Consider the following 81,360-nt stretch of genomic DNA (forward strand, 5'->3'; position numbering starts at 1 on the left):
GCGAAAACACCACCTGAACGAGAAGCCCAAAAACGCAAAAACCCACCGACAAAAATCGGCGGGTTTGTCAGCAGTCTGGAAAGCCCCGGAGTGATCCGGGGCTTTCGTCGTTCTGAAACGGTGAAACTATTCGTTGGCCGAAACCGTGACGCCCAACACCTGCGGGATGGTGTTCGGGGCACCCATGGCCGCACCCATGATCATGGGGAAGGGCACGGGCTTTGCCGGTGCAGCCGAGATCGTGAAGTTCTTCGGATCGTCGATATAGGTGTTGACGGCGGCGGAAACAGCGTTCTGCAGCTCTGGCACGTTGAGCTGCGCCATCATGATCGGGACCATGCCCTTGATGGTCTGGGCCAGCTGCTCGCTGGACATGCCTTGCTCACCAGCCGCGTAATCGATGGCGCGCTTGGTGATGCTGGCATCGTCGAAGCTGATTTCGGCGCTGTTGAAGCTCAACTGCTGCATGAGGCCGAGCATCGCGAGACCAGCCGCCTGATCGGCCTGTTCCTTGTTGGGGTTGGCCGCCTGCGCCTTGACGGCATCCTGCATCGACTTGATGAAGTTCAGCGTGTAGCCGGAGAAGCTGAAGGCCATGTTGAGGCGACCGACATCTTTCAGATCGAGGGCATATTCATCGATCGTCAGCGTACCCGGCGCGATTTCCCAGGAACCGCTCATGTTCATTTCGCCACTCAGCGACTGAACCTTAAGCTTGTCGATCGCTTCCTTGGACTTTGGGTCTTGAACGTTGCTGAGATCGGCCTTGAAGCCGGTTGCGTTCAGATCGAAGCTGATGGTGCTGTCGTCTTCGCTCTTGGTCATCGTCGTCGTTGTTTCTTCGAGAGCGAAGGTTTCCTTGCCATCGATCTTGACCGACACCGGACCGCTGTGGGCCTCATCGTACAGCAGCATCGAATCCACCGTGCCAGTGGTCGCGTCTGCAGGCACGACGATGCCGGACACGTAGATGTCGCTGACGTCGATCGCGACATTTTCCTTGGCGTAGTTGACGTTATCAAAGCTCATCTTTTCGATGGTGTAACCACCATTGGCTTCCTCCACACCCTCAAGCCTGACGTTGCCGAGGGGAATGACCTGCTCCTTGGCTGTCGTTGCGTTGAAGGTCACGCCGCTCATCGTAACGGTCGACCCATCGACGGCAATCGACTTCGCGCCGATTTCAGCGCCCTGGACGCGATAGGAATCGTTGATCTTCTTGAGCACGTCTGCGCCATCGAGTGCAAATGCGGGTGATGCGAACGCGACGGCCGCAACGCCTGCGAGCAGAAAATGCCGTGTAGATTGAAGTCTCATTATGTCTCTTCCCTGATGAATCTTGGACGTTGGCTTATCGAAAACCGGAATCATGCATTTATATCCGAGGCATAGCGACGGTCTACTGCATTCGTACTTTGCAACGAATGGCCGAATTGCGGCATAAAAACAAGATTAACAAAAAATATACGCTTGGCCCCGGTCATCCACAGCGCAAAAGCCCTGATTCCTTGCCGGGATTGGCCCTTTCCGCTAGTCAAGCGCTATGGGAAAAAATCTTCTTCCTCCGTCCGGCGGAGACGACAACAATATTGTGCCGATCGATTTGAAGGCGGCGCTCGAAGAGCGCTATCTGGCCTACGCGCTATCGACCATCATGCACCGTGCGCTACCGGATGTTCGTGATGGTTTGAAGCCGGTGCACCGCCGCATCATTCATGCCATGAGCGAGATGGGCATTCGCCCGAACTCCGCGTTCAAGAAATGCGCCCGTATCGTCGGTGACGTCATCGGTAAGTTTCACCCGCATGGCGACCAGTCGGTCTATGATGCGCTTGTGCGCCTGGCGCAGGATTTCTCCCAGCGCTATCCCATTGTGGACGGGCAGGGCAACTTCGGCAATATCGATGGCGATGGCGCCGCCGCCTATCGTTACACCGAAGCACGCATGACGGATGTCGCAGCACTTCTGCTGGAGGGCATCGAGCAGGATGCCGTCGATTTTCGCCCGACCTATAACGAGGAAGACGAAGAGCCGGTCGTTATGCCCGGCGCGTTTCCCAACCTTCTCGCCAACGGCTCTTCCGGCATTGCCGTGGGGATGGCGACCTCCATTCCGCCGCACAACGCCCATGAGCTGTGCGATGCCGCGCTGCGGCTGATCAAGAACCCGGAAGCGAGCGTCGAGGATCTGATGTTCGATCCCGCTCATCCGGGAAAGGGCGGCATCGAAGGCCCGGACCTGCCGACAGGTGGCGTCATCATCGAAAGCCGCGACAGCATCATCGATGCCTACAAGACCGGCCGTGGCGGTTTTCGCGTACGGGCGAAGTGGGAAATCGAGGATCTGGGCCGCGGCGGCTATCAGATCGTCATCACCGAAATTCCCTATCAGGTTCAGAAATCGCGGCTGATCGAGAAGATTGCCGAGCTTTTGCTGGCGCGGCGCCTGCCGCTGCTGGAAGATGTGCGTGACGAATCCGCCGAGGACGTGCGCGTCGTGCTGGTGCCCAAGAACCGCACCGTCGATGCCACGCTGCTGATGGAGTCGCTGTTCCGCCTGTCCGATCTGGAAAACCGCATCCCGCTCAACATGAACGTTCTGTCCATGGGCCGGGTGCCCAAGGTCATGGCGCTGAACGAGGTGCTGAAGGAATGGCTGGACCACCGCCGCGACGTGCTGCTGCGCCGCTCGCGCTTCCGTCTGGCCGCCATCGACCGCCGCCTGGAAATTCTCGGCGGCTTCCTCATCGCCTATCTCAACATCGATGAGATCATTGCCATCATCCGCGAGGAAGACGAGCCGAAGCCGGTCATGGTCGCCCGCTTTAACCTCACTGATATTCAGGCCGAAGCCATTCTCAACATGCGCCTGCGCTCCCTGCGCAAGCTGGAAGAGTTCGAAATCCGCACGGAATTCGAAGGCCTGAGCAGCGAGAAGGCCGAGATCGAGTCATTGCTCGCTTCGCCGGACAAGCAGTGGAAGACGGTGGCCTGGGAAATCGAAGAGGTCAAAAAGAAATACGCCAAGGTGACCAAGCTCGGTGCACGCCGCACCCTGTTCGCCATGGCTCCGACCGCCGATATGGATGCCATCCAGCAGTCGATGATCGAGAAAGAACCCGTCACCATCGTCATCTCGCAAAAGGGCTGGATCAGGGCGCTGAAGGGCCACATGACCGACACGTCTGCCCTGACCTTCAAGGAAGGCGACGGCCCGAAGCTGGCCTTCCCGGCGCAGACCACCGACAAGCTGTTGCTGGTGACGACCGGCGGCAAGGCCTACACGCTGGGCGCGGACAAGCTGCCGGGCGGGCGTGGCCATGGAGAGCCGGTCCGCATCATGGTGGATATGGAAAACGATCAGGATATTCTGAGCGCCTTCGTCCACGACCCCTCCCGCAAACTGCTGCTGGCCTCCACCGCTGGCAACGGCTTCGTGATTGCGGAGACGGACATGGTGGCCAATACCCGCAAGGGCAAGCAGATCATGAATGTGGCCATGCCGGATGAAATGAAGCTGCTGGTGCCAGTGACCGGCGATCACGTCGCCATCGTCGGCGAAAACCGCAAGATGCTGACCTTCCCGCTGTCGCAAGTGCCGGAAATGTCACGCGGCAAGGGCGTGCGCCTGCAACGCTACAAGGACGGCGGCATTTCGGACATCAAATGCTTTGCGCTGGCCAGCGGACTGACATGGGAAGACAGCGCCGGGCGCGCCTTCTCCAAGAACGCCAATGAACTGCTGGAATGGATGGCCGACCGCGCCACCGCCGGCCGCACCGTGCCCAAGGGTTTTCCGCGCAGCGGCAAATTCGGCGGGTAAGGGCAGGGCGGTCCCAAACTCTCGCGACGGCATCCGCCTCTCGACGTCATCCTCGGCCTTGTGCCGGGGATCTGACCACATCACCACAAGCACAACGCAACGGATATCCTTGACCGGTGCGGCCCCACCGACATCCACAAAAAAGCCCACCGATTGATGGAGAAATCCAACAATCGGTGGGCTTGAAGACCGGCAGGACAACCCCGCCTATCTCGCAGGATCAATCGTCCATTTTGTCGTAGTCGAGCTTGGGAGCCGCTTCGAGCGCTTCCTTGGTCGTGTCGACATAGGCCTTCCATGTGCCATTGTCGTTGTTGATGGCGACAGAGGCCGGGTCAAGAACCACATAGCTCTTGTCGATCCCCAGGAAGCCGCCGACGCTGGCCACCAGACCGATGACGGATTTGCCATCACCAATCACGACGTCTTCGATCTCACCAATGTTTTCGTTCTGCGCATTGTAGATATCAAGACCATCCAGCTGCGACGCTGTGAGGTCGGTCTTCTGCACGTTGACGAACTTCAAAGGGCCGTTGGCCTTGGTGCCCATAGTAATCCCAGGACCAGCCATCGTCGCATCAGCGCCAGCAGCCGGTGCTGCCGAAGGAGCGGTTGTTGCTGTCTGTGCGAAGGCAACAGAAGATGTCAGAGCTGCAACGGCAGCGAGTGCGAAGATCTTGTTTTTCATGATGTTTCTTCCCTTTATATGCTGAACGTGGTGTTCGGGGAAAGAACGGGTGGGGGCGGATTTGGTTCCGTATCTTAAATCAAGGTCGGCTAAGGGTCGTCCCAACCTGAAAAGGTAATCTCCTCGTCATCAGCCTCTCCGACATGTTCTAAGATGAGTTGGAAATTTTCCGGAGATGATAGTCTTTCGTAGACTTCCACTTCAGCTGCATGAGTTTCAGGATCATAAAGACTCCACCTCACACCTGTACCCATAATTTTTTCAACGTCGCGAATAACCATCCAGTCCCTGACTAAGCCATATATATTTGTTTCTATGCCGAGTTCTTTTGTGACTTTTACGTAATCTTCCGGAATAATATCTTTTAACTGTCGCACAGTTGTAATGCCAAACGCACTCAATTCTTTAATAAGGTCATTCATGATATCGAGGTGTTGATGCGGCTCAAGGGGAAACTGATTTTTTCTGGCCCAGTTTTCTATGAATTCCGTTAAGCTAATAGAGTTTATAGGAACATCAAGGTTTCCGTCTTGATAACTTTTGTTGACTTCCTCGGCGTAACTGTCGATATTTTTGGCAATCTCACTAAAGCCTTTGTCTGCAATCTCAAGTAGTCCCGCGTGTAGATAGAGGCTACGTTGTAAATCATCGGGCAGCGCGCCACGAAACTTGTATGAGCGGTCATGAGCAAGTTCCGCCCACGCGTGTTGCAATACCGTCCTGATTTGGAACTCAAACTTGAGCCCACCTAATCCTCTATATTCTGGTAATTTTGCACGCTCAGAGCCTAGGTCGCAGACATAGTGGACTGAACGATAGCCTACCTGATTTGATAGTAAAGTTTTGTCTTTATTGCTGCTGTTTTGCCAGTCGACGTTAAAAGAAAATGATAATAAATCTGATGCCTTCTTTATATCAGATTCGATAAATAATATTATCCTAATTCCAGACATATCAGTCATGTCCTTGGGAGGGTTTTTGTAGTTCTTCCTTTTTATCTTGTCATGAATGCTTTCCGTTTGCTTCGTTCGCCCGGTGACAGAGAGGAATTCTATTCCATTATCTTCTAAAAGATTTTTCGTTATCGAAACAACGGATTCTGTTAATCTCTCGTGCTTCGGTATTATTTCATCAAGCCAATGTTCTAAATCCATAATTGTATCCGTAAAGCGCACCTAAATCAGTCTGGGATAAAATTGCTTTCAATTCAATCTGTCGTTTAAGTTTTTCTGTTAATATAAGAGGCGCTCTCGCTCTCTTTTTTTAACCCGTTCCTAGTAATGAGTACCGCTTACTCATAACCACTCTCCATCCACAAACTTCAACGCATCAATAATCGACATTTTCCACACATCCCAAACATGATCCCTATCCGTGATCCGTAGTTCGGATTTGCGGTTGTCGGCTTGCAGGGTTTCGTGGAGGGCGATGGCGCCGCGCCATAGCGAGAAGTCGTCGTCATCGCCGACGGTGAGGTAGGTGGGGGAGGTCCTGTTTTTTGACGAGGTGCTGGGCGACTGTCGTGAAGAGCTTTTGCTCGTTGAAGCGTCGGGCGTCGAAGGGTGTGCCGAAGGAGCCGGAGAAATGATCGCCGGTGGAGGGAAGCACGACGCTGCTGGTGATGTTGGCGCGATCTACACGGTGGAAGAAGGCGCTATCCTGAGTGAGCTTCAGTTCGGCGGGTGACTTATCGAGACCGGTGGCGGGTCGTTTTGCCAGATAGCGGCCGAGAGGCCAGCGACTAGAGTCTCAACGCCCCGGCCGCCCAGTCTTTCCCTTCGTCCGTCCCTTGCGCTTCTGCTCGCCCGGGTCTTCATAGCTCCCTACACCAACCTTGCCGCGCGCGATCGGGCGTGGGTCGTCCTTGCCGCCGGTGGCGCGGTCGGGTTGACCTTCTAGCAGGGGTGAGAAGCGTTTGCCGTCTTCGGTTTTGGGCTTGGGCGGAGCTGCGCCCTTGACGGGTTTTTCGGTGCGGCCGACGGTCATTTCGTCGAGGCTGTTTTTGCGGAACAGGGGTTTGGCGGTGTCTGTGCCGGGGCCCATATCATCGAGCGATGGTTTGGCGAAGAGAGATTTCGAGGCTGGTGGGTTTGGTTCACCTCCCTCTGTCCTACCGGACATCTCCCCCTCAAGGGGGGAAATCGACTCGCGGTTGGCGCTCGCGCTGCCTTTTTTGCCGGGCTTGCCTCTGCTGCTGCCCTCAAGTGATTTGGCTTCTTCCTTGGCAATCGGGTCGTCCATGGCGGCGAGTTCGGCGGCTTTGAGGCGTTTGATTTCGTCGCGCAGGCGGGCGGCCTTTTCGAAGTCGAGATCGGCGGCGGCGTCGCGCATGGATTTTTCCAGCGCATTGAGATGGGCCTGTAGATTGTTGCCGACCATATGACCGCCATCCGCAAAACCCTTGCCGGATGTGCCGGAGATATCGGCGCGCACGTGATCGCGCTCGTAGACGCTGTCGAGGATATCCGAAATGCGGGCCTTGACCGACTCAGGTGTAATGCCGTGTTCGGTGTTGTAGGCCACCTGCTTTTCGCGGCGGCGCGAGGTTTCGTCCATCGCCCGCTGCATCGAGCCGGTGATCTTGTCCGCGTAAAGGATGACCTTGCCATCGACGTTACGGGCGGCGCGACCGATGGTCTGGATGAGCGACGTTTCCGAGCGCAAAAAGCCTTCCTTGTCGGCATCCAGAATGGCGACGAAGCCGCATTCGGGAATATCCAGACCTTCGCGCAGCAGGTTGATGCCGACCAGCACGTCGAAGGCGCCAAGGCGGAGGTCACGAATGATCTCGATGCGTTCCAGTGTGTCGATATCCGAGTGCATGTAGCGCACGCGCACGCCCTGTTCATGCAGATATTCGGTGAGGTCCTCTGCCATGCGCTTGGTCAGCACGGTCACGAGGGTGCGGTATCCGGCCTGCGCCGTTTCGCGGATTTCGCCCAGCACGTCATCCACCTGGCTGCGGGCGGAGCGGATTTCGACCGGCGGATCGATGAGGCCGGTGGGACGAATGACCTGTTCGGCAAAGACGCCGCCCGACTGTTCCATCTCCCAATTGCCGGGCGTGGCCGACACGGCGACGGTTGGCGGGCGCATGGCATCCCATTCCTCGAAGCGCAGCGGGCGGTTGTCCATGCACGACGGCAGGCGGAAACCATATTCGGCCAGCGTCGCCTTGCGCCTGAAGTCGCCCCGGTACATGCCGCCAATCTGGCTGACGGAAACGTGGCTCTCATCGATGAACAGCAGGGCGTTATCGGGGATATATTCGAACAGGGTCGGCGGCGGTTCACCGGGGCTGCGGCCGGTGAGGTACCGCGAATAGTTCTCGATACCCGCGCAGGAGCCGGTGGCTTCCAGCATCTCGATATCGTAGCGGGTGCGCTGTTCCAGCCGCTGCGCTTCCAGCAGACGACCGGCCTTTTCCAGCTCTGCAAGGCGGCCTTTCAGCTCTTCCTTGATGGAGCGGATGGCGCCGTTCAGCGTGGGGCGCGGGGTGACATAATGCGAATTGGCGTAGATCTTCACCGATTGCAGATCGCCGGTCTTCTGGCCGGTCAGGGGGTCGAATTCGGTGATGCTGTCAATCTCGTCGCCGAACATGGAAATGCGCCATGCGGCATCTTCCAGGTGGGCCGGGAAAATTTCAATGGTATCGCCACGCACCCGGAACGAGCCGCGCTGGAAATCCATGTCGCGGCGCTTGTATTGCTGGGCCACGAGGTCGGCCAGAAGCTGACGTTGATCCAGCCTGTCGCCAATCGCCATCTGGAACGTCATGGCGGTGTAGGTTTCCACCGAGCCGATACCGTAAATGCAGGACACGGAGGCGACGATGATGCAGTCGTCGCGCTCCAGCAACGAGCGGGTGGCGGAGTGGCGCATGCGGTCGATCTGTTCGTTGATCGAGGATTCCTTCTCGATGAAGGTATCGGAGCGCGGCACATAGGCTTCCGGCTGGTAGTAATCGTAATAGGAGACGAAATATTCCACCGCATTTTCGGGGAAGAAGTTCTTGAACTCCGAATAGAGCTGCGCCGCTAGTGTCTTGTTGGGCGCCAGAATGACGGCGGGACGCTGGGTGGCCTCGATGACCTTGGCCATGGTGAAGGTCTTGCCGGAGCCGGTGACGCCGAGCAGAACCTGTGACCGTTCCCCGGAATTGATGCCTTCGACCAGATCGGCAATGGCCGTGGGCTGATCGCCCGCCGGTTCGAAATCCGAGGCCATGCGGATGGTGATGCCGCCTTCGGATTTCGGCGGACGGGCAGGGCGATGCGGCGTCCACATCTTGCCGTCCTTGAACAGCGGATTGCCGCTTTCGATCAGCGCCGACAGCGCCTCCACAGTGGCGGTGACGGCGCCGGTTGCGAGGTTTTCGGCATCCTCGAGGCTGACATCCATGCCCGCGACCGGATTGAGACCGGCGGCGGCGCGGGTTTTCGGATCGTTGGAGGCGCCGATGGATGAACCGCGTGACGTCTTCTGCGCCGTGGTCTTCTTGTTGACGCTGGCATTGGCCTTGGCGGCCTCGTCGATGGCCTGCTTGCGTGCCTCGATCTCGATCTTCTTGCGGTGCTTGCCCGCCTTGGAGGCCACTTCGCGCTGGGTCTCGACGGAGGATGCCTCGGCATCCGCTTCCAGCTGCTTGACCCAGTCCGAAACGCTGCCGGACAGCGGCGCGCCTTCGAATTCGGCTTGTGGCATCTCGGCGAAGCCATCGGAGCGGGAGGTTTTAGCGGAGGGTGTTTTAGGTGATCTGGCCATGGGCGGAATATGGAGAGAGTCCGGTTGAAAGGGAAGGGGCGGGGTCGAAAAAAGGAGTACAAACAGGAAACGTCGTGGCACGTTGGAACCTGTTATTGGCTTCTGCGTTCTTCACGCGCTCTGACTGTTCCGTGAAGAGCGCCTTAAAATCCTGTTCCTGTTTGCTGCATCCTGCGCTAAGCAAGACGTCGCAAGCCGGGACTTGTTCCCCCTTCTGGTCAATTTTCCCTCTCCCAATTCCAAGGTGCATCATGCCTTTTTCCATAACCCCTGCGCATATCTGGCCGGTCATCATGCTGATCGCCTCGAACGTCTTCATGACATTCGCATGGTACGGACACCTCAAGCACAAGGGCAGCCTGCTGTTCTTCGCGATCATGACGAGTTGGGGGATCGCCTTCTTCGAATATTGCCTCGCCGTTCCAGCCAACCGCATGGGCTCCGAGGTCTATTCCACGGCACAGTTGAAGACGATGCAGGAAGTCATCACGCTGACGGTCTTCGCGCTGTTTTCGGTCTTCTGGCTGAAGGAAAGCCTGACGATCAACCACGTGATCGGCTTTGCCCTGATCGCATTTGGTGCGTCGTTCCTGTTCCGGTCTTGAATAGGGTCTTTGCTATGAATTCCAATTGGACCGCAGCAATTTCCGCTGCCTTCCTTGTGGCATCTTTCGTGGGCCAATCGCAGGCCAAGGAACCAGATCCGCGCGTTTCTGCCGCGCTTGCTCCGCAGATCGCGCGATGCTGGACCGTGGCGGCTGAACCGCCGGTGGTCCTACCGATTTTGAATGCTCAGCTTGAACGGGACGGATCGGTAAAATCCGTCGTCGTAGCCAACCATTCAGAGGACCCTGCGTTCGCGGTCTATGCGGAAGCGGCGCGCCGTGCCGTTCTGCGCTGTGCGCCGTTTGACCTGGCGAAATTCGCGGATAGCTACGAAGACTGGCGCGAATTAACACTGAACTTCTCGTCGGATGATGCTTCGGGGCAATCCAAGCGACAGAACAAGGAAACCGGTGTGACATCGCTGATGCCGCAGTTCAGCAGCGGTGGCAGGGTCGCCAACGGCATAGCGCAGCAGGCCACATCATGGGATGGTCGTGAGACCATGGTCATGTTCATGTGCGTTCCAGAAGAAAAGCCGAACGGGTTCGCCATCGGTGTCGATTTCGGCGTAGGCCGCGATCAGACGCAGCCGCAAAATGTAATGATGATGTACGGCCAGACGACGGAAAAGAGAAAGTACACGCGTGTCGCAGAGTATCTCGGCTTCGAGGGCGCGGTTGCAGCGAAACATCTGAAAGCGATGGGCGATGCAAAAGGCTACCTTGAGTTCGCCAGCGAAAATGGGCATTCCGCATTTTTCAAGTTCGACGACATGCAGAATGAATTGGGTCAGTTCCTCAAGCTGTGTGACTTGAAAAGCTGAGCGTTCCTGTGATTGGAGAGACGATGATCGTGCGTCCCGCAGAGTTAGACGATGCCGAGGGCATGGCCGCCGTGCAAAACGAAATCTTTGCGGCGGGGCTGCGCAAGACGCCGACGGATGTCGCGACCGTACTGGCCCACTACATCACGGCCGAGGATCGTATCCAGTGCACAGTGGCTGTCGATGATGATGGCCGTATTCTCGGATTTCAGTCGCTGAGATTGGCGACTGCAGCTGGCAATCCCTATGGCGTTGAGCAGGGCTGGGGCATCATTGGAACCCATGTCAGTCCAAATGCTGCGCGCCAGGGCGTGGGTGCAGCTCTTTTTCGCACAACGCTAACGGCTGCCAAAGCTGCCGGGCTTGAGCATATCGACGCGAGCATCGGTGCGGATAATCAGCTGGGGCAGGCCTATTATGAGGCAATGGGGTTTCGGACCTATCGCATGCCAGAGGGACGGGTGTGCAAGTCTTATCGAGTGGAATGATTCTTCGAGTTTCCGGCTTGAGTGACGTTGGACAGAGCCGGGATTTTCCCGGCTTCCCAATATCCCCTATTTACGTCACACCTCTCTGGCGTGCAGTCTGAATATGCGCGCGAAGAATGTCTTGTCTGATACGCTGTAAAGCACAGCGGCAATCGCTGCCGTCGCCATCACCGCGAAGATGACGCGCCCGATGAGGATGCTGTAGATGTCGGCACCGAGCGAAACCATCAGAAGTGTGTCCTCGATTACGCTGTGCGCGAAGCCCATGAAGACGCAGGAGAGAAAGATTTGGCGTGGGGATATAGTGCCGGACCTGGCTTCGCGGATAAGCAGGCCTGCGCCATAGGATATGCCCAGAAACAAGCCGATGGCGGTGAGGTTGGCGGCTTCGCCCTTGATGCCAGCGAGACGCAATACGGGTGCCAGAGCGGTCATCATCACCTTCATCAGTCCTATTGCTTTGAGGATTTCGAGGCTCCACGACAGTGCAAAGAGAATGACCAGCATGGAGATCATCGTTTCCAAGAGACCAAGAAAATACACGGCCCAGTCAGGCGTAGCGCTCATTGGTATCCATGCGGGACTGACGGGATCGGATAGCCAACCGGTGCCTTGCAAGACATGATGCAGGAGAAAGGCATAGAGCAAACCACCCGCGATACGCAGTGTGGTGGTGGTCGCCATGCCGGGACCGGCCTGCTGAATAATCTTTTGCTCGATTGGTAGACCATGCGCAAACAGGATGAGCGCAGAGAACACCGTGACATCTGCAACGCTGAGAGACGACGCTGGAACAAGCGTGAAAATGAGCGGAATGGCGCCCCATATCCCCACCAGCATGGCGGTGAGCCACGCCAAGCCCAACTCGGAGGGTAAGCCGATCAGGTTCATGACCGGCGCAAACGCTGGTGATGCGGCTTCGATTGCACCCATGCGAGACAGAACCTCGGTGAGGATCGCAAGGGGAATCGTGATCCGAACAAGCACCCAATAAATCGCAAATGTGTCACGCGTCGTTTTCAAAAAAGGTGTCAAAAATTTCATGGAGAAATCCTCTCAGTGGGTCTCCATCTGCTAGCGCGAGCCATTTCGAATTTGTGGTCAAAGATTGTGTTCTTGTGCAATTTTATTGCAAATCGTATCCACTGAGATAATTTGTCTGAATGGACGGGATCGACAAAAAACTTCTGAATTTGATGCAGCGTGATGCTTCGCGCACGAATATTGAGATGGCTGACGAGGTGGGGCTGTCGCCCTCTAGCTGTCTGCGCCGGATGCAACGCCTACGAAAATCAGGCGTTATCGACCGTATCGTTGCGATCCTCAATTCCGCCAAATCGGGGCGGGGTATCAAGGCGCTCGTCACGGTGGAGCTGAAGTTGCATGGCGAGCAGCATATGCGCCGCTTTCTGGATATCGCGGCTAAAGAAGAGGCCGTTTCACAAGCCTATGCGGTAACCGGTGAAACGGACGTCGTCTTGATGTTACGCTTGCGAGACATGGAGGAGTTCGACGTGCTCTGCGACAGGCTTTTCCGTGATCAGACCAACGTCGCGCGCTTCTTCACTATGATCGTGATCAGGACGGCGAAGGAAGAGACAGCAATCAGGCTTTGAAGAGGTCGCCGTCTTGATCCGTGAAAGCAGAGTGCCGGGATTGCTCCCGGCCTCCATTTCATGCTGCTCGGCGCTTCGTCAGCCTCTGAACGACGAGATCGAGGACGAGCATCACCAGAAGGCTCACTCCCACCAGCGGGAAGAGAATGCCGCCGATGGCGAGGATGGCGGCGAGGCCATAGAGCGTGCGCCGGCTTTGCGGCATGGGCGGTACGCCGAGCGAGCCCTTCGGACGGCGTTTCCACCACATGATGCCACCGGAGACGGCCAGAAGCATAATGCCGAGGCAGGCAATCGCCAGCACGATCTGGTTTGCCAGCCCGTATTGCTGGCCCATATGGACGTTGATGCCCCATTCCAGACTTTTGCCGAGCGGACCGTAATCCGCATAGGTCATGTCGATCAGCGGTTCGCCGCTATATTGATCCAGATGGATAACACGCTGTTTCGACAGATCGTCGGGATAGACGGAGCCGCTGTAGACGCCCTCTGGTTTCGTGGGCAGCGCGACGGTGTAACCGGGCGACAGGCCGAGGTCATTGAAGCGGGAAATGGCCTTGTCGATGCCGATCGACGTAGGGCTCATATCCATGTCACCCATATCGGCCATGTTCATGGTGTCGTCGTGCTGGCCGTGATCGTGGCCGCCGGAGGTGGGGATTTTTGCCTGCTCCAGCGACCACGAGGTCTTTGAGACATCATCGAGTTTTGCGCCGGACATCGGAATATCCGTGCGCACGCCAGCCGGATATCCGTAATTGCTGCCATTGGCCCATTCGTTGACCTTGGCACCCCAAACGCCGGACCAGGGCATTCCGGTGACGGCGAGGAAGACGATGAAAGCGCCGACGAAAAGGCCGGTGACGGCGTGCAGATCCCGCCAGAAAACACGCTTTTTTGGCGTTCCGCGCACGGTGACGACGCCGCCGCTCTGCTGGCGGGGCCACCAGAGGTAGATGCCGGTCGCAACCAGAAGGATGGACCAGCCAGCGGCGATCTCGATGAGATAGCGCGCATAGGTGCCGAAATATTTGAGGCTGTGGAGATAGCGGATCGTCCACATGACGGTGCCGCGATCTGGCAGGGGGCCGAGGGCTTGGCCCGTATAGCCGTTCACATAGACCGCTTGCTTGCCCTGCGGCGTAGCGACCGTGATTTCCGTCGATGCGCCGGGATCGGCAGGCGTGGTGTATTTGACCGCTGTGCCCGGCACAGACGCAAGCGCGCTTGCGACGATATCCGACGGACGGGCGGCGGGTGTGTTCTGGACCATTTCGACGCGTTTGAGATCGGAATGGATGACGTTATCCAGTTCGTCCCTGAACAGATAGAGCGCGCCGGTGATGGCCAGCGTTATCATGAAAGGCAGGACGAAAAGGCCAGCGTAGAAATGCCAGCGCCAGACGGCGCGGTAGAGATTGACGGACGCAGATTGCGCGGGCGTGCGCTCCGCCTGATAGGAGGTTGTCACGGACATGAGATGTCTCCGCAAGACGATGAGATGTTTGGCCAGAGCTGGCGCGCGGCGTTGCAGCGCGTGTCTCAAGCCGGTTTCGTGCTCTCAGGACTGCGGGTTGAACGGCGGGGCGCGCGGTTGCGATTCGCGATTGGGCGGGGCAGGCAAAAGGCCAGCATCGTGATGAAGCGACGCGACGTCCGTTTTTGGAACGGTGCCGACAGTGAGTTCGGTCGACGTGACCAGCAGGGCGACGGCCGACGCGGAAGCGAGGCGGCAGAGCGCACCGCAGCAATTATCCGCAGCCTTGGTGCCGGTATCCTTTTTGTCGATCGCGCTTGCAGGAGTGTGGCTGGAACAGATGACGTCATCTGCGGACAGTGCCGTGGCGGCCATGCTGCCATTCGCAACGCCGGTGGCAAGCCCCTGCAGCAAAAACAGCAAAAGCGCCAGCATGGCGACAGCGCCAGCCGAACTGCGATCCTGCATGATTTTGCGAACGAACTTCATGGCGAGACTCAGTGCCACAGTTCGATTGCGTTGTCACCGCGACATTCTGCTCATCCCGTGCGTTACAAATTGTCCATGTCTGAAAAAGACCATGCTTTCGCGGCTTTTTTGCCGGAATTGGAGGAGATTTTCGCACCATCTTATTGTTGGCAGGAGTGCCGGAAATGGCTTCATTTTCTCCAACGATGGCGGCGATCCGCTATGGCTATGGGCTTTCACCCGGCCAGGTACTGAACCGGAATCCGGACGACCTGCTGGTACAGCTTGCTGATGCACCATTGAAAGAACCGTTTTTCCCCGTCGGAGGAGCGTTCGAAGCGCGACAGCGATCCGACGACCTCGCAGACAGGCTTGTTGCGACCAGTGCCGGTAAAAATGGCGGCGAACTGGATCGCGATGGCCGCAAGCTGATCCAACAGAAGGCCGAGCAGAGTTTCCAGCGCGACAGCATGGCAAGGGTCATGCAGGCGGTCTTCTCACCTTACGGCTTCCACGAGCGGCTCGCCTCGTTTTGGGTGGACCACTTCTCCGTCAATGCCCGCAAGGCCGTGCCGATGCGCCTCGTTACCCCGCTTTACGAGGTGGAGGCAATCCGGCCACATCTGGCTGGCCCTTTCCGCAATCTCTTACAGGCAGCGGTGCTGCATCCCGCCATGTTGATCTATCTGGATCAGAACCGCTCGACGGGCCCGGGATCGGCGGCGGCCGCAAAGGGCAAGCGCGGCCTCAATGAAAATCTCGGTCGGGAATTGCTTGAACTCCATACGATGGGGGCAGGCAGTGGCTACACCCAGGCCGATGTGCGCTCTGCCGCACTCGTTCTGACGGGCATGACGGTGGATGACCGAAACGAGATGCTGTTTCGTCCCGGCATGGCAGAACCGGGTCAGATCAAGGTGCTGGGCGTTTCCTATGGTGGTGACCAGCGCACGGCAGATGATTGTCTCGATATGCTGGATGACCTGGCGACGCGACCGGAGACGGCGGTTCATGTGTGTCGCAAGCTGGCGGCGCACTTCATCGCCGATGACGTGCCGCCGGATGTGCTGGCTGCCATGGTCGATGAGTGGAAGGCAAGCAAGGGCAACCTTGTGAAAGTCTATGCCGCCATGCTCAATCATCCCCGTGCATGGGCCGAGCCGGGCCGGAAAATGAAATTGCCGTTCGACTATGTCGTTTCCGGGCTGCGGGCCTTCGGGATCACCCACAAGAACTGGCAGGAACGATTGTCTCCAACCGGTGATAACGAAGTCGCGCCGACTGCTGCGCCAATGCCACTAGAGACAAAGGACGACAGTAGCACGGGCATGCCGGACAGTCCCCACATGACGATGGACAGGCCTGCATCCGATATGAAGACGGACGCTCAGCCGCCGCTCCAGAAGCCGAAACCCAAGCAGAGCCTCGCGCGGGTTCTGACGCTCGCTTCCCTCAGGCGCATGGGACAGCCGGTGTGGCAGCCGCCGAGCCCGGCAGGCTTCGAAGAGGGTGTCGCATCCTGGTTGTCCCCCAGTCAGATGAGCGAGCGTATCCTTTGGGCTCGCAAAGCATCAAGCTCACTGGGTGGTGACATGGAGCCGAAGCGGCTTCTGGAAGTGGCGATGGCAGAGATGGCGCGCGACGATACCATTCGCGTCGTCACCCAAGCGCCCAGCCGTGTCAGCGGCATGACGCTCGCACTGTCTTCGCCCGAATTCAACAGGAGGTAGGATGATGGCTTTGTCTCAGGATATGCTGATCAGCCGACGCAGTTTTCTGGCGATGGCGTGCTGCGCAGCGGCATTGCCAGCGTTCTCTCCTGTCAGTTTTGCTGCCATGCCCGGCGATAACAGGTTCGTCACGATCATTCTGCGCGGCGCTATGGACGGGCTCGATCTCGTTCAGCCCTATGGTGAAACGGCCTTTGCCGGTTTTCGCCCGACTTTGGCGCTGACGCCGGACACGGGTCTTATCGATCTCGACGGCCACTTCGGTCTGAACCCGGCTGCCCAGCCGTTGATGCCGCTGTGGCAAAGCAGGGAACTTGCCTTCGTTCACGCGGTCTCCACCCCTTACCGGGATGAACGCAGCCACTTCGACGGACAGGACATTCTCGAAAGCGGCGCCAACCACGTTCACGGTGAACGTACGGGATGGCTGAACCGGGCGCTATCCAGCATCCCACGGTCCAACGATCGCAAGGCCATCGACATCAAGACATCCATGGAGCTTCTCCTGTCAGGTCCGAACGAAGCCGATGTCTGGGCATCCACGTCCGATATGACCATGGGCGCTGACGACGTTGCCTTCTTCAAACGGCTCTACGCCAACGACCCGGATTTCAACCGCGTGCTGGCGGAAGCCTTGCGCACGGACATGTCTGCTGAGCAGTTGTTTCAGGATCAGAAGCGCGGTGAGGGCATTCGCGACGTCGCCAGGCTTGCCGGCGGGCTGTTGCGCGAGGATTATCGCATCGCTGCCTTTTCCGTCGATGGCTGGGATACGCATGCGGGCCAGAAAGGCCAGTTTGCGCGCACGGTCAAGGATTTGACCATCGCATTAATGGCACTGAAAGAATCGCTCGGGCCGGACGTTTGGAAAAAGACGGTGGTGTTGGCCATGACGGAATTCGGGCGCACGGTTCGCGAAAACGGTACCGGTGGAACAGACCACGGCACCGGCGGTCTGGCGATCCTCGCCGGTGGCGGTATCGACGGAGGTCGCGTGCTGGGCAACTGGCCAGGGCTCTCGGATGGAAAACTTCTCGACAACAGGGATCTGATGCCGACCGGTGACGTGCGTGAACTTGCTGCAGCCATGCTCTACAGGCAATTCGATGTGGGTGCGGACGCCCTTACAAACAGCGTGTTTCCGGGGCTCAGCTTCGACAGATCGTCAGCCTATCTCAAGGTCTGAAGAGGTTGACATCTGTCCTCAGATCACGCCTTCGAAATGGGCGTAGGCTTTCCGTGCTCATCCATCGCGACCATGATGAAGGTGCCGGCGGTCACTTTTTCAAGCGCGTCGTAGCGGGACCGCTGCGCCCAGGCTTCAACGGTCAGCGTGATCGAGGTGCGTCCGACACGGGTGATCTCCGTGTAAATGGACATGGTATCGCCGATCTTGACGGGAAGCTCGAACGCCATCTCCTTGACCGCTGCCGTCACCACGCGACAGCGCGCCCGTTCAGCGGCGCGAATGCCGCTTGCCAAGTCCATCTGCGACATGACCCAACCGCCGAAGATATCGCCTGCCGGATTTGCATCCGCTGGCATGGCGAGTGTGCGAAGCGTGAGTTCGCCGGTCGGTTTGATCGTGTCTGGCATGGGTTCTCCAATGAACGGTTGGTCGAGAAGGGGTTATGTCTTGGCCAGAAACTGACCGGTCGCATAAAGCGCGATGGCCGCCGCATTCGATACATTGAGCGACTTGATCTCGCCCGGCATATCCAGCCGTGCCAATGCAGAAACGGTCTCGCGTGTTTTCTGACGCAAGCCCTTGCCTTCAGCACCGAGAACCAGAGCGATCTTGTTGCCGCTGAATGTCTGCTCGATGGGGGCAGGGCCTTCCGAGTCCAAACCAATCGAGGTAAAGCCGAGCTTGTGCAACTCGCCCAGCGCATCGGCCAGATTGGTGACCTGAATATAGGGAATCATTTCGAGCGCACCGGACGCGGATTTCGCCAGGACACCCGACTCGGTCGGGCTGTGACGCATCGTGGTGATCAGCGCGCCCGCATTGAAGGCGACAGCCGAACGCATGATGGCGCCGACATTGTGGGGGTCGGTCACCTGATCCAGCACCAGAATGAGAGGGCTGTCCTTCAGCGCCGAAAGCTTGCGCATGGGGAGGGGTTTGGTTTCCAGCATCACACCTTGGTGGATGGCATCGGGACCGAGAACCTTGTCGATATCCTGCGGTGACACCATCTCAACCGGAAAGGATTGTTCTTCCGCCGTGCCGATCTCCAGACGAGCGAGCGCGTTCATGGTCACCGACAACTTGACGATCTGGCGTTCCTTGTTGGCCAGGGCCGCGCGAACGGTGTGCAGACCATAAAGATGGACCTGATCAGGCGCCAGTTGGGGCGCTTTCCAGTCTTCGCCGCCACGAGGCTTGCGCTTCTGAAAAGCCGGAGTGGGAATTTCGCCACGTTCTCTCTTGGCATCGCGGACCTGACGGCGCAGCGTTGCATAGTGTGTGTCGCGAGTGGATTTTTCGTTGGGATCGTCTTTGCTCATGCCGTCTTATATCGTCAGCAACGCGCCAGCACCAGTCCCTCAGACCGCTGGCACTCAAGATGAAGATACAGTTTTTACCGTTTTGGCAAAGGCTCGATATAAATCTGCCGTCGTCTCCATAGGCCGGTCCGGTGTAATCCACAGGCCTATGACTCTGTTCGCGTTTTTCGCAAATTTTCGTCACACATCGTGTTGACAGACGCGGCGAGGGCAGTCATATACGCGGCCACAGACGACGAAACGGCAACGTGCCGCCCTCGGAAATCTGGTTAAGCTTGGTCGCTTGATCCTCGCAGAATACTGGAGGAATGCCCGAGTGGTTAAAGGGGACGGACTGTAAATCCGTTGGCTCAGCCTACGTTGGTTCAAATCCAACTTCCTCCACCATTCTGCACGGATCGAACTCACCACCGCGGGTATAGCTCAATGGTAGAGCAGCAGCCTTCCAAGCTGAATACGCGGGTTCGATTCCCGCTACCCGCTCCAACAATCTCCGTCACTGGCAGCGAATCGGATCACTCCGATGTGGTGCGTTCATTGTTCCAACTCGGCGGCATCACCTGCTTTCAAACCCGCCCAAGCGCCGGTGATGTGCTCGGTCTCGGTCGCCGCGTGGGGTGCCAAATCTTAAGCGAGACTCGGGACTTCGGCCAACCCCGACACGATACCAGTGCGCTTATCCATCGAGCGTAAATCTCATTGCTCACGAGGTTAAAAAGCTAGCCAGCGGATTAGATCCAATCATCCCTGCCAACGATTCACTGAAAAAACACAGTTTCGCCCTATTTTGCGGTTTCCAGATACCTCAAAATATGCATATTGTCTAAAAAAATACCCAGGATTGAAAATGACTGAAAGCGCACCTTTGCAACGTTATGTTTCGATGAGCCTTGGTGGATTTTACGTCTGGGATCTTCAGCAGAACCTGTTTTGGGCAGATGAAGCCTTCGCGATGATCATGGGCTTCGCTCCGGATGAGCTTGATGCCGGGTTGCCGGTGGAACGCATGATGCCACTCATCCATGAAGACGACCAGCCGCATGTGGTTCAGGGCATTAAAAATTCCGTTCTTTCCGGCGAACCGTTCGAAATGGTCTATCGCATTCGCCGTGGCGAATCCTTTGCTAAAATTACAGAAATCGGAAAATGCTACCGTTATGTTGACGGCGTTGCGACGCTTTTTAGCGGCGTCGTCTTTGATAGCCCTTGCCCGACAAATGCCGATGCATCGAATGGAAACGTCCCAGCAACGGCACTTTAGTGCACATCAAAGTGTGAGGACGTCGCAGGTGCGATCTTGCTGATGACTCAGCTGCTCCAGAATTGTCCAACAAGCAGCACCACCAGGAAAACAGTGCCGACCACCATTGCGAGTTTCAGCCTGCGAAACTGACGGACACGCCCGCCAGACCAATCATAAGCCATTGTTCAGACAACCTTTATCATTATTATTGTGTCCAAAGTCATGACTGCTTAAGCTTGCCTTAAACTGACGGCAACCATGAAAAGCTATGGGCGATTTATAAGGCCTCTGGTGGGCGTGACGAGTGACTGCGCGACGGGTGGCGATTTAAGCTGCTCACTCGAAATGCAAAATCCCGAAAATACAGGATTTCCGGGATTTTGATAGGGGAGGTTGATCGTGGTCAGCTGAGATAAGGTTGGACGTAAGGCCACACTTCGACGGCGCCATGATAGAGCATATTGAGTGCGACGTAGACGATGACAAGCAAGCCGACATACGAAATCCATTGATAACGGTGTAGAAGCTTGGCTACCAAATTGGCTGCGAGACCCATGAGCGCGATGGAGACAACAAGTCCGATGATCAACACCGTGACGTGGTCTTGCGCAGCACCAGCGACGGCAAGCACGTTGTCAAGTGACATGGAGACATCGGCGATGACGATCTGCAGGGCGGCCTGAGCGAAGGTCTTGTTGCCTTTGGTCAGGTCAACCTCTTCATTCTCGACTTCACCTGCGGTGTTGCTCTGCGCACGCAATTCGGTCCACATTTTCCAGCAAACCCAAGCCAGAAGCAGACCACCAAAAAGCTGGAGGCCGACGACGGCGAGCAACTGAACGGTTACAGCTGCAAATGTGATGCGCAGAACGGTGGCCGCGATAATGCCGACGAGGATCGCCTTTCTGCGCATATGCGCTGGCAGGCCCGCTGCGGCGAGGCCAATCACAATGGCATTGTCGCCTGCCAGAACGAGGTCAATGGCAATGACTTGAAGAAACGCCGTAAAACCGGCAGCCGTAAAAATTTCCATAGTAGGTCCCGAAGCGGATGAGAATGGGTGCCGCGGGAGAAGACGGCGAGAAGCGGATATGCGATTGCGGCGCGAGCGCGATCTGCCACCTTGTCCCCCAAAGTGTGGCCTTGCTGTCAATATGACAGGAATCACATCGACGTAAAGACTCCGTGTTCGATCATACAAGCATCCTCTACATGAAGGAGTGACGTTGACGGTGAGAGGTCCGCGCACCATATGAGGCGCATCATGTCGCTTTTGGTAGCGCAACAGGTGCGCTCGCAATTAAGTCTTGCGCATTCGCTTGCAAAGCCTTAAACGGCGACACCAAACCGGTTCGCCGGGACAACGACTTCACGTTCACAGGAAGCAATTCACATGGCAAAGAGCAAGTTTGAGCGCAACAAGCCGCACGTCAACATTGGCACGATTGGTCACGTTGACCACGGCAAGACGTCGTTGACTGCTGCGATCACGAAGTATTTCGGCGAGTTCAAGGCATACGACCAGATCGACGCTGCACCGGAAGAAAAGGCCCGCGGTATCACGATTTCGACGGCCCACGTTGAATATGAGACGCCGAACCGTCACTACGCGCACGTCGATTGCCCCGGCCACGCCGACTATGTGAAGAACATGATCACCGGTGCTGCCCAGATGGACGGCGCGATCCTGGTTTGCTCGGCTGCCGACGGCCCGATGCCACAGACCCGCGAGCACATTCTGCTGGCCCGTCAGGTTGGCGTTCCTGCGATCGTTGTGTTCCTCAACAAGGTTGACCAGGTTGACGACGAAGAGCTTCTGGAACTGGTAGAACTGGAAGTTCGCGAACTTCTGTCGTCCTACGATTTCCCAGGCGACGATATTCCAATCGTCAAGGGTTCGGCTCTTGCCGCTCTCGAAGATTCGGACAAGAAGATCGGCGAAGACGCGATCCGCGAGCTGATGGCTCAGGTCGACGCCTACATTCCAACGCCAGAGCGTCCGATCAACCTGCCATTCCTGCTGCCGATCGAAGACGTGTTCTCGATCTCCGGCCGTGGTACGGTTGTCACGGGTCGCGTTGAGCGCGGTATCGTCAAGGTTGGTGAAGAAGTTGAAATCGTCGGCATTCGCGCCACGACCAAGACGACTGTGACCGGCGTTGAAATGTTCCGCAAGCTGCTCGATCAGGGTCAGGCTGGCGACAATGTTGGCGCGCTGATCCGTGGCGTGCAGCGCGATGGCGTTGAGCGTGGTCAGATCCTGTGCAAGCCAGGTTCTGTCAAGCCGCACAAGAAGTTCATTGCGGAAGCCTACATTCTGACGAAGGAAGAGGGCGGTCGTCATACACCGTTCTTCACGAACTACCGTCCACAGTTCTACTTCCGCACGACGGATGTGACCGGTATCGTTTCGCTTCCAGAAGGCACGGAAATGGTTATGCCAGGCGACAACGTCACTGTTGAAGTCGAACTGATCGTTCCAATCGCGATGGAAGAAAAGCTGCGCTTCGCGATCCGCGAAGGCGGCCGTACCGTCGGCGCCGGCATCGTCGCTTCGATCGTCGAGTAATAAACGCTGGCGGTGCTCTGGCACCGTCGCGGAAAGAGCGGGCGTCTTGCCTGCTGTGTGATTATGTTCGATGGCGGTGTGGAAAACACCGCCATCGAACGTTTTGTGAAAAGCATCGTTGCGTTGCATTTTTAAGGCTTGAAAAATTCGGTGAAAGGGCGTAAACGCGCACTCACACTCACCAGTCTGGATTCGTGATCAGTCGCGAGGCCCGGTGATTTTAACCTTACAGACTACCGAAATGATTGGGATGCTGCTTCGCATTCCTCTTGATTTTTGAAAATCTGCGGCGCCACGATCAATAGGTTCATGTATTTCCGCGTGCGGAAATGCAAAGACAAAGAACAAGGACAAGACGAATGAACGGCCAGAATATCCGTATCCGCCTCAAGGCGTTTGATCACCGGATCCTCGATGCCTCCACCCGTGAAATCGTGTCGACCGCCAAGCGCACCGGCGCCAGCGTTCGCGGCCCGGTTCCACTGCCAACCCGCATCGAAAAATTTACAGTCAACCGTTCTCCTCACGTTGACAAGAAGAGCCGTGAGCAGTTCGAAATGCGGACGCACAAGCGCCTTCTCGATATCGTAGACCCGACACCACAGACCGTTGATGCTTTGATGAAGCTCGACCTGGCTGCTGGCGTTGACGTCGAAATCAAGCTCTAAGACCTCGGCCCGACCTTGTGAAAGCAAGGGCCGATATAACAAGGAAGGTACGTGGAGCGATCCAACGACTTCCAATCCGGAGACCGGAAACGTCGTGAGACGTCGAAGGGAACTCCTTAACAAAGGCCACAGAGGGTTCTCCCTTCAAGGCTCGCAAGAGGATTGAACCAATGCGTTCAGGTGTGATTGCACAGAAAGTGGGTATGACTCGGGTCTATAATGACGCCGGTGAGCATATCCCAGTAACGGTACTGCGTTTGGACAACGTACAAGTTGTTTCCCAGCGCACAGAAGACAAGAATGGCTACACTGCAGTTCAGCTCGGTGCGGGCCAGTCCAAGGTCAAGAATACGACAAAGGCACTCCGCGGTCATTTTGCCGCTGCCAGCGTCGAGCCGAAAGCAAAGCTCGTTGAGTTCCGGGTTTCCCCCGAAAACCTCATCGACGTCGGTGCAACACTGACCGCAGATCATTTTCAGACAGGCCAGCTGGTAGACGTTACCGGCACGACGATCGGTAAGGGTTTTGCCGGTTCGATGAAGCGTCACAACTTCGGTGGTGGCCGCGCATCGCACGGTAACTCCGTATCGCACCGTGCTCACGGTTCGACGGGTTCTAACCAGGATCCCGGCAAGGTCTGGAAGGGCAAGCGCATGGCTGGTCACATGGGCAGCACACGCGTCACCACCCAGAATCTGGAAGTGGTTTCGACTGATGAGGGTCGCGGTTTGATCCTCGTGAAGGGCGCCGTTCCCGGTTCCAAGGGTTCCTGGATCATCGTCCGCGACGCCGTTAAGTCGGCAGCGAAGTAAGGGAGCCTCATCATGGAATTGAACGTCAAAACCCTCGAGGGAAAAGACGCCGGCACGGTATCCCTGTCGGACGAAATTTTCGGCCTCGACCCACGCCAGGACATCCTGGCCCGCATGGTTCGTTACCAGCTCGCCAAGAAGCAGCAGGGAACGCACAAGAGCAAGAACCGTTCGGAAGTTTCCCGCACGGGTGCAAAGATGTACAAGCAGAAGGGTACGGGCCGCGCTCGTCACCATTCGGCTCGCGCACCGCAGTTTCGCGGCGGCGGCAAAGCCCACGGCCCAGTCGTTCGCAGCCACGCTCACGATCTTCCCAAGAAGGTCCGCGCGCTTGCATTGCGTCATGCTTTGTCTGCAAAGCTGAAGTCCGAAGAACTGATCATTGTTGATCAGCTCGTTGCGACCGATGCAAAGACAAAGGGTCTGCTTGGCCACTTCGCAACGCTTGGCCTGACCAACGCTCTCGTTATCGGTGGCGCTGAACTTGATGGAAACTTCAAGCTCGCAGCCCAGAACATTCCGAATGTGGACGTTCTGCCGATCCAGGGCATCAATGTTTACGACATCCTGCGCCGCGGCAAGCTCGTGCTGTCCAAGGCTGCGGTTGAAGCCCTTGAGGAGCGGTTCAAATGACGGATCTTCGCCACTACGATGTGATCGTATCTCCTTCGATCACGGAAAAGTCGACGCTGGTCTCTGAACAGAACCAGGTCGTATTCAACGTCGCCAAAGACGCTTCGAAGCCTGAAATCAAGGCTGCAGTCGAAGCACTCTTCGGCGTCAAGGTCACGGCAGTGAACACGCTTATCCGCAAGGGTAAGACTCGTCGTTTCCGTGGATTCGCTGGTAAGCGTAAGGATGTCAAAAAAGCCATCATTACGCTGGCCGAAGGTCAATCCATAGACGTGTCCACCGGACTCTAAAAGGTTAGGCCCAAGCGGGCAAAGACCCAAAAGGGAACAAATACAATGGCATTGAAAAGTTTCAATCCGACCACGCCAAGCCAGCGTCAGCTGGTTATCGTGGACCGGTCTTCGCTCTACAAGGGCAAGCCGGTAAAGGCTCTCACAGAGGGCCTCAGCTCGAAGGGTGGCCGTAACAACCAGGGCCGGATCACCGTTCGTTTTCAGGGCGGCGGTCACAAGCGGACCTACCGTCTCGTAGACTTCAAGCGTCGTAAATTCGACGTTGAAGGTACGGTCGAGCGTCTGGAATATGACCCTAACCGCACCGCATTCATCGCGCTCGTGACATACACGGACGGCCAACAGGCTTACATTCTCGCGCCACAGCGTATCGCTGCCGGTGACAAGGTGATCGCATCCGAAAAGGCAGTGGACGTGAAGCCAGGCAACACAATGCCTCTTCAGTACATTCCAGTCGGTTCGATCATCCACAACGTCGAGATGAAGCCAGGCAAGGGTGGTCAGATTGCCCGCTCCGCCGGCACGTATGTTCAGCTCGTTGGTCGCGATGCAGGGATGGCGATCCTTCGCTTGAACTCCGGTGAGCAGCGTCTGGTGCATGGCTCTTGCCTTGCATCGATCGGTGCTGTCTCGAATGCCGATCATGGCAACACAAACGACGGCAAAGCCGGTCGTTCACGCTGGCGCGGCAAGAAGCCTCACGTTCGCGGTGTCGTGATGAACCCTGTCGATCACCCTCATGGTGGTGGTGAAGGTCGTACGTCTGGTGGTCGCCATCCGGTGACTCCGTGGGGTAAACCCACAAAGGGCAAGCGGACTCGCTCCAACAAGTCGACCGACAAGTTCATCATGCGTTCGCGCCATCAGCGCAAGAAGTAAGAGAGGAACTCTCAAATGGCTCGTTCAGTATGGAAAGGTCCGTTTGTTGACGGTTATCTTCTCACTAAGGCTGAGAAGGTACGCGAAGGCGGACGCAGTGAAGTGATCAAGATCTGGAGCCGTCGCTCCACGATCCTGCCTCAGTTCGTTGGTCTGACATTCGGCGTCTACAACGGCAGCAAGCATGTACCCGTCTCTGTCAACGAAGACATGGTCGGTCACAAGTTCGGTGAATTCTCTCCGACCCGGACCTATTACGGTCATGGTGCGGACAAGAAGGCAAAGAGGAAGTAAACATGGCGAAGGCTAAGACCGAACGCCGGCTGAAGGACAATGAGGCTCAGGCCATTGCCCGTACGCTTCGCGTCAGCCCCCAGAAACTTAACCTAGTTGCCGCTCTTATCCGTGGTAAAAAGGTCGATCGCGCTCTCGCCGAGCTCGAGTTTTCTCGCAAGCGCATCGCCGCCACCGTCAAGAAGACGCTGGAATCGGCAATCGCCAACGCGGAAAACAACCATGACCTCGACGTCGACGCTCTTGTCGTAGCCGAGGCCTATGTTGGCAAGTCCATCACCATGAAGCGTTTCCACGCTCGTGGCCGTGGTCGTGCGTCGCGCATCGAAAAGCCGTTCTCTCACCTGACGATCGTTGTTCGTGAAGTGGAAGAAAAAGGGGAGGCCGCATAATGGGTCAGAAAATCAATCCAATCGGCTTCCGCCTCGGTATCAACCGCACTTGGGATAGCCGCTGGTATGCAGACACTGCCGAATACGGCAAGCTGCTGCACGAAGACCTCAAGATCCGTGCTTACCTGACCAAGGAATTGAAGCAGGCTGGCATCGCCAAGGTCGTCATCGAACGTCCGCACAAGAAGTGCCGCGTGACCATTCACTCGGCTCGCCCGGGTCTGATCATCGGCAAGAAGGGTGCAGACATCGAGAAGCTTCGCAAGAAGATTTCCGAGATGACCGCGTCTGAAACGCACCTCAACATTGTTGAAGTGCGCAAGCCGGAAATCGACGCAACACTCGTTGCACAGTCGATCGCTCAGCAGCTCGAACGTCGTGTGGCTTTCCGCCGTGCCATGAAGCGTGCTGTTCAGTCCGCACTGCGTCTTGGCGCCGAAGGCATCAAGATCACTTGCGGTGGTCGTCTTGGCGGCGCTGAAATCGCTCGTACCGAATGGTACCGCGAAGGTCGCGTTCCATTGCACACTCTGCGTGCAGACATCGACTACGGTGTGGCTGAAGCTACAACGGCGTTCGGTATTTGCGGCATCAAGGTCTGGATCTTCAAGGGCGAAATCCTTGAGCACGATCCGATGGCTTCTGAACGTCGTGGTCTAGAAGGCGATGCACAGGGCCCTGCAAGCCGTGAGCAGCGCGGTGATCGTGGCGACCGTCGCCGCGAAAACGCTTGATTGACGCTGGCGAAAGATAAGCTCGGAGAAGTTAGAAAATGTTGCAGCCAAAGCGTACTAAGTACCGTAAGCAGTTTAAGGGTCGCATCAAAGGTGTGGCCAAGGGCGGCTTTGACCTGGCATTCGGTGAATTCGGCTTGAAGTCGCAGGAACCGAACCGCGTTAACGCGCGCGAGATCGAGGCGGCCCGCCGCGCGATCACGCGTTACATGAAGCGCGCTGGTCGTGTGTGGATCCGCGTATTCCCAGACACTCCGGTCACGGCAAAGCCGACCGAAGTTCGTATGGGTAAGGGCAAGGGTTCTGTTGAATACTGGGCATGCAAGGTCAAGCCCGGTCGTATGATGTTCGAGATCGACGGTGTTTCCGAGGAGATCGCCCGCGAGGCGCTTCGTCTCGGCGCTGCCAAGCTCTCGGTTAAGACGCGCTTCGTTCAGCGCATCGCAGAGTAAGGAGCAGGCACCATGAAAGCCGAAGACGTTCGCGGCCTCAGCGCCGATCAGCTCAAGGACAAGCTTGTCGACCTGAAGAAAGAGCAGTTCAATCTGCGCTTTCAGAAGGCAACCGGCCAGCTGGAAAAGTCCTCGCGCATCGACGAAGTCCGCAAGGACATCGCCCGCGTGAAAACCATTGCCCGCCAGAAGGCGGCAGAAGCCAAGGCCTAAAGGAAGAATAATATGCCTAAACGCATTCTGCAGGGCGTCGTTGTGTCCGACAAGAACGAGAAGACCGTTGTAGTTCGTGTTGAGCGTCGATTCGCTCACCCGCTGCTTCAGAAGACCGTTCGTCGTTCGAAAAAATACAAGGCGCACGACGAGAACAACCAATTCAAGATCGGCGATGTCGTTTCCATCGAGGAATGCGCACCGATCTCCAAGGATAAGCGCTGGACGGTCGTTTCCGCCCAGGCATAATTTCAACTGATTTTCGCGCAGGTCTTGCTATATGCGCGGAAGTCTGTATGAAGCAGCGCAAGGACGCTCGTTCACGGGCGTTCTTTTGCTTTGATGCGCACGGAAGGTCCTTTAGGAAACCACCCTGTCACGATTATTCCGCGCGAAAACAGAGACATTCATAAGCTGGAACAGGGGGCTGTTTGTTAAACGTGCCCAACCGGTCCGGTAACAACAAGAAGGCGACCTGACATGATTCAGATGCAAACAAACCTCGACGTGGCGGATAATTCCGGCGCACGTCGTGTCATGTGCATCAAGGTGCTGGGCGGCTCGAAGCGCAAGTATGCTTCCGTTGGCGACATCATTGTCGTTTCGATCAAGGAAGCCATTCCGCGCGGCCGCGTTAAAAAGGGCGACGTGATGAAGGCGGTTGTTGTGCGTACCGCTAAAGACATCCGCCGCGCTGATGGCAGCGTCATCCGTTTCGATAACAACGCAGCCGTTCTTATCGATAACAAGAAAGAGCCGATCGGCACCCGTATCTTCGGACCGGTTCCACGCGAACTTCGCGCAAAGAACCACATGAAGATCATCTCGCTGGCTCCAGAAGTACTGTAAGGAGCGATAGCGATGCAGAAAATTCGTAAAGGCGACAAGGTTGTCGTATTGACCGGTAAGGACAAGGGCCGTACCGGCGAAGTAACACAGGTCTTGCCGAAAGAAGATCGGGCTTTTGTGAGTGGCGTCAACATGGTGAAACGTCACCAGCGCCAGACCCAGGGCCAGGAAGCCGGCATCATCAACAAGGAAGCTTCCTTGCACATTTCCAACCTCGCCATCGCCGATAAGGATGGCAAGCCAACCCGCGTTGGTTTCTCGGTTGTTGATGGCAAGAAGGTCCGTGTGGCCAAGCGTTCGGGAGAAGTGATCGATGGCTGAGTCCAAGTACGAGCCGCGTCTCAAGGCTGAATACGTTTCCCGTATTCGTGGCGCAATGCAGGAGAAGTTCTCCTACGCAAACGTGATGATGATCCCCAAGCTGGACAAGATCGTCATCAACATGGGCGTTGGCGAAGCAACTGCTGACTCCAAGAAGCCGACGGTTGCTGCTGGCGATCTGGCAGCGATTGCTGGTCAGAAGCCTGTCATCACGAAGGCTCGCAATTCCATCGCGGGCTTCAAGGTTCGCGAACACATGCCAATCGGCGCGAAGGTTACACTTCGTGGCGTCCGCATGTACGAATTCCTTGATCGTCTGGTTAACATCGCGCTTCCGCGCGTTCGCGACTTCCGGGGTCTGAACCCCAAGAGCTTTGACGGCCGTGGCAACTTCGCCATGGGCATCAAGGAGCACATTGTGTTCCCAGAGATCAACTACGATAAGGTTGATCAGATGTGGGGCATGGACATCATCGTTTGCACGACGGCAAACTCGGACGACGAAGCACGGGCTCTTTTGACAGAGTTCAACTTCCCGTTCCGTCAGTAACCGTAACGACGAGCGTAGAAAAGGAACTCCGATATGGCGAAAACAAGCGCAGTTGAAAAGAACAAGCGCCGCCGCAAGACGGTTGCCTCACAGGCTGGCAAGCGTGCCGCCCTTAAGGCAATTGTCATGAACCAGTCCCTTCCGATTGAAGAGCGGTTCCAGGCAACCCTGAAGCTCGCTTCGCTGCCGCGTGACGGCTCGAAGACGCGTATCCGCAACCGCTGCGAAGTAACGGGCCGTCCGCGCGCGTTCTACCGCAAACTTGGGATGTCGCGTATTGCGCTTCGCGAGTTGGGCAATTCCGGCAAGGTGCCGGGTATTGTCAAGTCCAGCTGGTAAGGAGACGGGCACATGACAATGACTGATCCGTTGGGTGATATGCTCACCCGAATCCGCAATGGTGCAGCCCGTCGCAAGTCTTCGGTCAACACACCGGCATCCAGCCTGCGCGCACGCGTTCTCGACGTGCTTCAGGCTGAAGGCTACATTCGCGGTTATTCGAAGGTTGATTTTGAGAACGGCAAGTCCGAACTCACGATTGAACTGAAATACTACGAAGGCGCATCCGTGATCCGTGAGATCGGCCGCGTTTCCAAGCCGGGCCGCCGAGTTTATGTCTCGGTCAAGTCCATCCCGCAGGTTGCGAACGGCCTCGGTATCACCATCCTTTCGACTCCGAAGGGTGTGATGGCCGATCACCAGGCTCGCGAACAGAACGTTGGTGGCGAGGTTCTTTGCTCCGTCTTCTAAGACTGAGCAAGGATCTCCTTAACGGACAGACAGGATAGAAATATGTCTCGTATCGGTAAAAAGCCCGTTCAGGTTCCCGCAGGTGTGACGGCCACTGTCGACGGCCAGAAGATTACTGCCAAGGGTCCTAAGGGTGAACTGTTCTTCGTCGCCAATGACGAAGTTCAGGTTAAACTGGAAGATAACGCGGTGTCCGTAACGCCGTCCAGCGACAGCAAGGAAGCTCGTTCCAAGTGGGGCATGTCCCGCACGATGGTCGAGAACATCTTCAAGGGTGTCAAGGACGGCTACGAACGCAAGCTCGAAATCAACGGCGTTGGTTATCGTGCTGCCATGCAGGGCAAGAACCTGCAGCTGGCACTCGGTTTCAGCCACGACGTGGTTTACCAGACTCCGGAAGGCATCACGATTGCCGTTCCGAAGCCTACGGAAATCATCGTTTCGGGTATCAACAAGCAGCAGGTCGGTCAGGTTGCCGCGGAAATCCGCGAATACCGTGGTCCCGAGCCCTACAAGGGCAAAGGCGTCAAGTACGCCGAAGAACGGATCATCCGCAAAGAAGGCAAGAAGAAGTAAGGATCACGCGAAATGGCTAGCAGGAAAGAAGCACTTGCACGTCGCGCGAGCCGCGTGCGCCGCCAGATTAAGGCGGTTGCCAACGGTCGCCCGCGCCTGTCGGTTCATCGCTCGTCGAAGAACATCTACGTTCAGGTTATCGATGATGTCGCCGGCAAGACGCTTGCGTCTGCCTCGACACTCGATACGGATCTGCGCTCGTCCTTGAAGACGGGTGCGGACGTTGCAGCAGCGGCCGCAGTTGGCAAGCTGGTTGCCGAACGCGCCGGCAAGGCTGGCGTTAAGGATGTCGTATTCGATCGCGGCGCCTTCATTTACCACGGCCGCATCAAGGCCTTGGCTGAAGCTGCCCGCGAAGGCGGTCTGAACTTCTAATCTTTTACCTGCCCGGTCACATCCGGGCAGGTTTTCACCGGACCATGCGGGTTTCAGAGATGAAGCCGATGGTCTTTTCGTTTGCCGTTCCACCCGTAAAAGAAAAAGGACAAGGACAATGGCACAGGAAAAAAGAGGTTCTCGCGACGACCGCCAGAACCGCGAAGAGCGCGACAGCGAATTCGTTGACAAGCTGGTAGCGATCAACCGCGTTGCGAAAGTTGTGAAGGGCGGCCGTCGTTTCGGTTTTGCTGCTCTCGTCGTTGTTGGCGACCAGAAGGGCCGCGTTGGCTTTGGTCACGGCAAGGCTCGTGAAGTGCCTGAAGCGATCCGCAAGGCAACGGAAAGCGCTAAGCGCGATCTGATCTTTGTACCGCTGCGCGATGGCCGTACGCTGCACCATGACGTCAATGGTCGTCACGGCGCTGGCAAGGTTCTTCTTCGCTCCGCGAAGGCTGGTACCGGTATCATCGCCGGTGGTCCGATGCGCGCTGTTTTCGAAACGCTCGGCGTTCATGACGTCGTCGCCAAGTCGACCGGTTCCTCGAACCCATACAACATGGTTCGCGCAACGTTCGACGCTCTGAAGCACCAGGTTCATCCTAAGGACGTCGCTGCACAGCGTGGTCTGAAGTATGCGACCCTTCAGTCTCGCCGCGCCGCTTCCGGCAACGCTGCTGAAGAATAAGGAGCAGTATCATGGCCAAGAAGACTACTGAAGCCAAGACGACTGTTACGGTCGAACAGATCGGCAGCCCCATTCGCCGCCCTGCTGTCCAGCGCCAGACGCTGATCGGCCTGGGTCTCAACAAGATGCACCGTCAGCGCACTCTGGAAGATACTCCAGCTGTTCGCGGCATGATCCGTGCTGTCCAGCATCTCGTTCGCGTCGTAGACGAGAAGTGAGACGGAGGAAGTCATCATGAAACTCAACGAAATTAAAGATAACGAAGGCTCCACCAAGGATCGTATCCGCGTAGGTCGCGGTATCGGTTCCGGTAAGGGCAAGACCGGTGGTCGCGGCGTCAAGGGTCAGAAGGCTCGTTCCGGCGTTGCCGTCAACGGCTTCGAAGGCGGCCAGATGCCGATCTACCGCCGTCTGCCAAAGCGTGGCTTCAACAACATCTTCGCGTCCGAGTATGCAGAAGTTTCGATCGGCCGCGTTCAGGCCGCCATCGATGCAGGCAAGCTGGACGCAAAGTCGACTGTTGATGCCGCTGCCCTCAAGGCTGCCGGTGTTATCCGTCGCCTCAAGGATGGCGTTCGCATCCTGGCTGATGGCGAGCTGACAACGAAGGTTTCCTTCGAAGTTGCCGGCGCTTCCAAGACAGCTGTTGAAAAAATCGAGAAGTCTGGTGGTTCCATCAAGCTTCTGGCTGTTGCAGCGCAGGCCGCAGAGTAATATAAGACAACGAACGCCCGGTGTGTTTCACTCCGGGCGTTTGCTCTAGAAGTCGCATAAGCCTTTGAATCCTAATCGATTAAACGAGGATTACGCGAATACTCTCAAGCGATGCGGTCGTGTCGCGGGGAGAGCCTCACAGTTCGCAAGTGTTCATCGGAATGCGAAACGGACGAACGAAAACAAGGGTGAGGCATGTTGATCGGCAATAAAGCCGTGATCCGTCCAAAGCCCGGTTTTTGAACCAGTATCTTTTAGACCTTTTCCGGAATTGCCGGTTTCCGTGCCGCTGGACAAGGGTCATGCGGAGAAATTTATGGCTTCAGCAGCGGAACAACTGGCCTCAAACCTGAATTTTTCGACCTTCGCGAAAGCTGAAGATCTGAAAAAGCGTCTTTGGTTTACCCTTGCCGCACTTCTCGTTTATCGCCTTGGCACGCATATTCCGCTTCCAGGTTTGAACCCGGAAGCTTTCGCACGCGCCTTCCAGGGGCAGGCCAACGGAATTCTCGGTCTTTTCAACATGTTTGCGGGCGGCGCGGTAGAGCGCATGGCGATTTTCGCGCTCGGCATCATGCCCTATATTTCCGCATCGATCATCGTGCAGCTCATGACGTCCGTCGTGCCGTCGCTCGAAGCCTTGAAAAAGGAAGGCGAAGCGGGCCGCAAGATCATCAATCAGTACACGCGTTACGGTACCGTGCTTCTCGGAACGTTGCAGGCCTACGGCATCGCAGCAGGACTTGAGAGCGGGGCAGGGCTCGTGATCGATCCCGGCTGGTTCTTCCGCGTTTCCACGGTCATCACGCTGCTCGGCGGCACGATGTTCCTGATGTGGCTCGGTGAGCAGATCACGTCGCGTGGTATCGGCAACGGTATTTCGCTGATCATCTTTGCGGGTATCGCAGCGGGTCTTCCAAAGGCACTGGCCGGCACGCTCGAGCTCGGTCGTCAGGGTGCCATCTCGACACCTGTGATTCTGACCGTACTCGTGGTCGCCATCGGCGTCATTGCCCTGATCGTCTTTGTAGAGCGCGCCCAGCGACGTCTTTTGATCCAGTATCCAAAGCGACAGGTTGGCAACCGGATGTTCCAGGGCGATACGTCTCACCTGCCGTTGAAGCTGAATACGGCTGGTGTCATTCCCGCGATCTTCGCATCGTCGCTGCTGCTTCTGCCAGCGACCGCAGCGGGCTTCACCAACAGCACTAATCTGCCGCCTTGGGCAACGACCATTATCGCGTCGCTTCAGCACGGCCAGCCTCTATTCATGTTCCTCTACGGTCTCCTGATTGCGTTCTTTGCCTTCTTCTATACCGCGATCGTTTTCAATCCGAAGGATACGGCTGACAATCTGAAGAAGCACGGTGGCTTTATTCCCGGCATTCGTCCAGGCGAACGGACGGCTGAATACATCGACTACGTCTTGACCAGAATCACCGTCGTCGGTGCCATCTATCTCGTGTTCGTCTGTATTCTTCCCGAAACGCTGATCGCGCGGACGGGCATACCATTAGCCCTTGGTGGTACTTCGCTTTTGATCGTAGTCAGTGTAACTCTTGATACCGTTGCACAGATTCAGGGTCACCTGATTGCCCAGCAGTATGAGGGGCTGATCAAGAAATCGAAACTGCGTGGAGGAAAGAGGGGACGATGAGACTGATATTTTTGGGACCACCGGGTGCAGGCAAGGGCACCCAGGCAAAACGCCTGACGGATAAGTATGGCATTCCACAACTGTCGACCGGCGACATGCTTCGTGCTGCGGTCAGCGACGGATCTGAGATTGGCAAACGCGCCAAGGAAGTCATGGACGCGGGTGGTCTCGTATCTGACGATATCGTCAATCAGATCGTTTCCGAACGCATAGAGCAGGCGGACTGTGCCAAGGGGTTCATCCTGGATGGATACCCACGAACCGTTCCGCAGGCAAAGGCGCTGGGCGAAAACCTACGCGACAAGGGTATCGATCTCGATGCTGTCATCGAACTGAAGGTGGACGAGGAAGCGCTGGTGCGCCGAATCGAAAACCGCGTGGCTGAGACGGTTGCGGCTGGCGGTACGGTGCGCTCGGACGACAATCCGGAATCTTTCCGCAAGCGTTTGTCGGAATACCGCGAAAAGACTGCTCCATTGTCCGAATATTACCAGGGGCAGGGCGATCTCGTTGTACTCGATGGCATGGCCCATGTGGATGTCGTCACCGCAGCGATCGAGCGCGTTCTTGAAAAAGAACGCGACTCTGCATCCTCAGTTGCGCATAACTAAAGAATCTTAACGGCCCCGGTTGCTTTTTTGAACCGATTCCGTTACACCGCGCCAACTCGCGACAACCCAAGCGACTGGCGCGGATTTTCCTTTAGGGAAGGAAAGTCCGGGTTCGGTCGTTTTAGCTTGTGACGAACACGAATTTTGAACTGGCGGCAGTCGTGCCGCTCAAATGAAAGCACCACTTGCCGGATGGCAACTGGAACGCAAGGAGAATAGACGTGGCACGTATCGCTGGCGTCAACATCCCAACGGCTAAGCGCGTTGTTATCGCCTTGACCTATATCCATGGGATTGGCACGAAATTCGCGCAGGAAATCGTTGCAAAGGTCGGTATTCCGGCTGAGAAGCGCGTTCATCAGCTGACGGACGCTGAAGTCCTTCAGATCCGCGAAGCAATCGATCGCGACTATCGCGTCGAGGGTGATCTTCGTCGTGAGACTTCGATGAACATCAAGCGTCTTATGGACCTCGGTTGCTACCGTGGTCTGCGTCACCGTCGCGGCTTGCCCGTACGCGGTCAGCGCACGCACACCAACGCTCGTACTCGCAAGGGTCCAGCGAAGGCGATTGCAGGTAAGAAGAAGTAATCTTCCGGTTTTCCGGAGAGGGAGGGCTGGTGCAAGCCGCACCAGCCTTTCTGAGTTTGGCGAAAGGCTTCTAAGAGGCTGATCGCCGGTGTAGCCGCTGGTGTTACGGCGGTGCAGAGATCAATGAAAGGTATACCATGGCTAAGGAAGCCGCTCGCGTTAAACGTCGCGAACGTAAGAATATCACGACGGGCGTTGCGCACGTTAATTCGACCTTCAACAATACGATGATCACCATCACTGACGCGCAGGGCAACGCAATTGCCTGGTCGTCTGCTGGTGCCAAGGGCTTCAAGGGTTCGCGCAAGTCGACACCGTTTGCCGCCCAGATCGCTGCTGAAGATGCTGCCAAGAAGGCGCAGGAACACGGCATGAAGACGCTGGAAGTTGAAGTTTGCGGTCCGGGTTCCGGTCGCGAATCTGCTCTTCGCGCGCTACAGGCCGCCGGTTTCATGATCACGTCCATCCGCGATGTGACGCCGATCCCGCACAACGGTTGCCGCCCGCGCAAGAAGCGTCGCGTCTAACGCGTTTCTGTCTGGGAGTTCCGCCTTACCTTCGGTTTGGCGGAATTTTCGCGTAATCGGCGTGGGGGTTGCCGGCTTGACCGGTCTTCCGACGCTTCAAACCCTCCGATGAACGTTTTAAGTTCCTCTCGGTGATCATGCTCGGTCCGCCACGATTGGATGGTGGCGGCGAACGGAAGGTTTAAAGATGATTCAAAAGAATTGGCAGGAACTGATCAAGCCCAACAAGGTCGAGTTCACCTCTTCGAGCCGCACGAAGGCGACACTCGTTGCCGAGCCGCTTGAGCGGGGTTTCGGCCTGACACTCGGTAACGCGCTTCGCCGCGTTCTCTTGTCGTCTCTGCGTGGCGCTGCTGTAACTGCGGTACAGATTGATGGCGTTCTGCACGAGTTCTCCTCCATTCCCGGCGTTCGGGAAGATGTGACGGACATCGTTCTGAACATCAAGGAAATTGCCATCAAGATGGATGGTGACGATTCCAAGCGTATGGTCGTGCGCAAGCAGGGTCCAGGTTCGGTAACTGCTGGCGATATCCAGACGGTTGGCGATATCGAAATCCTCAACCCCGACCACGTCATCTGCACGCTGGACGAAGGCGCTGAAATCCGCATGGAATTCACCGTCAACAATGGCAAGGGCTATGTGCCCGCAGATCGTAACCGCGCAGAAGATGCCCCTATCGGCCTTATTCCGGTGGACAGCCTTTATTCTCCGGTCAAGAAAGTGTCCTACAAGGTGGAAAACACCCGTGAAGGTCAGGTTCTTGATTACGACAAGTTGATCATGACGATCGAGACCAACGGTTCGGTTTCCGGCGAAGATGCCGTTGCCTTTGCCGCTCGTATTCTTCAGGACCAGCTCGGCGTCTTCGTCAACTTCGACGAGCCGCAGAAGGAAGCAGAAGAAGAATCTGTGACCGAACTGGCATTCAACCCGGCGCTTCTCAAGAAGGTCGACGAGTTGGAACTGTCTGTTCGTTCGGCCAACTGCCTGAAGAACGACAACATCGTCTATATCGGCGACCTCATTCAGAAGACCGAAGCCGAAATGCTTCGCACACCGAATTTCGGTCGCAAGTCGCTTAACGAAATCAAGGAAGTTCTCGCTTCCATGGGTCTGCATCTCGGCATGGAAGTGCCCGCATGGCCACCAGAGAACATTGAAGATCTCGCAAAGCGCTACGAAGACCAGTATTAACCAATAAGAAGGCAGGCCCGCTAAAGACTGCCTTTCCCCGTCAAACAACAGGCGCCGTCTTAAAAGACAGGTTGCCTGCATGTGCCAGGAAACGGCAGGTCCGGATAGGAACCTGCATAAAGGAGAATAGCAATGCGCCACGGAAATTCAGGCCGCAAGCTCAATAGAACCGCCAGCCACCGCAAGGCAATGTTTGCCAACATGGCTGCTTCGCTCATCACGCATGAGCAGATCGTAACAACTTTGCCAAAGGCAAAGGAAATCCGTCCGATCGTCGAGCGCCTTGTGACGCTCGGCAAGCGCGGCGACCTGCACGCTCGTCGTCAGGCACTGTCGCAGATCAAGGATCAGGACGCCGTTCGCAAGCTGTTCGATGCGATCGCTGAACGTTACGCAACCCGCAACGGCGGCTACCTTCGCATCATGAAGGCCGGCTACCGCCAGGGCGACAATGCGGCTCTCGCTGTCATCGAGTTCGTCGAGCGCGATGTCGATGCCAAGGGCAAGGCCGACAAGGCTCGCGTCGCTGCAGAGGCTGCCGAAGCCGAAGCTGCATAATATCAGGCGCTGAAAAGTGCCAGTTGTCTTGAAAGCCGGGTGAGCAATCACCCGGCTTTTTTTGCGTTTGCGGTGGCTTTTTTCCGATCTTCGTCGGGGCCGTCGTTGGATGGGTGACTATTTTTCCAAGCATCAACATAATTATGCCCGTTTTGGTTGGATATTTTCTGCCATCAGTTGAATTATTTGTGGCTGGGACTGTTCGATCGAATTCATCAGAAGCGGGCGAGCAGGTGATACGCGGAAGCGGTCATCCGCTCATTGATCAAAGGTGAGGGTGGTAGCAATGACACGTCCAGTGAGCGATCAGGAGATAGCGAAGGCAAATTCGCTCTATGACGCAATAACCCAGCCGTCCAATGTGACCGGTAAGTTGGATGGTGATGCCTACCCTGTGCTAATGTGGGGCGCTTGGAATTGGACCCACGCTTTATCGACGCACAATCAGACCTACAATGATCAGCAATTTTTAGCAAAAGCGTGGTCACAGTTGAAAGAAAACAACCGTGACACGCTGGCGAGCAGCAATCTCGCGCATTTTCTGGGGGGCACCGGCACACCAGTAAATCTATCTCTCAGAAAACTTTTCGTCGAAGATCAAAAATTCGCGAGCGCATTCAACAAATCTGTGGCCAATCAGATCTACAAAGCGGAGATGACGTATAAGGCCACGAAGCGTGGGGCGGGAGAGACCCTGAATGACTTCCTCAACGCTAATCTTCGTTCGTTCGAGGATGTGCTCGCATCAAAAAGCGTGGTGGATTTCAAGAAGGATTATGGCGACAAGACGAATATCCCTTATCACGGTCATGTCGCCGTCGATCAGGGACAATTCGGCAATGAAGGCTGGATGCTCGGTACTGGCGGTCTCACGATTTTGTGGCGTTACCTTGACGTCATCAACACGATGGGGAGCAGGCAGTTTAAGGTCCTAGCCATGTGTCTTAAGCAATATAAGTGGCATCCATATGAGCGCCGATGGTCTCGTCTCAGTCACATTGCAGCTGAAAATGCAAAGGCGCCTCAGCCGGATCGATCGCTTGTTCAAAGCGCTCATGGCATATACCCAAGCACATTGCAGCCGAAAAGCGGTAATATTGCGCTTGGCTCCGAAACGATAGGTCAGTGGAAGCAACAGTGGACATCTCAGGGATTGGTGCAGGATACGATTTATAACCCGGCCAAAGAATTCAAGCTGGTGTTCAAACCCGTCGAGTGGATTGTTCCTGCTTACGTACCAACGAGCAAAGTCGCGTTCATGGGCTGATCTGGCGCCTAGAGCAATATCAGCGAAAATGCGCCGCGCTTTCTTGTCTGGCATTTCAGCTAACGCGACTTGACGGGTATGCTCTACTTTTTTGATTTTGCGGCACGTCGGAAACGACGAGAACGCTTCGCTGGTGTCTTTTTTGGAATAGCGACCGTCACGTTACGCATATGGAAGTGGCAGAACCTAACGAGACGGAGGTCTGGAAGAGATCGCCCCTTTGCGAGCCCGCTTTCGAGCCATGATCACAGGCCGGATCGACCGATATCCGAGCAGGATGAGCATGACGGATATGTAGAAAACCGGCTCGAGTGTCAGCGACTTTCGCGCCAGCACGAAGTGAAGAACGCCGGCGATCAAGATGAAGTAGGAGAGTTTATGCAATGTGTTCCAGCGGGAGCCTAGCCTGCGGATCGACCAGCGATTCGAGGTGAGCGTCAGCGGAATGAGCATCACGAGACCCGCCATGCCGAACATGATGTAGGGGCGTTTGAGAATATCGGAGAGAATAGAGCTGAAGACCAGTCCACGGTCGAGCACGATATACACGGCGAAGTGGGCCAGTACGTAGTAAAACGCAATCAATCCCAGCGCTCTCCGGTAGGCGATGAGATTGACGTTGAAGAGATCGCGCAGCGGCGTGATGACCAGCCCGAGGCAAAGGAAGCGCAAGGCCCATGTGCCCAGCAGATGTTCGAATTCCTTGACCGGGTTAAAGCCCAGCCCACCGGTGGCTGCGAGATAAAAGTACCAGACACCAGGCGCGAGGCCCACAGCGTACACAACCCAGATTGCCGCTGGCTGGTAACGCTTGGGCAGTGACGGAAGCGAAAGGGCGAGCGCCATGATCAGTAATTCGCCTTCAAGTCCAGTCCGGTGTAAAGGCTCGCAACCTCGTCATAGCCATTATACATCAGCGTTGGTCGGCGCTGCGTGCTGAAGAAACCGCCTTCGCCGATGCGTTGTTCTGTCGCCTGGCTCCAGCGGGGATGGTCCACCGTGGGGTTCACATTCGAGTAGAAGCCGTACTCGCGGGCGTTGGAGTTTTTCCAGGTCGTTTCGGGCTGTTTTTCCACAAGCGAAATACGGACGATGGACTTGATGCCCTTGAAACCATATTTCCATGGCACGACAAGCCGGATCGGCGCGCCGTTCTGGTTTGGCAAGGTTTCACCATAGAGACCGACGGCAAGAATGGTCAGGGGGTGCCGGGCTTCGTCCAGGCGTAATCCCTCGATATAGGGCCATTCCAGCGGCTGGAACAGGCCGCTTTGGCCAGGCATCTCTTCCGGCCTGACAACGGTCTCGAACGAAACGAACTTGGCGCTGCCCAGCGGCTCGACCTTGTCCAGCAGGGTCGAGAGAGAAAACCCGATCCACGGAATGGCCATGGACCAGCCTTCGACACACCGCATGCGATAGGTGCGCTCTTCAAGCGGATATTTCAGCAGGTCTTCGATGCCGAATTCCTGTGGTTTGCCGACAAGACCGTCCACTTTCACGGTCCAGGGGGTCGGTTTGAAATTTCCGGCGTTTTCCTTCGGGTCGGACTTGCCCGTCCCGAATTCATAGAAATTGTTGTAGCTCGTCACAGCGTCCAGCGGTGTCAGCTTTTCATCCAGCTTGTAGGCACCGGGCTTGGCCGTTAGCGGCGCTGCCATGGCATCGCGTCCGGTCAAACCAATGGCTGCCATGCCCGCGGCCGCGCCGAGGAAATGGCGACGTGACAGGTAGACGTCACGCGGTGTGACATCTGAAAACGGGATGCGGGGCGGATGATAAGCGGGCATGAAAACCTCCTGCGGAGCCAGATCGGAAGAACAGCTATTCAATACCCATTACGTGTGGAGTGGCAAAAAAGTTTTCCGTAACGAGAAAAAATATTGCCAGGATCTGGCGCTCGTCCCGCGGCGGATTTGCGACGAAGATATGCGATGTCTAAAATAATAAGAAGAATGCGGTAAAATCTGCGAGAGCGAGAGGCGTATCATCGAGAATACGCCTCTCGCCTTGGCATCAGAGGATCAGGCGGAACTTCGCAAAGCCTTCTGACGCGTCACCGGCTTCCTCGATCTTTGCGCCCTTTACATCCTTGGCAAATTGCCGCCCCTTCGGTCCTGTTTCGAAAACTGCCGTGGTATTGGCAATCGGCGCGAACGACCAGTTATCGTCTGCCGAGGGATTGATGGTGCCCTGCGCGATGATATAGCGCACGATGACATCTCGGTTGGTATCAGGCGCGACGAAGATGATCTTGTCGGAGCCGATATTGGGGAACTTGCCACCACCGCTGGCGCGATAATTGTTGGTCGCCACGACGAATTTCTGTTCCGGGTCGATGGGTTTACCACCGAACTGGAGATTGACGATGCGGTTGCTCTCCGGGTTGATCGCCTTCCCGTCCTTATCGAATTTCGGCGGCTTGGAAATATCGATCTGGTAGGTCACGCCGTCGATAACATCGTAATTGTAGGACGGGAAATCATTGTTCAGCAAAGGTGCGTTTTTGGAACCGGCCTCCACCGTCTTGAACATGCCGGCCGACATTTCAAGCCAGTCTTTCACCTGCGCGCCGGTGATCAGCACGGCCTGCACCGTGTTGGGGTAGAGGTAAAGGTCGGCCACGTTTTTGATGGCGATGTCACCGGCGGGGACATCGGTGTAGTAATCCGAGCCGCCACGACCGCCCGCCTTGAAGGGCGCAGCCGCCGAAAGCACCGGCAGATCCTTGTACTGACCGTCCTTGAGCATATCCTTGATATACCATGTCTGCGCATTGGAAACGATCTGCACGGAGGGGTCATCCGCCACCAGCGCAAAATAGGAGTAGAGCGGTGCGGATGTCTTGCCAACCGGTCTACGGACATAGGCGAGTGCGGCTTCATGATCGGTCTTGACGGAGGCAATGACCTCCGGCTTGTCTTTCACGTCTGCCACGATCTTGCGGTTTTCATCGCGGTGGTAAATCGGGCGCGCCTCACTGGTAAAATCCACGATCTTCCAGCTTTTGCCGTCCTTTTCCAGCAATAGGTCGATGAGGCCCATATGTGAGCCCCAGAACCCTGCCATGACGGCGGGTTTACCCATCAGCGTACCCTTGACCGGATCGGCACCTTCAATGCCGTCCCATGTCTTGGGGCCGGGGAAGACGAGATGCTGGTGGCCTGTGAAGACCGCATCAATATCCTTGACGCCAGCCAGATAGAGCGACGCGTTTTCCATGCGATCGCTCTGGCCCTTGCCTTCTATGCCGGAGTGGGAGAGAGCGATGACGATATCGGCGCCCTGTTCCTTCATCGCCGGCACCCACGCCTTGGCGGCATCGACGATGTCGCGCGTCTGTGCCTTGCCCTCGAGGTTCTTGGCGTCCCACATCATGATCTGCGGCGGTACGAAACCGATGATGCCGACCTTGACGGTGCTGGTCGCGCCGGAGCCGTCCTTGATCTGCTTGTCGAGGATGACATAAGGTTTGAAGAACAAATCGTCCTGCTTGGGATTGGCCGCAAGCTGGCCTTTCGTCAGGTTTGCGCAGACATAGGGAAAACCTGCTCCGCCCAGCGTGTTGAACATGAAATCGAGCCCGTAATTGAACTCGTGGTTCCCCAATGTGCCGCAGTCGTAACCCAGTACGTTCATGGCATTGATCACAGGGTGCTTGTCCCCAGCCTTCATGCCGCGCTCGTAGGCAATATAGTCGCCCAGCGGATTGCCCTGAAGAAAGTCGCCATTATCGACCAGCATCGAGTTTCCGGCCTCGGCGCGGATGCTGTCGATGATGGAGGCCGTGCGCGCCAGACCCAGCGTGTCGTTCGGCTTGTCGGCATAATAATCATACGGGAAGACGTGGACGTGAATGTCGGTCGTTTCCATGATGCGCAAATGCGCCTGGTTGCCCTGAGCGCGGGCTGCGAACGGATGCAGCATGACAAGTGCCGAAGACGCCGCGATGCCGCCCAGCAGGGACCGTCGCGTGATGGGATGAAGGCCGATAAGCGAAGACATGGAAACTCCTCGATGAAATTCTGACTGTACGAAATGACGGCAGCGTAAAACGAATTCGAAAGGAGTCCATCATCAAAATGAAGGGCATATGACTTGTCCCGGATTTTAAACCGTCCGGTAAATTATTTTATGTTGCCAAGGTCGGCTTCACCTCTTCATGGAAAAAGCGGAAATAGGAGGACAGCTGTGCCAGCGTATTGGTGGAAAGCTGCAATTGCAGACCAAGCCGGTTCGCATGCTGCCATTGCACTGTTCCCTCGATAAAGCCCAGATCGTCGCTGCGCACAGTCACGCGGCTCCCCTTGGCGGCGGCGAACGGTCCTTCGAGTTCCAGCGCCATTCCGGTGGCCGAGAGATCGACCACGCGACCCTGTACCGTTTGTGTAAAATACTGAACCGTCCCGTAGATGCGGGTCTTGCTGCGGTTTGCACCGCGATTTGTCATGCAGAGATTGCCAGCCATCGTTCCACTCCCATCCAAATCGTGCCAAACTCGCACGGAAGGCTTGATGAGCGTTTAGGATATTCCCTAAAATAACCGGGAATGGGACGTTAGGCCCGGTCGATCCTGCACAGATAGCAATTGTTGCGCGCAGAGCGAACATGCACGTAGGCAATATCCTCTCTCGTCAGAAGCTCGCTGGCACGCTTGGCAATTCTGCCCGTCGAGGTCACTTCGCCCGTGCCATAGACGATACGATTGTCGGAGCTGTAGCCACGCACGATATAATCGGTACTGTCGAGCATGGGCGGCAATATCTCCCGCGCTGCGTACGCCCCGCATGATTCGGCGTGAATGAAGATCGGGCCGGTCTCCGCATAGGGTTGTGGGCCCGGAAAAGGGCGATAGGCCAGCAGGAGCGCCGCTTCGCCGTCGCGTATGTGCCCAAGACAGGCGCGACAGGGAAGGGTTCCAGAGACGATCGAGCGTTCCGGTTTCTGGCCATTGGCATCCGGTTTGCCGAGGCGGAAGGCTTCCGACTCGTCTGTATGCATGGCGGTAAAAGTGATCTGTGTCATAGCGGCTCCTTTGCGTTGCTTGTTTGTCGCTATGCTCTTCAAACATGCGTGTATCCACCCGTTTCTTGCGTCGGAAGGCAACCACCCCATTGCTTGTGCCGTTGAGTGTGGCAATCAATCGAACATCCTCTTTCTGGAAAGTTCATGCCCATGCTGCGCAGGTTGATCACCGTATCTCTGGTCACCGTTTTCTCGCTTCTTTCACCTGTAGCCCACGCGCAAACAGCGCCCGCCTTGGACGATCTTTCCGACGAGCAATTGCAGCAAACAGTCAACTTCGTGATCGGAAACGCGATTTTCGGTCTTTATCATGAAGCGTCGCGCATGCTGATATCCGACCTTTCTCTCCCCCAGACGGAAGCCGGAAACGACGGCGCCGATCAACTGGCGGCGACCATGATGCTCGAAGCCAATGAAGAGTGGCTGGATACTGCCATCGTCAACGCAACCGACAGCTGGTATCTGGCCCGCTCGGGCCAAGCCCTGCCGGACCACAATGCTCCTCTCTATTCGTCACTGGTGCCCAACACGGCACGCGACCGGCAGATGGCCTGCCTGATGGTTGGCAAGGACGCTGGCGGCTATGGTGACCTGGCCGACATGATGGGGCTTCCGAAAGATGACTGGAAGGCTTGCGAAACCGCCTACCCACAGACCGTTTCTCGCTGGAACGAGGCGCTGAAGCCCTATGTGGCAAAAGCCGGAACGACAAAGTTTGTCGCGAATTACGAGCCGGTGCGCGATCCCTTTCTGGATATCTACGCGACCATCGTCAAGGAATCCAAGGTTCTCGACCTGATCGCGCGCAGCTTCGACGGTTATCGCCTCAAGGGAGACGTCAAGTTGACGGCGCGCAGCTGCGGACGACCCGATATCTACTGGTCAGAGGAAAAGCGCGAGATCACCTACTGTTACGAGATCGCAAAGTTTCACGGCGAGCTGATTGCCGGACATCTTTCCGCCGGTGGCAGCGAAAAGGAAAGCGGCCCAGCCCAGGAAATTCCCACAGCGGTAAACCTTGGGCAGGAGCTCTGATTCTGTCCTCAACCGTTATCCTCTGATGGGCAGAGGATAACGGCAGGCGGCTTAACCCCGCCTGGAAATTTCCAGATATTCCGTATCCGTCAGCGGTTCGACCCATGTCTCATAGGTGCTGACGGGCGAAAAACCCATCATTTGGTAGAGCTGAAGCGCACGGGGGTGGTCCAGCGTGTTGGTGGAGACGGTGATCTTTTTCGGGTTGTCCTGCCAGGCGGAATAAAGAGCCTGAAGCAAAAACCATTTGCCCACACCCGCACCGATCGCCTCTTCCATCAAGCCGAAATAGGACAGCTCGGTCACGTCGGTATCCAGCTTGTGCAGTTCGAAGAAACCCGCAGGCGCACCGTTCATGTAAAGGACGGTCACCGAATTGGCAGGGTCGCGCAATGTGGCGGAAAGCTCAGCGTCGCTCATGCGCATGCGTTTATGCCAGTGCCAGCGTTTGCCCACACGCCAATAGAGGTAGCGGTAGAAGTGCAAGGGAATATCCGTGGTGCGCATGATGGCTGTCTGGATATTGACCGGCACGGGCAAGCTGACCTTCGGAGCCGATGTCATTTCCAGCTGCGTGACATGCGCTTTGAGGGGTCCCTGCGGCTGTTCCTTTATCGGTTCGGCAGGACCTGTGACGATGGCGGTGTCTTCCTTGCTGCCCCACTCGGCCCATGAACCGTCATAGAGCGAATTGTCAGCATGCCCAAGCGATTCCAGCGCCAGCGTAATGACCGCAGCCGTCACGCCAGATCCACAGCTGGTCACGATGGGTTGCGACAGGTCGATACCCGCCTCCGATATCATCTTGCGGATGGTCGGCAGATCCTTGAAATGGCCGTTCTCGGAAAAAGCAGTTGCAGGCAGGTTGCGTGCGCCGGGCATATGGCCAGAGCGCATTCCCGCACGCGGCTCAGCCTCTTCGCCGGTGAAACGGCCTGCACCGCGGGCATCGGCAATCTGCTCCTCGCCGCTGTCCACGATGGACCGCATCGCTGCAAACGACGTGACGCGTTTCGGCTTGAAGTGCACATCGAATGTTGAGGGCTCGACCTCTGTCACGCCTGTATCCAAGGACTTGCCCGCCGCCTTCCAGCCATCCAGGCCTCCGTCTAGGACATAAACCTTGTCGGCGCCCATTACCCGCAGCATCCACCACACGCGCGGTGCAGAGAAGAAACCCGGACCATCATAGACGACGATCGTGTCGCTTTCGCCGATGCCAAGTTCGCCGACCCGTTCAGCGAAGAACTGGGGCGAGGGCAGAGAATGCGGCAGACCGGTGTCGTGATCTGCGATCGCGTCCTGATCGAAAAACACCGCCCCGGGAATGTGACCGGCGACGTATTCTTCTTTGCCGTTGCGCTTGTGGGCCGGCAGATACCAGGAGGCATCGACCAAGCGAAAATGCGGGGTACCAAGCTGCTGCTCGACCCAGTCCGCTGAAACGACGAAACGACTTTTGTCCGCGCTCACTCTATTTCTCCCAGACATCAGGTGGATGCGCCGGGATTGCCGAAACGAATTCGGAAGCGGCGGTTTTCCTTGCCCTTTTTTTCAATTTTAGCGATGTGGATATCGCCGACATCCTGCGTGTTGTTAACATGAGTGCCCCCGCAGGGCTGGCTGTCAACCGCAGAGTTTTCGCCAATGCAGACAAGGCTGACGCGCCCCAGCCCAAGGGGCGGACGGACATTCTTGGATTTCACGAGATCAGGATTGGCGGCCAGTTCTTCATCGGTGATCCAGGTGAGAAAAATCGGGTGGTTTTCGTTCACCAACGCCATCAGCTTTTTCGTCACCTCGTCCTTGTCGAAGGTCTCCGACATATCAAAATCGACGCGCGATTCGTCTTCGCCGACGGCAGCTCCCGTAATCGGCCAGGGGCAGACCACTGAGAGAAGATGGCAGGCGGTGTGCATGCGCATCAGCTTGTAGCGACGTGGCCAATCGATATGGAGCGTCAGCTTTTCACCGACCTCGGGAGAAGCTTGTCCCTCGGTGGGGACATGGATGATGATACTCTTGTCGGTGCCGTGTTTAGCGACGGCAATCTCGATCTTCGAGCCGTCGCCTCTTTCCAGAAAGCCCGTGTCGCCCGGCTGGCCGCCCGATGTGGCATAAAAGCAGGTTTGATCCAACTCTATGCCGCCATCTTCATGAACTGCTGTTACCACCCCTTCGCATGAGGAAAGATAGAAGTCGTCACGAAACAGGGCATTCACAGGCATATGGGCATTGACCTCAAACAGTTTCGTACGGCACCGAAATCTGTGTTTTCTCCGTCAGCCAGGCGGGGAGGGGAAGACCCTTTGACCGCAGGAACTCCGGGTTGAAAAGCTTCGACTGGTAGCGGTTGCCATAGTCGCAAAGAATGGTGACGATTGTATGCCCCGGACCGAGGTCGCGGGCAAGCCGAATTGCGCCAGCGATGTTGATTCCACTGGAGCCACCGAGGCAAAGCCCTTCGTTGGCCACGAGATCGAACACGATCGGAAGCGCCTCGGCATCCGAAATCCTGTACGAATAATCCGGCTGGAAGCCTTCAAGATTGGCGGTAATGCGGCCTTGGCCGATACCTTCGCTGATGGACGAACCCTCGGATTTCAGCACCCCGTTCTGGTAGAATTCATAGAGTGCGGCACCTTCGGGGTCGGCCAGACCGATCTTGATGTCGGGATTGAAATCACGAAGGCCATCGGCCACGCCAGCCAGAGTTCCGCCAGAACCAACCGCACAAATGAAGCCATCGACCTTGCCATCCGTCTGGTCCCAGATTTCCGGTGCCGTGGTTTCGATATGCGCTTGGCGATTAGCGATATTGTCGAACTGGTTTGCCCAGATCGCGCCGTTCGGATCCGTTGCAGCCAATTGTTTTGCCAGCCTGCCGGAGACCTTCACGTAATTGTTGGGGTTGGAGTAGGGTGCGGCCGGTACTTCCACAAGCTGTGCGCCGAGAAGCTTCAGCGCGTCCTTCTTTTCCTGGCTTTGCGTTTCGGGAATGACAATCACCGCCTTGTAACCCAGCGCGTTGGCAACCAGGGCCAGACCGATGCCGGTATTGCCCGCGGTGCCCTCGACAATGGTTCCGCCGGGACGCAACTGACCCCGCCGTTCCGCATCACGGATAATGTAAAGCGCAGCGCGATCCTTGACCGACTGACCGGGGTTCATGAACTCGGCCTTGCCAAGAATTTCGCATCCTGTTTCATCCGATACCGCGTTCAGTCGAATGAGCGGCGTGTTGCCGATGGCAGTCAGCACGGAATTATGAATGGTCATGATCGAGCCTTTTCATCCAGTCAGCGAATATGATGTCGTTATCTCCTCGCCTATGCGCCTTATGACAAGAAAATATCTTCTGATGAATGGGGGCAAGGCGCAAAATCTTGCCGGATTCCCGTTTACTCACCCTTTTTAATATCGGAATAGGCGGCCAGCGCCCTCTGGCGGGCTTCGCTATGATCGACCAGTGGTTTGGGATAGGTTTTGCCGAGGTCAACACCCGCTTTTTGCAGCATGTCCTTGGGTGCATCGAACGGTTTGTGAATGAATTTTTTGTCCAGTTTCTCCAGTTCCGGCACAAAGGTTTTGACATAGTCTCCGTCGGGATCGAATTTTTCCCCCTGCAGGATGGGGTTGAAAATACGAAAGAAGGGTGAGGCGTCCGCACCTGAACCCGCGACCCATTGCCAATTGGCGGCATTGGATGCCGGGTCGGCATCCACTAGAGTATCACGAAACCACTTTTCGCCTTTCCGCCAATCGATCAACAGGTGTTTGATGAGAAAGGACGCCGTGATCATCCGCACGCGATTGTGCATCACGCCGTGCCGCCAGAGTTGTCGCATTCCGGCATCCACGATCGGATAACCGGTCATGCCCTTTGTCCAGGCCTTGAATTTGGCAGTGTCCGTCCTCCACTCGAAAGCGTCGAAATTTGAGTTCCAGTTTTTCTCGTCCAGCTCTGGAAAGTGGAACAGCAGGTGGTAGCAGAACTCCCGCCAGACAATCTCCTTGCGAAAACGACTGAGATCGTTTGAAGCGATGTTCGAAGAAAGGTCGCGTGTCGCGTCCCATACCTGGGCCGGTGATATTTCTCCCATCGCCAAATGCGGCGAAAGCATGGATGTCGCGGTCTTCGCCGGAATATCACGGCCTTCCTCGTATCCTTTCAGCGCATCGTCGATAAAGTACTGTAAATTTTCTTGGGCACCTGATTCTCCGGGCGTCCAGATATCGGAAAACTCCACTGCCCAATTCGGTTTGGAGGGTAGCAAATTCCAACTTTTGAGCACGTCGGATTTTGGCCAACGGGGTGGGGAGGCTAATTTCGAAGGGGCAGAAAGCGGGTCTGCTGGCTCCTCTCCTCCCTCGATCGCGCGCCAGAACGGGGTGTAGACCCGATAGGGACCGCCGGTCTTCGTCTTGAGTTTGGAGGGTTCGTGCAGCAGGTGACCCGCAAAGCTTTCGACGATCAGACCACCCTCTCGCAGGTCGGACTTAAGATCAGTATCGGCTTTCATCCCGTCCGGATCATATCGCCTGTTCCAGAAAACCGCGTCCGCGCCAGTGTCTTTGACGAGACGCTCAAGCACAGCGTCAGGGCTTCCTGAGGCCAGGACAAGCCTGCTGCCCAGCCGATCGAGGGCGGTGGAAAGAGCATCCAGCGAATGATAAAGCCACCACGCCTGAGCGCTTCCAAGAGCGCCAGACGAATCACCGTCATTTTCACGGATATAAACGGGGATGATAGGGCCACCATGGTCGATTGCGGCGGCGAGGGCACGGTTGTCCGAAAGACGCAAGTCCTTGCGAAACCACAGGATAACAGCTTTTTTCGTTTCGGTCATGGGGCACTCTGTTCACGTCGGACTCAATGTTTGTTGAGAAGCATTGTTCCGTCAAAGGCCTTATAGTAAAGCCCTAAAATGACATCGCTTTCAGAGCACAACTTTTGTCTCTTGAAACCGATTCCGGAGGAACCATATCCCCGGCTCAACGTTAGTGGCGGGTTAATTGCTTATGGAAGTCCAATCAATGATGCTCAACGACGTGAAATGGGAGGCCCCGGTGGTTATCTCTCTGGAAAACGGTGCGCCAAGAACGTTCAATGGTGTTTATGAAGCCTTTGACTTTTTGCAACATGAGTGGCCCAGCCGTCACGGAAAAGTCTACGAGCAGGCGCTTCGCCTCTGCCGCGCGTCTTTGCTGGGCAGCGTGGCGGGAGAAATCGCACGCACGGCCTTCGTAGAGGCCAGTCGAGACGCGCACTGCCTTGTCGAAGCTCGTCGGCTCGCATCCTGATCTGTTTTATTGCGAAGATTATTCGTCCACCCGAAGCAATGCTCTGGGTGGATTTTTCGTTTTTGGTAAAACGTGCTCTTTTAAGTTGAGGTGACATCGAAAATTCTAAATCATTAACAAATTTCCGAAAAATCGTTCTAATTTTCGTCAATTTCTCGTCAAATTCTCGCTAAATTACAGGCATAGATCGACACTTGCTGGCACCGCGCACACTCTTGCTGCAGCGGCTACCGGCAGGAGACTGCGAATGTGCGCATGGATATCCCAGGGGTGAGACATCCTTTGCGCATTTCTAAAGGGCCGAGAATTTGAAATTTACTGCGTTCGTTCTGGCTGCTGCATTCTGCACAGCTTTCACTACATCTTCACCTGCTGGCATGCTGAATCAAGCCGAGCGATATTCCGGACTTCATGAAGGTAAGAATACCAAAGCACTGAAAGCGCTCATGGGCGTCAATCCCCGAGAGACGCCTTGGTGCGGGCATTTCTTGAGTGCTGTTGCAACCAAGTCGGGGCGTAAGCCGCCCAAATCATCCGGTTTTGCCAAGTCCTGGACGTCGTTTGGCTACGCAGTGCCCACCAATAATGCAAAACCCGGCGACGTGGTCGTTGTCAGAACCGGCAAGCGTTATCATGCCGGTATCTTGAAGAGCCTTGGAGGCGGCACCGCCCAGATATTGGGCGGTAACCAGTCCGGCCGGGTGCAAGTTTCCAACTTTAGCCGGAAATCTATTGTTTCCGTCCGCCGTTAGAGACTGACGGGTGCCTACGGCTGCTCCCGCGTCCCGGGAGCGGCGTCGCGCTGATCGTCGTCCTCCAGGTCAGTCGACACAATGAACGCATCTTCGTGCTGTCGCGCGGCCTGCCGCATCGCCCGCAGGTTTGTCGATTCGTCCGGAGCAAGTTCGTCTGGCTTTCCGTGAAGCTCACGATCGGTTTCGAAGTCTGCGACGTCATCGTCGTCAATATCGAGCGGCTTTGTGCGTTTCTCATCCATCATGGATCTCCTTGGTTGTGGTGTTAACGATGCCCGGACCCGTGAGGTTCCGTTAACGTTTGTCCATCGTTTCAGGAACAAAATATCAGGCATCAATGTTTCCTCGCCATCATAGGTAAGGGAGAAGCACCATGACGACTGACCGTGAATCCGAAATCCGCAAAAAGGCATATGAAAACTGGGAACGCGATGGCCGCCGCGAAGGCGAGCACGAACGGCACTGGGCTGAGGCCGAGCAGGAACTGCATTCGCAGGGGCAGTCACCCGCAGCGGAGTCTCTGCAACAGGAGCGTGAAGCCCACAACAAAGTCGACGACGACAAGGATCTGGAAGAGGGTCTGGAAGACAGTTTCCCCGCAAGTGACCCGGTCTCTTCGACATCGACAACTGTGTCCGGCGGTGCAGCCAAGAAGAAGCATTAGGTCTGAAAAAAATCAAAAAGGCGTTGTCCGAAAGGACGGCGCTTTTTTTCTCATGATGGGCTGGATGACGGCGCCGTATCTTTGGAGACCTCACAAACAGTGAGGCCCGGCCACATCCACTGAGAGAGGCTCGAAATCTGAAGTTGCCGAAACGGTGTGAGACTTGAGTCGTTTTACGGGCTCATATGCAGCAAAAGTACACATGCTTGACGCCGTGTCTTAAATCATTTCATTCACTTAAGAAGAAATGGCTCCCCGGGCCGGATTCGAACCGGCGACCTGTCGATTAACAGTCGAATGCTCTACCGCTGAGCTACCAGGGAACGTGCGCTGCTTGGCGCGGTGTGAGCGGGGTAATACAAATGCTTTCACGATTTGCCAAGCGGTTTTTTCAAAAAAAGTGCATTCCTCTTGTTTTATCCACCGAAGTCCCCATTTTCCGGGCCATGCCGGTCGCAGAAAACTTTTTGAGTGCCGCCCCTGTGCAAAAGGATTCACGATGACGTTTGGTCTTCACCCGAAAACGGGTCGCCTTCATCTCGGAAAATGGAGCGTGGCGATGCCACGTTCCCGGGTTGGACGCATCCTGATCGGTTCCGCACTGGTCATCGGCGGCATTCTGGGGTTTTTACCGATCCTTGGGTTCTGGATGGTACCACTAGGACTGCTGGTGCTGTCGCAGGATTTACCTTTCGTACGTCGCAAGCGTCGCCGGCTCTCTGTCTGGTGGGCAAGAAGGCAGCGCGATAAAGCAGCGCGCCGCGGTGGCATCACGCGCCCGTAAGCGAGTTGCTGATGCCCTGTCCGGCCCAGAATGCACCATAGGCGAGGGCAATGAAGTAAATCGTCGTCAGAACCAGGAAGATATAGCCGCCCAGAACGGTGGCGCCATCACGCTGGATCATGCCGGCCGAAAACAGAAGAATCGCGATACCGGGCAGGGTGTTGGAAAACGGCACGAAACCCAAGGGCATCATCAGGAGAATACCGGCCGCCATGATCGCAAGGCCGTTGACGCGGCTGATAATGGTACCCGCCGTCAACGCAGGCAGGCGAGGGCGCATATAGCGATCAAGTTTCGAAACAATGTTTACGCCTTTTTCCAGCGCAGGTACCAGACGGGCCGTCTCCATCTGCTTGTCGAGAATACGCTTCGGCAGCCAAGGCAGCCTGTTCAGAGTGATCGCAAGGCTGATCATGACGATAGCCGCACCAAAGATCGTGCTGACGCCCGGAATGGAAACGGGAATCAAAAAGGGTAAGCAGGCGATGGCACACATCAGCAGCAATCCCTGCTCGCCAATGGCTTCCATCAGTTCACGCAAAGTCGTCGTTTTGCCGCTGAGCTGACCGATCAGCTTTTGCAGGACCGTGCTGAGACTTTCCGATGTATCCGTAAAGGTAAAATTCTGCGTCATGCGTCATCCCGGATTTGTTTTGGTGCCGGAATTGATAACACCCATGACACGGCGTGCCTATGGCAAGCCGCTTTTTTCAAAAGCACAAAGTCGCAGCTTCACGGCTCCTTATCGGTGGGATACCCACGCGTTGTAGGCCCCGGCCAGCAAAACCAGCAGCAACGTTGCCAAAACGAAGGGGTTCAGCGCTGCAATCAAGTGAAGATAATACAAGGTGTTTCCTCCTCTGTTCGTCCCACGCTAAGTTTACTTCGAAATTCGACATTTTACCAAAGAAAAGTATATCTTTGGTTGCATTGCAACATTGATTTCTCTCATCAGACGGATGAGCTTGGCTTTTCTATCTGCTGCATTGCGTGATATGCCGCCCCATTGCGCCTCAATGTTGCGCCGCAACAGTATTTATAGACCCGACATATGGTCAATCGGCTTCGGAGAGGCTTGTGATGCTCAACAGGATTTACGACTGGACCATGGCGCTCGCCGCCAGAAAGACGGCTGTCTGGTGGCTGGCAATCATCGCCTTCGTGGAGAGTTCGATTTTTCTCGTGCCCGCAGATGTCCTGTTCATACCCATGGTTCTTGCCAAGCCGAAACGGGCTATGTTTTACGCGCTTGTGGCGACCGTGGCATCTGTGCTGGGTGGTATTGCTGGCTGGCATCTTGGCCATTATGCGTTCGAGAGCCTGGCCAAGCCCGTCCTGGAGTTCTACGGCAAGCTGGAAAGCTTCGAGCAGTTGAAGGCTTCGGTGGACTACAAGACCATCCTGTTGCTCCTGATGACCTCAGGCTTTGCCCACCTGCCTCCCATAAAGGTGGTCACGATTCTCTCGGGTGCCGCCAATATAAGCCTCGGCGTGTTTATTGTGTCCGCCATCGTCACCCGCGCCGCCCGTTTTTTCCTTCTCGCAGGCTTGCTGCAACGGTACGGTGAGCCGATTCGTCATTTTATCGAGAAACGGTTGGGCATGATCACCGCCATCGCCGCCGGCGCTCTGATCGCCGTTTACGGGATTTACCGTCTCGCGCATTAGGGACCGCGAAAATTTGGCTGACGCGAATTGTCGCGTTCAGCATGATGTCAGTGTTGCCGGTCATTTCCTGTCTCAACAGACAGGGAAGACAGATGATCAGATATTTTTGGTTTCGTGGAATTCTGCCGCTTATCTCCGCTGCAGCAGCAATCATCATCTACATCGGATTTCTCCAGCTCTCCGGGAATTTTCACGAGGTTATCGCCGGTCAGCTTTATCGCTCCAGTCAACCAAGCGAAACGCAGCTTGCCGACTATGTGAAATCGAAGGGGATCAGGACGATCATCAATTTGCGCGGTGAGAACGAGAATTCCGAGTGGTACAGGGAAGAGACGGCAACAGCCGCGATGCTGGGTGTTGAGCACATCGATTTTGGCATGTCGGCACGAAAACAACTCGGTGCCGAGCGCGTGGCTCAGCTGGTGCAGATCATGCGCGATGCGCCAAAGCCCATCCTCATTCACTGTAAGTCAGGTTCCGACAGAACGGGTCTCGCATCCGCCATCTATGTGTATCGCGTCGCAGGCATGGATGAAGACACGGCAGAGCAACAGCTCTCGATACGGTTCGGACATGTTTCCATCCCGTACCTGTCCTCGGCTTACGCGATGGACAGAAGCTGGAACGAGATCGAGCACGGAAAATACACCACCATGAACGCGCCTGCGGCTCCGCCCAAGGTGATCTGAACCGTCATGAACTGATGATGATATCGAAAATACGATAAAATGGGAGACCCGCCGCTGTCCCACCCAGCATATGGCGGGCCTCAACCTTTACCCCTCCGTAAGGGCAATATTAGAGAAACATGCTTTTTCCGGGATGGCAATGTGGTAGCCACATATTTGCGTATTATTTCGCCAGTAGACTGAAAAAGGAGCGTTTCATCGTTAATCGGCTCGACGTTCGCGACCAAATCAGCCGCTTGTCGGCGTTGTTTTTCCCCTATCCGCGATTTTCCACTTGCGCATGAACTACCATCTATATAAACGCCTTTCCTGTGTCGGGGCGTCGCGCGGCCCGGTCGCGCACTTGACTGGGTGTCAAGGTGCCTTGGGTTGGTTAACCGACACAGAACGACCTGTCACATCAGGCTAACATGTGTTGACGGAATGTAGCGCAGCCCGGTAGCGCACTTGACTGGGGGTCAAGGGGTCGTGGGTTCGAATCCCGCCATTCCGAGGTTTTTGACAGTGGTATCGACTGCTCAGTCGATCCATGGTTTTTTAGAGCGGCGTCCAGCCTCAGCTGGTGCCGCTCTTTTTATTTCCAATAGGCAATTTCAGAATTTTGAAAATGGTCATGCTGAGGCGTGTTCAGTTTCGGCGAGCGACGTGACATTCATCAGCTCTTAGAATTGTTCCCCTTTCCGATACGCTCGCAACGCCATGTCAAACGCTCGCGAGGGTATACCGCCAAGGGCTATCCAGACACCATTCCGGTGTGGACAACTGTAGCGACTGACGCAAAATCGAGGAGCACGTCCCAGGCCATATCCGCCGCGAGGATGCCGCAGCTATAGGAGAGCGTGGCCTAACCCGCGATCTGGGTCACGCCAAGACCGAAAACGGCGCCGACGGGTATGCGTTCGGATGTCATATAGATTTCAACGCGACACGTTTTTCGAGTTCCTCGGCCTTTTCTTTCCTCTCGCTGTAGCGGTCGGTCAGATAGGCCGACGCGTCCCTCGTGAGAATGGTGCACTTGACGAGTTCCTCGCAGACATCGACGACTCGGTCGTAGAAGGATGACGGCTTCATGCGGCCGTCCGCGTCGAATTCCTGAAACGCTTTCGACACGGACGACTGGTTCGGGATCGTTATCATCCGCATCCAGCGTCCCAGAATGCGCATCTGGTTGACCGCGTTGAAAGACTGGCTTCCACCCGACACTTCCATGACCGCAAGCGTCTTGCCCTGCGTCGGGCGAACGGACCCAATGGACAGCGGTATCCAGTCGATCTGGGCCTTCATGATTCCGGTCATCGCGCCGTGACGCTCCGGGCTGACCCAGACCTGACCCTCGGACCACTCCGACAGTTGACGAAGTTCCTGCACCTTGGGGTGGCTGACCGGAGCCTCGTCAGGCAACGGCAAGCCGCTGGGATCGAACACACGGACCTCGCATCCGAGATGTTCGAGGAGGCGGCGGGCCTCGTGTGCCAGAAGCCTGCTATATGAGACTTCCCGAAGGGAGCCGTAGAGGATCAGGATACGCGGCTTGTGGGTCGAAAACGGTGGGCGCAGCGCGTCGCGATCCGGTGCCGTCAAAGGGTCGGTCATAGCTGGCAGATCAGACAACGCGCTTGCCCTCCTCGTTGAGGACCTGTTCTCCGTCCTCCTTCGTGAACGGACCGTTGAACGTCTCCGGCAGGATGTCGAGGACGGCCTCGGAGGGTCGTGCGAGCCGGGTGCCGAGCGGTGTGACGACAAACGGACGGTTGATGAGGATCGGTGCGTCGAGCATCGCGTCGAGAAGCTGGTCGTCGGTCAGTGCGGGATCGCCGAGACCGAGATCGGCGTATGGCGTTCCCTTTTCACGGATGGCCTGTCTGACCGTCAGCCCGGCATCCGAGATCATTTTCGCGAGCTCCGCACGCGACGGCGGCGTCTTCAGATATTCGATGATGTCTGGCTCGATTCCCGCGTGCCGGATCAGGGCCAGCGTGTTGCGCGAAGTTCCGCATTCGGGATTATGATAGATGGTGACATCCATGGTCAGGTCCTTTCGGAGACGGTGTTTCGGGAGACGGCCGGCGCGGCCTCGTACCAGTCCTTTGATCGGTTCACGATCCAAACGACCGAGAGCATGACGGGGACTTCGATGAGAACACCGACCACGGTGGCGAGTGCTGCACCCGACTGGAAACCGAACAGCGAGATGGCGGCGGCGACGGCAAGCTCGAAGAAATTCGAGGCGCCGATCAGCGCCGACGGTCCGGCGACACAGTGGCGTTCCCCGGCCATCCTGTTGAGGATGTAGGCGAGCCCCGAATTGAAATAGACCTGGATCAGGATCGGCACAGCCAACAGCGCGATGATTGTCGGCTGTGCGATGATCTGCTCCCCCTGGAAGCCGAACAGCAGGACCAGCGTCGCCAGAAGCGCCACAAGCGAAAGCGGCTGGAGTTTCGAGAGAACCTCCCCAAGCGCGCGCTCGGTGCCGTCAGACGTGAGGTGGACCCGGATCACCTGCGCGATTATGACCGGGACGACGATGTAAAGCGCGACCGATATCGCCAGCGTGTCCCATGGCACCGTGATCGCGGACAACCCGAGGAGCAGTGCGACGACAGGTGCGAACGCGATGATCATGATCGCGTCGTTCAGCGCGACCTGCGACAGCGTGAACAGCGGTTCGCCTTTCGTCAGGTTGCTCCAGACGAACACCATCGCCGTGCAGGGCGCCGCAGCAAGGATGATCAGGCCCGCGATGTAGGAATCGATCTGGTCGGCTGGTAGATAGGGACGGAACATCCATCCGACAAACAGCCATCCAAGGAGAGCCATGGAGAACGGCTTGATGGCCCAATTGATGAACAGGGTCACCCCGATCCCGCGCCAATAGCTGCCGACCTTAGAAAGCGAACGGAAGTCGATCTTCAAGAGCATCGGGATGATCATCAGCCAGATGAGGATCGCTACGGGAATATTGACCTTGGCGATCTCGGCAGAGCCGATTGTCTGGAAGACACCCGGCATCAAATGGCCGAGGGCAATGCCGACGATGATGCAGAGGAAGACCCAGATTGTGAGGTAGCGCTCAAACAAGGACATCAGGCACTTTCCTCCTGTGCTGAGGTCGAGCCTTCCATGCGACCGATCTGACGGAGCTTCTGTTCCAACGCCATCCTGTCGATAGAGGTCAGCGGAAGACTAAGGAATGCGGCGATGCGGTTCTTGAGGAACCTTGCGGCCTGGGCGAAGGCGCGCTGTACCTCGACATCGGAACCCTCGATGGCGGCCGGATCTTCGACACCCCAGTGCGCGGTCATCGGATGTCCGATCCAAACGGGACATGCCTCGCCCGCGGCGCTGTCGCAGACGGTGAAGATGAAATCCATCTCGGGAGCGCCGGGTTCAGAAAACACGTCCCAGTTCTTCGACGAGAAGCCCTTGGACGGATAGCCGAGGGCTTCCAGTTCACGCAGCGCATGCGGGTTGACCTCACCCTTGGGATGGCTCCCGGCGGAGAACGCCTTAAAACGGCCTTTGCCTTCATGATTGAGGATGGACTCGCCGAGAATAGAGCGAGCGGAATTGCCCGTGCAGAGGAAGAGCACGTTGTAGGTCTTGTCGGTCATTGTCGTGTCCCGTTGTTAGGTCGGTGGCCTCGTAAGTTTCATGACGGTCGCGGAGGCCAGGCAGATGCCCGAGAGCTGGCGGGCGGGGAGGACAAGTTCGGGCGCGTCGGATTGATCGACGATTGCGAACCCGAGGTCTTCGAAAGAATCAGAGGCTGTCGTTGTCGCAACATAGAGGTCCACAGCCTTCTCGACCTGTTCAAGGTGCATTGCCGTCATGACGGCCTCGGTGCGGGTGCGCAACAGGGGGAAAGTTCGGCGATCAACGGCGCGCAGAGCTCCGTCGACCCGCCGCAACAATCCTTCAGAAGGAACAGCGTCAGGTCACGGAATCCATCGAGGTCTGCCCGGTAGATAATCGAGCGGCTCTGGCGTTCGCTCTTGATGAGACCCGCCCTTGCCAGCGTGCCGAGGTGGGCCGACATGGTGTTTTGCGGAACGTCGAGTATTTTTGCAAGCTCCCCTGCAGCTACTCCGTTGGGCTCGTGGCGGACCAATGTTCTAAAAGTCTCGAGCCGTGTCGGCTGGGCAAGCGCGGACAAAGCGGTAATCGCAGCGTTGTTTTCCATATATCCAGAATAATGGATATGAAATCGATGTCAACGTGATTTTGCGGCAGCCGAACCGAGCCGCTTGTTCAAATGAGGGATGGCCATAGGATCACAAACGCGTGCGCAGCCACCTTTTACAGGTGGCGCGCCAGCCGTGCCAAAACGTAAACGCCGGAGAAACCGTTTTCACCATTTAACATACGAGGCAACAATCGGAACAGACTGACCAAGTGACGCAGCCTGATTATTGTGGCCAGGTAAAATAGTAATATGTGTTACCGACGGTGCCGAAATAGGCGCTTTCGCCGGATATGAGATCAATGTAGCTGCCGTTGTCGTCTTTCGCATAGGCCGTTCCATGCGCACGCTTGATGTGCTGCCTGAGGAAGGGGCTCCAGCCGATGGCGTCTATCCTGCCAGGAGCATTCTTTGTGCCGCTTGCGCCCCATGCTGTGATGACTACGCCCTCGATTGCGTCGAATATGCTGAGGGCGCTGGCATCTGCGGCCTTCAGCATGGCCTGTCCTTGAAAGGCGCTTGTCGGATCTTTCGACATCTCGATAAGCGTCGTTTTCAGGTTTTTCAAGAAAACGAGGTCGGTGATGCCCTCTACGTCGGCCTTCTCCGTCGTGATCGGTAAGGGCAGACCGGTGACGACGTGTTCGGCAGCGTCTGCTGCAAGTGCGGCGTGGGAGTGAATGGCTTTCAATGCAAGCTCGGTTGATGCGAGCTTGACGACATTGGCGAGTCCGGAGACCATAGTGTGTGGCGTCCCTCATTCTCAGCTCGTCGCATGCATCTGCGCCGGAACTGTCGCTTCCAGACGGAAAGCGAGCATTGATATGGTCCACTCTCATGAAAAGACCGGTGTGTGTGAGGTGAAATATACCTGACACAAACCGGTCTAGATTTCTCAACCTGCGCGAAGCTGGAGGCGCTTAATTCTCCTGTACGGAGACGCCGTTTGGCCCGATCTTCATTTCGACGCCCTTGGGCTTGCTTTCCTCGTTCCAGACGTATGCGCCAAGGCCGACCACGGCGATGAGAAGAGCGCCAATGATGAAGTAGAGACTGTTGGATCGTGTCATATGTTTCCCCTGTGCAGAAATGTGCGAGTGCTAAACGCATGAATTCGTGAGGGGTTCCGCAATTTAATAAGCGTTTTCTGATTTGAGCAAACGGATGGGTGTGAGAAACAGAATTTTGAGATCAAGCAACAGTGACCAGTTTTCAATGTAATAAAGATCATAGGCCGTGCGATTTTTAATCTTGTCTCCATGGTCGATCTCGCCGCGCCAGCCGTTTATTTGCGCCCATCCCGTCACGCCGGGTTTAACCTTATGACGTGCAAAATAATGCTCCACGACTTCGGTGTATTTCAGGTCTCCCGTCTGCGCGTGCACGGCATGGGGGCGCGGGCCGACGAGAGACAGATCACCTGCCAGAACGTTGAATAACTGCGGCAGCTCATCGATTGACGATTTTCGCAGGAATCGACCAACCGGTGTGACGCGAGGATCGTTCTTGGTCACGGCCTTCTTGGCCGTGGGGTCGCTCATTTCCGTGTACATAGAGCGAAACTTCCAGACATTGATTGTCTCATTATTGAACCCGTGTCGTTTCTGCTTGAACAAAACAGGGCCTTTGGAGGTCGATTTCACAGCGATCGCCGCACCCAGCATCACTGGCCAGAGTATCAGTATGGAAAACAGGCTGAAAAAAACGTCGAACACCCGCTTGGCGACTGAGTCCCAGTCGCGCAAAGGCTTGTCCATCACGTCCAGCATCGGCACATTTCCGATGTGGGAGTAAGAGCGGGGACGAAAGCGTAACTTGTTGGCTTGTGCGGCAATGCGGATATCGACGGGAAGCACCCACAATTGCCGAATGAGTTCCAGTATGCGTGCCTCCGCGCTCATGGGAATGGAGATGATCAGCATATCCAGCTTGGTCAAACGCGCAAATTCCACGAGTTCGGCAAAAGTGCCAAGTTTTGGATAGCCGGCAACGACCTCGGGAGACCGTGCGCTTTTCCGATCATCGAAAATACCACAGATGCGGATGTCATTGTCATGATCTTCAAGGGAGCGAATCAAATCCTTCGCCGCTTGTCCGCCGCCAACGATGACCGCGCGTCGTTCCATGACGCCGTTACGGCCCCAGTGGCGAATCGCCAAGCCAACAATGACCCGCTCGATGAGAATAAAGACCGCGCTGACAGTGAACCAAAGTGCCGATGTCTGCCACGAATAGACCGAGGCTGGAAGAAACGTCACCATCATGATGAATGTCAGTGCAAAGGCTGCCAGAAGCGAGCCTTGAACCCTTGGTATGGTCTGCACCGGGCGACGCAGCATGGGAAGCTGGTAGCAATCCGTGATCAGCAGAAAAATGGATGATAACGCGCCGGTACAGATACAGATCGCAACCAGCACAAGTTGAGAACTGAACTCCTGCGGGGCCTCCATCGCGTTGATGAAAATCCCGATGAGCACCAAAATGACGAATTCGAAAAGCCGCAGCTGTCCTATGACAATATTGGGAGAGTGACTTGTGGAGCGAAGCTGGTTGGCGACCTGAAGGGCAAGCGGGTTAAGGGTAGCCGGCTCACGGGCCGACGCATCTGGGGACTGCGACTTTTGCGAAAGCTGCTGGCGCAGTGCGTTCAGATCAATGGGATTATTTTCGCCTCCACCTTGGTCCATTGTATCTTTCCAAAGCCTCGAATGAAGGTCAGGTTACTAAAGGATTTACTAATAAACCCTTTAGGTCAACGTCACCGTGTCGCTTGCATCTTCTCTAACACGTGCACGACGGTTTGGCGTCGCTAAAACGCTGTCCTGGTGCATGTGTTCCTCAGTCCGGCCTTTCCGGACGAGCAAATAAGGGGGGCGGGATACGCAATACCTGTTTACCCGCAACTGTAAGTCGGTTGGAAACCTTTGGCTCGGTCCCATTTCAGACTATAAACTTTGTCGTGTTAGAGCTTCTTGAGGTGAGATGCAGCTGCCGGGCAGGGCCGTTGGTGCATTTTAGAAGAAGCGTTCGCGCACATATATCGTGTCGCCTGCTATGACGGGGCCAGAGATGATGATTCGGCCTGTCAGAACCTCGGCGTTGATTTTACGGGTAACGTCCACATCTCGCTGATTGGCGCGGGGTGTGAAGCCACCGGCGATGGCGATAGCATTTTGGGCCGTCATGCCGGGGACATAGGAATATTGGCCGGGTCTGCCGACTTCACCCATGACGAAAACCGGGCGATAGCGATCGATCTCGATCGTGACATCAGGATTCTTGAGAAAACCCTGGCGCAATTTTTGTGCAATGGCCGCTTCAAGCTGGGCGACGGTCTTGCCCCGCGCCGGTACTTGGCCGACGAGCGGAAAAGCGACGTAGCCTGCCTGATCGATGATGTAGGTATTCGTCAGTCCGGCCTGATCGAACACATTGACGCGCAGACGGTCGCCACTATCGAGGTGATAGGGTTGAAGCGCTGCCTCGTTAAAGGCGCGCGGTGCCGGCTTGTACGCAGAACAACCTGCAAGCGTTGTCGCCAAGGCAACGACCAATGCGGATATCAAACGTGGGGCAGCGAACGTCATCCGCAATCTTGCTCCAAATGCATTTCTTCATGCCGTTATCCCCTCCTTATGGTTAATGCCCCGTAAACAGGTGCCGATTCATTTTTCAATCATTAGTAATCACAGTGGTGCAGGAGAAGTTTAACGCTTGCGTTACCCGCACCTCGTAAAGTCGCGGCGACCAACGGAATGTGCCGGGGCGCCAACACTTTAGGAAATGACTTGGAAGACAATATGTCTCATGCAGATGACACAGACGCCACGCCACGGGAGCGCTTCAGCCTTCCGGTCAGCGACGTCGCGGATTTCCTCTCCATGCGTGGCGCAAAACCTGCCTTTGCATTCCTGTCTCCCAGTGGTGACGATGGCTCCACGGCCACGGTCATGCTGGCGCGCTCCATGGCTGAGCTTGGCCGTTCCATCGTGCTTGTGGATATGACGGTGTCGGGCTGTCCAACGCGGCTGATGTCACCGCAGGCGGGCCTTCCGGGTCTCGGCGATCTGCTGTTCGGCGATACGGCCTTTGGTGAGACGATCCATCACGACCGGCTGTCCAATGCCCATATCGTGCCACAAGGCATCGCCCAGCCCGTTCAGGCCGTGAAGATCATCGAGCGGCTGACCATGGTGCTGCATGCGCTGGCGGACACCTACGACACTCTTTTGCTGGAGTTCGGCGCATCCGATATCCAGGGTGTGACAACGCTGTTGAAATATGTGGATGCCGATATTGTTGTCTCATCGCCGGACGAAGCCCAGGCCGAACCCGCATTGGCGGAGCTTCTGGCTGCGGGTTACCCCGACGTGATGGTGATGACCGATAACGCGCCCACCAGAAGCGCATCATAGAGCTATTTTTGTTGTGTCGGCCCCGCCATCCATTTGATGATGAACATCGCTGGCAGGATCCAAAGCAGGCCTGAAACCAGGAAATAGGCCAGGTGCACCCACCATGGCTGATCGGATAGCGCTGCCGTGGCAAACGATGTCGCGACCACGGCATAAAGAACCACCAGACAGATGATGACGATGGTTCCGATGAATGATTTCAGGCGCGTGGGCATGGGGTTTTCCGTCTTGCAGATCCGTTGCCGCACTATACAGCCGCGACCCGATGCCGCAAAGCTTTAAGGCTTGATAGGGCGGCATAAGGGCTTGTTTTGCACGTTTCGTTGTTGCAAACCAAGGCATAAGACTTGTGGAGTGTCAGGAATGCAAACGAACACGATGGGTAAGGCTGAAACCTCTGTCGAGCAGAACCGTCCGGCGGCGCTGACAACGCAGGAAAAGAACCGCCGCCTGTTGCGCATCTGGCTGCGGGTTGTTCTGTTTACCCTGTTCTGCCTTGTGCTCGTCGGTGGGGCGACACGCCTGACGGAATCAGGTCTTTCGATCACCGAATGGAAGCCGATCCACGGTGCCGTTCCGCCGTTGTCCGCTGCCGAATGGGAAGAGGAATTCCAGCTTTACAAGCGCATTCCGCAATATCAGGAAATCAACAAAGGCATGTCGCTCAGCGAGTTCAAGACCATCTTCTGGTGGGAATGGGCGCATCGCCTGCTTGCGCGTGCGATCGGCCTGATCTTTGCGTTGCCGCTCGCCTATTTCTGGCTGACAGGTCGAATCGAAAAGCGCTTGAAGCTGCCTTTGATCGGCCTGCTCGCGCTGGGTGGTTTTCAAGGTTTCGTCGGCTGGTGGATGGTCTCCTCAGGCCTCGTGAACCGCACCGATGTTTCGCAGTACCGGCTGGCCACGCATCTGACGATCGCCTGTCTGATTTTCGCAGGATGCATGTGGATCTTGCGCGGACTGTCGCTCCACTCTCCACAGGCGGCGAGCGAGCAACGGGGCAGGGGTTTTGCCACGCTGCTGGCGGTGCTCTGTCTGTTCCAGATCTATCTCGGAGCGCTGGTGGCTGGCTTGAACGCCGGTCTGTCCTACAACACATGGCCGTTGATGGATGGTTCGCTCGTTCCCGGCGATCTTTTCCTTCAGCAGCCATGGTGGATCAACCTGTTCGAAAATCCAAAGACCGTGCAGTTCGTCCATCGTCTGGGCGCCTACGTGCTTCTTGCCGCAACGCTCTGGCACATGATCGACATGGCGCGAACACTCCCGAACACCCCCCAGGCGCGTCGCTCCATCCTGTTTTTCGCTCTTGTCTGCATGCAGGCGACACTTGGCATCACCACACTTCTGATGCACGTGAATATCCACGTCGCCCTGGCGCATCAGGGCATGGCGCTTCTGGTTCTCGCCTTTGCCATCGCCCACTGGCGCGGTTTCATTGGGGAATACCCGTTGCCGGGTGCGGTCGACGTCAGACGCTAGAGCAGCGATCTGGCGACGTCGATGAAGGCAAGGCGTTCGCGGGCGTTCTTGCTATCATCGAGCGCCACGTCGTCCTCCAGCGACCAGCAGATCGATAAGCCCGCATGGGCAATGGCATAGCGCAGCACCTTGTCTTCCGTGCAACCGAGAGCTCCGGCAAAGATCCTGGCCAGTGATCGGATACGATAGGGATCGATGATATCGGGCAGGGCGCCGATAGGGTTTCCGAAAATATTGGCAACATCATAGGCCGGGTCGCCAACAAGTCCCTGCGGGTCAATCGCCAGCCAGCCACGTGATTCGCCGGATATGATGTTGTCGTGATGCAAATCCCCGTGCAGGGCCTTGATGTCGCTTTGGTCGGCCAACAGCGTGCTGGCCAAATGCGCGCTGAAGCGCAGGGCATCCTTGATGCGCATATCCGATTCGATATCTGCACGCGCAAAGAGGGCCTTGAAATGCCGATCGAGCGACGTCAGTCCTTTGGGTATCCTGTTGCCGGGTGCATGCAGCTTTGCCAGCACATCGAGGATGATGGTGTTGGAGGCCGTTTCGTCATGCGCAAGGCGATGGGTGCGCAGCGTCGTATCGCCAGCGTCTTCGATCAGGCATACGGTTTCGGCTTGCGCCAGAAGGCGCACGGCCCCGTTGCCGCCCCGCCAGTGCAGATAGGCTATGCCAGGGCGTTCGCCCATACCACGAGGTTTCAGACTTTTCAGGATGGCCGCCGCGCCGCTTTCCAGTGTTACGCGATAAACAAGACTGCTGGGTGTATCGGCAATGAGAAAGGCGGAGGAGATGCTCCACCGCCTTGCAAGGTCGTCAGGAATTCGGCTGTTGTCCGAAGTGTCACTCATGCCGAAAGCATGAGTTCCATATTCTGGACGGCAGCGCCCGAAGCACCCTTGCCGAGATTGTCGAGAACGGCGACCAGATTGATGTGCTCGTCACTGCCGAACACAAACAGCTTCATCGTGTCCTGATTGACAAGTTCTTCCGCATCGATGCGCGACAGCGATTTGCTGTCGTCAAGCGGCACGACCTGAACGATGTTCTGTGCTGCGTAATGCGCAACAAGCGCGTCGTGAATGGATTTCAGCGTCGTTCCCTCGGCAAGGTCTCCAAGGAATAGCGGCACCTGCACGATCATGCCCTGCGCGAACCGGCCAACCGACGGGGAAAATAGGGGGGCACGGTTCAGAAGGCCATGATACTGCATTTCTGGCACGTGCTTGTGCTTCAGTGTCAGACCATAGAGAAAGTTATTGGCGCTGATGGCATCATCGCGGCTTGGGTCTTCCATCTGTGCAATCATCTGCTTGCCGCCACCGGTGTAACCGGAAACGGCATTGACGCTCACAGGGTAGCCATCCGGCAAAATGCCCGCATTCCGCAATGGCCTGATCAGACCGATGGCGCCCGTCGGGTAGCATCCGGGGTTTGCCACGAAGCGGGCAGACCTGACCTTTTCGGCCTGGGCCTTATCCATTTCAGCAAAGCCATAAGCCCAATCTGGGTGAATGCGGAAAGCGGTTGATGTGTCGATGATGCTGACATTGTTGTTGCCGGCCACCATCGAAACGGCCTCTTTCGAAGCGTCGTCGGGAAGGCACAGAATGGAAATGTCGGCACTGTTCAGCATGTCTTCGCGCATGGCTGCGTTGCGGCGCTCGGCCTCAGGAATGGACAGCAACTCGATATCGCGACGATCGGCAAGGCGTGTGCGGATCTGCAAGCCTGTCGTGCCGTGTTCGCCATCGATGAAGATTTTCGCTGCCATGTCCTTATCCTGTTCATTCAATAGGTTACGATCATGCGCGGAATCGGTTTGCCAAAGTCCTGAATCGATCTGTCAGCGTCTGGTCGCAAGCCATTCTCCACGCGTGCAAAGCATATACATCGCGACAACTGCTGCCGCAATGGCGGTCGTCCTTCACGTTACGTGCTGAACGTCGAAGTGTGGAGCGCCGCAATGCTGCATTAAGGGTTTGCTGATAGACTGTTCCTCTGTAATTTACCGGTATTGCTGAGACGCTTCCGGCGTGCCCATTCAACCCTGAAACTTAGGGACCGTCATGACGTATCGGCCTGAAATCGATGGTCTGCGCGCCATTGCCGTGCTGGGCGTGATCTTTGCGCATGCCAACTTCGCGATCTTCAGCGGCGGTTTCATGGGTGTCGATGTCTTCTTCGTCATCAGCGGATATCTGATAACGACCGTTATTCTCGATGCCCGTGCGAACGGAACGTTTTCACTGAGGGCCTTTTACGAGCGCCGCGCACGCAGGATAGTGCCCGCGCTTTTCTTCGTTCTCCTGTGCACACTTCCGCCTGCCTGGATGTGGCTTTTGCCGGACGCTTACGAAGCCTTTTCCAAAAGTCTGATGACGGCGACCTTGTCCGTTTCCAATGTCTACTTCCTCAGAAAGACCGACTATTTCGCACCCGACGCGGCCGAAGTGCCGCTGCTTCATACCTGGAGCCTGGGTGTCGAAGAGCAATTCTACCTGCTGTTTCCTTTGCTCTTTCTCTTGCCGTTGAAAACCAAAACCATTTTTCGGATTGTGGTCGTCGCGGCGATTGCGAGCCTTATCGCCAGCGAGATCGGAGCCCGGTTCTACCCGTCTGCCAATTATTATCTGTTGCCCACCCGCGCTTGGGAAATTCTGGTAGGCGCGCTTTGCGCCTTCTACGTGAACGGCCGACCCCGACCCGTCAACGGCGCATTAGCGTTCGCAGGCGTCGCGATGGTCCTGGCTGCTATATTCCTGTTCGATCCCGCCACGCTGGTTCCCTCGTTGATGGCACTGTTGCCGGTCGCAGGCGCTTGCGGGGTTCTGGTGTTCGCCTCTCGTGATACCTGGGCGGGTCGTATTCTGTCGCTTCCGCCTCTGGTCTGGATCGGACGTATCAGTTTCAGCACCTATCTCTGGCACCAGCCGGTTTTCGTGTTCTGGCGCATCAGAAGCACCGATGCCCCTTCGAACTGGGTCATGGGTGGTTTGATCCTGCTGACCGCCGCACTTGCAGCGTTCACGTGGCGTTTCGTCGAACAGCCCTTCCGAAGCAAAAGAATTGGTCTTCGTCGCTTCGTTGGCGTGGCTGCCGCGTGCGGGGTGGTCCTGATGAGCGTCGGCTTCTGGGGCGACGTTAAGGACGGCTTGCCGTTCCGCCTGTCGCCCGATGTGCAAAGTTTTGCCCAGAAAACGGTGTGGAGCGATACCTGCCTGTGGCAAGTCGAAGATGGGACCGCCCTCGTGCCCGATCCGAAATGCCTCTTCAATGCACAGGCGGGCAGGACCTACGCGCTATGGGGCGATTCCATTGCCGCCTCCATGGCGCCTTCGCTGGCGAACGCACTGAAAGGTCGAAATATAGGCCTCGTGCAGATCACCCATGGTTTTTGCGCGCCCATCATCGGCGTCTCCATGGCGCGGGAAGAGGGTGCCGTGCCGTGCGATGATGTCAACGCGCGAGCCCTGGCCTATCTAAACGAGACCAGGATCGACACCGTCATCCTCACGGCATCATGGGTCAGCTTTCTCAACACCAGCCACATGCGGATCGAAGGCAGGGAGCGCCTTGTCGATACGACGTCCCTGGGGGAGATGGCGAATAAATTGCGTGAGACGATCGAAGCCTTGCGGGCGAGCGGCAAGCGCGTGGTTGTCATCTATCCCAGCCCCCGTTTCGACAAGCCCGTCATCGACGTGATGGCAGCGCGGATCATCAAAGGCGACAAGGCGCCCGACTTTCCGTTTTCCGCTTCGAACTTCCAGGCCAATACGGCCCGTGCTCACGCGCTGCTGGATGCTGCCGTCCCTGATAATGTCGGCAAGGTCCTGCCCGAGACGATATTCTGCAACACGCAGGCACGAGACAGATGCCTCTACGGTCGTGCCGGTGTCGCTTATATCGCTGACAGAGGACACTACACGGCTGCGGGAGCTGCAATGGTGGTGGAAAGCGTTTTGCGCGAGTTGGATAGGGCGCAGACAACCACTAGCAACTGAGACAACACCCGCCAAACGAAAAAGGCGGAGCCAAAGCCCCGCCTTTCGATGTGTTGTATTCCGGTCGCGATTAACGCTTGGAGAACTGGAACGAACGGCGGGCCTTGGCCTTACCGTACTTCTTACGTTCAACAACACGGCTGTCGCGGGTCAGGAAGCCACCCTTCTTCAGAACCGAGCGCAAGCCGGGTTCGAAGTAGGTGAGGGCCTTGGAAACGCCGTGACGAACAGCACCGGCCTGGCCGGAAAGACCGCCACCAGCAACAGTTGCGATGATATCGAACTGGCCGGAACGGGCTGCTGCGATCAAAGGCTGCTGCAGGATCATCTGAAGGACGGGACGTGCGAAATACGTGGAGAAATCGCGACCGTTGATGATGATCTTGCCAGAGCCAGCCTTGACCCAAACGCGGGCGACAGCGTTCTTGCGCTTGCCGGTCGCGTAGGAGCGGCCGAGTGTGTCAACCTTGCGGACGTGCACGGGAGCAGAGGCTTCCGATGCAGGGGCGAGGTCTTTCAGTGAGGAAAGATCGGCCATTATCAGGCGCTCCTTACGTTCTTGCTGTTCAGCGCTGCAATGTCGAGAGCGACTGGCTGCTGAGCTTCGTGTGGATGGTTGGAACCGGCATAAACGCGAAGGTTCTTCATCTGGCGACGGCCAAGAGGACCACGAGGGATCATACGCTCGATAGCCTTTTCGAGAACGCGCTCCGGGAAGCGGCCTTCGATGATCTGGCGAACGGTACGTTCCTTGATGCCACCTGGGTAACCAGTGTGCCAGTAGTACTTCTTGTCGGAATACTTGTTGCCGGTGAAAACGCACTTTTCAGCGTTGATGATGATGACATTGTCGCCATCGTCGACGTGCGGTGTGTATGTTGCCTTGTGCTTACCGCGAAGACGGGTTGCAACAACAGTGGCGAGGCGACCAACAACGAGGCCTTCGGCGTCGATGATGATCCACTTCTTCTCCACCTCAGCGGGCTTCTGAACGAAAGTAGACATTCTTTTAACTTTCTCTAGGACCCGTCACGTTTCAAAGTGGAAATATGCGGGCGTTTCTTGTTGCTTGAGGCTGATCGCGAACGTTCAGCCGGAAAGACGGCGTTTCCGGGGAAAAACTATCTGGCGCGCTTATAAGCCGCCGGCAAAAGGCCGTCAACAACAGTCGAATTCAGGATCGTAAAAATTACCCAATGAAAACATTGGTTTAGTTGTGTGGTTTTATAGTACCACAATAAAGTTACTCTTAAATCAGCCGAGACGCATGATCAGCACGCCCAAAGCGATGATCGCACCGGCGATACAACGCCAGACGCTGGCCTTCTCCTTGAGAATGACAATGGAAATCACGACCGCAAAAAGAATGGATGTTTCCCGCAAAGCGGCAACGACGGCGACCGGCGCTTTCGTCATCGCCCAGAGCGCCAGCCCATAGGAAATGATCGAGCCTGCGCCGCCTGCCATTCCGCGCCACCAGTTGCGGCGAACATGGTGGGCCACTGGAGCCCATCCGCGCGAATACAGCGCCCAGCTCAACAGCAGAATTGGTGGCATCAGAGACATCCAGAGGGTGTATGAGATGGAGCTTGCCGAGAGCCGGGCGCCGACACCGTCAACAAAGGTGTAGCCGGCGATGACGACCGAATTGGCGAGCGCCAGCAGAATGGCGTGCCTTCCGCCGTGGCGTGCCTCGAAGGCCAATGTCAATATTCCCGAAGAGATGATGGCGATCCCGCCAAGCGCGGCGGGGCTTAGCGTTTCACCCAGAAACAGATTGCTGCTGGCTGCCACGATCAATGGCGCAACGCCGCGCATGATGGGGTAGACAAGACCGATGTCACCTGCCGTGTAGGCTGCCGCGACCAGACGGAAATAGGTGAATTGCAAGATCGCCGATACCAGCAGGAAGGGCAGGGCGGCCACACCGGGAAATGGCACGAACGGTAGAAAGGGTAGGGAGCACACCGCGGCACCCGCAGCAATCAGGGTTGCGTCCAGCCCCTTGTCCGTGCCGGATTTGACCAGCGCATTCCAGCTGGCGTGCAAGAGCGCGCCCAGCAAAACCAATAGGAGCACGTCAATCGACATGGGAGACTCGCTGATGACCCAACCTCGACAAGCTCTAGTATGACTGTGGATCCATTGCACTCACCAAAGGCGATCTTTCAGCGGCTCGACCCGATTATCACACGCATTTCAGTCATTCGATCAATGTCGAGCGGCTTCACAAAGCCCGCCTATCAAAAACCGCAGCGTGCAGGCGGGTTGGTTTCAAACGTTTATATGAGTCTTTTAAAGGTGTTTGAACCCGAAACCAGAAAAAACGCATCTTACTAATGTAACTATCAGTAGTTTCTAAAATACGACGAACAAAGATTGCACAAACAATGTACAATTGTGGATTAAGAGGGGTGATGACGCAATCATTCGTGGTAAGTTCCGCCGCGTGAAGACAGAGAGCTTGGAGAAAAAGCTTTCTTCGACGCCCCATCGCGCCGATAATGGCGTCACAGTTTTGTCTGGGAGGATGACCATGAACCACGAAACGTACGACGATGAAACAATCTGTCGGATTTTGACCGACGTTAAAACCATTGCCGTTCTGGGAGCGTCGCCCAACTCATCCAGACCCAGCTATGGTGTCATGCAGTTTCTGCTGTCCAGAGGATACGCTGTGTTTCCGGTCAATCCGGGGCAGGAGGGCAAGGAAATCCTCGGCCAGAAGGTTTATGCCAAGCTCGCGGATATTCCGGAGGCCATCGACATGGTCGACGTGTTCCGCGCCGCAGACAACCTGCCTGCTATTGTCGACGAGGTGATCTTGCTATCGCCACGCCCAAAGGTGATCTGGGGCCAGCTTTCTGTCCGGCATGATGACGCAGCCGCCAGGGCCGAGGCTTACGGCATAGACGTTGTGATGAACCGTTGTCCCGCCATTGAGCATCCACGTCTCAATATCGCATGATAGTTAGCATAAGTCGCACTTATCATTCGCTGCTGGCGCAGTATGATTTCCCATGCCCTGACAGCAGGCAAATGTAATTTGGAGGGATATATGTCACAGAACAATCCGGGTTTTTCGACGCTGGCCATTCACGCCGGTGCCGAACCCGACCCGACCACCGGTGCGCGCGCCACACCGATTTACCAGACGACCGCCTACGCGTTTCGCGATTCGGATCACGCGGCTGCCTTGTTCGGACTGAAGGAATTCGGCAACATCTACACCCGCATCATGAACCCCACGCAGGCGGTTCTGGAAGAGCGGGTGGCAGCCTTGGAAGGCGGCACGGCCGCGCTTGCGGTTGCGTCCGGCCATGCCGCCCAGCTTCTCGTTTTTCACACGCTGCTGACATCGGGTGACAATTTCATCGCCGCACGCCAGCTTTATGGTGGCTCCATCAACCAGTTCGGCCAGTCCTTCAAGGGATTTGGCTGGCAGGTGCGCTGGGCGGATGCCGCCGATCCCGAAAGTTTCGAACGCCAGATCGATGAGCGCACCAAGGCGATTTTCATCGAAAGTCTCGCCAATCCCGGTGGCACCTTTGTGGATATCGCCGCGATTGCGGAGATCGCCCACAAGCATGGTCTCCCCTTGATCGTCGACAACACCATGGCCAGCCCCTATTTGCTGCGCCCCATTGAGCATGGTGCCGATATCGTGGTTCACTCCCTGACGAAATTTCTCGGCGGCCATGGAAACTCCATGGGTGGGATCATCGTCGATGGCGGAACGTTCGACTGGTCGGCCAACGATAAATATCCCGCGCTGTCCCAGCCAAGACCCGAATATTCCGGCGTCGTTCTGCATCAGACCTTTGGCAATTTTGCTTTTGCCATCGCAACCCGTGTGTTGGGTCTGCGGGACCTCGGCCCCTCCATCGCGCCGTTCAATGCCTTCCTCATTCTCACCGGAATAGAAACGCTACCGCTGCGCGTCCAGCGCCATTCCGACAACGCCCTTGCCGTTGCCAAGTGGCTGAGAGCGCATCCAAAGGTGAGTTGGGTCAACTATGCCGGTCTGGAGGACAGTGACAACTATGCGCTCCAGCAGCGCTACTCGCCAAAAGGCGCGGGTTCCGTTTTCACTTTCGGCGTGAAGGGCGGCTACGATATCGGAAAGGCGCTGGTCGAAGGGCTGCAACTGTTTTCGCATCTTGCCAATATCGGCGACACCCGGTCTCTGGTGATCCACCCCGCATCCACCACACATGCGCAACTGACCCCTGAACAGCAAACTGCAGCCGGTGCCGGACCCGATGTCGTGCGCCTGTCCATCGGTATCGAGGATGTGAAAGACATCATTGCAGACCTTGAGCAAGCGCTCGCCAAGGTTTGATCAAAAAGAAAGGTCGCCCATGACGCTTCGTCTCAATTTCAAGCCCGAGGGTGACCTCGCAAACGTCCAGCCTGAGGCGGGTGCTCCCGCACCCGACCGGCTGATCTCGGGCGACCCTCAATTCACCACCTGGAATATCGAGGAAGCCACCGGCGGCCTTTACGCCGGTATCTGGCAATCGACGCCCGGGAAATGGCGCGTTGAATATGACGAGTGGGAATATTTCAACATTCTGGAAGGGCATTCCATTCTGACCGAAGACGGTGCCGAGCCCATCCACCTGAAAACCGGCGACCGCATGATCCTCAGACCCGGCTTCAAAGGAAGCTGGGAAGTGATTGAAACGACTCGCAAGGATTATGTCGTCAGGTTGTGACGCTCATCATCACCAAACCAGATCCAGCCGCTCCAGCCCATGGAAATGATACACATCCTTCACCGTTGGCCGCTTTGATATGCGCAGACCCGGCAGTCGCTTGAACAGCAGTGGCAACACGATGTTCAGTTCCAGCCTTGCCAGCGGCGCGCCGATACAGAAGTGAATGCCTGCGCCAAAAGACAGGTTGGGTGCTTCGGCACGGTCGGGCTTGAAGGTCAGCGGTTCGCTGAATTTGCGCGGATCGAGATTGGCAGCGGCGAGGATGAGGCTGACTTTGTCACCACGTTTGAACGTGATCCCGTCAATCTCGACCCGCTCCAGCGCCCAGCGTTGGAAGATGTGCACCGGGGCTCCGATGCGCAACGTTTCCTCAACCACTCTCTCGGTCGACGCCTCGTCCTGAAACAGCAGGCCAGGGTCGTGGCCGCTTTCGAGGATGACGCGCACGGAGTTGCCAATCTGGTGAACGGTTGCCTCGTGCCCGGCGTTCAGCAGAACGATGGTGGTCGAAATCAGCTCGTCATCGGTAAGATACTGCCCCTTATGCTCCGTGTGGATCATGTGGCTCAGAAGATCGTCCTTCGGTTCGGCCCGGCGCTCTTCGATCACGCTGCGGACGTACTCGGAAAATTCCTGAGCGGCGCTATCTGCGGCCAGCTCATCCTCATGGCTTCGCTTGAACATATACATGCCGACATAGGCGTGCGACCATTTCAGAAGCTGCGGACCCATCTCTTCGGGAATGCCGATCATCCGCGCAATCATCGTCACGGGAATGATATCCGCAAAGGATGACAGCAACTCCGTCTTGCCCTTCGTCTCGAAGCGGTCGATCAGACCATTGGCGAGTGCTTCGATCTCCGGCTTCATCTTTTCCACATGGCGCGATACGAAAGCGCGGTTCACCAACGTCCTGAGCCTCGTGTGCTCCGGCGGTTCTATTTCCAGCAGCGAATGACGCTCAGCCGCATCGAAATGCCTGACGTGCTCTAAGGGCTGGGGAAGACCTATCTCTTCACGGGTCGCGACATGTAGGATTTGTCGTCCAAAGCGCCTGTCGCGCAGCAAAGCGTTCACATGGTCATAGCCGGTAAAGAACCACTGCTTCTGCTCTTGCCAATAAAAGGTTGGGCAGTGCTCATGCAACGCCTCATAAACGAGGTTGGGATTGCCATAAAAGGCGGGGTTGCGAGCGTTGAGCGACACAGACCGTTTCTCGGTGTCGATGTGGAGGAAATCAGGCACGTTTTTCATGCCCGATCCCTATCGCAAACCAACCGCTCACGGAAGTGATTCTATTCGCCGACAGCCACACCTTCACGACGTGGATCGGCGCTGCCAACAAGTCCGTTTCCTGTGATCTCAATGGCTTGCAGTCCTGAGTTCATCTCGCCCGGCTTCACCTCATAACCCATGGCTTTCAGCGGTTCTGCAAACTTTTCAGCATCCGTGCCCGCCTCGATATCATAGGTGCCGAAGCGATTGATCAGGTGTGGTTGCGCCACGATCTTTTCCACCGGCATGCCCCAGTCGATATAGGCAATCAGCGCCTGCGCAACGTAGCCGATGATCTGACTGCCGCCGGGCGAGCCGATGGCCAGAAGCGGCTTGCCGTCCTTCATGACGATTGTCGGTGCCATGGAGGAACGCGGGCGTTTTCCCGGCTCCACCCGGTTGGCGACCGGTAGCCCGCCATCATGTGTCTTGAAGGAAAAATCGGTCAACTCGTTGTTGAGAAGGAAGCCGTTGGTCATCAGCCGCGACCCAAAACCGCTTTCGATGGTCGTCGTCATGGACACCACATTGCCTTGGCGGTCGACGATCACGAAATGACTGGTGGATGGCATCTCCAGTGTCGGGCCACGGCCATAGAGCATTGCGTGATCCCATTGCGGTTCGCCCGCTTTGACCTCGTCGGCGCCAAGCGGCTTGTCGCCATCCAAAAGCGATGCGCGCGTCGCAAGATAGTCCTTCGTCAGCAAGCCCTTGGTGGGAAGTGGAAGGAAATCGGGGTCTGCCAGGTAGCGTTCCCGGTCTGCGAAGGCCAGCCGCTGTGCGTCGCCGATCAGGCGCCAGCTTTCGACATTTTCCGGTCCGAGCGCCTTGATGTCGAAGTTTTCGAGGGTGCCCAGCATCTGGCCGACGGCGACTGCACCAGAGGAGGGCGGGCCCATCCCGCAGACATCCAGCGCGCGATATGTGGCGCAGACCGGCTCACGCTCCTTGGTCCGATAATTCGCAAGGTCTGCCATTGAGAGCACGCCGGGATTGCCAGCTGCCTCTCGCACTGTCTTGACGATGGCCTCGGCAATCGGCCCGGTGTAAAACGCATCCGCGCCCTTGGTCGCAATGGTTTTGAGCGTTTGTGCATAGGCTGGGTTTTTCAGGACGGTGCCTGCCTTCAGCGACGCGCCGGAGGCATCGTAGAAATAGCCACGTGGTCCGTCGTATTTTTTCAGCCTTTCACCGTCCGACGCGATCAGCGATGCGAGGCGTGGCGAGACCTTGAAACCTTGGGAGGCGAGCGTTTCCGCCGGTTTGAAAAGCTCTGCCCACGGCGTTTTTCCGTATTTTTTATGGACGTCGGAGAGCAGGCGCACCGTTCCCGGTGTGCCGACCGAACGACCACCTATGACGGCATCCATGAATTTCAGCGGCTGGCCGCTCTCATCGAGGAAGAGCTTCGGTGTCGCTTCCATCGGCGCAGTTTCGCGTCCGTCGAACGTGGTCAGCTTTTTGGCTGCTGCGTCGTAATAGACAAGGAAGCCACCGCCACCCAGGCCGGAACTCTGGGGTTCGACGAGGCCCAGAACCGTTTGCACGGCAACGAGTGCGTCGATGGCGTTGCCGCCATCAGCGATGACCTTCCGGCCCGCTTCCGAGGCAAGAGGATTGGCCGCCGCAACCATGAAATCTTTCGTTTCGACACGGGTTGCTGCTTTTGTACCGGTTGCCCGTTCAGGCGCCAGCGTGTCCGATGCCTGTTGCGCCTGAGCGGAACCGGTGATGAGTGCGGACGATATCAAAAGGCTTGTGAAAAACCTGACGCGCATGACGAACCCTCTATTGCCTGTGTACGGCATGATGGAATCCCGGGCGTGCAAAGGTCAAGTCGTGGTCTATCGATTGGCGATATGCGATATGCGCGTCAAGGCTGCCACCTGTCTATCGGCATTGTTGTCGCATGGGTCCTCGTCTCGGTCATTGGCTGGCACGACAATGTTGATGGAGCCGTCACGCACCACCGTGCGGTTGCGACCTTCCTTCTTGGCGCCGTAAAGTGCGCGGTCTGACATCGTCAGCAGGATGTCGAGGACCGCGTCATCAGCAGTCTGGCAAAACACCCCTGCGCTGACCGTTGCCGAAAACGGTTTGCCATCTGCGACAATCTCCAGACGGCTGAACCGAATACGGATGGCTTCTGCCAGGATTGCAACCTTGGCGGGGTCGTCCGTCTCGACCAGGCAACCGAACTCCTCGCCACCCATCCGGATCAACAAGCCCTGGCCTTCCACGATCTGGCAGGCCTGCCCACAGAACCTGACCAGCACCTCGTCGCCACATTGGTGGCCGTAGGCATCGTTGATCTTTTTGAAGTTGTCGATATCGAAGAGGATGAAACCCAGATGTTTCGATGTGCCGACAAGCCCTGTTTTCAGCCTCCTAAACTCTTCCATCAAACCACGACGGTTCAGCGTTCCGGTCAGATGGTCGGTCATGGCAAGACGGTGCAGCCGTCGTTCCGCGTCTTCCATGAACATTTTAACGCTGATCATCATCAAGACGACGAAGCCGAACGCGCCTGCGATGGCAACCGGGGTCGTCAGCGGCACGATCTGGCCCGTCGCGTAATTATAGGGAATAACAAGAGAGGCAGCGATTGCGCCCATGAAGGCCTGGATGACGAGCGCTGCTGCCAGCACTTTCCGGGTTTTGGAAATGAAGTCCTTCGATGTCAGCAAAACGCCAGCCAGCATGAAATAGCCTATGGCGGCGCAGGCATGATAGAGGATGACCCGCGCTGCCATGGTGTCGCGCACGGGTGGAACGAACATGAAGGCGATCCAGGTCAGCGCCGGGATGGCAATCCAGCCTTCGATGCGGCGGTTCTCCAGTAGCAGAAGAGCCGCCAGCCAAAAACTGAACGCCGCCAGCACAGAAATGTTACCGATCTGGATGGACAGGAAATCGGGGATGGATCCGCGTAGCGCGACCAGAATGGCGCCGATGCCGACAAGCGCGAAGCCGGAAGCAAAACACAAGTGATGCTTTTTCGTGGTGTTGTGCAACCACAGTACGGCCAACACGGCTGAAAGCGTCAAGCTTTCCATAGACCAAATGAGCATGCCCGTCTTGGCGTCTAACACTGATCAAATCCCATCTGTCTGAACGGCTTATCGACGACACCACCGCACCGCTTTTCGCGCGGCCGCATTGCCATCTTGAAATCTTTCCCAGCAAAAATCCTTTAATCACCCGCAGGTGATAAAAATCCGGCTCGGCGACACTATCACGATGAAAAACTAAGAAGTCGTTTCTACTTCACGTTACGAGAGGCTACGATTGTTTTATTGTCGAAGGTTTAACCGTTGGTTGACCACTATTGCGTTTCACGGTTGATGAGGCCACTTATAGCTGGATTAGCCATGGTGCCTTTTCATGCAGCCCTGTAAGGCGACACGTGATTTTGCCGGGACGTCATTAAGGATATCCGTCACCTCAGTCTTGAAGAACCGGGCAATCACACTCTATGTAGAGAGTAGACGAATAGAATTGATTCCGGATGCCAACGGCTCCGGGTAAGAGTTGACAAAGGACGGACATGACAAATCCAGTTGATACCGCCATGGCTCTGGTGCCAATGGTCGTTGAGCAGACCAATCGCGGCGAACGGTCCTATGATATCTACTCGCGTCTTTTGAAAGAGCGGATCATCTTCCTGACTGGTCCGGTGGAAGATCATATGGCGTCGCTCGTTTGCGCCCAGCTGCTTTTCCTCGAATCGGAAAACCCGAAGAAGGAAATCGCGCTGTACATCAATTCTCCAGGCGGTGTGGTGACGGCCGGCATGGCGATTTACGATACGATGCAGTTTATTCGTCCCGCCGTATCCACGCTCTGCGTCGGCCAGGCCGCTTCGATGGGGTCGCTATTGCTGGCCGCCGGTGAAAAGGGCATGCGCTTCTGCACACCGAACGCCCGTATCATGGTTCATCAACCATCTGGCGGTTTCCAGGGGCAGGCATCCGACATCGAGCGCCATGCACGCGACATCATCAAAATGAAACGCCGCCTCAATGACGTCTATGTGAAGCACACCGGTCGTACGCTTGATGAAGTTGAAAATACGCTTGATCGTGACCACTTCATGGATGCTGATGAGGCCAAGAACTGGGGCGTCATCGACAAAATCCTGACATCGCGTCAGGAACTTGAGGGCGCTGTCGCCAGCTAGGCCGCCACTGAGTTGCACCGTATTCGACCTATCGAAGTCACATTCGGGGTTTAAACGGGAAAATAAAGCGGTAATAGTAGATATTAAGGCCGTGTTGAATTTTTATGACATAGCTTGTGGCCGTCCAACAAAAGCCTGATTCGGCTATGGGCGCTGATAACGAGATAAATGCCGAGGCATGCCTTGCCTTGGCTGTAGAGGGGAATTCGTTGCCGCCGCTTTCGGGTGTTTCACCTGAGGCGGTTAGTACCCCCCGGGAACGAAGCGGACAGGGAAGCTTGAGCGAAGCGGCCATGTCGGCGGACGGTAAGTTGACCGCGTTTCGCTTGGCGGAACTGCGGCGTGCTGGAAGGAAAGAGATATGAGCAAAGTCAGCGGCAGCAACGGCGGCGACTCTAAGAATACACTCTATTGTTCATTCTGCGGCAAGAGCCAGCACGAAGTCCGGAAACTCATTGCCGGACCGACGGTATTCATCTGCGATGAATGCGTCGAATTGTGCATGGATATCATCCGCGAGGAGAACAAGACATCGATGGTGAAGTCGCGCGAGGGTGTGCCCACCCCGCAGGACATCATCAAGATCCTCGATGAGTATGTTATCGGCCAGAAGCAGGCGAAGAAAATCCTGTCTGTGGCGGTTCACAACCATTACAAGCGCCTGGCTCACGCCTCCAAGAACGGTGAAATCGAGCTGGCGAAGTCGAACATCATGCTCGTAGGTCCAACCGGTTGCGGTAAGACCTATCTGGCGCAGACACTCGCGCGCATCATCGACGTTCCCTTCACCATGGCTGACGCAACAACACTGACCGAAGCCGGTTATGTGGGTGAAGATGTTGAAAACATCATTCTCAAGCTGCTCCAGTCTGCCGACTACAACGTTGAACGCGCCCAGCGCGGCATCGTCTACATCGACGAAGTGGACAAGATTTCCCGCAAGTCGGACAACCCGTCGATTACGCGTGACGTGTCGGGCGAGGGCGTTCAGCAGGCGCTTCTGAAGATCATGGAAGGCACGGTTGCCTCCGTTCCTCCACAGGGTGGACGCAAGCATCCGCAGCAGGAGTTCCTGCAGGTGGATACGACCAACATCCTGTTCATCTGCGGCGGTGCGTTCGCTGGCCTCGACAAGATCATTTCTGCCCGTGGCGAAAAGACCTCCATTGGGTTTGGCGCGACGGTGAAGGCGGAAGACGATCGTCGTGTTGGAGAAGTGCTGCGCGAACTCGAGCCGGAAGATCTGGTCAAGTTCGGCCTTATCCCGGAATTCATCGGTCGTCTGCCCGTTCTGGCAACGCTCGAGGATCTCGATGAGGATGCGCTGATCCAGATTCTGTCGGAGCCGAAGAACGCGCTGATCAAGCAGTACCAGCGTTTGTTCGAGATGGAAGACGTGGAACTGACGTTCCAGGGAGATGCTCTTCGGGAGATCGCCCGCAAGGCGATTACCCGCAAGACCGGTGCTCGTGGATTGCGTTCGATCATGGAGAAGATCCTGCTCGATACGATGTTCGAGTTGCCGACGCTGGAAGGTGTTCGCGAGGTTGTCATCTCTGACGAGGTCGTCAGCGGCGCCGCGCGTCCTCTCTACATCTATGCGGATCGTCAGGAAGAGAAAGCCAACGTTTCGGCCTGATCTCTCATCAACCGTTGATCACAGTGAAAGACCCGCCTCTGGCGGGTCAGACTGCTGACAAACCCCTGGTCACATCGGGGGGGTTATGATTCATTGGGACATGTTGAAGAAACCTGCT

At 56.4% G+C, this 81,360-nt stretch carries 92 protein-coding genes, 4 tRNA genes and 1 pseudogene; 55 read left to right on the forward strand and 42 right to left on the reverse strand.

What is annotated here, in order from left to right; genetic code table 11:
- Positions 1–126 precede the first annotated feature (126 nt).
- Entirely contained in the window at positions 127–1,317 is a 1,191-nt protein-coding gene (locus EKM04_RS11785) for an aq_1923 C-terminal domain (RefSeq protein WP_183897676.1), read from the reverse strand.
- A gap of 226 nt (positions 1,318–1,543) precedes the next feature.
- On the opposite strand from EKM04_RS11785, the gene parC reads away from it, so the two are divergent.
- Entirely contained in the window at positions 1,544–3,823 is a 2,280-nt protein-coding gene (parC, locus tag EKM04_RS11790; RefSeq protein WP_183897675.1) for a DNA topoisomerase IV subunit A, read from the forward strand.
- A 220-nt stretch (positions 3,824–4,043) separates the two neighbouring features.
- Here parC and EKM04_RS11795 read toward each other — a convergent pair whose 3' ends face one another.
- The 4 genes and pseudogenes from EKM04_RS11795 to uvrB all read right to left on the reverse strand — a co-directional run bounded on the left by EKM04_RS11795 (position 4,044) and on the right by uvrB (position 9,278).
- Positions 4,044–4,511, reverse strand: coding sequence for a PRC-barrel domain-containing protein (locus EKM04_RS11795; RefSeq protein ID WP_183897674.1), 468 nt, complete (start codon positions 4,509–4,511; stop codon positions 4,044–4,046).
- A gap of 89 nt (positions 4,512–4,600) precedes the next feature.
- A complete protein-coding gene (locus EKM04_RS11800) occupies positions 4,601–5,665 on the reverse strand; it encodes a GTP pyrophosphokinase (protein ID WP_183897673.1) in 1,065 nt (354 codons plus the stop codon).
- A gap of 141 nt (positions 5,666–5,806) precedes the next feature.
- A pseudogene (locus EKM04_RS11805) lies at positions 5,807–6,325 on the reverse strand (alpha/beta hydrolase); the annotation flags it as partial.
- On the reverse strand, positions 6,261–9,278 hold the full coding sequence (gene uvrB, locus EKM04_RS11810) for an excinuclease ABC subunit UvrB (RefSeq protein WP_183897671.1): 3,018 nt from the start codon (positions 9,276–9,278) through the stop codon (positions 6,261–6,263). The pseudogene EKM04_RS11805 and the gene uvrB, both read right to left, overlap by 65 nt.
- A gap of 251 nt (positions 9,279–9,529) precedes the next feature.
- On the opposite strand from uvrB, the gene EKM04_RS11815 reads away from it, so the two are divergent.
- From EKM04_RS11815 to EKM04_RS11825, 3 genes are read left to right on the forward strand one after another with little or no spacing between them, the layout of a single operon-like run.
- Positions 9,530–9,883, forward strand: a complete 354-nt coding sequence (locus tag EKM04_RS11815; RefSeq protein ID WP_174152640.1) for a DMT family protein — start codon at positions 9,530–9,532, stop codon at positions 9,881–9,883.
- 14 nt (positions 9,884–9,897) lie between these two features.
- Entirely contained in the window at positions 9,898–10,707 is an 810-nt protein-coding gene (locus EKM04_RS11820; protein WP_183897670.1) for a cell envelope integrity TolA family protein, read from the forward strand.
- 23 nt (positions 10,708–10,730) lie between these two features.
- The gene (locus EKM04_RS11825; protein ID WP_183897669.1) at positions 10,731–11,195 is read left to right on the forward strand and encodes a GNAT family N-acetyltransferase; all 465 of its coding nucleotides are present in this window, start codon (positions 10,731–10,733) and stop codon (positions 11,193–11,195) included.
- 75 nt (positions 11,196–11,270) lie between these two features.
- On the opposite strand, the gene EKM04_RS11830 is transcribed toward EKM04_RS11825, so the two are convergent.
- Positions 11,271–12,239, reverse strand: coding sequence for a nucleoside recognition protein (locus tag EKM04_RS11830; protein WP_183897668.1), 969 nt, complete (start codon positions 12,237–12,239; stop codon positions 11,271–11,273).
- Positions 12,240–12,358: 119 nt separating this feature from the next.
- Between EKM04_RS11830 and EKM04_RS11835 the strand changes: the two genes are divergently transcribed.
- Positions 12,359–12,811, forward strand: coding sequence for an Lrp/AsnC family transcriptional regulator (locus EKM04_RS11835; RefSeq protein WP_183897667.1), 453 nt, complete (start codon positions 12,359–12,361; stop codon positions 12,809–12,811).
- Positions 12,812–12,869: 58 nt separating this feature from the next.
- Here EKM04_RS11835 and EKM04_RS11840 read toward each other — a convergent pair whose 3' ends face one another.
- Both EKM04_RS11840 and EKM04_RS11845 read right to left on the reverse strand, forming a co-directional pair.
- Positions 12,870–14,288 carry a PepSY-associated TM helix domain-containing protein gene (locus EKM04_RS11840; protein ID WP_174152644.1) on the reverse strand — a complete coding sequence of 473 codons (1,419 nt, stop codon included), beginning with the start codon at positions 14,286–14,288 and terminating at the stop codon, positions 12,870–12,872.
- Between the two features lie 84 nt (positions 14,289–14,372).
- Complete coding sequence (locus tag EKM04_RS11845; protein WP_174152645.1) at positions 14,373–14,777, reverse strand: DUF2946 family protein; 405 nt, start codon at positions 14,775–14,777, stop codon at positions 14,373–14,375.
- A gap of 164 nt (positions 14,778–14,941) precedes the next feature.
- Between EKM04_RS11845 and EKM04_RS11850 the strand changes: the two genes are divergently transcribed.
- Both EKM04_RS11850 and EKM04_RS11855 read left to right on the forward strand, forming a co-directional pair.
- Positions 14,942–16,486 (forward strand): DUF1800 domain-containing protein, encoded by a 1,545-nt coding sequence (locus EKM04_RS11850; protein ID WP_183897666.1) that lies wholly within the window; start codon positions 14,942–14,944, stop codon positions 16,484–16,486.
- Between the two features lie 4 nt (positions 16,487–16,490).
- Positions 16,491–17,672 carry a DUF1501 domain-containing protein gene (locus EKM04_RS11855; RefSeq protein WP_183897665.1) on the forward strand — a complete coding sequence of 394 codons (1,182 nt, stop codon included), beginning with the start codon at positions 16,491–16,493 and terminating at the stop codon, positions 17,670–17,672.
- Between the two features lie 23 nt (positions 17,673–17,695).
- Here EKM04_RS11855 and EKM04_RS11860 read toward each other — a convergent pair whose 3' ends face one another.
- Both EKM04_RS11860 and rlmB read right to left on the reverse strand, forming a co-directional pair.
- Positions 17,696–18,082, reverse strand: a complete 387-nt coding sequence (locus EKM04_RS11860) for an acyl-CoA thioesterase (protein WP_183897664.1) — start codon at positions 18,080–18,082, stop codon at positions 17,696–17,698.
- Between the two features lie 33 nt (positions 18,083–18,115).
- On the reverse strand, positions 18,116–18,997 hold the full coding sequence (rlmB, locus tag EKM04_RS11865; RefSeq protein ID WP_183897663.1) for a 23S rRNA (guanosine(2251)-2'-O)-methyltransferase RlmB: 882 nt from the start codon (positions 18,995–18,997) through the stop codon (positions 18,116–18,118).
- 302 nt (positions 18,998–19,299) lie between these two features.
- Here rlmB and EKM04_RS11870 point away from each other — a divergent pair.
- From EKM04_RS11870 to EKM04_RS11880, 3 genes are all read left to right on the forward strand, one after another.
- Positions 19,300–19,384 (forward strand) — tRNA-Tyr (locus EKM04_RS11870).
- A 25-nt stretch (positions 19,385–19,409) separates the two neighbouring features.
- A tRNA-Gly gene (locus EKM04_RS11875) sits at positions 19,410–19,483 on the forward strand.
- 301 nt (positions 19,484–19,784) lie between these two features.
- Positions 19,785–20,258: a PAS domain-containing protein gene (locus tag EKM04_RS11880; RefSeq protein WP_183897662.1), complete on the forward strand. Its 474-nt coding sequence runs from the start codon at positions 19,785–19,787 to the stop codon at positions 20,256–20,258.
- A 385-nt stretch (positions 20,259–20,643) separates the two neighbouring features.
- Here the strand turns inward: EKM04_RS11880 and EKM04_RS11885 are convergent, their stop codons facing one another.
- The gene (locus EKM04_RS11885; RefSeq protein ID WP_183897661.1) at positions 20,644–21,273 is read right to left on the reverse strand and encodes a TerC family protein; all 630 of its coding nucleotides are present in this window, start codon (positions 21,271–21,273) and stop codon (positions 20,644–20,646) included.
- A 360-nt stretch (positions 21,274–21,633) separates the two neighbouring features.
- Here EKM04_RS11885 and tuf point away from each other — a divergent pair, with 360 nt between their 5' ends.
- The 29 genes from tuf (at position 21,634) to EKM04_RS12030 (ending at position 39,410) form a co-directional block, all read left to right on the forward strand.
- The gene (tuf, locus tag EKM04_RS11890) at positions 21,634–22,809 is read left to right on the forward strand and encodes an elongation factor Tu (RefSeq protein WP_174152652.1); all 1,176 of its coding nucleotides are present in this window, start codon (positions 21,634–21,636) and stop codon (positions 22,807–22,809) included.
- A gap of 359 nt (positions 22,810–23,168) precedes the next feature.
- Complete coding sequence (gene rpsJ / locus EKM04_RS11895; protein ID WP_003507767.1) at positions 23,169–23,477, forward strand: 30S ribosomal protein S10; 309 nt, start codon at positions 23,169–23,171, stop codon at positions 23,475–23,477.
- A gap of 170 nt (positions 23,478–23,647) precedes the next feature.
- A complete protein-coding gene (rplC, locus tag EKM04_RS11900) occupies positions 23,648–24,289 on the forward strand; it encodes a 50S ribosomal protein L3 (RefSeq protein WP_042618533.1) in 642 nt (213 codons plus the stop codon).
- A 12-nt stretch (positions 24,290–24,301) separates the two neighbouring features.
- The gene (gene rplD, locus EKM04_RS11905) at positions 24,302–24,922 is read left to right on the forward strand and encodes a 50S ribosomal protein L4 (protein WP_077123217.1); all 621 of its coding nucleotides are present in this window, start codon (positions 24,302–24,304) and stop codon (positions 24,920–24,922) included.
- Positions 24,919–25,212, forward strand: a complete 294-nt coding sequence (locus EKM04_RS11910) for a 50S ribosomal protein L23 (protein WP_042618531.1) — start codon at positions 24,919–24,921, stop codon at positions 25,210–25,212. The genes rplD and EKM04_RS11910 overlap by 4 nt, the downstream gene beginning before the upstream one ends.
- A gap of 45 nt (positions 25,213–25,257) precedes the next feature.
- Positions 25,258–26,094 (forward strand): 50S ribosomal protein L2, encoded by an 837-nt coding sequence (gene rplB, locus EKM04_RS11915; RefSeq protein WP_174152665.1) that lies wholly within the window; start codon positions 25,258–25,260, stop codon positions 26,092–26,094.
- 15 nt (positions 26,095–26,109) lie between these two features.
- On the forward strand, positions 26,110–26,388 hold the full coding sequence (gene rpsS / locus EKM04_RS11920) for a 30S ribosomal protein S19 (RefSeq protein ID WP_067643709.1): 279 nt from the start codon (positions 26,110–26,112) through the stop codon (positions 26,386–26,388).
- 2 nt (positions 26,389–26,390) lie between these two features.
- Entirely contained in the window at positions 26,391–26,780 is a 390-nt protein-coding gene (gene rplV / locus EKM04_RS11925; protein ID WP_067643706.1) for a 50S ribosomal protein L22, read from the forward strand.
- Entirely contained in the window at positions 26,780–27,514 is a 735-nt protein-coding gene (rpsC, locus tag EKM04_RS11930) for a 30S ribosomal protein S3 (protein WP_045230772.1), read from the forward strand. Before rplV ends, rpsC begins: the two co-directional genes overlap by 1 nt.
- A 38-nt stretch (positions 27,515–27,552) precedes the next feature.
- A complete protein-coding gene (gene rplP, locus EKM04_RS11935; RefSeq protein WP_042618528.1) occupies positions 27,553–27,966 on the forward strand; it encodes a 50S ribosomal protein L16 in 414 nt (137 codons plus the stop codon).
- Positions 27,967–27,978: 12 nt separating this feature from the next.
- Complete coding sequence (gene rpmC, locus EKM04_RS11940) at positions 27,979–28,179, forward strand: 50S ribosomal protein L29 (protein ID WP_062451324.1); 201 nt, start codon at positions 27,979–27,981, stop codon at positions 28,177–28,179.
- 12 nt (positions 28,180–28,191) lie between these two features.
- Positions 28,192–28,428: a 30S ribosomal protein S17 gene (gene rpsQ / locus EKM04_RS11945; RefSeq protein ID WP_045230771.1), complete on the forward strand. Its 237-nt coding sequence runs from the start codon at positions 28,192–28,194 to the stop codon at positions 28,426–28,428.
- A 231-nt stretch (positions 28,429–28,659) separates the two neighbouring features.
- Entirely contained in the window at positions 28,660–29,028 is a 369-nt protein-coding gene (gene rplN, locus EKM04_RS11950) for a 50S ribosomal protein L14 (RefSeq protein WP_003495199.1), read from the forward strand.
- A gap of 12 nt (positions 29,029–29,040) precedes the next feature.
- A complete protein-coding gene (gene rplX / locus EKM04_RS11955; RefSeq protein ID WP_174152666.1) occupies positions 29,041–29,349 on the forward strand; it encodes a 50S ribosomal protein L24 in 309 nt (102 codons plus the stop codon).
- A complete protein-coding gene (rplE, locus tag EKM04_RS11960; protein WP_174152667.1) occupies positions 29,342–29,899 on the forward strand; it encodes a 50S ribosomal protein L5 in 558 nt (185 codons plus the stop codon). Before rplX ends, rplE begins: the two co-directional genes overlap by 8 nt.
- Before the next feature lie 33 nt (positions 29,900–29,932).
- Positions 29,933–30,238 carry a 30S ribosomal protein S14 gene (gene rpsN / locus EKM04_RS11965; protein ID WP_042618523.1) on the forward strand — a complete coding sequence of 102 codons (306 nt, stop codon included), beginning with the start codon at positions 29,933–29,935 and terminating at the stop codon, positions 30,236–30,238.
- A 12-nt stretch (positions 30,239–30,250) separates the two neighbouring features.
- Entirely contained in the window at positions 30,251–30,649 is a 399-nt protein-coding gene (gene rpsH / locus EKM04_RS11970; protein WP_042618522.1) for a 30S ribosomal protein S8, read from the forward strand.
- A 42-nt stretch (positions 30,650–30,691) separates the two neighbouring features.
- Entirely contained in the window at positions 30,692–31,225 is a 534-nt protein-coding gene (gene rplF / locus EKM04_RS11975) for a 50S ribosomal protein L6 (RefSeq protein ID WP_183897653.1), read from the forward strand.
- Positions 31,226–31,237: 12 nt separating this feature from the next.
- Complete coding sequence (rplR, locus tag EKM04_RS11980) at positions 31,238–31,600, forward strand: 50S ribosomal protein L18 (protein WP_045230767.1); 363 nt, start codon at positions 31,238–31,240, stop codon at positions 31,598–31,600.
- 118 nt (positions 31,601–31,718) lie between these two features.
- Positions 31,719–32,288 carry a 30S ribosomal protein S5 gene (rpsE, locus tag EKM04_RS11985; protein ID WP_045230766.1) on the forward strand — a complete coding sequence of 190 codons (570 nt, stop codon included), beginning with the start codon at positions 31,719–31,721 and terminating at the stop codon, positions 32,286–32,288.
- A gap of 11 nt (positions 32,289–32,299) precedes the next feature.
- On the forward strand, positions 32,300–32,506 hold the full coding sequence (gene rpmD / locus EKM04_RS11990) for a 50S ribosomal protein L30 (protein ID WP_045230765.1): 207 nt from the start codon (positions 32,300–32,302) through the stop codon (positions 32,504–32,506).
- Between the two features lie 16 nt (positions 32,507–32,522).
- Complete coding sequence (rplO, locus tag EKM04_RS11995) at positions 32,523–33,002, forward strand: 50S ribosomal protein L15 (protein ID WP_174152669.1); 480 nt, start codon at positions 32,523–32,525, stop codon at positions 33,000–33,002.
- A gap of 316 nt (positions 33,003–33,318) precedes the next feature.
- Entirely contained in the window at positions 33,319–34,659 is a 1,341-nt protein-coding gene (secY, locus tag EKM04_RS12000) for a preprotein translocase subunit SecY (RefSeq protein ID WP_174152670.1), read from the forward strand.
- Positions 34,656–35,270 carry an adenylate kinase gene (locus EKM04_RS12005; RefSeq protein WP_183897652.1) on the forward strand — a complete coding sequence of 205 codons (615 nt, stop codon included), beginning with the start codon at positions 34,656–34,658 and terminating at the stop codon, positions 35,268–35,270. The genes secY and EKM04_RS12005 overlap by 4 nt, the downstream gene beginning before the upstream one ends.
- A 221-nt stretch (positions 35,271–35,491) precedes the next feature.
- Positions 35,492–35,860: a 30S ribosomal protein S13 gene (gene rpsM, locus EKM04_RS12010; protein WP_067643674.1), complete on the forward strand. Its 369-nt coding sequence runs from the start codon at positions 35,492–35,494 to the stop codon at positions 35,858–35,860.
- A 137-nt stretch (positions 35,861–35,997) separates the two neighbouring features.
- The gene (rpsK, locus tag EKM04_RS12015; RefSeq protein WP_174152672.1) at positions 35,998–36,387 is read left to right on the forward strand and encodes a 30S ribosomal protein S11; all 390 of its coding nucleotides are present in this window, start codon (positions 35,998–36,000) and stop codon (positions 36,385–36,387) included.
- Positions 36,388–36,574: 187 nt separating this feature from the next.
- A complete protein-coding gene (locus EKM04_RS12020) occupies positions 36,575–37,585 on the forward strand; it encodes a DNA-directed RNA polymerase subunit alpha (protein ID WP_045230760.1) in 1,011 nt (336 codons plus the stop codon).
- Between the two features lie 132 nt (positions 37,586–37,717).
- Positions 37,718–38,143: a 50S ribosomal protein L17 gene (gene rplQ, locus EKM04_RS12025; RefSeq protein WP_174152673.1), complete on the forward strand. Its 426-nt coding sequence runs from the start codon at positions 37,718–37,720 to the stop codon at positions 38,141–38,143.
- 286 nt (positions 38,144–38,429) lie between these two features.
- On the forward strand, positions 38,430–39,410 hold the full coding sequence (locus EKM04_RS12030; protein ID WP_183897651.1) for a hypothetical protein: 981 nt from the start codon (positions 38,430–38,432) through the stop codon (positions 39,408–39,410).
- A 186-nt stretch (positions 39,411–39,596) separates the two neighbouring features.
- On the opposite strand, the gene msrQ is transcribed toward EKM04_RS12030, so the two are convergent.
- The 5 genes from msrQ to EKM04_RS12055 all read right to left on the reverse strand — a co-directional run bounded on the left by msrQ (position 39,597) and on the right by EKM04_RS12055 (position 44,435).
- Entirely contained in the window at positions 39,597–40,256 is a 660-nt protein-coding gene (gene msrQ, locus EKM04_RS12035; protein ID WP_183897650.1) for a protein-methionine-sulfoxide reductase heme-binding subunit MsrQ, read from the reverse strand.
- A gap of 2 nt (positions 40,257–40,258) precedes the next feature.
- Positions 40,259–41,200, reverse strand: coding sequence for a protein-methionine-sulfoxide reductase catalytic subunit MsrP (gene msrP / locus EKM04_RS12040; protein ID WP_183897649.1), 942 nt, complete (start codon positions 41,198–41,200; stop codon positions 40,259–40,261).
- 226 nt (positions 41,201–41,426) lie between these two features.
- Positions 41,427–43,415, reverse strand: a complete 1,989-nt coding sequence (locus EKM04_RS12045; RefSeq protein WP_183897648.1) for a bifunctional 2',3'-cyclic-nucleotide 2'-phosphodiesterase/3'-nucleotidase — start codon at positions 43,413–43,415, stop codon at positions 41,427–41,429.
- Positions 43,416–43,542: 127 nt separating this feature from the next.
- A complete protein-coding gene (locus tag EKM04_RS12050) occupies positions 43,543–43,878 on the reverse strand; it encodes a PilZ domain-containing protein (protein ID WP_183897647.1) in 336 nt (111 codons plus the stop codon).
- A gap of 89 nt (positions 43,879–43,967) precedes the next feature.
- Positions 43,968–44,435 carry a DUF1203 domain-containing protein gene (locus tag EKM04_RS12055; RefSeq protein ID WP_183897646.1) on the reverse strand — a complete coding sequence of 156 codons (468 nt, stop codon included), beginning with the start codon at positions 44,433–44,435 and terminating at the stop codon, positions 43,968–43,970.
- Between the two features lie 144 nt (positions 44,436–44,579).
- Here EKM04_RS12055 and EKM04_RS12060 point away from each other — a divergent pair, with 144 nt between their 5' ends.
- A complete protein-coding gene (locus tag EKM04_RS12060) occupies positions 44,580–45,470 on the forward strand; it encodes a DUF4344 domain-containing metallopeptidase (protein ID WP_234911046.1) in 891 nt (296 codons plus the stop codon).
- Positions 45,471–45,521: 51 nt separating this feature from the next.
- Here EKM04_RS12060 and sseA read toward each other — a convergent pair whose 3' ends face one another.
- From sseA to EKM04_RS12080, 4 genes are all read right to left on the reverse strand, one after another.
- Positions 45,522–46,943 carry a 3-mercaptopyruvate sulfurtransferase gene (gene sseA, locus EKM04_RS23050; RefSeq protein WP_183897645.1) on the reverse strand — a complete coding sequence of 474 codons (1,422 nt, stop codon included), beginning with the start codon at positions 46,941–46,943 and terminating at the stop codon, positions 45,522–45,524.
- Positions 46,944–46,960: 17 nt separating this feature from the next.
- On the reverse strand, positions 46,961–47,698 hold the full coding sequence (locus EKM04_RS12070; protein WP_183897644.1) for an alanyl-tRNA editing protein: 738 nt from the start codon (positions 47,696–47,698) through the stop codon (positions 46,961–46,963).
- A gap of 13 nt (positions 47,699–47,711) precedes the next feature.
- On the reverse strand, positions 47,712–48,749 hold the full coding sequence (locus EKM04_RS12075) for a cysteine synthase A (protein ID WP_183897643.1): 1,038 nt from the start codon (positions 48,747–48,749) through the stop codon (positions 47,712–47,714).
- A gap of 122 nt (positions 48,750–48,871) precedes the next feature.
- Positions 48,872–50,320, reverse strand: a complete 1,449-nt coding sequence (locus EKM04_RS12080; protein ID WP_183897642.1) for a cryptochrome/photolyase family protein — start codon at positions 50,318–50,320, stop codon at positions 48,872–48,874.
- 187 nt (positions 50,321–50,507) lie between these two features.
- Between EKM04_RS12080 and EKM04_RS12085 the strand changes: the two genes are divergently transcribed.
- Both EKM04_RS12085 and EKM04_RS12090 read left to right on the forward strand, forming a co-directional pair.
- The gene (locus EKM04_RS12085; protein ID WP_183897641.1) at positions 50,508–50,774 is read left to right on the forward strand and encodes a DUF982 domain-containing protein; all 267 of its coding nucleotides are present in this window, start codon (positions 50,508–50,510) and stop codon (positions 50,772–50,774) included.
- A 377-nt stretch (positions 50,775–51,151) separates the two neighbouring features.
- A complete protein-coding gene (locus EKM04_RS12090) occupies positions 51,152–51,526 on the forward strand; it encodes a TIGR02594 family protein (RefSeq protein ID WP_183897680.1) in 375 nt (124 codons plus the stop codon).
- Between the two features lie 14 nt (positions 51,527–51,540).
- On the opposite strand, the gene EKM04_RS12095 is transcribed toward EKM04_RS12090, so the two are convergent.
- Entirely contained in the window at positions 51,541–51,771 is a 231-nt protein-coding gene (locus EKM04_RS12095) for a hypothetical protein (protein ID WP_412762997.1), read from the reverse strand.
- 131 nt (positions 51,772–51,902) lie between these two features.
- On the opposite strand from EKM04_RS12095, the gene EKM04_RS12100 reads away from it, so the two are divergent.
- Positions 51,903–52,193, forward strand: a complete 291-nt coding sequence (locus EKM04_RS12100; protein ID WP_183897639.1) for a DUF2934 domain-containing protein — start codon at positions 51,903–51,905, stop codon at positions 52,191–52,193.
- Between the two features lie 248 nt (positions 52,194–52,441).
- On the opposite strand, the gene EKM04_RS12105 is transcribed toward EKM04_RS12100, so the two are convergent.
- A tRNA-Asn gene (locus EKM04_RS12105) sits at positions 52,442–52,516 on the reverse strand.
- Positions 52,517–52,692: 176 nt separating this feature from the next.
- On the opposite strand from EKM04_RS12105, the gene EKM04_RS12110 reads away from it, so the two are divergent.
- Positions 52,693–52,977 carry a hypothetical protein gene (locus EKM04_RS12110; protein ID WP_174152686.1) on the forward strand — a complete coding sequence of 95 codons (285 nt, stop codon included), beginning with the start codon at positions 52,693–52,695 and terminating at the stop codon, positions 52,975–52,977.
- Here EKM04_RS12110 and EKM04_RS12115 read toward each other — a convergent pair.
- The gene (locus tag EKM04_RS12115) at positions 52,964–53,611 is read right to left on the reverse strand and encodes an exopolysaccharide biosynthesis protein (RefSeq protein WP_174152687.1); all 648 of its coding nucleotides are present in this window, start codon (positions 53,609–53,611) and stop codon (positions 52,964–52,966) included. The genes EKM04_RS12110 and EKM04_RS12115 overlap by 14 nt on opposite strands.
- Positions 53,612–54,057: 446 nt before the next feature.
- Between EKM04_RS12115 and EKM04_RS12120 the strand changes: the two genes are divergently transcribed.
- From EKM04_RS12120 to EKM04_RS12130, 3 genes are all read left to right on the forward strand, one after another.
- On the forward strand, positions 54,058–54,645 hold the full coding sequence (locus tag EKM04_RS12120; protein ID WP_183897638.1) for a YqaA family protein: 588 nt from the start codon (positions 54,058–54,060) through the stop codon (positions 54,643–54,645).
- Positions 54,646–54,737: 92 nt separating this feature from the next.
- Positions 54,738–55,334, forward strand: coding sequence for a dual specificity protein phosphatase family protein (locus EKM04_RS12125; protein WP_183897637.1), 597 nt, complete (start codon positions 54,738–54,740; stop codon positions 55,332–55,334).
- 419 nt (positions 55,335–55,753) lie between these two features.
- Positions 55,754–55,827 (forward strand) — tRNA-Pro (locus EKM04_RS12130).
- A gap of 413 nt (positions 55,828–56,240) precedes the next feature.
- Here the strand turns inward: EKM04_RS12130 and arsH are convergent.
- The 10 genes from arsH to EKM04_RS12180 form a co-directional block, all read right to left on the reverse strand.
- Complete coding sequence (gene arsH / locus EKM04_RS12135; protein WP_183897679.1) at positions 56,241–56,927, reverse strand: arsenical resistance protein ArsH; 687 nt, start codon at positions 56,925–56,927, stop codon at positions 56,241–56,243.
- 10 nt (positions 56,928–56,937) lie between these two features.
- Positions 56,938–57,360 (reverse strand): arsenate reductase (glutaredoxin), encoded by a 423-nt coding sequence (gene arsC, locus EKM04_RS12140; protein WP_174152690.1) that lies wholly within the window; start codon positions 57,358–57,360, stop codon positions 56,938–56,940.
- 2 nt (positions 57,361–57,362) lie between these two features.
- Positions 57,363–58,421: an ACR3 family arsenite efflux transporter gene (gene arsB, locus EKM04_RS12145; RefSeq protein ID WP_183897636.1), complete on the reverse strand. Its 1,059-nt coding sequence runs from the start codon at positions 58,419–58,421 to the stop codon at positions 57,363–57,365.
- The gene (locus tag EKM04_RS12150) at positions 58,421–58,948 is read right to left on the reverse strand and encodes an arsenate reductase ArsC (RefSeq protein WP_183897635.1); all 528 of its coding nucleotides are present in this window, start codon (positions 58,946–58,948) and stop codon (positions 58,421–58,423) included. The genes arsB and EKM04_RS12150 overlap by 1 nt, the downstream gene beginning before the upstream one ends.
- A gap of 15 nt (positions 58,949–58,963) precedes the next feature.
- Positions 58,964–59,167 (reverse strand): hypothetical protein, encoded by a 204-nt coding sequence (locus EKM04_RS12155; protein WP_183897634.1) that lies wholly within the window; start codon positions 59,165–59,167, stop codon positions 58,964–58,966.
- A complete protein-coding gene (locus tag EKM04_RS12160) occupies positions 59,164–59,517 on the reverse strand; it encodes an ArsR/SmtB family transcription factor (RefSeq protein ID WP_183897633.1) in 354 nt (117 codons plus the stop codon). The genes EKM04_RS12155 and EKM04_RS12160 overlap by 4 nt, the downstream gene beginning before the upstream one ends.
- Before the next feature lie 226 nt (positions 59,518–59,743).
- Positions 59,744–60,259 (reverse strand): hypothetical protein, encoded by a 516-nt coding sequence (locus tag EKM04_RS12165; RefSeq protein ID WP_183897632.1) that lies wholly within the window; start codon positions 60,257–60,259, stop codon positions 59,744–59,746.
- Positions 60,260–60,437: 178 nt separating this feature from the next.
- The gene (locus EKM04_RS12170; protein WP_174152695.1) at positions 60,438–60,587 is read right to left on the reverse strand and encodes a hypothetical protein; all 150 of its coding nucleotides are present in this window, start codon (positions 60,585–60,587) and stop codon (positions 60,438–60,440) included.
- Positions 60,588–60,650: 63 nt separating this feature from the next.
- Entirely contained in the window at positions 60,651–62,204 is a 1,554-nt protein-coding gene (locus tag EKM04_RS12175) for an undecaprenyl-phosphate glucose phosphotransferase (RefSeq protein WP_183897631.1), read from the reverse strand.
- A gap of 327 nt (positions 62,205–62,531) precedes the next feature.
- A complete protein-coding gene (locus EKM04_RS12180; RefSeq protein ID WP_174152697.1) occupies positions 62,532–63,104 on the reverse strand; it encodes a polysaccharide biosynthesis/export family protein in 573 nt (190 codons plus the stop codon).
- A gap of 213 nt (positions 63,105–63,317) precedes the next feature.
- Here EKM04_RS12180 and EKM04_RS12185 point away from each other — a divergent pair, with 213 nt between their 5' ends.
- Positions 63,318–63,932, forward strand: a complete 615-nt coding sequence (locus tag EKM04_RS12185) for a tyrosine-protein kinase family protein (RefSeq protein ID WP_174152698.1) — start codon at positions 63,318–63,320, stop codon at positions 63,930–63,932.
- A 2-nt stretch (positions 63,933–63,934) separates the two neighbouring features.
- Here EKM04_RS12185 and EKM04_RS12190 read toward each other — a convergent pair whose 3' ends face one another.
- The gene (locus tag EKM04_RS12190) at positions 63,935–64,147 is read right to left on the reverse strand and encodes a DUF2842 domain-containing protein (RefSeq protein ID WP_183897630.1); all 213 of its coding nucleotides are present in this window, start codon (positions 64,145–64,147) and stop codon (positions 63,935–63,937) included.
- Positions 64,148–64,310: 163 nt separating this feature from the next.
- On the opposite strand from EKM04_RS12190, the gene EKM04_RS12195 reads away from it, so the two are divergent.
- On the forward strand, positions 64,311–65,414 hold the full coding sequence (locus tag EKM04_RS12195; RefSeq protein ID WP_183897678.1) for a COX15/CtaA family protein: 1,104 nt from the start codon (positions 64,311–64,313) through the stop codon (positions 65,412–65,414).
- Here EKM04_RS12195 and EKM04_RS12200 read toward each other — a convergent pair.
- Positions 65,411–66,271: an aminoglycoside phosphotransferase family protein gene (locus EKM04_RS12200; protein ID WP_183897629.1), complete on the reverse strand. Its 861-nt coding sequence runs from the start codon at positions 66,269–66,271 to the stop codon at positions 65,411–65,413. The two genes, EKM04_RS12195 and EKM04_RS12200, sit on opposite strands and share 4 nt — an antisense overlap.
- Positions 66,268–67,194: an N-acetyl-gamma-glutamyl-phosphate reductase gene (argC, locus tag EKM04_RS12205; RefSeq protein WP_183897628.1), complete on the reverse strand. Its 927-nt coding sequence runs from the start codon at positions 67,192–67,194 to the stop codon at positions 66,268–66,270. Before argC ends, EKM04_RS12200 begins: the two co-directional genes overlap by 4 nt.
- Before the next feature lie 295 nt (positions 67,195–67,489).
- On the opposite strand from argC, the gene EKM04_RS12210 reads away from it, so the two are divergent.
- Positions 67,490–69,427 carry an acyltransferase family protein gene (locus tag EKM04_RS12210; RefSeq protein WP_183897627.1) on the forward strand — a complete coding sequence of 646 codons (1,938 nt, stop codon included), beginning with the start codon at positions 67,490–67,492 and terminating at the stop codon, positions 69,425–69,427.
- A gap of 70 nt (positions 69,428–69,497) precedes the next feature.
- On the opposite strand, the gene rpsI is transcribed toward EKM04_RS12210, so the two are convergent.
- From rpsI to EKM04_RS12225, 3 genes are all read right to left on the reverse strand, one after another.
- Complete coding sequence (gene rpsI, locus EKM04_RS12215; RefSeq protein ID WP_174152703.1) at positions 69,498–69,965, reverse strand: 30S ribosomal protein S9; 468 nt, start codon at positions 69,963–69,965, stop codon at positions 69,498–69,500.
- A 2-nt stretch (positions 69,966–69,967) separates the two neighbouring features.
- The gene (rplM, locus tag EKM04_RS12220) at positions 69,968–70,432 is read right to left on the reverse strand and encodes a 50S ribosomal protein L13 (protein ID WP_174152704.1); all 465 of its coding nucleotides are present in this window, start codon (positions 70,430–70,432) and stop codon (positions 69,968–69,970) included.
- 249 nt (positions 70,433–70,681) lie between these two features.
- Entirely contained in the window at positions 70,682–71,518 is an 837-nt protein-coding gene (locus EKM04_RS12225; RefSeq protein WP_183897626.1) for a DMT family transporter, read from the reverse strand.
- Positions 71,519–71,963: 445 nt separating this feature from the next.
- On the opposite strand from EKM04_RS12225, the gene EKM04_RS12230 reads away from it, so the two are divergent.
- The 3 genes from EKM04_RS12230 (at position 71,964) to EKM04_RS12240 (ending at position 74,145) form a co-directional block, all read left to right on the forward strand.
- Entirely contained in the window at positions 71,964–72,395 is a 432-nt protein-coding gene (locus EKM04_RS12230) for a CoA-binding protein (RefSeq protein ID WP_183897625.1), read from the forward strand.
- A gap of 90 nt (positions 72,396–72,485) precedes the next feature.
- Positions 72,486–73,769, forward strand: a complete 1,284-nt coding sequence (locus tag EKM04_RS12235; RefSeq protein WP_183897624.1) for an O-acetylhomoserine aminocarboxypropyltransferase — start codon at positions 72,486–72,488, stop codon at positions 73,767–73,769.
- Positions 73,770–73,788: 19 nt separating this feature from the next.
- Complete coding sequence (locus EKM04_RS12240; protein ID WP_183897623.1) at positions 73,789–74,145, forward strand: cupin domain-containing protein; 357 nt, start codon at positions 73,789–73,791, stop codon at positions 74,143–74,145.
- Between the two features lie 9 nt (positions 74,146–74,154).
- On the opposite strand, the gene EKM04_RS12245 is transcribed toward EKM04_RS12240, so the two are convergent.
- The 3 genes from EKM04_RS12245 to EKM04_RS12255 all read right to left on the reverse strand — a co-directional run bounded on the left by EKM04_RS12245 (position 74,155) and on the right by EKM04_RS12255 (position 78,494).
- Positions 74,155–75,402 (reverse strand): cytochrome P450, encoded by a 1,248-nt coding sequence (locus tag EKM04_RS12245; RefSeq protein ID WP_183897622.1) that lies wholly within the window; start codon positions 75,400–75,402, stop codon positions 74,155–74,157.
- 41 nt (positions 75,403–75,443) lie between these two features.
- Positions 75,444–77,201, reverse strand: a complete 1,758-nt coding sequence (gene ggt / locus EKM04_RS12250) for a gamma-glutamyltransferase (RefSeq protein ID WP_183897677.1) — start codon at positions 77,199–77,201, stop codon at positions 75,444–75,446.
- Positions 77,202–77,267: 66 nt separating this feature from the next.
- On the reverse strand, positions 77,268–78,494 hold the full coding sequence (locus EKM04_RS12255; protein WP_210290189.1) for a GGDEF domain-containing protein: 1,227 nt from the start codon (positions 78,492–78,494) through the stop codon (positions 77,268–77,270).
- 476 nt (positions 78,495–78,970) lie between these two features.
- Here EKM04_RS12255 and clpP point away from each other — a divergent pair, with 476 nt between their 5' ends.
- Entirely contained in the window at positions 78,971–79,603 is a 633-nt protein-coding gene (gene clpP, locus EKM04_RS12260; protein WP_174152712.1) for an ATP-dependent Clp endopeptidase proteolytic subunit ClpP, read from the forward strand.
- A gap of 361 nt (positions 79,604–79,964) precedes the next feature.
- Positions 79,965–81,242 (forward strand): ATP-dependent Clp protease ATP-binding subunit ClpX, encoded by a 1,278-nt coding sequence (clpX, locus tag EKM04_RS12265; protein WP_174152713.1) that lies wholly within the window; start codon positions 79,965–79,967, stop codon positions 81,240–81,242.
- The last annotated feature ends 118 nt before the right edge of the window (positions 81,243–81,360 follow it).

This window comes from Rhizobium skierniewicense Ch11, assembly GCF_023757665.1.
GTDB classification, from domain to species: domain Bacteria; phylum Pseudomonadota; class Alphaproteobacteria; order Rhizobiales; family Rhizobiaceae; genus Agrobacterium; species Agrobacterium skierniewicense.

Coding starts and splice junctions, on each gene's coding strand:
- rplD (WP_077123217.1), top strand. CDS start 24,302: ATGGAATTGAACGTCAAAACCCTCGAGGGAAAAGACGCCGGCACGGTA.
- EKM04_RS11820 (WP_183897670.1), top strand. CDS start 9,898: ATGAATTCCAATTGGACCGCAGCAATTTCCGCTGCCTTCCTTGTGGCA.
- arsC (WP_174152690.1), bottom strand. CDS start 57,360: ATGGATGTCACCATCTATCATAATCCCGAATGCGGAACTTCGCGCAAC.
- EKM04_RS12125 (WP_183897637.1), top strand. CDS start 54,738: ATGATCAGATATTTTTGGTTTCGTGGAATTCTGCCGCTTATCTCCGCT.
- tuf (WP_174152652.1), top strand. CDS start 21,634: ATGGCAAAGAGCAAGTTTGAGCGCAACAAGCCGCACGTCAACATTGGC.
- EKM04_RS12085 (WP_183897641.1), top strand. CDS start 50,508: ATGATGCTCAACGACGTGAAATGGGAGGCCCCGGTGGTTATCTCTCTG.
- clpX (WP_174152713.1), top strand. CDS start 79,965: ATGAGCAAAGTCAGCGGCAGCAACGGCGGCGACTCTAAGAATACACTC.
- rplP (WP_042618528.1), top strand. CDS start 27,553: ATGTTGCAGCCAAAGCGTACTAAGTACCGTAAGCAGTTTAAGGGTCGC.
- EKM04_RS12030 (WP_183897651.1), top strand. CDS start 38,430: ATGACACGTCCAGTGAGCGATCAGGAGATAGCGAAGGCAAATTCGCTC.
- argC (WP_183897628.1), bottom strand. CDS start 67,194: ATGGCAGCGAAAATCTTCATCGATGGCGAACACGGCACGACAGGCTTG.
- EKM04_RS12170 (WP_174152695.1), bottom strand. CDS start 60,587: ATGACACGATCCAACAGTCTCTACTTCATCATTGGCGCTCTTCTCATC.
- EKM04_RS12235 (WP_183897624.1), top strand. CDS start 72,486: ATGTCACAGAACAATCCGGGTTTTTCGACGCTGGCCATTCACGCCGGT.
- EKM04_RS12095 (WP_412762997.1), bottom strand. CDS start 51,771: ATGGATGAGAAACGCACAAAGCCGCTCGATATTGACGACGATGACGTC.
- rplO (WP_174152669.1), top strand. CDS start 32,523: ATGAAACTCAACGAAATTAAAGATAACGAAGGCTCCACCAAGGATCGT.
- EKM04_RS11785 (WP_183897676.1), bottom strand. CDS start 1,317: ATGAGACTTCAATCTACACGGCATTTTCTGCTCGCAGGCGTTGCGGCC.
- secY (WP_174152670.1), top strand. CDS start 33,319: ATGGCTTCAGCAGCGGAACAACTGGCCTCAAACCTGAATTTTTCGACC.
- EKM04_RS12190 (WP_183897630.1), bottom strand. CDS start 64,147: ATGCCCACGCGCCTGAAATCATTCATCGGAACCATCGTCATCATCTGT.
- EKM04_RS12100 (WP_183897639.1), top strand. CDS start 51,903: ATGACGACTGACCGTGAATCCGAAATCCGCAAAAAGGCATATGAAAAC.
- rpsS (WP_067643709.1), top strand. CDS start 26,110: ATGGCTCGTTCAGTATGGAAAGGTCCGTTTGTTGACGGTTATCTTCTC.
- msrP (WP_183897649.1), bottom strand. CDS start 41,200: ATGCCCGCTTATCATCCGCCCCGCATCCCGTTTTCAGATGTCACACCG.
- EKM04_RS11815 (WP_174152640.1), top strand. CDS start 9,530: ATGCCTTTTTCCATAACCCCTGCGCATATCTGGCCGGTCATCATGCTG.
- EKM04_RS12060 (WP_234911046.1), top strand. CDS start 44,580: ATGCCCATGCTGCGCAGGTTGATCACCGTATCTCTGGTCACCGTTTTC.
- EKM04_RS12020 (WP_045230760.1), top strand. CDS start 36,575: ATGATTCAAAAGAATTGGCAGGAACTGATCAAGCCCAACAAGGTCGAG.
- EKM04_RS12080 (WP_183897642.1), bottom strand. CDS start 50,320: ATGACCGAAACGAAAAAAGCTGTTATCCTGTGGTTTCGCAAGGACTTG.
- rplC (WP_042618533.1), top strand. CDS start 23,648: ATGCGTTCAGGTGTGATTGCACAGAAAGTGGGTATGACTCGGGTCTAT.
- ggt (WP_183897677.1), bottom strand. CDS start 77,201: ATGCGCGTCAGGTTTTTCACAAGCCTTTTGATATCGTCCGCACTCATC.
- EKM04_RS12200 (WP_183897629.1), bottom strand. CDS start 66,271: ATGAGTGACACTTCGGACAACAGCCGAATTCCTGACGACCTTGCAAGG.
- EKM04_RS12115 (WP_174152687.1), bottom strand. CDS start 53,611: ATGACGCAGAATTTTACCTTTACGGATACATCGGAAAGTCTCAGCACG.
- EKM04_RS11840 (WP_174152644.1), bottom strand. CDS start 14,288: ATGTCCGTGACAACCTCCTATCAGGCGGAGCGCACGCCCGCGCAATCT.
- rpsN (WP_042618523.1), top strand. CDS start 29,933: ATGGCGAAAACAAGCGCAGTTGAAAAGAACAAGCGCCGCCGCAAGACG.
- EKM04_RS11910 (WP_042618531.1), top strand. CDS start 24,919: ATGACGGATCTTCGCCACTACGATGTGATCGTATCTCCTTCGATCACG.
- EKM04_RS11850 (WP_183897666.1), top strand. CDS start 14,942: ATGGCTTCATTTTCTCCAACGATGGCGGCGATCCGCTATGGCTATGGG.
- rpsJ (WP_003507767.1), top strand. CDS start 23,169: ATGAACGGCCAGAATATCCGTATCCGCCTCAAGGCGTTTGATCACCGG.
- arsH (WP_183897679.1), bottom strand. CDS start 56,927: ATGACCGACCCTTTGACGGCACCGGATCGCGACGCGCTGCGCCCACCG.
- rpsK (WP_174152672.1), top strand. CDS start 35,998: ATGGCTAAGGAAGCCGCTCGCGTTAAACGTCGCGAACGTAAGAATATC.
- EKM04_RS12225 (WP_183897626.1), bottom strand. CDS start 71,518: ATGTCGATTGACGTGCTCCTATTGGTTTTGCTGGGCGCGCTCTTGCAC.
- parC (WP_183897675.1), top strand. CDS start 1,544: ATGGGAAAAAATCTTCTTCCTCCGTCCGGCGGAGACGACAACAATATT.
- EKM04_RS11825 (WP_183897669.1), top strand. CDS start 10,731: ATGATCGTGCGTCCCGCAGAGTTAGACGATGCCGAGGGCATGGCCGCC.
- EKM04_RS12195 (WP_183897678.1), top strand. CDS start 64,311: ATGGGTAAGGCTGAAACCTCTGTCGAGCAGAACCGTCCGGCGGCGCTG.
- rplX (WP_174152666.1), top strand. CDS start 29,041: ATGCAGAAAATTCGTAAAGGCGACAAGGTTGTCGTATTGACCGGTAAG.
- rplF (WP_183897653.1), top strand. CDS start 30,692: ATGTCTCGTATCGGTAAAAAGCCCGTTCAGGTTCCCGCAGGTGTGACG.
- EKM04_RS11845 (WP_174152645.1), bottom strand. CDS start 14,777: ATGAAGTTCGTTCGCAAAATCATGCAGGATCGCAGTTCGGCTGGCGCT.
- EKM04_RS12150 (WP_183897635.1), bottom strand. CDS start 58,948: ATGACCGACAAGACCTACAACGTGCTCTTCCTCTGCACGGGCAATTCC.
- EKM04_RS11835 (WP_183897667.1), top strand. CDS start 12,359: ATGGACGGGATCGACAAAAAACTTCTGAATTTGATGCAGCGTGATGCT.
- rpsC (WP_045230772.1), top strand. CDS start 26,780: ATGGGTCAGAAAATCAATCCAATCGGCTTCCGCCTCGGTATCAACCGC.
- EKM04_RS12230 (WP_183897625.1), top strand. CDS start 71,964: ATGAACCACGAAACGTACGACGATGAAACAATCTGTCGGATTTTGACC.
- EKM04_RS12245 (WP_183897622.1), bottom strand. CDS start 75,402: ATGAAAAACGTGCCTGATTTCCTCCACATCGACACCGAGAAACGGTCT.
- rplR (WP_045230767.1), top strand. CDS start 31,238: ATGGCTAGCAGGAAAGAAGCACTTGCACGTCGCGCGAGCCGCGTGCGC.
- rplB (WP_174152665.1), top strand. CDS start 25,258: ATGGCATTGAAAAGTTTCAATCCGACCACGCCAAGCCAGCGTCAGCTG.
- rpmC (WP_062451324.1), top strand. CDS start 27,979: ATGAAAGCCGAAGACGTTCGCGGCCTCAGCGCCGATCAGCTCAAGGAC.
- EKM04_RS11855 (WP_183897665.1), top strand. CDS start 16,491: ATGGCTTTGTCTCAGGATATGCTGATCAGCCGACGCAGTTTTCTGGCG.
- EKM04_RS11800 (WP_183897673.1), bottom strand. CDS start 5,665: ATGGATTTAGAACATTGGCTTGATGAAATAATACCGAAGCACGAGAGA.
- EKM04_RS11795 (WP_183897674.1), bottom strand. CDS start 4,511: ATGAAAAACAAGATCTTCGCACTCGCTGCCGTTGCAGCTCTGACATCT.
- EKM04_RS11885 (WP_183897661.1), bottom strand. CDS start 21,273: ATGGAAATTTTTACGGCTGCCGGTTTTACGGCGTTTCTTCAAGTCATT.
- EKM04_RS11830 (WP_183897668.1), bottom strand. CDS start 12,239: ATGAAATTTTTGACACCTTTTTTGAAAACGACGCGTGACACATTTGCG.
- uvrB (WP_183897671.1), bottom strand. CDS start 9,278: ATGGCCAGATCACCTAAAACACCCTCCGCTAAAACCTCCCGCTCCGAT.
- EKM04_RS12175 (WP_183897631.1), bottom strand. CDS start 62,204: ATGGACCAAGGTGGAGGCGAAAATAATCCCATTGATCTGAACGCACTG.
- EKM04_RS12240 (WP_183897623.1), top strand. CDS start 73,789: ATGACGCTTCGTCTCAATTTCAAGCCCGAGGGTGACCTCGCAAACGTC.
- EKM04_RS12255 (WP_210290189.1), bottom strand. CDS start 78,494: ATGCTCATTTGGTCTATGGAAAGCTTGACGCTTTCAGCCGTGTTGGCC.
- EKM04_RS12210 (WP_183897627.1), top strand. CDS start 67,490: ATGACGTATCGGCCTGAAATCGATGGTCTGCGCGCCATTGCCGTGCTG.
- EKM04_RS12090 (WP_183897680.1), top strand. CDS start 51,152: ATGCTGAATCAAGCCGAGCGATATTCCGGACTTCATGAAGGTAAGAAT.
- EKM04_RS12120 (WP_183897638.1), top strand. CDS start 54,058: ATGCTCAACAGGATTTACGACTGGACCATGGCGCTCGCCGCCAGAAAG.
- EKM04_RS12160 (WP_183897633.1), bottom strand. CDS start 59,517: ATGGAAAACAACGCTGCGATTACCGCTTTGTCCGCGCTTGCCCAGCCG.
- EKM04_RS12180 (WP_174152697.1), bottom strand. CDS start 63,104: ATGACGTTCGCTGCCCCACGTTTGATATCCGCATTGGTCGTTGCCTTG.
- rplM (WP_174152704.1), bottom strand. CDS start 70,432: ATGTCTACTTTCGTTCAGAAGCCCGCTGAGGTGGAGAAGAAGTGGATC.
- EKM04_RS12110 (WP_174152686.1), top strand. CDS start 52,693: ATGACGTTTGGTCTTCACCCGAAAACGGGTCGCCTTCATCTCGGAAAA.
- rpsH (WP_042618522.1), top strand. CDS start 30,251: ATGACAATGACTGATCCGTTGGGTGATATGCTCACCCGAATCCGCAAT.
- EKM04_RS12075 (WP_183897643.1), bottom strand. CDS start 48,749: ATGACCATTCATAATTCCGTGCTGACTGCCATCGGCAACACGCCGCTC.
- rplN (WP_003495199.1), top strand. CDS start 28,660: ATGATTCAGATGCAAACAAACCTCGACGTGGCGGATAATTCCGGCGCA.
- EKM04_RS12155 (WP_183897634.1), bottom strand. CDS start 59,167: ATGACGGCAATGCACCTTGAACAGGTCGAGAAGGCTGTGGACCTCTAT.
- rpmD (WP_045230765.1), top strand. CDS start 32,300: ATGGCCAAGAAGACTACTGAAGCCAAGACGACTGTTACGGTCGAACAG.
- rlmB (WP_183897663.1), bottom strand. CDS start 18,997: ATGAGCAAAGACGATCCCAACGAAAAATCCACTCGCGACACACACTAT.
- rpsE (WP_045230766.1), top strand. CDS start 31,719: ATGGCACAGGAAAAAAGAGGTTCTCGCGACGACCGCCAGAACCGCGAA.
- EKM04_RS12055 (WP_183897646.1), bottom strand. CDS start 44,435: ATGACACAGATCACTTTTACCGCCATGCATACAGACGAGTCGGAAGCC.
- EKM04_RS11860 (WP_183897664.1), bottom strand. CDS start 18,082: ATGCCAGACACGATCAAACCGACCGGCGAACTCACGCTTCGCACACTC.
- rplE (WP_174152667.1), top strand. CDS start 29,342: ATGGCTGAGTCCAAGTACGAGCCGCGTCTCAAGGCTGAATACGTTTCC.
- EKM04_RS12005 (WP_183897652.1), top strand. CDS start 34,656: ATGAGACTGATATTTTTGGGACCACCGGGTGCAGGCAAGGGCACCCAG.
- EKM04_RS12165 (WP_183897632.1), bottom strand. CDS start 60,259: ATGGTCTCCGGACTCGCCAATGTCGTCAAGCTCGCATCAACCGAGCTT.
- EKM04_RS12185 (WP_174152698.1), top strand. CDS start 63,318: ATGTCTCATGCAGATGACACAGACGCCACGCCACGGGAGCGCTTCAGC.
- msrQ (WP_183897650.1), bottom strand. CDS start 40,256: ATGGCGCTCGCCCTTTCGCTTCCGTCACTGCCCAAGCGTTACCAGCCA.
- EKM04_RS12070 (WP_183897644.1), bottom strand. CDS start 47,698: ATGCCTGTGAATGCCCTGTTTCGTGACGACTTCTATCTTTCCTCATGC.
- arsB (WP_183897636.1), bottom strand. CDS start 58,421: ATGTCCTTGTTTGAGCGCTACCTCACAATCTGGGTCTTCCTCTGCATC.
- EKM04_RS12050 (WP_183897647.1), bottom strand. CDS start 43,878: ATGGCTGGCAATCTCTGCATGACAAATCGCGGTGCAAACCGCAGCAAG.
- rplQ (WP_174152673.1), top strand. CDS start 37,718: ATGCGCCACGGAAATTCAGGCCGCAAGCTCAATAGAACCGCCAGCCAC.
- rpsQ (WP_045230771.1), top strand. CDS start 28,192: ATGCCTAAACGCATTCTGCAGGGCGTCGTTGTGTCCGACAAGAACGAG.
- rplV (WP_067643706.1), top strand. CDS start 26,391: ATGGCGAAGGCTAAGACCGAACGCCGGCTGAAGGACAATGAGGCTCAG.
- EKM04_RS12045 (WP_183897648.1), bottom strand. CDS start 43,415: ATGTCTTCGCTTATCGGCCTTCATCCCATCACGCGACGGTCCCTGCTG.
- rpsI (WP_174152703.1), bottom strand. CDS start 69,965: ATGGCCGATCTTTCCTCACTGAAAGACCTCGCCCCTGCATCGGAAGCC.
- clpP (WP_174152712.1), top strand. CDS start 78,971: ATGACAAATCCAGTTGATACCGCCATGGCTCTGGTGCCAATGGTCGTT.